Source organism: Kitasatospora sp. NPDC058032, from assembly GCF_042885845.1.
GTDB lineage: Bacteria > Actinomycetota > Actinomycetes > Streptomycetales > Streptomycetaceae > Kitasatospora.
This window is the reverse complement of the sequence record NZ_JBHVRK010000001.1, coordinates 283,029-395,607: the sequence shown is the minus strand read 5'-3', so window position 1 is coordinate 395,607 and position 112,579 is coordinate 283,029. Positions and strand designations below refer to the sequence as shown.

The 112,579-nt window shown below is 74.8% G+C and carries 107 protein-coding genes, 1 pseudogene and 1 CRISPR repeat array (2 of these 109 only partly in view); of the genes and pseudogenes, 52 read left to right on the top strand and 56 right to left on the bottom strand.

Features of this window, described 5'->3' with window-relative positions; translation table 11 throughout:
- The 11 genes from ACFVUH_RS01785 to ACFVUH_RS01735 form a co-directional block, all read left to right on the top strand.
- Positions 1–591: the 3' portion of a cupin domain-containing protein gene (locus ACFVUH_RS01785; protein ID WP_387910489.1), read on the top strand. 153 nt of this gene lie to the left of the window's left edge; 591 of the gene's 744 nt are visible here — the last part of the coding sequence; the start codon falls outside the window, past its left edge; the stop codon is at positions 589–591.
- Positions 588–1,058, top strand: coding sequence for a hypothetical protein (locus ACFVUH_RS01780; RefSeq protein WP_387910488.1), 471 nt, complete (start codon positions 588–590; stop codon positions 1,056–1,058). The genes ACFVUH_RS01785 and ACFVUH_RS01780 overlap by 4 nt, the downstream gene beginning before the upstream one ends.
- Positions 1,059–1,503: 445 nt before the next feature.
- On the top strand, positions 1,504–2,613 hold the full coding sequence (locus ACFVUH_RS01775; protein ID WP_387910486.1) for a hypothetical protein: 1,110 nt from the start codon (positions 1,504–1,506) through the stop codon (positions 2,611–2,613).
- 195 nt (positions 2,614–2,808) lie between these two features.
- Positions 2,809–3,348: a hypothetical protein gene (locus ACFVUH_RS01770; protein WP_387910485.1), complete on the top strand. Its 540-nt coding sequence runs from the start codon at positions 2,809–2,811 to the stop codon at positions 3,346–3,348.
- Positions 3,345–3,755, top strand: coding sequence for a hypothetical protein (locus ACFVUH_RS01765; protein WP_355362854.1), 411 nt, complete (start codon positions 3,345–3,347; stop codon positions 3,753–3,755). Before ACFVUH_RS01770 ends, ACFVUH_RS01765 begins: the two co-directional genes overlap by 4 nt.
- Positions 3,752–4,978, top strand: coding sequence for a zinc-binding dehydrogenase (locus ACFVUH_RS01760; RefSeq protein ID WP_387910483.1), 1,227 nt, complete (start codon positions 3,752–3,754; stop codon positions 4,976–4,978). The genes ACFVUH_RS01765 and ACFVUH_RS01760 overlap by 4 nt, the downstream gene beginning before the upstream one ends.
- Positions 4,975–5,805 (top strand): cupin domain-containing protein, encoded by an 831-nt coding sequence (locus ACFVUH_RS01755; protein WP_387910481.1) that lies wholly within the window; start codon positions 4,975–4,977, stop codon positions 5,803–5,805. The genes ACFVUH_RS01760 and ACFVUH_RS01755 overlap by 4 nt, the downstream gene beginning before the upstream one ends.
- Positions 5,802–6,695: an SDR family oxidoreductase gene (locus ACFVUH_RS01750; protein ID WP_387910479.1), complete on the top strand. Its 894-nt coding sequence runs from the start codon at positions 5,802–5,804 to the stop codon at positions 6,693–6,695. Before ACFVUH_RS01755 ends, ACFVUH_RS01750 begins: the two co-directional genes overlap by 4 nt.
- Positions 6,692–7,270 (top strand): VOC family protein, encoded by a 579-nt coding sequence (locus tag ACFVUH_RS01745; RefSeq protein WP_387910477.1) that lies wholly within the window; start codon positions 6,692–6,694, stop codon positions 7,268–7,270. The genes ACFVUH_RS01750 and ACFVUH_RS01745 overlap by 4 nt, the downstream gene beginning before the upstream one ends.
- The gene (locus ACFVUH_RS01740; RefSeq protein WP_387910476.1) at positions 7,267–8,391 is read left to right on the top strand and encodes an NAD(P)-dependent alcohol dehydrogenase; all 1,125 of its coding nucleotides are present in this window, start codon (positions 7,267–7,269) and stop codon (positions 8,389–8,391) included. Before ACFVUH_RS01745 ends, ACFVUH_RS01740 begins: the two co-directional genes overlap by 4 nt.
- 181 nt (positions 8,392–8,572) lie before the next feature.
- Positions 8,573–8,752: a hypothetical protein gene (locus ACFVUH_RS01735; protein WP_387910474.1), complete on the top strand. Its 180-nt coding sequence runs from the start codon at positions 8,573–8,575 to the stop codon at positions 8,750–8,752.
- Between the two features lie 205 nt (positions 8,753–8,957).
- On the opposite strand, the gene ACFVUH_RS01730 is transcribed toward ACFVUH_RS01735, so the two are convergent.
- Positions 8,958–11,210, bottom strand: a complete 2,253-nt coding sequence (locus ACFVUH_RS01730; RefSeq protein WP_387910472.1) for a sensor histidine kinase — start codon at positions 11,208–11,210, stop codon at positions 8,958–8,960.
- Between the two features lie 277 nt (positions 11,211–11,487).
- Here ACFVUH_RS01730 and ACFVUH_RS01725 point away from each other — a divergent pair, with 277 nt between their 5' ends.
- The 3 genes from ACFVUH_RS01725 (at position 11,488) to ACFVUH_RS01715 (ending at position 16,173) form a co-directional block, all read left to right on the top strand.
- The gene (locus tag ACFVUH_RS01725; protein WP_355362997.1) at positions 11,488–12,129 is read left to right on the top strand and encodes a response regulator transcription factor; all 642 of its coding nucleotides are present in this window, start codon (positions 11,488–11,490) and stop codon (positions 12,127–12,129) included.
- A 184-nt stretch (positions 12,130–12,313) separates the two neighbouring features.
- Positions 12,314–14,542 (top strand): histidine kinase, encoded by a 2,229-nt coding sequence (locus tag ACFVUH_RS01720; protein ID WP_387910471.1) that lies wholly within the window; start codon positions 12,314–12,316, stop codon positions 14,540–14,542.
- A 260-nt stretch (positions 14,543–14,802) separates the two neighbouring features.
- Positions 14,803–16,173: a M28 family metallopeptidase gene (locus ACFVUH_RS01715; RefSeq protein WP_387910469.1), complete on the top strand. Its 1,371-nt coding sequence runs from the start codon at positions 14,803–14,805 to the stop codon at positions 16,171–16,173.
- A gap of 60 nt (positions 16,174–16,233) precedes the next feature.
- Here ACFVUH_RS01715 and ACFVUH_RS01710 read toward each other — a convergent pair whose 3' ends face one another.
- Together ACFVUH_RS01710 and ACFVUH_RS01705 are read right to left on the bottom strand one after the other, a co-directional pair.
- Complete coding sequence (locus ACFVUH_RS01710) at positions 16,234–17,934, bottom strand: acyl-CoA dehydrogenase family protein (protein ID WP_387910467.1); 1,701 nt, start codon at positions 17,932–17,934, stop codon at positions 16,234–16,236.
- An 83-nt stretch (positions 17,935–18,017) separates the two neighbouring features.
- Positions 18,018–18,596 carry a PadR family transcriptional regulator gene (locus ACFVUH_RS01705; RefSeq protein WP_387910466.1) on the bottom strand — a complete coding sequence of 193 codons (579 nt, stop codon included), beginning with the start codon at positions 18,594–18,596 and terminating at the stop codon, positions 18,018–18,020.
- A gap of 202 nt (positions 18,597–18,798) precedes the next feature.
- Here ACFVUH_RS01705 and ACFVUH_RS01700 point away from each other — a divergent pair, with 202 nt between their 5' ends.
- The gene (locus ACFVUH_RS01700) at positions 18,799–19,269 is read left to right on the top strand and encodes an SPW repeat protein (RefSeq protein ID WP_355362877.1); all 471 of its coding nucleotides are present in this window, start codon (positions 18,799–18,801) and stop codon (positions 19,267–19,269) included.
- A 139-nt stretch (positions 19,270–19,408) separates the two neighbouring features.
- Here ACFVUH_RS01700 and ACFVUH_RS01695 read toward each other — a convergent pair whose 3' ends face one another.
- From ACFVUH_RS01695 to ACFVUH_RS01685, 3 genes are all read right to left on the bottom strand, one after another.
- Complete coding sequence (locus ACFVUH_RS01695; RefSeq protein ID WP_387910761.1) at positions 19,409–20,812, bottom strand: class II fumarate hydratase; 1,404 nt, start codon at positions 20,810–20,812, stop codon at positions 19,409–19,411.
- Between the two features lie 198 nt (positions 20,813–21,010).
- Positions 21,011–21,739, bottom strand: a complete 729-nt coding sequence (locus ACFVUH_RS01690; RefSeq protein ID WP_387910464.1) for a carbon-nitrogen hydrolase family protein — start codon at positions 21,737–21,739, stop codon at positions 21,011–21,013.
- A gap of 212 nt (positions 21,740–21,951) precedes the next feature.
- A complete protein-coding gene (locus ACFVUH_RS01685; protein ID WP_355362881.1) occupies positions 21,952–22,530 on the bottom strand; it encodes an XRE family transcriptional regulator in 579 nt (192 codons plus the stop codon).
- A gap of 69 nt (positions 22,531–22,599) precedes the next feature.
- Between ACFVUH_RS01685 and ACFVUH_RS01680 the strand changes: the two genes are divergently transcribed.
- Complete coding sequence (locus ACFVUH_RS01680; RefSeq protein WP_387910461.1) at positions 22,600–23,355, top strand: AzlC family ABC transporter permease; 756 nt, start codon at positions 22,600–22,602, stop codon at positions 23,353–23,355.
- Positions 23,355–23,663 (top strand): AzlD domain-containing protein, encoded by a 309-nt coding sequence (locus ACFVUH_RS01675; protein WP_387910459.1) that lies wholly within the window; start codon positions 23,355–23,357, stop codon positions 23,661–23,663. The genes ACFVUH_RS01680 and ACFVUH_RS01675 overlap by 1 nt, the downstream gene beginning before the upstream one ends.
- 81 nt (positions 23,664–23,744) lie before the next feature.
- Here the strand turns inward: ACFVUH_RS01675 and ACFVUH_RS01670 are convergent, their stop codons facing one another.
- Positions 23,745–24,074, bottom strand: a complete 330-nt coding sequence (locus tag ACFVUH_RS01670) for a hypothetical protein (RefSeq protein WP_355362887.1) — start codon at positions 24,072–24,074, stop codon at positions 23,745–23,747.
- Positions 24,075–24,117: 43 nt separating this feature from the next.
- Positions 24,118–24,744: a GNAT family N-acetyltransferase gene (locus ACFVUH_RS01665; protein WP_387910457.1), complete on the bottom strand. Its 627-nt coding sequence runs from the start codon at positions 24,742–24,744 to the stop codon at positions 24,118–24,120.
- A 150-nt stretch (positions 24,745–24,894) separates the two neighbouring features.
- Here ACFVUH_RS01665 and ACFVUH_RS01660 point away from each other — a divergent pair, with 150 nt between their 5' ends.
- The 6 genes from ACFVUH_RS01660 to ACFVUH_RS01635 all read left to right on the top strand — a co-directional run bounded on the left by ACFVUH_RS01660 (position 24,895) and on the right by ACFVUH_RS01635 (position 30,977).
- Positions 24,895–26,085, top strand: coding sequence for an acyl-CoA dehydrogenase family protein (locus ACFVUH_RS01660; protein WP_355362891.1), 1,191 nt, complete (start codon positions 24,895–24,897; stop codon positions 26,083–26,085).
- Between the two features lie 129 nt (positions 26,086–26,214).
- Positions 26,215–26,613 carry an ADP-ribosylation/crystallin J1 gene (locus tag ACFVUH_RS01655; protein ID WP_387910455.1) on the top strand — a complete coding sequence of 133 codons (399 nt, stop codon included), beginning with the start codon at positions 26,215–26,217 and terminating at the stop codon, positions 26,611–26,613.
- Positions 26,610–27,437: an ATP-grasp domain-containing protein gene (locus ACFVUH_RS01650; RefSeq protein ID WP_387910454.1), complete on the top strand. Its 828-nt coding sequence runs from the start codon at positions 26,610–26,612 to the stop codon at positions 27,435–27,437. The genes ACFVUH_RS01655 and ACFVUH_RS01650 overlap by 4 nt, the downstream gene beginning before the upstream one ends.
- 263 nt (positions 27,438–27,700) lie before the next feature.
- The gene (locus tag ACFVUH_RS01645) at positions 27,701–28,576 is read left to right on the top strand and encodes an alkaline phosphatase family protein (protein ID WP_355362897.1); all 876 of its coding nucleotides are present in this window, start codon (positions 27,701–27,703) and stop codon (positions 28,574–28,576) included.
- Positions 28,577–28,950: 374 nt separating this feature from the next.
- Positions 28,951–29,430: a hypothetical protein gene (locus ACFVUH_RS01640; protein WP_355362899.1), complete on the top strand. Its 480-nt coding sequence runs from the start codon at positions 28,951–28,953 to the stop codon at positions 29,428–29,430.
- 131 nt (positions 29,431–29,561) lie between these two features.
- Positions 29,562–30,977 carry a multidrug effflux MFS transporter gene (locus ACFVUH_RS01635; RefSeq protein ID WP_387910451.1) on the top strand — a complete coding sequence of 472 codons (1,416 nt, stop codon included), beginning with the start codon at positions 29,562–29,564 and terminating at the stop codon, positions 30,975–30,977.
- Between the two features lie 207 nt (positions 30,978–31,184).
- On the opposite strand, the gene ACFVUH_RS01630 is transcribed toward ACFVUH_RS01635, so the two are convergent.
- From ACFVUH_RS01630 to ACFVUH_RS01585, 10 genes are all read right to left on the bottom strand, one after another.
- Entirely contained in the window at positions 31,185–33,308 is a 2,124-nt protein-coding gene (locus tag ACFVUH_RS01630; RefSeq protein WP_387910449.1) for a glycosyl hydrolase family 18 protein, read from the bottom strand.
- Between the two features lie 938 nt (positions 33,309–34,246).
- Entirely contained in the window at positions 34,247–34,948 is a 702-nt protein-coding gene (locus tag ACFVUH_RS01625) for a hypothetical protein (RefSeq protein WP_387910448.1), read from the bottom strand.
- An 83-nt stretch (positions 34,949–35,031) separates the two neighbouring features.
- On the bottom strand, positions 35,032–36,006 hold the full coding sequence (locus ACFVUH_RS01620) for an ABC transporter substrate-binding protein (RefSeq protein WP_387910446.1): 975 nt from the start codon (positions 36,004–36,006) through the stop codon (positions 35,032–35,034).
- 128 nt (positions 36,007–36,134) lie between these two features.
- Complete coding sequence (locus ACFVUH_RS01615) at positions 36,135–36,827, bottom strand: ABC transporter permease (RefSeq protein WP_355362909.1); 693 nt, start codon at positions 36,825–36,827, stop codon at positions 36,135–36,137.
- Positions 36,824–37,492: an ABC transporter permease gene (locus ACFVUH_RS01610; protein WP_355362911.1), complete on the bottom strand. Its 669-nt coding sequence runs from the start codon at positions 37,490–37,492 to the stop codon at positions 36,824–36,826. Before ACFVUH_RS01610 ends, ACFVUH_RS01615 begins: the two co-directional genes overlap by 4 nt.
- Complete coding sequence (locus ACFVUH_RS01605) at positions 37,482–38,699, bottom strand: ABC transporter ATP-binding protein (protein ID WP_387910445.1); 1,218 nt, start codon at positions 38,697–38,699, stop codon at positions 37,482–37,484. Before ACFVUH_RS01605 ends, ACFVUH_RS01610 begins: the two co-directional genes overlap by 11 nt.
- 242 nt (positions 38,700–38,941) lie before the next feature.
- Positions 38,942–39,328 (bottom strand): rhodanese-like domain-containing protein, encoded by a 387-nt coding sequence (locus ACFVUH_RS01600; protein ID WP_387910443.1) that lies wholly within the window; start codon positions 39,326–39,328, stop codon positions 38,942–38,944.
- Positions 39,322–39,879: a cysteine dioxygenase family protein gene (locus ACFVUH_RS01595; protein ID WP_355362917.1), complete on the bottom strand. Its 558-nt coding sequence runs from the start codon at positions 39,877–39,879 to the stop codon at positions 39,322–39,324. Before ACFVUH_RS01595 ends, ACFVUH_RS01600 begins: the two co-directional genes overlap by 7 nt.
- Positions 39,880–40,065: 186 nt before the next feature.
- The gene (locus tag ACFVUH_RS01590) at positions 40,066–40,146 is read right to left on the bottom strand and encodes a putative leader peptide (RefSeq protein ID WP_344330530.1); all 81 of its coding nucleotides are present in this window, start codon (positions 40,144–40,146) and stop codon (positions 40,066–40,068) included.
- Between the two features lie 47 nt (positions 40,147–40,193).
- Entirely contained in the window at positions 40,194–43,361 is a 3,168-nt protein-coding gene (locus ACFVUH_RS01585; protein WP_387910441.1) for a hypothetical protein, read from the bottom strand.
- Between the two features lie 392 nt (positions 43,362–43,753).
- Here ACFVUH_RS01585 and ACFVUH_RS01580 point away from each other — a divergent pair, with 392 nt between their 5' ends.
- From ACFVUH_RS01580 to ACFVUH_RS01570, 3 genes are read left to right on the top strand one after another with little or no spacing between them, the layout of a single operon-like run.
- Positions 43,754–44,596, top strand: a complete 843-nt coding sequence (locus ACFVUH_RS01580; RefSeq protein ID WP_355362921.1) for a nitrilase-related carbon-nitrogen hydrolase — start codon at positions 43,754–43,756, stop codon at positions 44,594–44,596.
- A gap of 14 nt (positions 44,597–44,610) precedes the next feature.
- Complete coding sequence (gene hydA / locus ACFVUH_RS01575; RefSeq protein ID WP_387910439.1) at positions 44,611–46,110, top strand: dihydropyrimidinase; 1,500 nt, start codon at positions 44,611–44,613, stop codon at positions 46,108–46,110.
- A gap of 54 nt (positions 46,111–46,164) precedes the next feature.
- Entirely contained in the window at positions 46,165–47,193 is a 1,029-nt protein-coding gene (locus ACFVUH_RS01570; RefSeq protein ID WP_387910437.1) for a TIGR03842 family LLM class F420-dependent oxidoreductase, read from the top strand.
- A gap of 28 nt (positions 47,194–47,221) precedes the next feature.
- Here ACFVUH_RS01570 and cas2e read toward each other — a convergent pair whose 3' ends face one another.
- From cas2e to ACFVUH_RS01525, 9 genes are all read right to left on the bottom strand, one after another.
- On the bottom strand, positions 47,222–47,614 hold the full coding sequence (gene cas2e, locus ACFVUH_RS01565) for a type I-E CRISPR-associated endoribonuclease Cas2e (protein WP_387910435.1): 393 nt from the start codon (positions 47,612–47,614) through the stop codon (positions 47,222–47,224).
- Positions 47,611–48,612: a type I-E CRISPR-associated endonuclease Cas1e gene (gene cas1e / locus ACFVUH_RS01560; protein ID WP_387910434.1), complete on the bottom strand. Its 1,002-nt coding sequence runs from the start codon at positions 48,610–48,612 to the stop codon at positions 47,611–47,613. The genes cas2e and cas1e overlap by 4 nt, the downstream gene beginning before the upstream one ends.
- Positions 48,613–48,616: 4 nt before the next feature.
- Positions 48,617–49,372: a type I-E CRISPR-associated protein Cas6/Cse3/CasE gene (gene cas6e / locus ACFVUH_RS01555; RefSeq protein ID WP_387910433.1), complete on the bottom strand. Its 756-nt coding sequence runs from the start codon at positions 49,370–49,372 to the stop codon at positions 48,617–48,619.
- Position 49,373: 1 nt separating this feature from the next.
- A complete protein-coding gene (gene cas5e, locus ACFVUH_RS01550) occupies positions 49,374–50,084 on the bottom strand; it encodes a type I-E CRISPR-associated protein Cas5/CasD (RefSeq protein ID WP_387910431.1) in 711 nt (236 codons plus the stop codon).
- Positions 50,081–51,346 carry a type I-E CRISPR-associated protein Cas7/Cse4/CasC gene (gene cas7e / locus ACFVUH_RS01545; RefSeq protein ID WP_387910759.1) on the bottom strand — a complete coding sequence of 422 codons (1,266 nt, stop codon included), beginning with the start codon at positions 51,344–51,346 and terminating at the stop codon, positions 50,081–50,083. The genes cas5e and cas7e overlap by 4 nt, the downstream gene beginning before the upstream one ends.
- A complete protein-coding gene (casB, locus tag ACFVUH_RS01540; protein WP_387910429.1) occupies positions 51,340–52,023 on the bottom strand; it encodes a type I-E CRISPR-associated protein Cse2/CasB in 684 nt (227 codons plus the stop codon). The genes cas7e and casB overlap by 7 nt, the downstream gene beginning before the upstream one ends.
- Positions 52,020–56,537, bottom strand: a complete 4,518-nt coding sequence (gene casA, locus ACFVUH_RS01535) for a type I-E CRISPR-associated protein Cse1/CasA (protein WP_387910427.1) — start codon at positions 56,535–56,537, stop codon at positions 52,020–52,022. The genes casB and casA overlap by 4 nt, the downstream gene beginning before the upstream one ends.
- Before the next feature lie 276 nt (positions 56,538–56,813).
- Positions 56,814–57,026: direct repeats of the CRISPR family, unit length 29 nt; unit sequence GGGACCATCCCCGCACGCGCGGGGAGCAG.
- 324 nt (positions 57,027–57,350) lie between these two features.
- Positions 57,351–58,247 (bottom strand): class A beta-lactamase, encoded by an 897-nt coding sequence (bla, locus tag ACFVUH_RS01530; RefSeq protein ID WP_387910425.1) that lies wholly within the window; start codon positions 58,245–58,247, stop codon positions 57,351–57,353.
- Between the two features lie 126 nt (positions 58,248–58,373).
- Complete coding sequence (locus tag ACFVUH_RS01525; RefSeq protein WP_387910423.1) at positions 58,374–58,880, bottom strand: DUF6624 domain-containing protein; 507 nt, start codon at positions 58,878–58,880, stop codon at positions 58,374–58,376.
- A gap of 294 nt (positions 58,881–59,174) precedes the next feature.
- On the opposite strand from ACFVUH_RS01525, the gene ACFVUH_RS01520 reads away from it, so the two are divergent.
- Positions 59,175–59,441, top strand: coding sequence for a GlsB/YeaQ/YmgE family stress response membrane protein (locus ACFVUH_RS01520; RefSeq protein ID WP_355362929.1), 267 nt, complete (start codon positions 59,175–59,177; stop codon positions 59,439–59,441).
- A 17-nt stretch (positions 59,442–59,458) separates the two neighbouring features.
- On the opposite strand, the gene ACFVUH_RS01515 is transcribed toward ACFVUH_RS01520, so the two are convergent.
- The 5 genes from ACFVUH_RS01515 to ACFVUH_RS01495 all read right to left on the bottom strand — a co-directional run bounded on the left by ACFVUH_RS01515 (position 59,459) and on the right by ACFVUH_RS01495 (position 63,674).
- Positions 59,459–60,382 carry an ADP-ribosylglycohydrolase family protein gene (locus tag ACFVUH_RS01515; RefSeq protein ID WP_387910421.1) on the bottom strand — a complete coding sequence of 308 codons (924 nt, stop codon included), beginning with the start codon at positions 60,380–60,382 and terminating at the stop codon, positions 59,459–59,461.
- 124 nt (positions 60,383–60,506) lie between these two features.
- Entirely contained in the window at positions 60,507–61,097 is a 591-nt protein-coding gene (locus ACFVUH_RS01510; RefSeq protein WP_387910419.1) for a TetR family transcriptional regulator, read from the bottom strand.
- 145 nt (positions 61,098–61,242) lie between these two features.
- Positions 61,243–62,265, bottom strand: coding sequence for an aldo/keto reductase (locus tag ACFVUH_RS01505; protein ID WP_387910418.1), 1,023 nt, complete (start codon positions 62,263–62,265; stop codon positions 61,243–61,245).
- 110 nt (positions 62,266–62,375) lie between these two features.
- A complete protein-coding gene (locus tag ACFVUH_RS01500; protein ID WP_355362937.1) occupies positions 62,376–62,678 on the bottom strand; it encodes a GNAT family N-acetyltransferase in 303 nt (100 codons plus the stop codon).
- A 51-nt stretch (positions 62,679–62,729) separates the two neighbouring features.
- Positions 62,730–63,674, bottom strand: coding sequence for a class I SAM-dependent methyltransferase (locus ACFVUH_RS01495; protein ID WP_387910416.1), 945 nt, complete (start codon positions 63,672–63,674; stop codon positions 62,730–62,732).
- A gap of 159 nt (positions 63,675–63,833) precedes the next feature.
- Here ACFVUH_RS01495 and ACFVUH_RS01490 point away from each other — a divergent pair, with 159 nt between their 5' ends.
- From ACFVUH_RS01490 to ACFVUH_RS01480, 3 genes are all read left to right on the top strand, one after another.
- Entirely contained in the window at positions 63,834–65,438 is a 1,605-nt protein-coding gene (locus tag ACFVUH_RS01490) for a sensor histidine kinase (RefSeq protein WP_387910414.1), read from the top strand.
- Entirely contained in the window at positions 65,435–66,094 is a 660-nt protein-coding gene (locus ACFVUH_RS01485; protein ID WP_355362943.1) for a response regulator transcription factor, read from the top strand. The genes ACFVUH_RS01490 and ACFVUH_RS01485 overlap by 4 nt, the downstream gene beginning before the upstream one ends.
- 695 nt (positions 66,095–66,789) lie before the next feature.
- A complete protein-coding gene (locus ACFVUH_RS01480; protein ID WP_387910413.1) occupies positions 66,790–68,379 on the top strand; it encodes a M20 family metallopeptidase in 1,590 nt (529 codons plus the stop codon).
- A gap of 141 nt (positions 68,380–68,520) precedes the next feature.
- Here the strand turns inward: ACFVUH_RS01480 and ACFVUH_RS01475 are convergent, their stop codons facing one another.
- Positions 68,521–69,120, bottom strand: a complete 600-nt coding sequence (locus ACFVUH_RS01475; protein ID WP_387910411.1) for an ArsR family transcriptional regulator — start codon at positions 69,118–69,120, stop codon at positions 68,521–68,523.
- Between the two features lie 318 nt (positions 69,121–69,438).
- Between ACFVUH_RS01475 and def the strand changes: the two genes are divergently transcribed.
- Entirely contained in the window at positions 69,439–70,089 is a 651-nt protein-coding gene (gene def / locus ACFVUH_RS01470; protein ID WP_387910757.1) for a peptide deformylase, read from the top strand.
- 70 nt (positions 70,090–70,159) lie between these two features.
- Here the strand turns inward: def and ACFVUH_RS01465 are convergent, their stop codons facing one another.
- Positions 70,160–71,074: an aminoglycoside phosphotransferase family protein gene (locus ACFVUH_RS01465; RefSeq protein WP_387910410.1), complete on the bottom strand. Its 915-nt coding sequence runs from the start codon at positions 71,072–71,074 to the stop codon at positions 70,160–70,162.
- 209 nt (positions 71,075–71,283) lie between these two features.
- Here ACFVUH_RS01465 and paaA point away from each other — a divergent pair, with 209 nt between their 5' ends.
- The 5 genes from paaA to paaE are packed head-to-tail and all read left to right on the top strand — an operon-like array spanning position 71,284 to position 75,315.
- Entirely contained in the window at positions 71,284–72,321 is a 1,038-nt protein-coding gene (gene paaA / locus ACFVUH_RS01460; RefSeq protein ID WP_387910408.1) for a 1,2-phenylacetyl-CoA epoxidase subunit PaaA, read from the top strand.
- Positions 72,318–72,611: a 1,2-phenylacetyl-CoA epoxidase subunit PaaB gene (paaB, locus tag ACFVUH_RS01455; protein ID WP_344330439.1), complete on the top strand. Its 294-nt coding sequence runs from the start codon at positions 72,318–72,320 to the stop codon at positions 72,609–72,611. The genes paaA and paaB overlap by 4 nt, the downstream gene beginning before the upstream one ends.
- Positions 72,612–72,643: 32 nt before the next feature.
- The gene (gene paaC, locus ACFVUH_RS01450; protein ID WP_355363007.1) at positions 72,644–73,525 is read left to right on the top strand and encodes a 1,2-phenylacetyl-CoA epoxidase subunit PaaC; all 882 of its coding nucleotides are present in this window, start codon (positions 72,644–72,646) and stop codon (positions 73,523–73,525) included.
- 5 nt (positions 73,526–73,530) lie between these two features.
- Entirely contained in the window at positions 73,531–74,115 is a 585-nt protein-coding gene (gene paaD, locus ACFVUH_RS01445) for a 1,2-phenylacetyl-CoA epoxidase subunit PaaD (RefSeq protein ID WP_387910406.1), read from the top strand.
- Positions 74,116–75,315 carry a 1,2-phenylacetyl-CoA epoxidase subunit PaaE gene (gene paaE / locus ACFVUH_RS01440; protein ID WP_387910404.1) on the top strand — a complete coding sequence of 400 codons (1,200 nt, stop codon included), beginning with the start codon at positions 74,116–74,118 and terminating at the stop codon, positions 75,313–75,315.
- Between the two features lie 40 nt (positions 75,316–75,355).
- On the opposite strand, the gene ACFVUH_RS01435 is transcribed toward paaE, so the two are convergent.
- Positions 75,356–76,282 carry an NAD(P)H-binding protein gene (locus ACFVUH_RS01435; protein ID WP_387910402.1) on the bottom strand — a complete coding sequence of 309 codons (927 nt, stop codon included), beginning with the start codon at positions 76,280–76,282 and terminating at the stop codon, positions 75,356–75,358.
- A 76-nt stretch (positions 76,283–76,358) separates the two neighbouring features.
- On the opposite strand from ACFVUH_RS01435, the gene ACFVUH_RS01430 reads away from it, so the two are divergent.
- Positions 76,359–76,733 carry a helix-turn-helix domain-containing protein gene (locus ACFVUH_RS01430; RefSeq protein ID WP_355362959.1) on the top strand — a complete coding sequence of 125 codons (375 nt, stop codon included), beginning with the start codon at positions 76,359–76,361 and terminating at the stop codon, positions 76,731–76,733.
- 39 nt (positions 76,734–76,772) lie between these two features.
- Here the strand turns inward: ACFVUH_RS01430 and ACFVUH_RS01425 are convergent, their stop codons facing one another.
- Both ACFVUH_RS01425 and ACFVUH_RS01420 read right to left on the bottom strand, forming a co-directional pair.
- Positions 76,773–77,966 carry a flavin-containing monooxygenase gene (locus ACFVUH_RS01425; protein ID WP_387910400.1) on the bottom strand — a complete coding sequence of 398 codons (1,194 nt, stop codon included), beginning with the start codon at positions 77,964–77,966 and terminating at the stop codon, positions 76,773–76,775.
- Positions 77,967–78,053: 87 nt separating this feature from the next.
- On the bottom strand, positions 78,054–78,428 hold the full coding sequence (locus tag ACFVUH_RS01420; RefSeq protein ID WP_355362963.1) for a YbjQ family protein: 375 nt from the start codon (positions 78,426–78,428) through the stop codon (positions 78,054–78,056).
- A 147-nt stretch (positions 78,429–78,575) separates the two neighbouring features.
- On the opposite strand from ACFVUH_RS01420, the gene ACFVUH_RS01415 reads away from it, so the two are divergent.
- Together ACFVUH_RS01415 and ACFVUH_RS01410 are read left to right on the top strand one after the other, a co-directional pair.
- Complete coding sequence (locus ACFVUH_RS01415; RefSeq protein ID WP_387910399.1) at positions 78,576–79,505, top strand: hypothetical protein; 930 nt, start codon at positions 78,576–78,578, stop codon at positions 79,503–79,505.
- Between the two features lie 31 nt (positions 79,506–79,536).
- Positions 79,537–80,262 carry a peptidyl-tRNA hydrolase gene (locus tag ACFVUH_RS01410; RefSeq protein WP_387910398.1) on the top strand — a complete coding sequence of 242 codons (726 nt, stop codon included), beginning with the start codon at positions 79,537–79,539 and terminating at the stop codon, positions 80,260–80,262.
- Positions 80,263–80,486: 224 nt separating this feature from the next.
- Here ACFVUH_RS01410 and ACFVUH_RS01405 read toward each other — a convergent pair whose 3' ends face one another.
- Complete coding sequence (locus ACFVUH_RS01405; protein ID WP_387910396.1) at positions 80,487–81,830, bottom strand: aspartate aminotransferase family protein; 1,344 nt, start codon at positions 81,828–81,830, stop codon at positions 80,487–80,489.
- Between the two features lie 93 nt (positions 81,831–81,923).
- Between ACFVUH_RS01405 and ACFVUH_RS01400 the strand changes: the two genes are divergently transcribed.
- The gene (locus ACFVUH_RS01400; protein ID WP_387910394.1) at positions 81,924–82,673 is read left to right on the top strand and encodes an SDR family oxidoreductase; all 750 of its coding nucleotides are present in this window, start codon (positions 81,924–81,926) and stop codon (positions 82,671–82,673) included.
- Here ACFVUH_RS01400 and ACFVUH_RS01395 read toward each other — a convergent pair.
- The 6 genes from ACFVUH_RS01395 to modA all read right to left on the bottom strand — a co-directional run bounded on the left by ACFVUH_RS01395 (position 82,626) and on the right by modA (position 87,641).
- Positions 82,626–83,186 (bottom strand): DUF6309 family protein, encoded by a 561-nt coding sequence (locus ACFVUH_RS01395; RefSeq protein WP_387910392.1) that lies wholly within the window; start codon positions 83,184–83,186, stop codon positions 82,626–82,628. The genes ACFVUH_RS01400 and ACFVUH_RS01395 overlap by 48 nt on opposite strands.
- On the bottom strand, positions 83,183–83,983 hold the full coding sequence (locus tag ACFVUH_RS01390; RefSeq protein ID WP_387910390.1) for a phytanoyl-CoA dioxygenase family protein: 801 nt from the start codon (positions 83,981–83,983) through the stop codon (positions 83,183–83,185). Before ACFVUH_RS01390 ends, ACFVUH_RS01395 begins: the two co-directional genes overlap by 4 nt.
- 223 nt (positions 83,984–84,206) lie before the next feature.
- Positions 84,207–84,611, bottom strand: a complete 405-nt coding sequence (locus ACFVUH_RS01385; protein ID WP_387910388.1) for a hypothetical protein — start codon at positions 84,609–84,611, stop codon at positions 84,207–84,209.
- A 102-nt stretch (positions 84,612–84,713) separates the two neighbouring features.
- Positions 84,714–85,820 carry an ABC transporter ATP-binding protein gene (locus tag ACFVUH_RS01380; protein ID WP_387910386.1) on the bottom strand — a complete coding sequence of 369 codons (1,107 nt, stop codon included), beginning with the start codon at positions 85,818–85,820 and terminating at the stop codon, positions 84,714–84,716.
- A gap of 106 nt (positions 85,821–85,926) precedes the next feature.
- Positions 85,927–86,784, bottom strand: a complete 858-nt coding sequence (locus ACFVUH_RS01375; RefSeq protein ID WP_387910384.1) for an ABC transporter permease — start codon at positions 86,782–86,784, stop codon at positions 85,927–85,929.
- Complete coding sequence (gene modA, locus ACFVUH_RS01370) at positions 86,781–87,641, bottom strand: molybdate ABC transporter substrate-binding protein (RefSeq protein WP_387910382.1); 861 nt, start codon at positions 87,639–87,641, stop codon at positions 86,781–86,783. The genes ACFVUH_RS01375 and modA overlap by 4 nt, the downstream gene beginning before the upstream one ends.
- Before the next feature lie 391 nt (positions 87,642–88,032).
- Between modA and ACFVUH_RS01365 the strand changes: the two genes are divergently transcribed.
- From ACFVUH_RS01365 to ACFVUH_RS01355, 3 genes are all read left to right on the top strand, one after another.
- Positions 88,033–89,481: a cytochrome P450 gene (locus ACFVUH_RS01365; RefSeq protein WP_387910380.1), complete on the top strand. Its 1,449-nt coding sequence runs from the start codon at positions 88,033–88,035 to the stop codon at positions 89,479–89,481.
- 401 nt (positions 89,482–89,882) lie between these two features.
- Positions 89,883–90,395, top strand: a complete 513-nt coding sequence (locus tag ACFVUH_RS01360) for an RNA polymerase sigma factor (protein WP_387910378.1) — start codon at positions 89,883–89,885, stop codon at positions 90,393–90,395.
- A gap of 43 nt (positions 90,396–90,438) precedes the next feature.
- Entirely contained in the window at positions 90,439–91,521 is a 1,083-nt protein-coding gene (locus ACFVUH_RS01355; RefSeq protein ID WP_387910377.1) for a hypothetical protein, read from the top strand.
- A gap of 84 nt (positions 91,522–91,605) precedes the next feature.
- On the opposite strand, the gene ACFVUH_RS01350 is transcribed toward ACFVUH_RS01355, so the two are convergent.
- Positions 91,606–93,045, bottom strand: a complete 1,440-nt coding sequence (locus ACFVUH_RS01350; protein WP_387910376.1) for a cation:dicarboxylate symporter family transporter — start codon at positions 93,043–93,045, stop codon at positions 91,606–91,608.
- Positions 93,046–93,333: 288 nt separating this feature from the next.
- On the opposite strand from ACFVUH_RS01350, the gene ACFVUH_RS01345 reads away from it, so the two are divergent.
- The 4 genes from ACFVUH_RS01345 to ACFVUH_RS01330 all read left to right on the top strand — a co-directional run bounded on the left by ACFVUH_RS01345 (position 93,334) and on the right by ACFVUH_RS01330 (position 98,035).
- Positions 93,334–95,058, top strand: a complete 1,725-nt coding sequence (locus ACFVUH_RS01345; protein WP_387910374.1) for an ATP-binding protein — start codon at positions 93,334–93,336, stop codon at positions 95,056–95,058.
- Entirely contained in the window at positions 95,055–95,846 is a 792-nt protein-coding gene (locus ACFVUH_RS01340; RefSeq protein ID WP_387910372.1) for a response regulator, read from the top strand. Before ACFVUH_RS01345 ends, ACFVUH_RS01340 begins: the two co-directional genes overlap by 4 nt.
- 252 nt (positions 95,847–96,098) lie before the next feature.
- Entirely contained in the window at positions 96,099–97,010 is a 912-nt protein-coding gene (locus tag ACFVUH_RS01335; protein ID WP_387910370.1) for a trypsin-like serine peptidase, read from the top strand.
- Positions 97,011–97,129: 119 nt separating this feature from the next.
- A complete protein-coding gene (locus ACFVUH_RS01330) occupies positions 97,130–98,035 on the top strand; it encodes an NADP-dependent oxidoreductase (protein WP_355365678.1) in 906 nt (301 codons plus the stop codon).
- Between the two features lie 10 nt (positions 98,036–98,045).
- Here the strand turns inward: ACFVUH_RS01330 and ACFVUH_RS01325 are convergent, their stop codons facing one another.
- Both ACFVUH_RS01325 and ACFVUH_RS01320 read right to left on the bottom strand, forming a co-directional pair.
- Entirely contained in the window at positions 98,046–98,411 is a 366-nt protein-coding gene (locus tag ACFVUH_RS01325) for a PH domain-containing protein (RefSeq protein ID WP_387910367.1), read from the bottom strand.
- Positions 98,412–98,475: 64 nt separating this feature from the next.
- Positions 98,476–99,207: a class I SAM-dependent methyltransferase gene (locus ACFVUH_RS01320; RefSeq protein WP_387910365.1), complete on the bottom strand. Its 732-nt coding sequence runs from the start codon at positions 99,205–99,207 to the stop codon at positions 98,476–98,478.
- Positions 99,208–99,455: 248 nt separating this feature from the next.
- Between ACFVUH_RS01320 and ACFVUH_RS01315 the strand changes: the two genes are divergently transcribed.
- The 3 genes from ACFVUH_RS01315 (at position 99,456) to ACFVUH_RS01305 (ending at position 103,093) form a co-directional block, all read left to right on the top strand.
- Entirely contained in the window at positions 99,456–100,838 is a 1,383-nt protein-coding gene (locus ACFVUH_RS01315) for a diaminobutyrate--2-oxoglutarate transaminase family protein (RefSeq protein ID WP_387910364.1), read from the top strand.
- Positions 100,835–102,481, top strand: a complete 1,647-nt coding sequence (locus tag ACFVUH_RS01310) for a pyridoxal phosphate-dependent decarboxylase family protein (protein ID WP_387910363.1) — start codon at positions 100,835–100,837, stop codon at positions 102,479–102,481. Before ACFVUH_RS01315 ends, ACFVUH_RS01310 begins: the two co-directional genes overlap by 4 nt.
- A gap of 198 nt (positions 102,482–102,679) precedes the next feature.
- A complete protein-coding gene (locus ACFVUH_RS01305) occupies positions 102,680–103,093 on the top strand; it encodes a hypothetical protein (RefSeq protein WP_387910361.1) in 414 nt (137 codons plus the stop codon).
- A 121-nt stretch (positions 103,094–103,214) separates the two neighbouring features.
- Here the strand turns inward: ACFVUH_RS01305 and ACFVUH_RS01300 are convergent, their stop codons facing one another.
- Entirely contained in the window at positions 103,215–104,012 is a 798-nt protein-coding gene (locus tag ACFVUH_RS01300) for an inositol monophosphatase family protein (protein WP_355366036.1), read from the bottom strand.
- 289 nt (positions 104,013–104,301) lie between these two features.
- On the opposite strand from ACFVUH_RS01300, the gene ACFVUH_RS01295 reads away from it, so the two are divergent.
- On the top strand, positions 104,302–104,703 hold the full coding sequence (locus ACFVUH_RS01295; protein ID WP_355365699.1) for a VOC family protein: 402 nt from the start codon (positions 104,302–104,304) through the stop codon (positions 104,701–104,703).
- A gap of 108 nt (positions 104,704–104,811) precedes the next feature.
- On the opposite strand, the gene ACFVUH_RS01290 is transcribed toward ACFVUH_RS01295, so the two are convergent.
- The 5 genes from ACFVUH_RS01290 to ACFVUH_RS01270 all read right to left on the bottom strand — a co-directional run bounded on the left by ACFVUH_RS01290 (position 104,812) and on the right by ACFVUH_RS01270 (position 108,311).
- Complete coding sequence (locus ACFVUH_RS01290) at positions 104,812–105,519, bottom strand: bleomycin resistance protein (protein WP_387910358.1); 708 nt, start codon at positions 105,517–105,519, stop codon at positions 104,812–104,814.
- A gap of 362 nt (positions 105,520–105,881) precedes the next feature.
- Positions 105,882–106,400 (bottom strand): GNAT family N-acetyltransferase, encoded by a 519-nt coding sequence (locus ACFVUH_RS01285; protein WP_387910356.1) that lies wholly within the window; start codon positions 106,398–106,400, stop codon positions 105,882–105,884.
- A gap of 70 nt (positions 106,401–106,470) precedes the next feature.
- Positions 106,471–106,941 carry an NUDIX domain-containing protein gene (locus ACFVUH_RS01280; RefSeq protein WP_355365708.1) on the bottom strand — a complete coding sequence of 157 codons (471 nt, stop codon included), beginning with the start codon at positions 106,939–106,941 and terminating at the stop codon, positions 106,471–106,473.
- Between the two features lie 105 nt (positions 106,942–107,046).
- Positions 107,047–107,901 (bottom strand): hypothetical protein, encoded by an 855-nt coding sequence (locus ACFVUH_RS01275; RefSeq protein ID WP_387910354.1) that lies wholly within the window; start codon positions 107,899–107,901, stop codon positions 107,047–107,049.
- Positions 107,898–108,311, bottom strand: a complete 414-nt coding sequence (locus ACFVUH_RS01270) for a hypothetical protein (RefSeq protein WP_355365714.1) — start codon at positions 108,309–108,311, stop codon at positions 107,898–107,900. Before ACFVUH_RS01270 ends, ACFVUH_RS01275 begins: the two co-directional genes overlap by 4 nt.
- A gap of 177 nt (positions 108,312–108,488) precedes the next feature.
- Between ACFVUH_RS01270 and ACFVUH_RS01265 the strand changes: the two genes are divergently transcribed.
- Complete coding sequence (locus ACFVUH_RS01265; RefSeq protein ID WP_387910352.1) at positions 108,489–110,582, top strand: SMI1/KNR4 family protein; 2,094 nt, start codon at positions 108,489–108,491, stop codon at positions 110,580–110,582.
- 74 nt (positions 110,583–110,656) lie between these two features.
- Here the strand turns inward: ACFVUH_RS01265 and ACFVUH_RS01260 are convergent.
- From ACFVUH_RS01260 to ACFVUH_RS01250, 3 genes and pseudogenes are all read right to left on the bottom strand, one after another.
- Positions 110,657–111,151, bottom strand: a pseudogene (locus tag ACFVUH_RS01260) (GNAT family N-acetyltransferase); the annotation flags it as partial.
- 24 nt (positions 111,152–111,175) lie between these two features.
- Complete coding sequence (locus tag ACFVUH_RS01255; RefSeq protein ID WP_387910350.1) at positions 111,176–112,165, bottom strand: ABC transporter substrate-binding protein; 990 nt, start codon at positions 112,163–112,165, stop codon at positions 111,176–111,178.
- 149 nt (positions 112,166–112,314) lie between these two features.
- Positions 112,315–112,579, bottom strand: partial view of a MerR family transcriptional regulator gene (locus ACFVUH_RS01250; protein ID WP_387910348.1) — the end only. It continues 512 nt past the right edge of the window; the window shows 265 of its 777 coding nt (coding positions 513–777); its start codon lies off the right edge, out of view — the gene reads right to left on this strand; it ends in the stop codon at positions 112,315–112,317.

The following is a 112,579-nucleotide window of genomic DNA, read 5'->3' as shown; positions in this document are numbered from 1 at the left end:
GGCGGGATCAGCGGCGAGCACCTCCACACCCGCACCCGCGAGGTGTACGTGCTGCTCGCCGGGGAGGGCGAGGTCACCCTCGACGGCCGCCGCCACGCCGTCCGCGCCGGCGACGCCGTGCTGACGGCCGTCGGCGCCCGGCACGGCCTGCGCAACACCGGGGCCGGGCCGCTGGAGTGGCTGGTGATCGAACTGCCGGCGGAGCGCGGCGGCGACGGTGCCGACGGCGACGGGGCCGGCGGGGCCGGCGTCGGCGGTGCGGTCGGCAGTACCGTCGTCCGCGACCTGCGACGCACCGGCCCGCTCGACCCGTCCGCCGTCATCGGCGGACCGCTGCGCCTGCTGCGACATGTCGAACTGGCCACCGGAGAACGTGAGTTCCTGCTCGCCGAGGGCGTCGAGCACACGGTCTTCGTCATCGGCGGCCACGGCCGGGCGGGCACCGGGAACGTCCGGGTGCCGCTGCGCCCCGGCACGGCCGTCACCCTGCCGCTCGGCACCGCCCTCGACCTCGTGGCCGGCCCCGGCGGGCTCGCCCACCTGCACGCGGAACTCGTGCCCGGGCCGTCCCGGGGCGGTGAGCCCCGATGATCGTCACCCGCACAGCCGCGCCCCGTCTGCTCCTCGGCCCCGGCGCCCAGCGGATCCGCACCCGCTGCCTCGCCCGCCGGGGCATGCTGCATAGCGAGTGCGAGGCCTTCGAACACGTCCGCCTCGGCCCCGGCGCCTGCTACGACCTCACCGGCCGCGACGCCACCGAGGCCGCCTGGTACGTGCTGCGCGGCCCCGTCCTCCTGCTCGACTGCCCCGACCAGCCGCTGCGCCTGCTCGACCGCGGCACCCTCCTGCTCGCGCCGCACGGCGAATCCGTCCATCTGCACGGCGGCCCGCTCGGCGCGGAACTGCTCTGCCTGACCGTCCTGCCGGACCGGGTGAGCGCCGCCCTGCCGGAACGCCGCCCGGAGCTCGCGCGGAGCGCGACGGGGGCGGGGCCGGGGCCGGGGCCGGGGCCGGGGGCGGGGGCGGGGGCGGTGCCGCTCGGTGGGAGGCGGAGGTAGCCGCTGTACGCGGTCTCGGCCGGGGAGCCGTTCCGCCCCCGGACCTGCGGTTCGCCGGGCCGGTCGACGGGGTGCCGCCGGCCACCCGGGCGCGGGGGTGGCCATCAGCCGGTGCGGCAGCCGCCGGGCGGTGCTCCGGCGGCTGTACGACGGCCCCCGGGGGCCCACGGAGCTGTGGACACCGGTGCACCCGCCGGAGCTCCGGCCGCGCCCGGCACGTCGCGAGGGGGCGCGGCAGGGTCCCGCGTCCGGTCCGGCAGCGTGCGAGCGTCGGGCCGACCGCCTCCGGCAGCCCGGCGTGGGTAGGGCCGCCCGGGACGGGTCCGGCCCTACCCGGGCCCGTCCCGGGCGGGGGCGCGGGGCGCGGTCGGGGCCGGGGGCTCAGGTGGGCGGGGCGGTGGGCGGCGCAGCGTGGAGGCCTGAGCACGGACGGGAGGAGGCCGCCATGCGTCGAACTGTCGGGCTCGACCGGCGGATCCAGGCCGGTCCCGCACAAGTCTGTCTGGCGGTGCGCGTCGGCGAGCCGTCGTGGGCCGAACTCCAGGTGCGGCTCGACGCACTGGCGGCCGAGCGGTTTGTCGTGGTCACCGATGGCACGGGGCCCGCCGAACCGGCGGCCCGCGTCCGCGCGCTCGCCGCCGACCTGGCGCCCACCACCGTGCACGACCTGCGCGACGGACCGCTTCCGCCCACCGCCACGGCCGGTGACAGCGCCGGTGGCAGCGCCGGCGACGGAACCGTCGTCGTCGCCGTCGGAGGCGAACGTGCCTGCGAACTCCCGGCCGACGTCCGGATACCCACCGACCTGGCCGCCGCGTGCGGTCCGGCCCTGGCCCTGCACCGGCCCGTCCCGGCCGCGCTGGTCTGGGTCCGGGCCGACCAACTGGCCGCCCGGCCCGCCGAGCGGACACGGGCCGGGACGGTCGCGGTGGTGCGCCACGTCCTCGCCGTCTGCCCGGCCCAGTACCCGATGCTCGCCGCCCTCCTCCACCCCGGCGCCCGGTACGACGCGGCCACGCTCACCGCCCTGCTCGCCCTGTGCGCCGACGCGCGGGCCGCCCTGGTCTGCTTCGACCCCGACGAGACCGGCCCCGCGCTGGCCCTCGGCTACGGCCGGAGCCTCGCCGACGCGGTGCGGTCCGTCGCCGGCCCCGCCCTCGCGCCCGGCGACGCCGAGTCGCTGGGCCTGCTGCTCGCCGCCCGGGTGGCGGCGCGGCTCGGCCTGGCGGCAGGCGCCACCGGCTGGGCCCACCGGGAACTGCTGGCCCGCAACGGCTCGGCGACCACCCTGCCCGACGGCGTCGACGCCGACCGGCTGACCGCCGCGCTCGTCGCCGCGGCCCGGCCCGGGCTGCTGCTGCTGGCCGACCTCGGCCGCCCGTACTGCGCCGACGGCAGGCTGCTGACCCCGGTGGACGGCGCGGTGCTGAGGGCCGCCGTGGAGGGCCTGGGCGAGCCGGCGGGGGCGGGCGTGCCGCGCAGCCGGAGCGCCGGTCCCGAACCCGTCCCGGCCCGCGTGCCCGTACCCGCCGGGGCGGGCCCGGGCGCGGGGTGAGGCCGGGGCGGCGCGGGCCCGGGCGGTGCCCGGGAACGGGCCGGGCGCGGCTCGGGAAGGGCTCGGGAACGGGCCGGGCGCAGGCCGGGAACAGGACGGGACCGGGTTCCCGTGCGACCGGGACGGCAGGCGCCGCACCGTGGAGAACAGATACGGCCCAGCAGGGACCGCAGGACACCAGAAGGAGTCTCCGTCATGACCGGCACCGTCATCACCGACCTCCGCCGGCGCGGCGCCGTCGACCCCAGCCGGGTGCTGACCGGACCGCTGCGCGCCGTCGGACTGCAGTGGCTCGACCCGGGCCGCAGCGTCGAGGTCACCGCCGAGGGCGTCGAACGCGCCCTGTACGTCACGGCCGGATCGGGCACCGCGACGGTGCCGGAGGCCGAGACCGGGGACGAGGCGTCGATGGCCGGCGACTCCGGGATCCCGCTGGTCGAGGGCACCGCCGTGACCCTCCCGCTCGGCGCGCGCACCGTACTGACGGCCGGCACCGCCGGTCTGGAGTACTTCCACGCGGTGCTCGCCGTCGCCGGCCACCCGGGCCGGGCCACCGCCCACCCGGCGGCGGAGCGGCCGACCGTCGAGCCTCCGGCCACCGAACGCCGCCCGGCCACTGAACGCCGACCGGCCGCCGACCAGGACGGCCGCGCCACCGACCACCACCGCCCCGACCGCCACCGCCCCGACCGTCCCGACACCCCTCCGAGCCCGAAAGGAGGCGAGCCAAGGTGATCGTCACCACCGCGACGGCCTCGGCCGCCGTCATCCTCGGCCCGCACGGCGAGCGCGTGCGCGTGCGCTGCCTGGCGCGCCGCTCCATGCTCGCCAGCGCCTGCGAGAGCTTCGACCACCTGCGGCTCAGCCCCGGCGCCCACTACGCGCTGCCGGGGCGGCCCGACGGCGAGACCGTCCTGTTCGTGGCACGCGGCTCGCTGCTCGTCGGCCGGAGCGCCGACGAGCCGGACCACCTGGCCGTCGACGGCGACCTGCTGCTGGCGACCCGGGGCCGTGCGCTGCTCCTGGAGGCCGGTCCGCTCGGCGCCGAGCTGCTCTGCCTGGCCCTGTCCGCGCCCCGCCGCACCACCGCGACCAGGCGTTCCCTGGCCCGGCGGCGCGCCGAACGACGGAGCCGGCCATGACCGGCCCGGTCACGACCGGGCGGACCGAGGCCGCGGACGCCGCCGCCGACCGGTCCCGCGCCGAGGCTCCCGCCACCACGGCGGGCGCCGACCGCACGACGGTCGGCGCCCGCCCCACCATGGCGGCGCTGCGGTTCGAGGCGCCGCACCGGATCGCGCTGGCCCGGGTACCCCGACCGGCGCCGCCCGGGCCGGACGCGGTCACCGTGCGGACCTCCCTGGTCGGCCTCTGCGGCACCGACCTCGAACTCCTCCACGGCACCGCCGCCTACCTGCGCGACGGGCGGGCCCGCTACCCGCTCGTCCCGGGGCACGAATGGTGCGGAACGGTCGACGAAGTCGGCCGCGAAGTCACCGAGTTCACGCCCGGTGACCGAGTGGTCGGCCACACCATGGTGCACTGCGGCCGCTGCCGGATGTGCCGGTGCGGTCGCCGCCCGCTCTGCGAACGCCTCACCGAGGTCGGGCTGTACGGGCGTCCGGGTGCCGCCGCCGAGTACGTGGTGCTCCCGGAGCGCTCGCTGTCCCGGATCCCCGACCAAGTACCGGACCGGTCAGCGGTGTTGACCGAACCGGCGGTGACCGTGGTGGCCGGCCTCGAACTGGCCCGGTGCCGGCTCGGCGACCGGGTGGCCGTGCTCGGCACCGGCACGATCGGCCTGCTCGCCGTCCAACTCGCCGCCCGCCTGGGCGAGTCGGTGGACGCGGTGGGCATCGACCCGGCCGGGCGGCGACTGGCGATGCGCTGCGGCGCGCGCCGCGCCCTGAGCCCCGAGCAGGCGAGGGCCGCCGGCGTCGCCCGCTACTCGCTCGCGGTCGAGGCGTCGGGCGCGGCGGAGGCGTTCGCGCTCGGCCTCGACCTGCTCGAACCGGGCGGCCGGCTCGCCGTGATCGGCGTGGCGGGCCGCCCGTGCCCGGACTTCGACCCGGGCCGACTCGCCCTGCGCGGACTGGCGGTGATCGGCGTCCGGCACGGCCTGGACCACTACGACCGCACGCTGCGGCTGCTGAGCGGCGGCGTGCTGACGGCCGAGCCGCTGATCGCCGCCGTGCTGCCGCCGTCCGCCGGGCCGGAGGCATTCCGGATGCTGGCGGGCGGCCGCAGCGGTCCGCCCAAGGTGCTGCTCGACTTCGGCCGCACCGGCCCCCCGGCCGTCGGCCGCGGGGGAACCGCCAAGCCCCGGGGGCTCCCCGCCCCCGTCACCGAAGGAGATCCCGCGTGATCCTCGTACCCGCCGCCGTCCCCCGGACGGCCCCCGCGTTCCGGCGGCTGATCGACCCGCGGCACCTGCCGTCCGCGCACGGCGGGCTGACCGTCGAGACCCTGCCGCCGGGCGTCCGCGTCGAACACCATCCTTCCCGGGTGGGCGAATCCGTGACGCTGGTGCTCTCCGGCGGGATCCGCTCGTCCGGGCGCGTGCTCGGCCCCGGCGAGGGCCTGTACCACCCGCCCGGCAGCTCCTGCGGACTCACCGCCCTGCCCGGCGCGCCCGCCGCGGTGCTGACCGTCCGGCCGCTCGCGGTGGTCGGCGATCTGCCCGTGCCGCGCCCCTACCCGGTCCCGCTCGCGCCGCCGAGGGCCGCCGTCCGTGTCCACGGTGATGCCCCGGAGCCGCCGGACCCGCTGGTCCCGGCTGTACCCGCCGCGCGTGGCGGCGCCGATGACGCCGTCCGCGGCGACCGTGCCCCGATCGCCGGCTCGGCCGGCATGGCGGTGCACTGGCTCGCCACCGACGAGACCGTCGGCGCCCGCCGACTCGCCGTCGCTGCCTCGTCGTTCGGCGCCGACGGCAGCCACGACCTGCACCGGCACCCGCACGCCGACGAGTTCTTCCTCGTCCTGTCCGGCGGCGGCACCCACCTCATGGGCGGCGCCCAGGTCCCGGTCCACGCCGGAGACCTGGTGTTCGTCCCGGCGGGCGAGTGGCACGGCTTCCGGACCGGCCGGGCCGGCCCGACCGCCGCCCTCTACGGCTACCTGGGCGCACCGAGCCTCGCCCGGGCCGGCTACCAGGTCCGCCCCGCCGCCGCGGCGGAGGTGACCGGATGAGCATCCCCGGACCGCATCACCACCACCCCGACGGCGGCGGCGACGGGCGGCCGCCCTCGGTGGCGGTCGTCACCGGGGCCAGCTCCGGCATCGGCCGTGCCGTCGCGGTCGCCCTCGCCCGGGCCGGGCACGCGGTCGCGATCGGCTACCGCACCGACCTCGCCGCCGCCCGCCGCACGGCCGAACTCGCCGGCGGGCGGACCGTGTTGCTGCCGCTCGACCTCGCCGACCCGGCGGCCGCCGCACGGGCCGTGCACGGGGCCGCCGACCGGCTCGGCGGGATCGACATCCTGGTCAACTCGGCCGGGATCAACCGCCGTTCACCCGTCCTGGACGAGACCCTCGACGACTGGTGGCGGATCCTCGCGGTGGACCTCACCGGCCCCTTCGCCTGTGCCCAGGCGGCCGCCCGCCGGATGGTCCGCCAGGGACGCGGCGGGCGGATCGTCAACGTCACGTCCGTCCACGAGTTCACCCCGATCCCGGGCGGCGCCGCCTACTGCGCGGCCAAGGGCGCGCTGGGCGGGCTCACCCGGGTGATGGCCCTGGAGCTGGCGCCGTACGGGATCACCGTGAACGCGGTCAGCCCCGGTGAGACCGCGACCCGGATGAACGGCGTCCTCGACGACCACGTCCTCGACAACCACCGTCTCGGCGGCCACGACCTCGGCGCTCTCGCCCGGCCCGCCATCCCGGTGGGCCGGCCGGGCCGGGCGGCGGAGGTCGCCGCCGCCATCGTCCACCTGACCGGCCCCGGCGCCGCCTACACCACCGGGGTGTCGCTCACCGTCGACGGCGGCCTGAGCCTGACGAGCGCCGTCGCCAACCAGCGCGACGCCGCCCACGAACGGTCCCTGCTCCCCGGCGCCCCCGGAAGGAGCGCCCCATGACCGGCATCCCCGGTGCGCGCGCCGTGCACCACGTCGCCTACACCGTCCCCGACCTCGACCAGGCGGTGGCGTTCTTCACCGACGTGCTCGGCGCGCGCCTGCTCTACCGCCTCGGACCGGTCGCCGCGCCCCCCGGCGACGACGACTGGATGAAACGCCAACTCGGCGTCCACCGCTCGGCGGTGGCGCACATTGCGATGCTGCGCCTCGGCCCGGTCGGCAACCTGGAGCTGTTCCAGTACACCGCCCCCGGCCAGCGCCGCGAGCAGCCCGCCAACAGCGACTGGGGCGGGCACCACCTCGCCATCGCCGTCGAGGACGTCGACCGCGCCGTCGCCTACCTGCGCGGGCAGCCCGGCGTCGAGGTGCTGGGCGAACCGCAGACCGTCGCCGACGGCGGACCGATCGACGGCGACCGCTGGGTGTACTTCCGCACACCGTGGGGCCTCCAGCTGGAGGTGCTCGCGATGCCGCCCGGCATGCCCTACGAACGGTCCACCCCCGAGCGGCTGTTCACCCCCGACGGCCCGTGGGACCCGGACGGCGGTCCGTCGGACGGGACCGGTCCGTCGTGATCGAGACCACCGCGGCCGTGGTGCGCGGGAGAGGCGGACCGTTCCGCCCGGAGACCGTACTGCTGGACGAGCCGCGCGCGGACGAGGTCCTGGTGCGGATCCGTGCCGTCGGGATCTGCCACACCGACCTGAGCGTGCGGGCCGGCCGTACGCCCGCGCCGCTGCCCGCCGTCCTCGGCCACGAGGGCACGGGCACCGTCGAGGCGGTCGGCGACGCCGTCACCCGGGTACGGCCCGGCGACCGCGTCGTGCTGACCTTCGACTCCTGCGGCGCCTGTCCGCCCTGCCGGGCCGGCCTGCCGGTGCGCTGCGACCACTGGGCCGCGCTCAACCTGTTCGGCGGCTTCCGGTTGGACGGCAGCGCCACCGTGCACGGCACCGGCCGCCACCGCGGCACCGCGCTGCACGGCCACTTCTTCGGCCAGTCCTCCTTCGCGGGGTACGCGCTCGCCGACGAGCGCAACGCCGTGCCCGTCTCCGGTCCGGCGGTGCCGTTCGAGGTGCTGGCGCCGCTCGGCTGCGGCGTGCAGACCGGCGCGGGCGCGGTGTTCAACGTGCTGCGGCCCGAGCCCGGCGACACGCTGGCGGTGTTCGGCGCGGGCGCGGTGGGGCTGGCGGCCGTCCTGGCGGCCCGGTCGACGCCGGTGGTGCGGATCGTCGCCGTCGACCTGCGCCCGGAGCGGCTCGCGCTGGCCCGGGAGCTCGGGGCCACCGACGTCGTGGACGCGGGTGCGGCGGATCCGGTGGCGGCGGTCCGCGAGCTCACCGGCGGGCGCGGCGCGCAGCACACGCTGGAGACCAGCGGCAGCGTGCGCGCGCTGCGCCAGGCGGTGGAGGCGCTGGCCGTCGGCGGGACCTGCGGGGTGGTGGGCGCTCCGCCGGCCGGCAGCGAGGTGGGGCTGGACGTGCCGGGGCTGCTCGCCCGGGCGCCCCGGATCGTCGGGGTGAACCAGGGGGCGAGCGTGCCGGAGCGGTTCCTGCCGGTGCTGGTGGACCTGTTCCGCGCGGGACGGCTGCCGGTGGACCGGCTGGTGCGGACGTTCCCGTTCGCGGCGGTCGAGGACGCGGCCGCGGCGGCGGAGTCGGGGGAGGTGGTGAAGCCGGTGCTGATGCTGCCCTGAACCGCGTCGACGGGCCCTCCGTCGCGTGCGCCTCCTCGCCGCCGTCCCCTCCGCCGTCCCGTTCTTGGGACCGGAACGGGACGGCGGGCCCATGCGCCCGGGGCGGGGCGCCGACCAGAGTGGAGTGCGGAGCGGTTGATCGGCTCGACCGCTCGGAGCTGAAGAATCTGGAGCACCATCCATGGCAACGAACACGGCATCGAAGAGGTTCTGCGTCGCGTCTGTGGTCGTCGGCGTCGCCGCGGCCACCGTGGTCGTCAGGAGCGTCGTCGCCGGCGCGGGGGCCAAGGTGGCCGCCGCGGCCGAGACCGCGGATCTCGAGCACCGCTGCAAGCCGGGCGAGAAGGACTGCCGGAGCTGATCACCCGCATCGACTGCGAGCACCCCGATCCTTTCGTCCCCTCCCGACCCTCCTCCCTCCCTCCCTCCCCCTCCATCCCTCACCCCGCCCGCCCCCGGAGCCGGATCCACCGGCACCGGGGGCGCGGTGGACCGGGCCCTGGCCGACCGAGTGACAGCTGACAGAATCTGAAATCTGTCAGCTGTTATCTGAAATCTGTCAGTCGTCAGTCGTCAGCCCCCGGTCGTCGGCCCCCGGGTTGCGGCGGCCCCGAGGGGTGCCGGGGGAGGATCGCCAGTACCCGGGTCCCGCTCTCCTTCGGGAGCCGGTCGATGGTGCAGCGCCCGCCGATCTCGGCCGCCCGGTCCGCCATCGACCGCAGGCCGACCCCGGCGGGCGAGTCCGTGGCCGCCCCGTCCGCGTCGCCAGGCCTCCCGGCACCCGGGTCCGGGGCGAACAGGGGGGTGCTCTGGATGATGCCGAGCCCGATCCCGTCGTCCTGGACGGTCAGCGTCAGGTTCGCCTCGTCCACCCGGACCGCCACCTGGGCGTGCCGGGCGCGGGCGTGCCGCAGGACGTTGTTGAGCGCCTCGGCGGTGATCCGGTACGCGGCCACCTCGACGGCGGCGGGCAGCTCCGGCAGCGGGTCCGGGTGCAGCACGGCGCTGACCGCGAGCCCGTCGCCGCTGAACGAGGCCGCCAGGTGCTGGACGGCGCGGGTGAGGCCGAACTCGCCGAGCGGCGCCGGTCCGAGGCGGTCGGTGATCCGCCGCACCTCCTTGATCGCCATCGCCAGCTCGCCCGAGACGCCCCGCAGCGTCTGCGCGATCGCCTCGGGCTCCGACTCCCCGCCCACCGTCCCCGCCGACCCGGACGCCGAGTCCGCCCCGGTCGCCCCGGCCGCCGAGGCCGCGTTGTCGACCCGCAGCCGCAGCCCGGCCAGCGCCGGACCGAGCCCGTCGTGGATGTCCCGGCGCAGCCACCGCCGCTCCTCCTCGCGCGCCGCGACGATCTGCTCCCGGCTGGCCTGCAGGTCCTCCTGCAGCCGCAGCGAGGCGACGGTCGGCGAGGCCTGGTCGGCGAGCGAGCGCAGGATGTCGACGTCGCTGGGATCCAGCCGTTCCTCGCCCGCCCGCAGCCCGACCGTCAACTCCCCGATCACCGCGCCGTTGTGGACCAGCTCGAAGTCCTGGACCGGACCGTCCAGCCGCCCCACCGCCGCGAGCGACCGCCGCCCGGCCCGGGTGGTGACGGACAGTGCCACGCCCGGCAGCCGCAGTTCGTCCGCGACGGCGGTGCACAGCGCGGACGGCAGCCGTTCCGGCTCGACCACCTGCCGCACCTGCCCGGCCAGCGTCCGCAGCACCTGGTAGGGCTGGGCGCGGTCGCCGTAGTAGAGCCGGTCCACCGCGCCGACGGCCCACCGGGCGGCCCGTGGCAGGCCCGTGCCCAGCGCGAAGACCAGCGCGATCAGTACCAGCGCCGCGGCGCCCCGCCCGGGCACCAGCCACCCGGACAGCACCGCCGCGCTCACCACGAACACCAGGGTGAGCCCGGTGGTGAGCAGCAGCCCGGTCAGCACCGACCGGGCGGCGCGGTCCAGCCGCCACCCGCCGTCGCGCACCACCAGGAACCCGACGGCCACGGCCCACACCGCACCGGCCGCCGTGAACAGCGAGTAGCTCAGCCAGTACTCGTACTGGAACCGCCGGGTGTAGTAGTCCTGCATGCCCGCCCAGAGCAGGTAGGCGCCCAGCATTCCGGCGATGTGCGCGCGCCGCCGGGGCGCCGTGTGCCGCAGCAGCCGCACCAGCAGCACGGCGGAGGCGATGCCGATCAGCAGGTAGTTGACCGGGTCGTAGAGGCTGCCCAGGTGGTCGGAGACGGAGCCGAAGAAGTTCGCGGGCGCGCTGCCGGCGAGCGGGTTGGGGTGTCCGAAGACGGTCGTGCGGTCCAGGAAGGACATCGAGTCCGGGATCGCCCACAGCGTGACGGCGCCGATGTACCACCACCACCGGCGGGTGGTGAGCCGGCCGGACGGCAGCCAGAGCGGCAGCACGTAGAACAGGACCTCGCTGACGGTGTCGCACACTCCCCGGACCACCGCCGCCGCGCCCACGATCCGGGGGTCCGACAGTTCCACCCACACGGGTGCGGCGACGGCACTGGGCAGCATCGACGTCAGCGCGTAGAGGAGCATCACCCAACCGAGCGGATTTCCCGGCCGGTGGGCGTGCAGCAGCATCCCCGCCCCCGCGGTCGGCAGCGCGTAGAGCAGGATGGCCAACTGGTCCCGTGGCCCCTCGATGCCCGGTGCCCCGAGGTGGACCAGGACGTAGCAGACCCAGAGGGTGGCGACCGCCAGGCAGAACACGGTGACCGCCGCGGCCCAGGTGAGTTGGCGCTGCGCGGCGGTGCGGTGCGGAAGGGCCCCGGCAGGCGTGTGCGGCCGGGGGCGGGAGGGGATCACCGTGGTCATGGCACCGCCTAGGGACGGGTGGGGAGGGCCCACCGACGACCGGTCGCCGGGCCGGGCGCGCTGTCTCCAGTCTCTGCCGCCCGCCGTCCCGGGCACATGGGGCAGCGGTCATGTCCGCCCGGGCCGCACACCCGCCGGCAGGCCTGTCACGGAAAGTCACGCATTCATCGCTGGTAGTGTCGGCCGGGTGGATGAAGACCAGCCCGCCGAGGACCAGCCCGCCGAAGACCCGCAGCGGCCGGGGGACCGGCCGGAGGAGGAACCGGCGGCCGTGCCCGTGCGGGTCCTGATCGTGGACGACCACCCGCTGTTCCGGGAGGGCCTGAAGGCCGCCCTGGAGAGCGCCGAGGGCATCGTCGTCGTCGCCGAGGCCGAGCGCGTCGGCGATGTGCCCGACGCCGTCGCCCGCCACCGCCCGGACGTGGTCGTGATGGACCTCTCGCTGCCGGACGGCTCCGGGCTGGAGGCCACCCGCCGGCTCTCCGCCGACCAGCCGGCCCCGCCGGTGCTGATGCTCACCATGGCGGACGACGACGGCAGCCTGCTCGCCGCCCTCCAGGCCGGGGCCCGCGGCTACCTGGTCAAGGGCGCGGGCCGCGAGGAGGTGCTGCACGCGGTGCGGACGGTCGCGGCCGGCGGGGCGGTGTTCGGCGCGGACGTGGCCGAGCGGATCACCACCCTGCTCGCCGGCGCCCGGGTGCGGGAGGCCGGGCAGCTCTTCCCCGCGCTCACCGCCCGCGAGGCGGAGGTCCTCGACCTGGTGGCGCGCGGGCTGGACAACCGCCGGATCGCCCGGGAACTGGTGGTCGCGGAGAAGACGGTCCGCAACCACGTCACCCACATCTTCGAGAAGCTGCACGTCGCGACCCGCGCGGAGGCCGTCGCCCGGGCCCGTGACATGGGGCTCGGCGACGGCTGACCCGCACCCCGGGAGCCCCCGGAGCCCCCGGAGCCCCCCGGAGCCCCCGGGGTTCCCGCGAACCCTGGGCACCCCGCCGCCGCCCCGTCGTCCGCCCCGCCACCGGGGGTCGGGGCCGGGAGCGGACCGCCGTCCCACGCCGACGGGACGGCAGGAGACGCAGGATGCGGGGGAGGAGGCCCTCATGAGCGAACCGGCCGCGACCCCGGCCACCACCACCCCGGCCCGGCACCCCGCCGAGCCGGCCGCCCGGTCCGCGCGGCCGCGTCGGCGCCCCCGCCCACCGGCCGCGTCGGCGTCCCCGCAGCAGCCTCCGGGCGCTCACCGGCGCACCGCCCTCGGCCCGGCGGCCTGGGCCTGCGTCGCGACCCTGCTCAGCGGGCTCGGCTGGGTCCTGCTCGCCGTCACCCACCCGGACGCGGCCTGGGCCGCCCCGTACTACCTCCACGACGGCGAGACCGTCCTGCTCGGCTTCGCCTTCGCGCTGTCCGGGCTGCTCATCCTCGTCCACCGCGCCGCACCCGCCCCCGACGGGGCCGCGCAGGGCCCGGCCGCCGGACCGCCGGCCGGCCGCAGCCTCGGCCGCTGCCTGCTCGCCGCCGGACTCGGCGGCTGCCTGTCCCGCTTCACCCTGCTCGCCGGCGCGGCCGCCGGTGCCGGACCGGCGGTGGAGGCCCTCGGCGCGGCCCTGCTGATCCTCTCCGTCGCCCTGTTCATCTTCGTCTCCATCGCCCTCCCGCTCTGGCTGCCCGAGGGCCGGCTGCCCGGCGGGCCGGGCCGCGTCTACGTCGCGGCCGTCGCCCTGTGGAGCGCCGCGCACGCGTGCACCGTCCGCCTGCGCAGCCCGCTGCCCTACCACGGCGACATCCTGGTGCCGCCCGGGAACGGGCTGCCGCTGGACGAGTGGCACGCCACCCTGGTCGCCTGGGGCCTGGTCGTCACCAGTCTCGCCGTCGCCGCCGTCCGCTGGCGGCGCTCCGCCCGCCCGCACCGCAGCGTCACCGCCGTCCTGGTGCCCTACCTGGTCTGGCTGATCACCACCAACATCGCGCTGCAGCTCGGCAGTTCGGAGAGCGTCGCGGCGGTCGCCTACTTCGCCGGCTCCGCGCTGTGGATGCTCGGCGCGGTCGGCTACGCCTTCACCCGCGACCGTTCCCGCTACCTCGACCGGGCGACCCGCCGGATGCTCAGCGTCCTCGCCCTCACCGCCCTGCTGATCGCCGGCTACCTCGGCATCGCGATGCTGCTGCGCCGCGCCCTGCCCGAGGCCAGCAGCGCTCCGGCGCAACTGCTCGCCGCCGCCGCGCTGGCGATCGGCGGACTGCTCGGACCCACCACCCGGTGGGTGGTGGGGGCCGTCGACCGCTTCTACTACGGCGACCGGGCCCGTCCCTACCAGGTGGTGCGGGCGCTCGCCGAGCGGCTGAGCCGCGCCGTCAGCCCCGCCGACGCGCCGCCCCTGCTCTGCGACACCGTGGTGAACGCCCTCGGCCTGCCCGGGGCGCGAGTCGTCCTGCACACCCGCACCGGGCCGCACGAACTCGCCGCCGTCGGCACCCTCGGACCCGCCAGCCAGGTGTTCCCGCTCAGCTACGAGGGCGCGGTGATCGGCGACCTGTACGCGCCGCCGCGCACCGGGCAGCCCGAACTGGACGCCCAGGACCACGAGGTGCTGCGCTTCCTCGCCGACCAGGCCGCGCCCGCCATCGCCTCGCTGCGGATGTACGAGGAACTGCAGCGCGGCCGGCGGCAGATCGTGCTCGCCCGCGAGGAGGAGCGCCGGCGTCTGCGGCACGACCTGCACGACGGCCTCGGGCCGACCCTCTCGGGCCTGCGGCTCGGCGTCGACACCGCGCGGGCCGCCGTGCCCGAGGACTCCCCGGCGGCCCGTTCACTGGTCACCGTGTCGGCCGGGATCGGGCAGGCGATCGACGAACTGCGCCGGATCACCGAGGGGTTGGCGCCCGCCGCGCTCGCGGGGGAGGGGCTCGCGGTGGCACTGCGGCGGCTGGTCGCGGAGCTGGACGGGTCGCGGGTGCGGATCTCGCTGGTGCTGGATCCGGATCCGCCGCCCGCGCTGCCGGCGGCCGTCGAGGTGGCGGCGCTGCGGATCAGCGGCGAGGCGCTGCACAATGTGCTGCGCCACTCGGGGGCCGGCCGGGCCCGGCTGACGCTGCGGGTGCGGCCGGAGGCGGTGGTGCTGGAGGTCTGGGACGACGGCCGCGGCTTCCCGGCGGTGAGCGGGGGCGACGGCGAGGCCGCCCGGCGGGCCGGTGCGGGTGTGGGGCTGCGCTCGATGGCCGAGCGCGCCGAGGAACTGGGCGGCCGGTTCGTCACGGGCAACCACGACGGCGGCGCCCTCGTCCGGGCCGTGCTGCCCCGTACGCCCGAGCAGGCGCCGGTCGACCGCTGACGGCTGACGGTCGACAGCTGACGGCTGACAGGAATCAGCTGACAGATAGCAGATAGCAGATAACAGATAACAGCTGACAGATTTCAGATTCTGTCAGCTGTCACCCGCCCCGCTGCCCCTTGACGGACTCCCGGGTTCGCCCAATCATCATGGTCGCGTCAACTTTTGCTGCGGCTGGCGGCCCACGCCCCCTCAACACCCCTCCGCCGCAGGCGAAGTGGCGCGCTTCCGTCCTGCCCCACCGGATACCGGAGCCCCCATTGACCGAGCGCGCCCCGCGGCGATCCCGCCTGCGCCGATCCGCCCTGTCCGCCGCTGCCGCCGTCACCCTCGCGGCCGCCTTCCTCGCCCCCGCCGCCTCCGCGGCCCCGGCCACCCCGGCCGTACCGGCGGCCCTGGCCACCTCGGCTGCCCCGTCGGCGGTCGCCGCCGCCCCCGACATCCCGGTCGCCAACGTCAAGGCGCACCTGGCCCAGCTCCAGTCGATAGCCACCGCCAACGGCGGCAACCGGGCCCACGGCCGCACCGGCTACAAGGCCTCGATCGACTACGTGAAGGGCAAGCTGGACGCGGCCGGCTACACCACCACCCTCCAGACCTTCAGCTACAACGGCTCGACCGGCTACAACCTCATCGCCGACTGGCCCGGCGGCGACACCTCGCACGTCGTCATGGCCGGCGCCCACCTCGACTCCGTCACCGGCGGACCGGGCATCAACGACAACGGCTCGGGCTCGGCCGGCATCCTGGAGACCGCGCTCGCCGTCTCGCGGGCCGGCCTCCAGCCCACCAAGCATGTGCGGTTCGGCTGGTGGGGCGCCGAGGAGTACGGCATGGTCGGCTCCAAGAACTACGTCAACAGCCTTGCCGCCACCGAGCGTTCGAAGATCGAGACCTACCTCAACTTCGACATGATCGGCTCCCCCAACCCCGGCTACTTCACCTACCGCTACGACAGCGCGCTCGACGCCCTGTTCCGCGACTACTTCGCCGGCCTCGGCATCAGCACCGAGCAGGACTTCGAGGGCGACGGCCGCTCCGACCACGCCCCGTTCCAGAACGCTGGCATCCGCGTCGGCGGCCTGTTCAGCGGCGCCGACTACACCAAGACCAGCGCCCAGGCCGCCAAGTGGGGCGGAACGGCGGGCCAGCCATTCGACCGCTGCTACCACGCCTCCTGCGACACCAGCGCCAACATCAACGACACCGCGCTGGACCGGATGAGCGACGCCATCGCCTACGCCGTCTGGACCCTCGCCGCCGGCAGCACCACCCCGCCCACCGGCACCGTCTTCGAGAACACCGCCGACGTCCAGATCCCCGACTACGGCGCGGCCGTGACCTCCGACATCGCCGTCACCGGCCGCACCGGAAACGCCCCGGCCGCACTCCAGGTCGGCGTGGACATCAAGCACACCTGGCGCGGCGACCTCGTCATCGACCTGGTCGCCCCGAACGGCACCAGCTTCCGCCTCAAGGCCGCCAGCGGCAGCGACTCCGGGGCGAACGTGCAGACCACGTACACCGTGAACGCCTCCGCCGTTCCGGCCAACGGGACCTGGAAGCTCAAGGTCCAGGACACCGGACCCCAGGACACCGGCTACATCGACAGCTGCAAGCTCACGTTCTGACGCTCCGCCAGTGACATGCCCGGGGGTGCCGGTCCGCGGACCGGCACCCCGCGGGACCGGCTACGGAGCCATCTCGTACGCACCCGAGAGCGCCTCGACCATGCCCCACACCTTCGCCGCCCGCGCGCCGTCCGCGACCGGGCGGCGCACGTGCGCCAGCGCCCACGCCGCCTGGGCGTCGGTGGCCGATGCCTTGCCGTGCAACTCGGTGGCGTGCGCGGAGAAGTCCCGCACCAGCGCGTCGAAGACCTGGTCCAGCAGGTCCGCGTCCAGCCCGGTGAGCGCCGCCTGCTCCAGCACCAGCTGCCCGTAGACGATCAGCGCGAACAGCTGGCCGATCTCCAGCAGGAAGTCGAGGTCCGCCTGCTGCTCCGTGCTCGGCGCGTGGCTGAGCAGCAACTCGCAGAAGCCGTCGGCCTGTTCGCGGAAGCGGGCGACGTTCGGCAGGTGACCGTGCGCGTCGTAGGCGGCGCGCCAGTCGTGGAAGCGGATCGCGCCGAGGCCGCGGGCCGGTCCCTGTCGGAACAGGAACGCGTCGTCGGCGGCGTCCTGCCGGGTCGGCACCGGGGCGTACTCGGCCGGGTCGAACAGGTAGTTGGCCATGAACTTGAGGATCAGCGCCAGGTTGACGTGGACGGTGCCCTCCAGCTTCGGCAGGCCGCGGATGTCCTTGGCGGCCTTGTCGAAGTAGGTGTCCGCCTCGAAGCCCTTGGCCGCGATCACGTCCCACATCAGGTCGATGACCTTCTCGCCCTCGGTGGTGACCTTCATCTTGGTCATCGGGTTGAAGAGCAGGTAGCGGCGGTCCTCGGGGGAGGCGGTGCGGAAGTAGTCCACCGAGCGGGCGGCGAACAGCTTCATCGCCACCAGGCGCGCGTAGGCGTCGTTCAACTCGCGGCGCACGTGCGGGAAGTCGGTGACCCGCTTGCCGTACAGCACCCGGTTGTGGGCGTGCGTCACGGCCTCGTACATCGCGTGCTCGCAGATGCCGACGGACGCGGTGCACAGGTTGAACTTGCCGACGTTGACGGTGTTCAGGGCGGCGTCGAAGGCGGCCTTGCCGGTGTGCAGCACGTCCTCGGCCCGGACCGGGTAGTCCTCCAGCCGGAACTCGCTCACGTACATCTGGGCGTTCACCACGTTCTTCACCAGGTGGTACGCCTCGTGGCGGCTGTCGGCGGCGAAGAAGACGTAGCCCTCCGGCCCCTCGACGTCCGCGCGGCGGCCGAACACCGAGACCAGGCCGGCGACATTGCCGTTGCCGATGTAGTACTTGGAGCCGGTGGCGGTGAAGCCGCCCTCGCCGTCCGGGGTGAGGATCATGTCGGTGGAGTAGATGTCGGCGCCGTGGCCGCGCTCGGAGAGGCCGAACGCCATGACGTGACCCTCCGTCAGGAGGCGGGCCGCGCGCGCCCGGACGGCCTCGTTCTCGCTCTGCCACACCGGGCCCAGGCCCAGGATGGTGACCTGCCAGGTGTACCAGTAGCCGAGGCCGTAGAAGCCGAGGATCTCGTTCAGCTCGGCGATCCGGGCGGTGTCCCAGCGCTTGGCCGGGTCGGCGGCGGAGGGCGTCAGGAACTCGGCGAACAGGCCTTCCTTCGCGGCGAATTCGAGGAAGTCGGCGTACCAGGCGCGGTCGACGTAGGTGTCGATCAGCGCCTTCTTGCCGCGGGATTCGAACCAGTCCACGGTCGCGCGCAGCAGTCGGCGGGTCGGCTCGTCGAACTGCGCGGGGTCGTAGCTGCGCGGGTTGAAGAGCATCGCGGGCTCCCGGGGGGGGTCGAGGGGGGTGGGGTGAGGGTGGGGGCGGGGTGAAGAACGGGGGCGGGGCGGGAGCGGGGAGGTCAGTGGCCGGCGCCGGGCGCGTCGCGGCCGTCGGCCAGTTCGCGCAGGGTGGCGAGCACGTCGTCGAGCCAGGCGAGCGTCATCCGCTCGTACTCGATGCCGCCGCGCAGCACCACGTGCTGGAGCCGCTCCCCGGCGTCGAGTGCCCCCGGGGTCGCGGCGGCCGGGAAGTCGCGCTGCTCACCGTGCAGATAGCGGGCGAGCAGGGCGGCGTGGCCCTCCCGGTGGCGCTCGACCTCGGGGATCAGCGCGGCCGGGTCGTCGAAGGCCGCCGCCCGGATCCGGACGGCCAGCTCGTGGCGGACGGTCTCGGGTTCGACGGGCTCGCGCAGCCAGGCGGCGAGCGCGTCGCGGCCGGGCGGGGCCGCCGAGTAGACCTTCTTGTCCGGTCGGCCGTCCTGGGCGACCTCCTCGGCGCGGACCCAGCCGTCCGCCTCCATGCGCCGCAGCACCCGGTAGATCTGCTGGTGGGTGGCGGTCCAGAAGCGGCCGATGGACCGGTCGAAGCGCCGGGCCAGTTCGTAGCCGGAACCGGGCCGTTCCAGCAGCGAGACGAGGATCGCGTGCTCCAGTGCCATGGGCGGCATCCTGCTATGCAACGAGTTGCATAGGCAAGGACGACCGTCCGCGGTGAGACGGAGGTCACTCGCTCCGCCGCCCGACCCGAGGGTGGGCGAGGCAGGGTAGTCGTCGGGGCGAAATGGTGCAAAACGGTCTAACGGCGCCAGAATGGTAGCTGGGCTAGAGCCCTCCATGTTCGAAACCTAGGAGGTGGTATCGGTGTCGACCCAAGCGCCGATGGGCATGGAGCACCATCCGGACATCGTCGAACTCCGGGAGCAGTACGAGCGGGTCACCCTGACCCCGCGGGCCCAGGCCGTCGAGGCCCTGGCCGTTCTGGCCGGTCTGTTCCTGGCGGCCTCGCCGTGGATCGTCGGCTTCACCGCGTTCAACACGCTGGCCGTCACCTGCCTGATCGTCGGCATCGCCTACAGCGTGCTGATGGCCGGCTACGGCTCGGCGTACGAGCGCACGCACGCACGGGCCTGGGCGGCCACCCTGCTCGGCGTGTGGACGATCATCTCCCCGTGGGCCGTCTCGGGCGCGGCGGACCGGGGCCGGAACATCGTCAGCTGCCTGATCGTGGGCGCCGTCATGTTCCTGCTGGGACTCGCCGCCATCTCGATGGCCACCATGACGTCGAACGGAGCAGCGATGCGGCGCGGCCGGGCCGGCCGGGCCAGGGGCTGACGGTCACCGGAAGCCCGACACCCGGGGCGCGGAGGGCGGCATCGCCCGCTCCGCGCCCCGGGCGCGCGTCGGGGGCGCCGGAGCGGGCCGACAGGGGCCGAAACGGGCCGGCGCCGATGAACGGCGGCGCCGGCGACGGCTACGGCCGGGTCATCCGCAGCACGTCCAGCGCCTCGTCCAGCTGCTCGACGCTCAGCCGCCCCTGTTCGACGTACCTGCGCTCCAGCACCACCTCGCGGATCGTCTTGCGCTCGGCCAGCGCCTGCTTCGCGACCTTGGCCGCCTCCTCGTAGCCGATGTACCGGTTCAGCGGCGTCACCACGGACGGCGAGGACTCCGCGTACTCCCGGGCCCGATCGGCGTTGGCCGTGACGCCGTCCACCGCGCGGTCGGCCAGCAGCCGGGCGCTGTTGGCGAGCAGCCGGACCGACTCCAGGACGTTGCGGGCGATCACCGGCAGCATCACATTGAGCTCGAAGTTGCCGCTCGCCCCGGCCACCGTGACGGTGGCGTCGTTGCCGATCACCTGCGCCGCGACCATCAGCACCACCTCGGGCAGCACCGGGTTCACCTTGCCCGGCATGATCGAGGAGCCGGGCTGGAGGTCCGGCAGGTTCAGCTCGCCGAGGCCGGTGCGCGGGCCCGAGCCCATCCATCGCAGGTCGTTCGCGATCTTGGTGAACCCGACGGCGACGGTGCGCAGCTGGCCGCTCAGCTCGACCAGGCCGTCCCGCGCGCCCTGTGCCTCGAAGTGGTTGCGGGCCTCGGTCAGCGGCAGCCCGGTGGCACGCGCGACCTCCTCGATCACCGCCGCCGCGAACCCGGGCGGGGTGTTGATGCCGGTGCCCACCGCGGTGCCGCCGAGCGGCAGTTCGGCGACCCGGGGGAGGGTGGCGAGCAGCCGCTCCCGCCCGTGCCGGACCTGCGCCGCGTAGCCGCCGAACTCCTGGCCCAGGGTGACCGGCGTGGCGTCCATCAGGTGGGTGCGGCCCGCCTTGACGACGTCCGCGAACTCCGTCGCCTTGCGCTCCAGCGCCTCCGCGAGGTGCTCCAGCGCCGGGACCAGCTCGTGGCTGACGGCGGCGGTGGCGGCGATGTGGATCGAGGACGGGAAGACGTCGTTGGACGACTGGCTGGCGTTGACGTGGTCGTTCGGATGGACCGGACGGCCGAGGCGCTCGCCGGCCAGGGTGGCGATCACCTCGTTGGTGTTCATGTTCGACGAGGTGCCCGAGCCGGTCTGGAAGACGTCCACCGGGAACTCGGCGTCCCAGCGGCCCGCCGCCACCTCCTCGGCGGCGGAGACGATCGCGGCGGCGGTCTCCTCGTCCAGCACGCCGAGCCGGGCGTTGACCCGCGCGGCGGCGGCCTTGATCCGGGCCAGCGCGGCGATGTGCGCCCGCTCCAGGCGCTGGCCGGACACCGGGAAGTTCTCCACGGCCCGCTGCGTCTGCGCCTGCCACTTCGCCCCGGCGGGCACCTTGACCTCGCCCATCGAGTCGTGCTCGATCCGGTAGCCGCCGGGCATCTGCTCGTCACCCATCGTGCGCTGCACCTCCTGAACGGTCCCTGCGGGACCGGGCCCCCTTCGGGTCGCGGGCCCCGGTCCGCCGGGTTCGGTTTCCGCACACCACAGCCGCGCGCGGGCCCCGGGTATTTCCGCGCCCCGGCGCTCACGCGTCCCCGCGCCCCGGCGCTCCCGTCTGCGCACGAGCCCGCAGGTGGCGCCGGGCGCCCGGGACTACCCCAGCACGGCCGTCACGACCTCGCCCGGTGCCGTGCCCGCCTTGACGACCTCGGTGCCGTCCGGCGCCCAGACGCCCGAGCCGCCCGAGCTCGCCGCGAACTCTCCGCTCGGCCCGGCGGCGGTGGCCAGCACCACCCAGACGCCGTTGTCCGCCGCGCGTGCCGGGTACCGGGCCTCCTTGGTGGCCAGCGCCTCGGCGCTCGCCCCGTACAGCGTCGAGGCGACGTAGGCGTCGGCGCCGAGCGCGGCCAGCTGCCTCGCGTGGCCGGGGTCGGCGGCGTCCGCGCAGATCGCCAGGCCCAGCCGCCAGCCGTCCAGCTCCAGGACGGAGGGCCGGTCGGCGGCGGCGAAGCGCTCGCCCTCGCGTCCGTAGAGGTTCGTCTTGCGGCAGACCACCGAGGCGCCCGCGCCGGTGACGGCGATCGTGGCGATGTACTCGCGGCCGTCCTCCGAGGCGACCGGCGCGCCGACCAGGGCCGTGGCGCCGGTTTCGGCGCAGGCCGCGACCAGTGGCGCGAGGCGCTCGTCGGACGGGTCGAGGGCGGGCGCGGCCAGGTCGTAGCCGGTGAGCGAGAACTCCGGGAACACCACCAGGCGCGCCGTGCCGGCCGCGCGCACGGCGGCGGCGTGCCGCTCGACGTTGGCCGCGACGGTGTCGGGCAGCCCCGACGGGTGGCAGGCGGGCTGGGCGGCGGCGACGGTCAGGGGAGCGGGCGCGGGCACGGTGGGGCCTCCGGTGACTGATCGGGGACGGCGATCGCGATCAACCTATGAGCGCACCGCGAAATCCGGCAAGATTCATTCCTTCGAGTGAACATTTTCGGCAACGCCCTCGCCGACCGGTTCCCGAAGCTCCGACCGAGGTCGCCGCGGAGGTCGCTGCCACCGACACCGCAGCCGACACCGCCACAGGCGCCGACGGTGCGTCGGGCAGGTCAGACGTGCTCCATCACGATCACCGCGAGGGTGCCCGGCGCCAGGGCCCGGAACACGTGCGGGGCGTCACCGGGGTAGCTGACGTAGTCGCCCGGGCCCAGTTCGACGGGTGCCTGCGTCGGCCCGGCCAGCGCCCGGCCGGCGCCCAGCAGCACGTGCTCGACGGTGCCCGGCATGTGCGGGTCGGAGGCCCGGGTCTCCCCGGGCTCGGCGTCGATCCGGTAGATGTCGCGCCGGGCTCCCGGCGGGCAGGAGGCGAGCAGGGTCGCGGCGTAGTCGGCCCGCTCCGAATGGGTGACCGGACCCTCGCCGGCCCGCACCACCCGGACCACCGGTCGCGGCGGGTCGACCAGCCGGCTGAACGGCACGTCCAGGGCGACGCCGAGCGCCCAGAGCGTCTCGACGCTCGGGTTGCCGGCGCCCGATTCCAGTTGCGAGAGCGTCGACTTGGCGATCCCCGCGCGGCGGGCCAGCTCGGCCATCGACAGCCCGGCGCGCTCGCGCTCGCGCCGGATCGAGGCCGCGATCAGCTCGATCAGCTCGCTCCCGGCGGGGCCGCCGCCGCTGTTTCCACTCATCCGCGTTCGCTCCACACGTTCAGGCGTTCGCCTTGACGAACGACCCCGGTTGCGTTCACTCTACTGGACATGCGTTCGCTCCTCCGAACCCTCGAACGTGCCACCCTCCGGGACATCGCCCTGGTCTGCGTCGCGGACGCCCTGGTCGGTGCCTCCTTCGGGGCGATCTCCGTCTCCGGAGGCCTCCCGCTCTGGGTGCCCGTCGCGATGTCCGTGCTGGTCTTCGCCGGGGGCTCGCAGTTCGCCGCCGTCGGCATCGTGCTCTCCGGCGGTGGCGCACTGGCCGCCGTCGTCACCGGCCTCGTCCTCAACGCCCGCCTGCTGCCCTTCGGGTTCACCGTCGCCGACGCCCTGGACGGCCCCCGGTGGCGCAGGCTGCTCGGCGCCCAGCTGCTGACCGACGAGTCCGCCGCGTTCACCCTGCTGGAGTCCGACCCGCGACGGCGCCGGGCGGCGTACTGGGTCTGCGGCCTCGCACTGTTCGTCATATGGAACGTCTCCGTCGTGATCGGCGGGGTGGCCGGCGGACTGCTCGGCGACACCGACGCCCTGGGCCTGGACGCCGCCTTCCCCGCCGTGCTGCTCGCCCTGGTCCTGCCCGCGCTCGGGGACCGCCGCACCCGCACCGCCGCCCTGGTCGGCGCGGTCGTCGCCGTGGCCGCCACGCCGTACGTCCCGGCGGGCCTGCCGGTCCTGCTGGCGCTGGCCGGACTGCTGTTCGCCGGCCGCCCGGCCGCCCCGGTCGCACCGCAGGCACCGGAGGCACCGGAAGCGGCAGCCGGCACCGCGTCGCGGGCCGTGCCGCTCACCAAGGAGGTCCGCTGATGCCCCTGACCGCCATCCTGCTGCTGGCCGCCGGCACCTACGCCTTCCGGCTCGCCGGTCCCCTGCTCGGCGACCGGCTCACCGTCTCCGAGCGCCTGCGCCACCTGCTCGCCGTCGCCGCCGCCGTGCTGCTGGTCGCCCTGGTGGCCACCGGTGCGTTCACCCAGGACCACGGCTTCGCCGGGTGGGCCAGGCCGACCGGCGTGCTGGTCGCCGGCGTCCTCGCCCTGCGGCGCGCGCCGTTCCCGCTGGTGGTTGTCGCGGCTGCCGCGACCACGGCGGTGCTCCGCCTCTGCGGTGTCTCCTGACGGCCCGCAGGGGCGTCCGTCGGGTCGTCGGGCGGGCCGTCCGTCCAGTCGTCCGTCCGTCCGTCCGGACGGTACCGCTGGTCAGCCGACGTCGTCCCCGGCCGCCGCCGCGAGCCGCTCCTGCTGCACCTCGGGCCGCTCGCTGTCCCACAGCAGCTCCCACACCTTGAAGACGCAGTGGTAGTCCCGCATCGTCCCCTGGGTGACCAACAGATAGTCGTCGCCGTCCCGCAACAGCCGGCGCCTACGGGCGTTGAACGGGTGCTGCGGGGTGTACGTCGGAACGATCCGCCGCAGCTCGGCGAGCGCGTCCTCCCGGTCGCCCTCGACCTCGGCGAGCACCTTGGGGCCCCAGATCCGCCCCTCCCCGATGCCCTCGGTCTCCTGCACGACCACCGCCCAACGCCCCACGGTCCACCCCTCACGCCTCGTCGCCCGCCCGTACGCGGAGGCGTCATCCTAGCGACGCGGCCGTCCGGGCCCCGCTCGCCGTCCGGCCGCCGGCGCCTTGCAGGGGCTTGTAGAAGATGGTCGTCGCGCACGGTACCCCCGCCGGATCGGTCGCGAAGTCCGGCACCGTGCCGACCCTGCTCCAGCCTGCCGCCGCGTACATCCGCTCGGCGGGACTGCCGGTCTCGGTGTCCAGCACCAGTGTCCGCAGCCCGCGCTCGACGGCCGTCGCCTCCAGGGCCGCGAGCAGCCGGCCGGCCAGCCCTTGCCCCCGGTCCGCCCGGTGCACCATCAGCTTGGCGACGTCCGCCCGGTGCCGGCCGTTGGCCGTGGCCGCCGGGCGCAGCTGCACCGTCCCGGCGATCCGGCCGCGCCCCGCGCCGTCCGCCTTCCCCGGCTCGTCCGTCCCGTCGGTGGCCACGGAGGCGTCCGCCTCGGCGACCCAGAGCAGCAGCCGCCCTTCGGCCACGTCCGGAGCCAGTGCCCGCCACCAGCCGGCCGCCGCGGCGCGGTCCAGCGGGGCGAGGAAGCCGACCGAGGCGCCGCCGTCGACGGTGTCCGCCAGCAACCCGCCCAACTGCTCCGCCGAGCCGTGCAACTCCTCCGCCGTCAGCAGCCGGATTGTGTACATGCTCACTCCTTCGTCCGCGGCCGGTCCGGGAGCGGCCCGGTGCGCGATACTCGCCGGTACCCGGCGCCGCGCCGGGTCTCCGGGCCCCGCCGTCCGTACCCGGTCGTCCGTACCCGGTCGTCCACCCCGCCGAGAGTACAAGGAGCCCCCGTGGCGAAGCCGTCCAGGATCGACCCCGCCGACCTGCTCGCCGTCGGTGACCTGCTCACCGACGAGGAGCGCCTCGTCCGCGACACCGTGCGCAGGTTCGCCGACGACCGGATCCGCCCGTTCATCGGCGACTGGTTCGAGCGCGGCGTCTTCCCCGCCCGCGAACTCGCCCCCGAACTCGGCGCCCTCGGCGTGCTCGGCATGCACCTCGACGGCTACGGCTGCACCGGCTCCAGCGCTGTCGCGTACGGCGTGGCCTGCATGGAACTGGAGGCCGCCGACTCCGGTCTGCGCAGCTTCGTCTCCGTCCAGGGCTCGCTGGCCATGCGCTCCATCCACGCCTTCGGCTCCGAGGAGCAGAAACAGCGCTGGCTGCCCGGCCTCGCCGCCGGCGAGCTGATCGGCTGCTTCGCCCTCACCGAACCGGACTTCGGCTCCGACCCCGCCAACATGCGCACCCGGGCCCACCGCAAGGGCACCGGCGAGGGCGCGGACTGGGTGCTCTCCGGCTCCAAGATGTGGATCACCAACGGCGGCATCTCCGACGTCGCGGTCGTCTGGGCGCAGACCGAGGACGGCGTGCGCGGCTTCCTGGTCGAACCCGGCACGCCCGGCTTCACCACCACCGACGTGTCCGGCAAGCTGTCCCTGCGCGCCTCGGTGACCAGCGCCCTCGCCTTCGACGACGTGGTCCTGCCCGCCGACGCCGTCCTGCCCGGCGTCACCGGCCTGCGCGGACCGCTCTCCTCCCTCAACGAGGCCCGCTACGGGATTCTCTGGGGCACCGTCGGCGCCGCCCGCGACTGCTACACCTCCGCCCTCGACTACGCCAGGAGCCGCGTCCAGTTCGACCGTCCGATCGCCGGGTTCCAGCTCACCCAGCAGAAGCTCGTCGAGATGATGCTGGAGGTCGAGAAGGCGTACCTGGTCGCGCTGCGGATCGGCCGCCTCAAGGACGAGGGTGCGGCCCGGGCGGCGCACATCAGCTTCGGCAAGCTCAACAACGTGCGGGCCGCCCTGGAGATCGCCCGCAGCGCCCGCACCGTGCTCGGCGCCAACGGCATCACCACCGCCTACCCGGTCCTGCGGCACGCCAACAACCTGGAGTCGGTGCTCACCTACGAGGGCACCAGCGAGATCCACACCCTCGTCCTCGGCGAGGCCATCACCGGTGAGTCCGCCTACCGCTGACCGTCTACCGTCTACCGCCTACCGATGACCGCTGACCGCGGGCGGAGGGCCGCAGGGCGCTGATCGCGGACCCGTCCCGGCACGAAAACCGGTACCGGCCCGGGGCCGTTCATGGCTAACGTCCTGCCCATGAACGGCCCGACGACCCCGCCCACCAGCACCACCACCAGTACCACCACCGCGACGACCACGCTCTGGCGCCCGACCGGCCCTCAGGAGCTGGCCCTGGTCGAGGCGGCGGACTGGCGCGCCTGGCCGCCGCGCCTGCCCGATCAGCCGATCTTCTACCCGGTGCTGAACGAGGACTACGCGATCCGCATCGCGCGCGACTGGAACGTGCCCGCCTCCGGCGTCGGCTACGTCACCCGCTTCGAGGTCGACACCGCCTTCCTCGCCCGCTACCCCGTCCGCCAGGCCGGAGGCCGCACCATCCTCGAACTCTGGGTCCCCGCCGAGGAACTGCCCGAGTTCAACCGCCACCTGGTCGGACGCATCGAGGTGGTCCACGAGTTCCGGCCCCGGTCGTGACGGGGCCAGGCGCGACGGCACCGGTCCTCCTGGCCTCGGCCCAGGCCACCAGCACGACCGCGCTGCTCACCGCGGCCGCCGCCGCCCGTGGGCTGGCCACCGCCGTCCTGCCCGGTCCCGGCACCGGCCTCGACAACGACACCGTCGAGCGGCTGGCCGGCCGGCCCGTCCACTGGTACGGCGGACCGTTCGCCGCCGCCCGGATCGCCGACCGTCTCGATCTCGCCCTGCTCGAACCGGCCGACGACTGGCTCGCCGCCCTGCCCGAGGAGTTCACCGGCCGCCGGATCGAACTGACCACGCTCGCCGAGGCCTGGACGCTGCGCCGCCCGGCCTTCGTCAAACCGCCCGCCGACAAGTCGCTGCCGCCCGCCGTCTACGCCGACGGAGGCCGCCTGCCGCGCACCGGTGAGCGGATCGGCCCCGACACGCCCGTCCTGGTCAGCGACCCGGTGACGTTCGGCGCGGAGTACCGGCTCTTCGTCCTCGACGGCACCGTGCGCACCGGCAGCCGCTACGCCCGCTTCGGCCGGCTCGACCCCGGCCCGCTCACCGGGCAGGCCGTCGCGTTCGCCCGACGGCTGCTCGCCGCCGTCGGGCCGAGCCTGCCCAGCGCCGTCGCCCTCGACATCGGGACGCTGCTCGATCCCTACGACCCGGCCGAGCGGTGGGCCGTGGTCGAGGCCAACCTGCCGTGGTTCGCCCACTGCTACGCCGCCGACCCGGCGAGCGTCCTGGACGTGGTGCTCCGCGCGGCGGGCCCGGCCGACGCGGTGCGGGCCGCCGACCGGCGCTTCGTGCGCCGCGCCGACCGACACCCCTGAGCCCCGAACCCGCGAGCCCGAACCCGCGAGCCCCGAACCCGCGAGCCCCGAACCCGCGATCTCCGCACCCGTGAGCTCCGCCGCCGGCCGCCCGCCGGACCGGGGCCATGCGGACCGGGGGATTCCGGACGCCGCCCGTGCACCCGGCCGTCCCCTGCAGGACACCCGGCGGTCCGGCGGGGAGTGAAGCATGGCGCGGTCGCCGACACCCGCCCCGCCGCGGGTGCGGTCGGCGCCCGCACCGTGAAAGGAACCGCCCCCTCATGTCCACACCGCCGCTGCCGCGCCCCCGGGTCCTCGTCGTCGGGATCGACGGCGTCCGGTACGACCTGCTGGAGCAGGTGCCGATGCCGAGGCTCGCGGAGATCGCCGACGCCGGATTCCTCGCGCCCGTGACGGTGGCGGACACCACGCCCACCATGTCCGGCCCGTGCTGGGCCACCATCGTCACCGGCGTCGAGCCCGCCAAGCACGGCGTGTGGGGCAACCACCTGGGCGGCAACCGGCTCGACGTCTTCCCCGACTTCACCACCCGGCTGGCCCGTGGCGACCACCGCAGCACCTTCGTCGCCGCCGGCTGGGACCCGCTGGTCATCGGCGCGTCCGGCGGTCCGCTGTTCCGCGCCCCCGGCCGACTCTGCTACATCGCCCCCGCCGAGGACACCCCCGAGGCATGGGAGGCCGTCGACGAGGAGGTCACCCGGGAGGCCGTCGACGTGCTGCGCGACGCCGACCCCGAAGCCTCCTTCGTCTACCTCGGCGCCGTCGACGAGACCGCCCACTTCCTCGGCTGCGGCGAGGAGTACCGCGCCGCGATGCGGGCCGCCGACGAGCGCCTCGGCCGGCTGCTGGACGCGCTGCGTGCCCGGCCCGGGTACGCGGAGGAGGCCTGGACGGTCATCGTCGTCACCGACCACGGTCACGTCGACGCCGGCGGCCACGGCGGGCGCACGCCCGAGGAACGCACCGCCTGGGTCGCCTGCGCCGGCCCCGGCGTCCCGGCCGCCCCGCCCGTCGGCGAGATCCGTCACCCCGACGTCGCCGCCCAGGTGTACGCCGCGCTCGGCCGCCCGATCGACCCGCACTGGACCCTGGACGGCCGGCCCTTCCCGCTCGCCGTCCCCGTGGCGGCGTCCTGAGAGCTGGTGACGCCTGCCGCCGTCCGTTGCGGCCGGGTCCGGCAGTATTCGGCAACCGGGTGGCCGACGCACCCGCCGGCACCCGGGCGGGTGCGGCCGGGCTGCGCCGCCGGCCGCGGGGGGCCAGGCTCGACCGGGGGAAACCCCGAGACCGGCCGGGCGCGCGTACGCCTCAAGGTGGAGGAGCTACCCCCCAAGGACGGCGGAAGGTCGCGACCTTCCGGTGACGATCCGGCACCCCGGCGGGCAGCAGGATGGAAGACGACCGGAAGGCGGGTCCGGGAGCCGGTGAGGCGAACGCCGGACGGCGCAGCGGCACAGCGGCACGGCACCACAGCAGTACAGCAGCACCACGAGGGAGAGGACGGGCCGGCATGAACGGCATCGCGGGCAAGATCGCACTCGGAGTGGCGGGCATCGGCATGGCCGTCGCCGTCGCGGCCGTGGCGGTCGGGCCGAGGGTGGCCGAGTGGTACGACGGCCGGCACCAGGAGCAGTCCAGCTACAGCAGCGGCAGCGCGGCCAAGGCCGACCGGCACGCCGTACCGGGCTGGCTGCCCGACAACGCCTCGTCCGTCCGCTACCTGATGTCCACCACCGGCGACGACCGCCTGCTGACCGCCACCCTCCCGGAGGGGCGGCTGCCCGTCGGCTGCCGCACGGCCGAACCCGGCAAGGGCGGCCACCCGGCGCCGGCCTCGCTCAGGGCCGGCTGGTTCCCGGAGGGGATCACGGCCAAGGCCACCGGCTCCTGCGGCCACTACACCGTCGCCCTGACCGGTAACCAGCTCTTCGCCTGGCAGGACGGTGCCGCCGTCCAGGCCGCCCTGCGGGCCGAACGGCTCGCGCGCTGAGACGCCGTCACCGGGGTCGGGCCGCTGCGCCGGGCGGCGGCAGGGCGGCCGACCCCCGACTGTCGGCGGTCCGGGGGGCTGCGGTAGGACGGAGCGAGCACGAATGCCGTGCCCGTTCCGAGAGGAGCCCCATGCCTGGTCCGACCGCCGGTTCCGCCGGTTCCGCCGGTTCCGCCGGTTCCGCCGGCGACACGTCGACCGCCTCCGCCTCCGCCTCCGCCGCCTCGACCTCCGCCTCGATCCCTACCTCCACCTCCACCGACGCCGCGGCAGCCGTCGTCGCCGAGGCCGGCACCGCACCCACCGACGCCGTGACCGCCAAGACCCGGACGGACGGCGCCACGAGCGGCCGCGCCACCATCGGCGTCCTCGGCGGCCTGGTCGCCCTCGGCCCGCTCACCACCGACCTCTACCTGCCGGGCCTGCCCGCGATCGCCGACGACTTCGGCGCCGAACCGGCCGCCGTCCAGCTCACCCTCACCTTCTCGATGTTCGGTGTCGCGGCCGGCCAGCTGATCTTCGGACCGCTCAGCGACCGCTTCGGCCGCCGCCCGCCCCTGCTCGTCGGGCTCGTCCTCTACACCCTCGCCAGCCTCGTCTGCGTCATTGCGCCCAACCTGCCCGTGCTGATCGCCGCCCGCTTCGTCCAGGGCGCCGCGGGCGCCGCCGGACTGGTCATCGGCCGCGCCGTCGCCCGTGACCGCTTCGAGGGCGTCGCGATGATCCGCTTCCTCGCCTCGATCACCCTGATATCCGGCCTCGCCCCGATCCTCGCCCCGCTGTTCGGCGCGCAACTGCTGCGCGTGACCTCCTGGCGCGGCACCTTCGGCGCTCTGGTCGCCCTCGGCCTGCTGCTCGCCCTGGTGGCGTTCGGCGCACTGCGCGAAACCCTCCCGGCGTCCGCCCGGCGCGGCGGCGGCCTGGCCGCCACCCTGCGCACGATGGGCGGGCTGCTGCGCGACGTGCCGTTCCTCGGGCTGCTGCTCACCAGCACCTTCGCGTTCGGTGCGCTGTTCGGCTACATCAGCGGCTCGTCGGTGGTGCTGCAGCACGTCTACCACGTGTCGCCGCAGACCTACAGCCTGCTGTTCGGCCTCAACTCGGTGGCCATCGTCGCGTCCACCCAGCTGAACGGGCGGATCCTGGCGCCCCGGTTCGCCGCCGCCACGCTGATGCGGGCGGGCCTGGCGACACTGATTGCCGCCGGGACGGTCCTGTTCCTGGTCACCGCCGTCTGGGACGGCGGACTGATCGCCGTCTGCGGCTCGCTGTTCGTGATGATGGCCGGGCTCGGCGTCGTCCTGCCGAACTCGGCCGCGCGGGCGCTCAGCCAGGTCTCGCCGCAGGCCGCCGGCTCCGCCTCCGCGCTCCTCGGCACCGGCAACTTCCTGTGCGGAGCGGTCGTCGCCCCGCTCAGCAGCCTGGGCGGCAGCCCCTCGGCGGTGCTGCTCGCGGTCGTCGTGCTCAGCTGCGCGGTGCTCGCGGCGGCGTCCTACCTGCTGCTCCTGCGCCCGGGGCGGCCCGCTCCCGAGCCGGCCGCCGCCTGACCCGGAGCCGTACGGGTTCCGCCGGGGGGGGGGGCCCCCCCCCGGGGGCCCCCCCCCCCCCCCGGCGGGGGAGTGGAGCGGGGCGGGGCTGACAAGTGACAGTTGACGTTATCTGTCAGCTGATATCTGTCAGTTGTCAGTTGTCAGTTGTCATCTGTTAGCTTTCGACTGTCAGCCGTCCGTCATCCGTCCGCCGTCGTGCGGTCGTCAGGCGATCGAGAAGTCGTCGCCGTAGACGTTGCCCTGGCCGTACCAGCCGTGCAGGTACACGGTCACCGTGCCGGAGGCGCCGGTGGTGAACGGGACGCTGAGCTTGGTCCAGCCGGAGCCGCTGGTCCAGGCGGAACCGGTGGCGCCGCCGCTCACGCCGATGTAGGAGTAGTTGCCCTGGACCCAACCGGTCAGCGTGTACGCCTTGTTGGGCGCCAGCGTGACGGTCTGGGCGCACTCGCCGGTCTGCGACGCGGTGGCCGCGGCCTGCAGCGCGTAGGAGCCGGAGTGGACCGGGGTGCTCACCACGGAGCCGCCGGCCTGGCAGGTCCACGGACCCAGGCTGCCGGTCTCCAGACCGCCGTTGGCGAGACCGCCGGGCGGGGTGACCCCGGTGACGGTCAGCGTGTAGGTGGCGGCGTGGCTGCCGGAGGCGGCGGTGCCGGTGACGGTGAGCGGGTACGTGCCGGGGACGGTGGTGGCCGCGGTGTTGACGGTCAGCGTCGCGGGCGAACCGGCGGTGACGCTACCGGGGTTGACCGTGGCGGTGACGCCGGCGGGAGCGCCGCTCACGCTGAGGGCCACGCTCTGCGCGGAGCCGGAAACGACCCCGGTGTTGACGGTGGCGCTGGCGGACGAGCCCGCCGCGACCGAACCGGCGGTCGGGTTCACGCCGACCGAGAAGTCGTTGCCCGGCTGGGTGCCCGACACGGTCAGCGTGTAGGTGGCGGTGTGGACGCTGCCGGTGGCGGTGGCCTTGCCGGTGACGGTGAGCGGGTAGGTGCCCGGGACGGTGGTGGCCGCGGTGTTGACGGTCAGCGTCGCCGGCGTGCCGGCGAGGACGCTGCCGGGGTTGACCGTGGCGGTGACGCCGGCGGGCGCGCCGCTCACGCTGAGGGTCAGGCTCGGCGCGGTGCCGGAGGGCGAACCGGGCGTGGTGATCTCGGCGGTGGCGACGGTGGCGGTGGTCGACGAACCGGCCGCCACGGTGCCCGATCCGGGGTTCACGGTGATCGAGAAGTCGCTGTTCGGCGGGTAGTTGCTGGTGAACGGCGCGAAGATCTTGCTGAAGTCCCAGTTGTTCTGCTGGATCCCGGAGCAGTCGTCGCGTCCGCCGACACCGGGGCACTTGCCGGTGTCGCGCTGCAGCGCCCAGAACGACAGCGTGTTGATGCCCTTGGAGAGGGCCCAGTTGTAGACCGAGGTCGCGTTGGCCAGCGTGAAGGTCTCCGCCGCACCGAAGTCGTCGATGCCGGGCATCTCGATGATGCCGATGGAGTTCCAGAGCTGCGCGGGCGTCCGGGTCGGGTACAGCTTGGCCAGCTGGTTGTACAGGCCCGTCACCGCGGTCTGGGTGTCGACGGCCATGTCGTGCGTGGCGTTGTCGTAGTAGTCGAAGGTCATCAGGTTGACGACGTCGATCCGCGCGTTGTTGGCGACGGCGTTCTTCAGCAGTGCGATGCCGTTGGCGGCGGGGCCGCTGGTCGTCGTGGGCAGCGTGTAGGCGAACTGGATCTGCCGGCCGTTGGCGGCGGCCCAGTCCTGCGTCAGCTTGATCGCCTTGTTGCGGCGGTCGACGCCCGCGGAGTTGTCCAGCGAGTCGGCCTCGATGTCGAGGTCGATCCGGCTGATGTCGTACGTGGTGATGAGCTTCTGGTAGGCGGCGGCGATCTGGTTGACGTCGGTGCAGCTGTCGGCCAGTTCGGTGCCGGTGGTGTCGGCGGTGTAGCCGCCGAACGACGGGATCACGTCGCCGCCGTTGGCCCGGATGGTGGCGAAGTCGGCGCCGAAGGACGACTGCGCGATCGGCAGCGCGGTGTTGCCGTTCCAGTACGGGGTGCAGGAGCCCTTGGTGGCGGTCTGCAGGAACGCCATCGTCAGGTGCTTGGCGCCGGACTGGGCGGACAGCGCGGCGGGGCTCTCGCCGGTCCAGGACTCGAAGTACGGGGCGAAGACCCTTGTGGGCAGCGGGGCCGCGGCGGTGACCGAGGAACCGGCCGCGACGGTGGCCGGGCTCGTGGGGGCCGCGCCGGCCGTCGTCGCGCCGGCGACCAGGCCGGCCGAGGCGACGAGCGTGGCGCAGGCCGCCAGAGCGGCCTGGACTGTTCGGTGTAGACGCATGGATTCTCCAACAGACGTGGTGGGGCATGGCGTTGGTGAAGCGTGCGGAACTGCGCTGCGGACCTGCGGGGGAGTGCGGGGGAGTGCGGGGGCGTGCGGAACCCCTCGTAGGGGAGGGGGCCGTGCGGCGGAACGGTGGCGCGGGGGTGTGCGAATCCCGCAAGCACGCGCACGGACGGGCGGCGTGCGCGGACGCGCGTACGCCGTGGCGGGGCCTGGGGGCGGAGCGGAGCAGGGCAGGGCAGTGCCTCAGCCGCCGGTGGTCACACCCCCACAGTGCATCCCGGTCGGATCGACATGCCTATGGTTGGACTAGACCAGTCGTCTGTCAAGAGTCTTTACAGTTCGTCAGCGAAGCAGCGTGGTGCCGAGGTTGGCCGACGGATGGTCAACCGCCAACAAACCGGTTGTGGCCCGGTCGCCCGCTCCGACATCATCGGGGCATGCGAGACCTCGACTGGAAGTTCGACAGAGAGGGCGCCTGCCGCCCGCACGGGTGAGCACCCGGCCCCCGGGTCGCGACCCGCCGGCGTCGGCGCGCGACGGCCGGACCAAGTCCGTTCTCTTCCACGCCTGTTCATCCGTTCTGCCGCTCTCCTGCGTTCCGCCCGCCCGCCGACTCTCCCGGGCGCGCGTCCACGCGGAACGCCCCTCACTCCGAAGTGCCCGCCACCGGGCGCCCGCCCGCGTACCGCCGCTCCCGTGCGGCCTGACATCCGCAGCCGCGCGACGTGCGCCCCATGCTCACGCGTCTCACGTTTGCCGACCCCTGGAAAGGAGGAACCCGTGGACTACTTCATCGCGTCCGACGACAAGGACACCGCCTGGAGCCTCGTCTGAGTCGGGGTTTGTGCCGTGGCCGCGCGGTGGTCGTCGCGCGCGGCCACGGTGGCCCGGAGCTCAGGACACCGGGCCGTTCGGGGGGCTCGCCGGGCGGTTCAGGCCGGCGGGCAGAGGGTGGTGCGCAGCGCGTCCAGGATCTTGTCCGCCTTCTCCGGTCCGAAACCCTGGGGGTGGGTGGGATCCGTGAAGCGCTGGTTGACCAGGTCGATCAACTTGGCCCGGTCCTTCGGGAACTGAAACATCGACTGGCACTGGTTGCGGGCCCGTTCGACGGCCTGCTCGGGCTGTCCGCCGACGATCGCCGGGTCGATCGCCTGCAGGGCGGCGACCAGCTGTGCGGTGACGTCGGCGGCCGGCTCGGCCGGCAGCCCGGCGTCGGAGGGCGGCGCCGGCTTCGGGGCCGCCGGGGGTTCGGCGGGGGAGTCGGTCGGGGGTCCGGTCGGGGAGCCGGCGGCCGGTGCGGAGCCCGTGGTCCCCGGGGAGGGCGGGCCGGCGGACGGCTGCGCGGTCGCCGTCGCGGCGGTGGGCCCGGAGGCGTCGGCGGAGCCCGGCGTCGCGGTCGTCGCGGGCGGAGCGGGGGCCGCCGAGGGGGCGTCGGACGCGGCGGTTCCGCTCGCCGGACCGGTCGCCGGACCGGCTGTTGGGCCGGTCGCGGATGCGGTCGCGGTCGCGGTCGCTGTGGCGGTCGCGGTGGCCCCGGCCGCGGTGGCGCCGGAGTCCGAGCCGGAGCCGGAGCACGCGGCGAGGCTCACCGCGGCGCAGGCCGTGAGGGTGGCGGCGAGGAGACGAGTGCGCATGCCGTCACCCTGTCATGTCCGCGCCGCTCAAGGGAAGATCTGCCGGGCCCGGGATCGGCTCCCGGGCCCGGCGTCCGGCCGGGTCAGGACAGCCCGTTGCTCTTCAGCCAGTCCTTGGCGACCGCCGACGGGTCCTCCTTGTCGACCGCGACCTTCTTCATCAGCGCCAGCAGCCCCGGCGTGTCCAGCTTGGCGGACACCGCGTTGAGCGCGGCGGTCGCCGTCGTGTCCACCTTGGCCTTGTTGACCAGCGGCGTCACGTTCTGGGCGGCGAACAGGTTCTTCGGGTCGGTCAGCGGGACGAGCTTCAGCTGTGTGATCTTCGGGTCGGTGGAGAAGACGTTGCCGACCTGCACCGAGCCGTCCTTGACCGCGTTGGCCGTGGTGTCGCCGGTCGACTTCCACTCCTTGAACGTCACGCCGTAGACGTCCTTGAGCGGCTGCTCCTGGCGCGACTTGAACTCCGGCGGACCGCCGATGGTGAACTCGCCCGCCTTGCCGGCCAGGTCGGTGATCGACTTCAGCCCGTACTTGTCGGCCGTCTCCTGGCTGACGCTCAGGGTGTCCTTGTCCTCGGCGGGGGAGGAGTCCAGGATCGCGAGCGTGGCCGGCAGCGACTTGGCCAGCGCGGCGTTGACCGAGGCGGTGGTCGGGTCGGTCGACCTGTTGCCCAGGTAGGCGAGCAGTGAGCCGTTGTACTCGGGCAGCACGGACAGGCTTCCGCTCTGCACCTGGTCGTAGAGCACCTCGCGGCTGCCGATGTTGAACTTCTCCTCGACCTTCACACCCTTGGCCTTGAGCGCCTGCGAGTAGATCGAGCCGAGCAGCACGTTCTCGGGGAAGTTGGCCGAGCCGACCACGACCGTCCCGCCGGCCGCGGCACCCGCGGAGGTGCTGCCGGCGGGCGCCGGGGCCGCCGAGCCCTTGCCGCCCAGCGGGTCGTCGCCGGAGGAGGAGCAGGCCGTCGCGGCCAGCGCGAGCGCGGCGAGGGCGGCCAGGGCGGCAGTGCGACGGCCGGCCGTCACCGCTCTCAGCGGTGCGGATGCGGATGTCGACATGGTGATTGGTGTCCTTTCGGGGTGGACGTCACGGTCGGGCGAGGGAAGTGGCGATGGAGACGGCACGGAGGCGGTTGAGGAAGCCGGCGAGGGAGCCGGGGTGGCGATACGCAGGGCAGTCGGCACGGTCACGTCGGCTGCCGGGCCGCGGCCAGCTGCTGGGCGCGCAGTCCGGGCGGGAGCGCGTACCGGGCGAGCAGGGCGAAGAACGCCTGGGCCCCGACGGCGAGCAGCACGACCAGCAGCGCGCCGCCGATCGTCATCGCGTAGTCCCGGGTGGCCAGCCCGTCGACGACGTACCGGCCGAGACCGCCGAGCCCGACGTACGCGGCCACCGTCGCCGTCGCGATGACCTGCACGGTCGCGGTCCGGAAGCCGGCCAGCAGGGTCGGCAGCGCCGACGGCACGCAGACCTGCCACAGCACCTGCGGGTGCGTCAGCCCGACGCCGCGCGCCGCGTCCCGCACGTCCGGGTCGGTGCCGCGCACCCCCTCGACGGCGGCGACCAGCAGCGGCGGCGCGGCCAGCGCGACCAGCGGAACCAGCACGGCGGTGTCGCCGACCCCGGCGAGCAGCACCGCCAGCGTCACCAGGCCGAGCGTGGGCAGGGCACGGGCGGCGCCGGCCAGCGCGGTCACCACGGTGACGCCGCGCCCGGTGTAGCCGATCAGCAGCCCGAGCGGGACGGCCAGCAGCGCGGCGAAGAGCAGCGCCTCGCCGGAGAACAGCAGGTGCTCGGCGATCCGGTGCGCGATCGAGTTCGGACCGCTGCGGCGGTCCGGGTCGGAGAAGAAGTCCCCGAGCCAGGTGAGCCAGTTCACCGGCCCGCTCCCTTCTCCCGCACGGCCCAGGGCGCCAGCAGTCGGCGGGCGCCGACCAGCAGCAGGTCCACGGCCAGCGCGAGCGCGGCGATCAGGACGATCCCGGCCACGATCGGGGTCGGGAAGGTGCGCTGGAAGCCGTCGACGAACAGGTAGCCGAGCCCGCCGCGCCCGACCAGCGCGCCCACCGAGGCCAGCGAGATGCTGGAGACGGCCGCCACCCGCAGACCGGCCACCAGGTAGGGGACGGCAGCGGGCAGTTCGACGGCGGCCAGCCGGTGCCACGGCCCGTACCCCATCGCGGTCGCGGCCTGCCGCACCGGGTCGGGCACGGCGCGCAGCCCGTCCACCGTGGTGGGCAGCAGCACGGCGAGCGCGTAGAAGGTGAGCGGGATCATCACGGTCGCCTGGGTGGCCAGCCCGGTGTAGGGGATGAGCACCACGAAGACGGCCAGCGAGGGCAGCGCGTAGACGATGTTGAAGACGGCGGCGAGCGGCTGGTAGAGGCGTGGGTAGCGGGTGCAGGCCAGCCCGAGCGGGATCGCCAGCAGCAGGCCGATCAGCACCGGGAGCAGCGCGATGGCGGCGTGGTCGGCGAGCAGGTCGCCGAGGTAGCCGAGGTGGTCACCGATCCAGTACCAGCGGATGATCGGTTCATCGTCCACCGGTCGCTCCGTCCTTCTCGGCCTCGGCCGCCGCGGCCCGGTCCGCCGTGAGGGCGGCGTCGGCAACGGCAACGGCAGCGGTATCGGCGTCCGCGTCGTCGGCGACAGCGGCCGGGATCGGGGACGGGGCGGGGCGGGCCGCGAGCGCGGCCAGCACCGCCTCGCGGTCGGCGGTGCCGGTCACCCGGCCGTCGGTGTCCAGGGCGACCGCGATCCCGGCGGGGGAGAGCACGGCGGCGTCCAGCGCGGCGCGCAGCGTGTCGGCCTCGGGCCGGAACCCGGGCGCCGGGTGGAGGGTGGCTCCCGCGGCGTCCCGGTCGATCCACCCGATCGGGCGGCGCTCGTCGTCCAGCACGAGCTCCCACCCACCGAAGCGCGCCCCGCTTGCCCCGCCGTTCGCGCGGCCACCCGGTCCACCCGGTCCGCCCGGTATCGGCCGGACGGCCACGGCCGTGGCGGACCGCAGCCCGAGCCCGCGCAGGCCCCGGTCACGGCCGAGGAAGGCGGCGACGTCCGCGTCGGCGGGCGCCGTCAGCAGGGTGTGCGGGTCCGCCAGCTGGGCGATCCGGCCGTGCTCGCGCAGCACCACCACCTGGTCGCCGAGCCGGACGGCCTCCTCGATGTCGTGCGTCACGAACAGCACCGTCTTGTGCAGCTCGGACTGCAGGCGCAGCAGCTCCTCCTGGAGCCCGGCCCGCACCACCGGGTCGACGGCGCTGAACGGCTCGTCCATCAGCAGCACCGGCGGGTCGGCGGCCAGCGCCCTCGCCACGCCGACGCGCTGCTGCTGGCCGCCGGAGAGCTGGAACGGGTAGCGCTTGGCGGTCTCCGGGGCGAGTCCGACCAGGTCGAGGAGCTCGGCCGCCCGTGCCCGGGCCTTCTTGCGGTCCCAGCCGAGCAGGTACGGGACGGTCGCCACGTTGTCGATCACCCGGCGGTGCGGGAACAGCCCGGCCTGCTGGATCACGTACCCGATGCCGCGCCGCAGCTTGGCCGGATCCAGCGCCGCCACATCGGTGCCGTCCAGCAGGACCCGGCCCGAGGTCGGCTCGACCATGCGGTTGACCATCCGCAGCAGGGTGGTCTTCCCGCAGCCGGACGGTCCGACCAGCACGGTCGTGCGACCGGTGGGAACGTCGAGGTCGAGGCCCTCGACGGCGACCGTGCCGTCGGGGTGGCGCTTGCCCGCGCCGTCGAATCTGATCACGGGGGTGTTCCTCGTCTCGGCGGTCCCCGGCGGCGGCGCCGATGGTGTCGTCTGGCGGTCTGTCGGTCTCGGTGGGTGGGCCTGTCGGTCGCGTGACTGCCCGCCATGGCGGCGGTGGAAACTCTGATCAGCCTATGACCTGATGACCCTGGTGTCCCTGATTTACCAGCCGTGGTCGGATCCGGCGGGTGTCGCGGCCCGCGCGGATCCGACCACCGGCCGGGGTGGCGGTGTCGGCCCGCTCACCCTCCCTGACGGGTCGGCAGCCCGGCCGCCGCCCAGCCGACGAACCCGCCGTCCAGGTCGGTCGCGCGGTGCAGGCCCAGTTCGCGCAGCGACGCCGCCGCCAGGCTGGAGGCGTACCCCTCCGAGCAGACCAGGATCACCTCCAGGTCGTACCCGGTGGCCTCCGGGATCCGGTGACCGCCCGTCGGATCCAGCCGCCACTCCAGCACATTGCGCTCGATGATCAGCGCGTCGGGGATCTCGCCCTCGGCCGCGCGCTGCGCCGCCGGGCGGATGTCCACCAGCAGGGCGCCGTCGCGGTGCGCGCGGTGGGCCTCCTCGGCGCCGGGCCGGTGGACGCCCTCGCGAGAGCGGGCGAGCAGGTCGTCGATCGTGGTCACCACTGGTCGGGTCCTTCCTCGGAGGTGCGGACCAGGCCGCCGGCCCGCAGTTCGTAGTGCGCCATGGAGTTGAGCGGCGGCGAGTAGGCGTGCAGCGTCACGGCGGGGCCGGACGCGGTGTTGCGGACGTCGTGCACGTAGTCGGGGCCGAACGCGCGGGCGGTGCCGGACTGGATGCGCCGGATCAGCAGGCCCTGCTCGGGGCCGCCCAGCGACAATTCCTCCAACTCTCCCAGCGCGACGGTGAACGCGCCGCGCGAGCCGCCGTGGTCGTGGAAGCCGGTGGACTGGCCGGGCAGCCAGCTGATCAGCCAGACCTCGTGGTCCTCGTCGGCGGCGAGCCGGCGGTACCAGCGCTCCTCGGTGGAGAGCCGCACGTGGTGGATCCACTGCTCGGGCTGTTCGGCCAGCTCGCGGACGATCGTCCGCAGGGTGTTCGGGGTGAGCGGCGCGCGGGTGTCCCCGGCGGGTGCGGTGCCCGGAGCCGGGGGCGGGGCCGGGGCGGGCGTGTCGGGTGCGGTCGTGGGCGTCTCGGGGGCGAGGTTCAGGCTCATGCGGGCGTCCTCGGGAAAGGCGGGAGGGGAACGGAGACGTGGCGGCGCACGCACCGGACCGCACCGGTGGGACACCGGCGGACGGCACGCTCACGCCGGGCGAAGGCGCGTCAGGAAGACGGGTGTGGCTGTGCGGCGCGAACCCTGGGGGACGTCACAGGGCGGGGCCGAGGGGGAAGGGAAAGATCAACAACAGGCACAGATGGAACTCGCCTGGCGCCGGAGGTCGACGTGCAGGCGGCAGACCAGAGTGGTGCCGGAGTCCATGTGCCGGATCCTTCCCGACGGAAGCGGCAGGAGTCAAGCGAGCACCGTCACAGCTGCCCGTTGCGCCCCTGGTCGGGCGCGGTGGCGCCCCGCTCCGCGCCGGGCGCCCGGCCGGGCCCCGGCACGCTCCCCGTCCGGTCAGGCCCCCGGCCCTGGGCCTTGCGGTCCGGCGCCGGCATCGGCGCCGCTGTCGGGGCTGGTGCCGGCGCCGGACCGGCGGCTCCCGCCGACCCTGACCCCGACCTCGACCCCGGCCCGGCCCCCGACGCCCCCGACGCCCCCGACCCCGCCGCCTCGGCCTCCGCCAGGGCCGCCGCGACCGCCGGCGCGGCCTGCTCACCCAGGTACCGGCCGAGCGTCTGGTACGCGTCGAACTGCCGGTGGTCGAACCACTGGTCGCCGGCGCCGTCGTCCGGGAACGCCGGATCGGCCACCGCGTACGCGTGCAGCTCGTACGGCATGCCGGGGGTGAGTACGGCCTGAGCGACGATCAGCGTGCCGTGCCGGGCCATCGCGTCCGGCGGGGCGCCGGCCTCCCCGAGCTCCAGCGGCCACGGGTAGGTGATGTCGCCGACCACCACCGCCCGGGCCGAGAGCCGGTCGGCCAGCCGCGCCGCCAGACCGCGCAACGGCGGCTGGCCGCTCCCCCCGCGCCCGCCGCCGCCCCCGGCACTGCCCGGTACCAGCAGCTCCGGCTCGCGCAGCGTGATCGCGATGCCCAACTCCTCCCGCGCCAGGGTGATCGCCGCCGCGAGCGCGCCCGCGAAGGCGGAGTCGCCGCTCGCGTCGATGCACACCGCCGTCCGCACGCCGTGCCGCAGCAGTTCGACCAGGCCGAGGTTCTCGTAGTGCCCGCCGTCGGTGGTGAGCAGGAACCGCGCGTCCATCGGGTACCGGCCGCAGGCCTCCCGCAGCTGGTAGGAGAGCCGCCGGACGGCGGGCTGCGGCGCGTACCGCCAGTCCCGGTCGGCGGCCCAGAGCGGGGCGAGCGCCGCCGGATTGGGCAGCCAGGTGCCCAGCCGCGCGTTGGTCACCGCGAACAGCCCCTGGTAGGCGCGGGAGCGGCGGCCCATCGCGGAGGAGAACGCCGCGCCGGAGACGGCCATCGCGGACTGCACGGTGAGGTCCCGGGCGATGTGCCGCCGGGTGCGCCGCTCCAGCAGGTCGGTCCGCGCGTAGCCGACGTCCGGCCCGCCCACGTAGTCGTGCGAGAAGGTGAACGAGACCGCCCGCCGGCCCGGTGGCGTGCGCGCGCTGCCGGAGAGGTTCGCCGCCGCCGCGAAGATCACCTGGGGGAAGTCCGGCCGCCGGGTGCCGTAGTGGCTGAGTCGGGTCTGCTCGCGGAAGAAGTGGTACGGCCGGGCCAGCACCTCCCCGCCCCGGTCCGCACCGGCGTCCCCGCCCTCCTCCTCGACCACCCGCCGGACGGCGAAGGCCGAGGCGAGCCGGCGCCGGTAGAAGGGGTGCAGGCCCATCCAGGTCTGGTCGAGGTTGAGCCCCACCGTGACCAGGACCAGCGGCAGCAGGACCTGGATCGCGCGCGGCCAGCCGTGCCCGGTGGCCACCGCCCAGCCGAAGGTCAGCAGCGTGCCGAAGGTGAGCGCGATCAGCGCCGACCAGAGCACCAGGTACTCGGTGATCCGCCCGGTGAGGCCGCCCGTCCGCCGCCGCGCGCCGCCGCTCCGCACCCCGCGCAGCACTCCGCCGAGCACCGCCGCGCCCTGCTCGATGGCGTGCCGGCCGCGCCAGAGGATGCCCAGCAGCAGCGCCAGATAGCTGAGCAGCACGGTGAGGCTGATGCCGGCCCCGGTCTGCCGGGCACCGACCGCGAGCGCCCGCTGCAGTGCGACCGCGCCCCACGCCAGACCGGGAACGGCCAGCACGCCGACGGCGGTCAGCGCGGCCAGCGCGAGCGCGCCGTGCGAGAAACGGCGCAGCACGCGGGGCAGCGGGGTGTTCCAGCCGAGCCAGGAGAAGGTGAGCAGCCACAGCAGCCACCCGGTGGCGGCGGCCGCCAGCAGCCCGGCGAGCGCGAACGCGGCGGGGGAGACCACCGACGGCGGGCCGTCCAGGTCGGCGAGCGGCACCAGGTGGTAGAACCGGCTCAGGGCCAGGCCCAGCACCAGGACGGTGGCGAGCAGCAGGGAGAGCGCCGCGACCATGCCGCGCAGCAGGGTGCCGAGCGCCACCAGCCACTCGCCCGCGCCGTCCGCCAGGTACTTGGAGTGGCGCCGCAGGTGGTCCTCCTCGGGCGAGCCCGGTTCGAGCACGGTGTCGGAGTCCAGCCCGGAGCGGGCCCGGACCGGTCCGCCGGGCGCGGAGTCGCTGAGCGCCAGCTGCATCGCGCCGACGGTGTACCCGCCGCCGGAGACCGAGACCAGGTAGCGGGCCTGTTTCAGCCAGGGGCGCAGCGCCTGCAGCGCGCCGAGGGTGACGCAGGCGGCGCGGATGCCGCCGCCGGAGACGCAGAAGCCGAGCCGGGCGTGCTCGCGCCCGGGCGGCACCCGGGCGGCGTTGCGCCAGCGAGCGTGCCGGGCGAGCGGTGCGTGGGCCCTCGGGCCGGGTGGCCAGCGCCCGCCGCGCGCGGTCGCCACCGGCCACGGCGGGATCAGCGCCGGCCCCGTCCCGGCGCCTGCGCGCTCCTCCTCCGGCGGCCGGGGCAGCAGCGCCCGCACCGCCCGGTGCACGGTGGCGCTGCAGACGACGACCGCGACCGCGCCCGCGGGCGGGAGCAGCAGCCACTTGAGGGTGGCGAACGCGGCGGCCGCGGCGAACGGCGCGTCCCCGCCCGACGGTCCGGGGCCGGCGCGGCCCAGCCCGGCGGCCAGCAGGACGTCCTCGGCGAGGTCGCAGCCGCCGGCCAGCACCCCGGCCAGGCCCGCGACGAGCGCGGTCAGCCGCCAGTGCGCCCGGGTGAACACGTACCCCCCGAGCATCCCGGCCGCCGCCAGCGTCACCGCGAGGCCGCCGATCAGCCAGAGGTCGGCGTCCAGCGAGGCGCGGAAGACCGGGGCCCGCCCGGCGAGCACGGCCTCGGCGGCGGCCCGCGATCCGGCCAGCTGGAGTCGGACGTCCAGTGCGCCCTGGCCGGAGGGCGTGCGCTGGACGAACAGCAGCCACCCGAGCACCGCCGGCACCGGCACCCCGAACCCGAGCAGCACCCCGCCCCAGGCGGGCACCCGCACCGCGCCCCGCGCCCCCTCGGTCGTCCCCACCCGCCACCACCCCCTCCAGCCGCTGCGCGCCACCACCGCCGGTCGGCCGCCACCATCGGTCGACGGGCTCCTCCGGCGGCGGACCGGAGGAGCGTCACCGGCTTCTTGCCCCGAACAAGGCCGTCCCCCTCCCGGATTCACTCGAATGAGTAAGGAGTGCGCTCCCGGGGTAGATGAGCGTTTCATCCCACCTACGGGACCCCGCGTGTCCGCACACCAAGATCGCGTCGGCCGCCTGGCGTTCGACGTATTGTCAGGCGACCGGGGCCGGGCCTACGGTCGAGGCACCCAACCTTCTACGCACGTAGACATCCACCGCAGGCTGCACCGCCCGCCGACCCTCGAACCGCGGGCCCGCCCCCGGGACGGGCCGCGGAGTTGCGGAGGTACCCATGTCGCAGATCGTCCGTGCCGCCCTCGTCCAGACCCGCTGGACCGGCGACCAGGAGAGCATGATCGCCCTCCACGAGGGCTACGCCCGCGAGGCCGCCGCCCGGGGCGCGAAGATCCTCGGCTTCCAGGAGGTCTTCAACTCCCCGTACTTCTGCCAGGTCCAGGAGCCCGAGCACTACCGCTGGGCCGAGCCCGTCCCCGACGGCCCCACCGTGCGCCGGATGCGCGACCTCGCCCGCGAACTCGGCCTGGTCCTCGTCGTCCCCGTCTACGAGGAGGAGCAGCCCGGCGTCTACTACAACACCGCCGCCGTGATCGACGCCGACGGCAGCTACCTCGGCAAGTACCGCAAGCACCACATCCCGCAGGTCAAGGGCTTCTGGGAGAAGTACTACTTCAAGCCCGGCAACCTCGGCTGGCCGGTCTTCGACACCGCCGTCGGCAAGGTCGGCGTCTACATCTGCTACGACCGGCACTTCCCCGAGGGCTGGCGCGCGCTGGGCCTGGGCGGCGCGCAGATCGTCTACAACCCCTCCGCGACCAGCCGCAGCCTCTCCGCCTACCTCTGGCAGCTCGAACAGCCGGCCGCCGCCGTCGCCAACGCCTACTACGTGGCCGCCATCAACCGCGTCGGCACCGAGGAGTACGGCGACAACGACTTCTACGGCTCGTCCTACTTCGTCGACCCGCGCGGCCGGTTCGTCGGCGAGGTCGCCTCCGACAAGGAGGAGGAACTGGTCGTCCGCGACCTCGACCTCGGGGTCATCGAACAGGTCCGCCGGCAGTGGGCGTTCTACCGCGACCGCCGCCCCGAGGCCTACGGCCCGCTGACCGAGGCCTGACGGAGGCGAAACCGGTGACCACCGACCCCGTGACCGCGACCCCCTCGACCACCGGCCCCACCGGCCCCACCGGCCCCACCGGCCCCACCGGCGCCGCCGCGCCCCGCCGCACCGCCGTCCGCGGCGGACTCGTCATCACCGCCACCGAGGAACTGCGCGCCGACGTCCTCATCGAGGGCGAGCGGATCGCCGCCCTCGCCGCCACCGGCAGCGAGGCCGCCCTCTCCTGGACCGCCGACACCGTCATCGACGCGGCCGGCCACTACGTCATCCCGGGCGGCGTCGACGTCCACACCCACATGGAGCTCCCGTTCGGCGGCACCCACGCCTCCGACACCTTCGAGACCGGAACCCGCGCCGCCGCCTGGGGCGGCACCACCACCATCGTCGACTTCGCCGTCCAGCCCGTCGGCGGCAGCCTGCGCCAGGGCCTGGACGCCTGGCACGCCAAGGCGGAGGGCAACTGCGCGATCGACTACGCCTTCCACACCATCGTCTCCGACGTCACCGACGCCGTCCTCAAGGAGATGGACACTCTCGTCGACTCCGGCGAGTCCACCTCCTTCAAGCTGTTCATGGCCTACCCCGGCGTCTTCTACAGCGACGACGGCCGCATCCTGCGCGCGATGCAGCGCGGCGCCTCCAACGGCGGGCTGATCATGATGCACGCCGAGAACGGCATCGCCATCGACGTCCTCGTCGAACAGGCCCTCGCCGCCGGCCGCACCGCGCCCCGCCACCACGGCGAGGTCCGCCGCGAACTGCTGGAGGCCGAGGCCACCCACCGCGCCGTCAAACTCGCCCAGGTCGCCGGCAGCCCGCTCTACGTCGTCCACGTCTCCGCCGCCTCCGCGCTCGCCGAACTCGCCCGCGCCCGCGACGACGGTCACCCCGTCTTCGGCGAGACCTGCCCGCAGTACCTCTTCCTCTCCACCGACAACCTCGCCGAGGAGGGCGCCGACGGCTTCGAGGGCGCCAAGTACGTGTGCAGCACCCCGCTGCGGCCCCGCGAGCACCAGGCGGCCCTCTGGCGCGGCCTGCGCACCAACGACCTCCAGGTGGTCTCCACCGACCACTGCCCGTTCTGCTACACCGGCCAGAAGGAACTCGGCCGCGGCGACTTCTCGAAGATCCCCAACGGCCTGCCCGGCGTGGAGAACCGGATGGACCTCCTCCACCAGGCCGTCGTCGACGGGCACCTCAGCCGCCGCCGCTGGATCGAACTCGCCTGCACCACCCCGGCCCGGATGTTCGGCCTGCACCCCCGCAAGGGCACCCTCGCCCCCGGCGCCGACGCCGACGTCGTCGTCTACGACCCCACCGCCGTGCAGACCGTCTCCGCCGCCACCCACCACATGAACGTCGACTACTCGGCGTACGAGGGGCGCACCCTCACCGGCCGCGCCCGCACCGTCCTCTCCCGGGGCACCGTCGTCCTCGACCGGGGCACCTGGCTCGGCCGGGCCGGCCACGGCACGTTCCTGCGCCGCGACACCTGCCAGTACCTGGGCTGAGCCGGTCCCCCGCGCCCCGTCCCTCTCCTTTCCCTCCCTCTCCCGGAGCCCACCATGGACATCGGCCTCGTCCTGCAGACCGACCCGCCCGCGCGCCTGCTCATCGACCGCATGATCCGCGCCGAACGGGCCGGCTTCAGCCACGGCTGGACCTTCGACTCCTGCGTCCTGTGGCAGGAGCCCTTCGTCATCCACAGCCGCATCCTCGCCGAGACCGGGACCCTCACCGTCGGCCCCATGGTCACCAACCCCTCCACCCGCACCTGGGAGGTGACCGCCTCCCTGTTCGCCACCCTCAACGACATGTACGGCAACCGCACCGTCTGCGGCATCGGCCGCGGCGACTCCGCGATGCGGGTCGCCGGGCGCCCGCCCGCCACCCTGGAGCGGCTCTCCCAGGCCATGCACGCCATCAAGGAGCTGGCCGAGGGCCGCACCGCCGAGGTCGACGGCACCGAACTGCACCTGCCCTGGGTCCGCGAGGGCGCCACCCTGCCGATCTGGATGGGCGCCTACGGCCCCAAGGCCCTCGCCCTGACCGGCCGCCAGGCCGACGGCTTCATCCTCCAGCTCGCCGACCCCTTCCTCACCGAGTACATGGTCAAGGCCGTCCGCCGGGCCGCCGCCGAAGCCGGCCGCGACCCCGACGCGCTCACCGTCTGCGTCGCCGCCCCGGCCTACGTCACCGCCGACGACTCCCCGGCCGCCCTCGCCCACGCCCGCGAGCAGTGCCGCTGGTTCGGCGGCATGGTCGGCAACCACGTCGCCGACCTCGTGCGCCACTACGGCGAACACTCCGGCCTCGTCCCCGAGGCCCTCACCGCCTACATCAAGGACCGCCAGGGCTACGACTACAGCCACCACGGCCGCGCCGGGAACCCCGACACCGCCTTCGTCCCCGACGAGATCGTCGACCGCTTCTGCGTCATCGGCCCCACCGCCACCCACCTGGCCCGCCTCGACCAGCTCCGCGCCCTCGGCGTCGACCAGTTCGCCGTCTACGCCATGCACGACGCCGTCGAACCCACCATCGACGCCTACGGCACCGACGTCATCCCGCACCTGCGCACGGCCGGCGCCTGACCCCGGGAACCCGCCGGGCCCGCCGCCGCTAACGGCCGCCGAACCGCCGCCGCCTGGAGGCCTTGCTCCACCCGCGCGCGGTCCCGTCCGCGCTCCCGTCCGCGGTCCCGCCCGGTGCCGGCCCGGCCCGGGGCGCCGGCACCGGACGGTCCGCCGGGCGGTGGATCAGCGTGAGCCCCTCGTGGTCCACCGGGTGCCAGCGGTGCTCGTGCGTCGCGAACCCGAACCCCTGCTCGGTGTCCGCGCTGTACGCGAGCACGGCCCGCCCCCGACCCCGGTACGCCCGTACCTCCTCCCACAGCACCTCCCGGATCCGCGCCGACGGATCGCCGACGAAGACACCCGGCGAGATCTCGGTGAGCCACCTGGTCAGCAGCCCCCGCAGCCCGGCCGGGCAGTCCGCGAGCACCAGGGTGATCACCAGACCACCTCTCCGCCGCCGTAGTTGCGCCCGCCCGCCACGGTGCCGCCCCGGTCGGTCTGCAGCCGCACGGTGTCGCCGCCGTCCCCGTCCCCGTCCCCGTGGCTGCCGTCCCCGTGGCCGCTGTCCTGACCGGCCGCCTCCGACGGCCGGTACGGCGCGAACAGGCCCTGGAGGTCCGCGACCACCCGCTCCAGCAGGCCGCCCGCCCGGATCCGCTCGCGCAACGCCCGCCGGGTGCGCCCCGCCACGTCCTCCGGCCCCTCCGCCGCCGCGTCGAACGCGGCCGGGATGCCGAACTCCACCTTGTAGAGGTCCGCCACGTCCATCACGAACGACCGCTCGTGCCCCGAGTGCACGAACCCCAGGGCGGGCGAGCACCCCAGCGCCACGACCACCGAGTGCGCGACCCCGTACAGGCACTGCGCGGCCGCCGTCACCGCCTGGTTCGGCGCGTCGCCGGCCGCGAAGTCGCCCGGATCGTACGTCCGGCGCACCCAGCGCACCCCCGTCCGGGCCGCCTCCGCACGGTAGACCGCCTTCACCCGGTCGCCCTCCCCGCCGAGCAGTTCCCGCCGGGTCATCCCCGCCGGATCCGCCTCCGGGAAGCGCAGCCGGTACATCTCCCGCGCCACGTCCAGCCGGTGGCGCCGGTTCGCCCAGGCCGTCGCCTGCGCCTCCACCAGAGCGGCCGACCGGCTCAGCGCCCGCCCGCCCGCGTAGTAGCGCACGCCGTGCTCGCCCACCCAGACGACGCCCGCGCCGCACTCGCCGAGCACGCTCATTGCCTGGTGCGTCACCCGGGTGCCCGGTCCGAGCAGCAGCACGCCGATCGTCGCGGAGGGAATGAAGCGGACACCGGACTCGTCGGTGGCGGTGATCGCGTTGTCCTCACGGTGGATCGTGCAGCGCTCCAGGTAGAGGAACGAGACCCGGTCACCGATCCGGGTCAGCTCGCGGGGAGAGGAGACCGGCCTGCTCGCCGGAGTCGCGGCCACCCCGTCACCCCCGCACCGGCGAGAGCGTCATCAGCCCGCACCCGTACGCCTTGGCCTTGCCCAGCCCCGCGGTGAGCGTGCGCCGCAGTGCGTCCGGATCGGTCACCCGCAGCCGGCCGTCGTAGGTCGCGGTCACCAGGGTCACCGTGTGGCGGCCTGCGGCCAGCCGGTCGTTCTTGCCGAACGACAGGCCCCGCTGCCGGTGGACGACCAGCTCGTGCTCGTCCCCCTCCGGCAGCAGCCGACGCTCCGGCGCCTTCTCGACGACGGTGAAGCCCGCCCGCTCCTGCTGCTTCAACAGCCAGCCGGCCTGGTGGCGTTGGGTGAGGTGCGCGGTGCGCTTGGTCGGCTCGTCCGGGGTGCGGCGGATGCTGTGCACGGGATTCGCCGTCAGCCGGAACGCCCACGTCGAACCGGCGGCCAGGCCGGTGAGGAAGGCCCCGTAGTCGAAGGTCTGCCAGCCGCCGGTGGTCGGCCAACCGGCCTCCTCCACGAGGTGGGTGAGGTCCGGACGCCGCGGGCTCACCAGGTGGAGCAGCACCTCGGCGCGGGAGTTGTGGTCGATCCGCCACAGCACGCGGGGTGCCGCGCCGCCCGGCGCCGACGGGCCGGACGGTGTCGACGGGCCGGCCGACACCGGGTCGGACGGCAGCGGGTCGGCGAACGACGCCATCACCGCGCCGTGCAGCAACTGCGGCGAGGAGAGCAGCCGCCGCGCCCCGGCGCGGGCGGTGTTGACGCGAAAACGGGTGAGGAACATGTCAGACCGGTTCCGGTGATAGGAGGTTCAGATGGGCCGTCGGATCGTGATCGGGCACGAGCGTCGGCGCGTTGACGACGAACGAGAACACCCCGCGCAGCGCGTACCGGCGGTGCCGGGGGTCGAAGCTCAGCGGCAGGTCCCGCAGCAGGTCCGCCCGCGGCTGCTCCGCCGGCTCGGCGTCGGCCTGGACCGGCAGCGCCACCGACGCCGCGTGGTGCCGCTCCCGGTACCAGCGCGCCGCCTGCCAGGGCTCCCGCTCCAGCGCCGACCGCAGCCCCGTCTCCCACCGGATGCCCAGGTCCACCGGCCCGCTCGGCGGGCAGGAGCGGCGGCCCAGGTACGGCAGGTGGACGGGCGAGCGAAGGGCCGCCGCCAGCGCGCCGACCGTCGCGTCCGGCCCCTCCACCGCGGCCACGAACACCGCGTCCGCCAGGTAGAAGCGCTCGGACAGCGGCATGGCCTTGTCCGTGTCCCCGTGGTGGGCCGTCTGGAGGTCCCGGACGCGGGTGCCCGGCTGGTCGGTGCGCACGCCGAACCGCAGCGCCGCCAGATCGGAGAGGTCGTCGCCCCGGTCCCGCCCCAGCGCCCCCGCGAGCAAGCCCAGGACGCCGCTCTTGGTCGGCGCCGGCTCGGTGGTGCGACGGGTGAACCGCGCGGAGGAGCCCCAGGACTGCAACGGCCCGGCCAGTTTCAGCAGCAGCACGCTCACCCGGCCGATCCCGTCCCGGCCGATCCTGCCCTGACCGACCCCGTCCCGGCTGATCCTGCCCCGACTGACCCGGCCAGCCGCTTGGTCACCGCCGCGCCGACCTCCTCGACCAGCCCGTCGAGCCCCACCTCGGTGCCGAGCCCGGCGAGGGCGGACGTCCGCTCGCCGACCCGCAGCACCCAGCTGTCCTCGGTCACGGCACCGAAGGCCTTCTCCACCTCCGGCACGTAGGCGGCCAACTGCGCGCAGGCACCCGCGACATGGCCGCCGGTGAGGCCGTCGCCACCGGCCTTCACGGCCTCCTCGAACGCCCCCGCGAAGCTGATCGGCCGGGCGGAGCGCAGCTTGACGACCACCGCGTCCGGCACCGTCTGGTTGGCGAAGGTGTTCATCTTGCCGGTGGGGATCGACATCACGAACGCCTCGACGAACGCCTCCACCGCGCGCCGGACCGGCTCCGTCACGGGCTCGTCCGCGCGCGGCCCGTCCCCCAGGTTCGCCCGCAGCCGGTCCACGTCCACCGCCGCGTAGCGGTACAGCGTCGCGGAGTTGAAGTCGACCGTGCCGATCATGCCCGCGCCCGGCTCGTCCTCGCCCCGCTGGTCGTCCACCGCCGTGTAGTAGTCCGACTCGTTCTCCACCGCGTGCACACTGATCGCGTGCGCCACCTGCGCGGCGGCGTCCACGTTGATGTCGGAGGCGTCCGCGACCATCCGCCCGAACAGCGCGATGTCCACCGAGTGACGGGAGTTGGCCGCCGCCCGGGCCCGCGCCCTGTTCTCCTTGTCCTTGAAGAACTCCTTCAGCCCGCCGGACCCCCTCAGCCCCTCGGCCGCGAGCGCGGCGAGGGCGTCGAGCTGGCGGCTGCTGAGGAACATCAGGTACGCGGACTCCGGCGCCGGGTCGTCCGCCCCCTCCTTGGTCTTCCGCTTGGGCGGCTCCACCTTCGCGCCGGTCGCGGCCGTGATCGTGTCGGCCGCCGCCTGCCGGGCCTCCGGCTCCTCGAGCTCCACGCCCAGGCCGGTGATCCGCGCCGCCAGCAGCTCCGCCACCTTCTTGGTCCGCACCCCCAGCTCCGCCGGATCCAACAGCCCTTCGAACGCCCTGCGGGTCGCCCGCTTCCACGCCTGGCTGGACACCCGGGACCGCCGCACCCCGCCGTACAGGGCCGTCTTGGGCGATCCCGTGTCGTCCCGGTTGAGGTTGCTCGGCGGCACGGTCTGCAGGATGTGGACGTCCAGGATGGTGCGGCTGCTCACGATTGGTCCTTGTCGGTGTCGGGAGAGTCGGTGACGGTCTGGTCGGCGGGCGTTCCGTCGGCGGGCGTTCCTTCGGCGGGCTTCGGGCGCCGGTACGCGTGGAAGCTGCGCCCCCAGGAGCGGTTCACCTCGCCCCGGCGGCCGGGCAGTTGCCACCGGTGGAGCTGGTCGGCGAGCAGCCCGTAGTCGAGCGGCACGGCGGACCGGCGCAGCAGCGTGACGATCTCCCGCAGCCGCTGCGCGAGGATGTCGAAGGTCGGCGCCGTGCCCGCCCGGACGAACCGCTTGCGCAGCGGCTCGTCGATGTCGTCGGCGGGCATCAACTGCCGTACGGCGCCTCCCAGCTGGGGCCCGCCGGGCCGGTGCATCCCGGCGTCGCGGTGCGACTGCTGGTGCAGCGACCAGAGGGTGACCGCCGTGTGCATCGCGTTCTCGGCGAGGGTGTCCGACGGCCCGGTCCGGCCGTTCGGGTACAGCCGCTCCAGGCCGGTCAGGCCCCACAGTTCGGGCAGCGCGTCGATCGGCCGGCCCGCGCCGCGCCGGATCTGCGCAACCCGGGCGACGAAGAGGGGCTCGTCGGCGCGGTAGCCGCGCTGCAACTGGCCCACGTGCTCGCGGGTGGCCGCACCCACCCGGCCGAGATCGGCACGCCGGGGCGACGGGACGGGGTCGGTGGTCATCGGTCGTCGTTCTCCAGGGAGTCGTCGTGGTTCCCGTGGTGGTTCCCGTCGGGGCCCTCGGGCAGGCCGTCGGGGCCCTCCGGCAGGTTCGGGCCGGGGAGGGCTCCGGCCAGCGCGAAGCCGAACCGCTGGAACGCCAGGGTGTCGTTGAGCCAGATGCGGGTGCCGGCCCGGCCCGCGACCACCCGGCCCTGCGTGGCCGCCTGCGGGGCGGAGTCCACCAGTTCGGCGCCCAGCGTGAACAGGATCCGCCGGGCCTGCCGGTGCCAGTCCGCCAAAGCCTTGTCGGGGAACGCGCTCAGTCCCAACTCCCTGAGCCAGAGCCGGAAGGGGCCGTCGAGTCCGGCATACCCGCGCTCGGCCGCCACCGCCCTGGGCCCGTCCGCCTCCGCACCGGCGGCCTCCGCGAGGTCGGCGGCCAGGCGGACGAGCGCCTGCACTCCCTCGTCCGAGGATTCCACCGCACTCACGGCCTTCTGCCCGTAGCGCGTGTCGTCCTCGTGCAGGAGGACGACCGCCAGCGTGACCCCGTCGTCCACCACCTCGTCGATCACCGACTGCTGGGTCCCGTAGACCGCGCCCACCGTCCGCGCGCGGATCAGCCGGCGGCTCTCCAGCACCCGCTCGCCGGTCAGCCGGGCCACCCACTCGAGCACCAACGGGCTCTGGGACTGCGGTGGTTCACCGGCCCTCCCGGCCGCCTCGCCGGTCCGCGACCGCAGCAGGGCGGGCAGGCCGCGCCAGGCCGAGCGCGCCGGATCGTGCTGGCGCGGCAGGTACACCGGAACCCGGCCGAGCTTCTTCTCCTGGGGCCGGCTGCGCCGCCAGCCGGTGAGCGGCTCCACGAACCGGCGGTCGTGCGCCGGGAGCGGATCCCCGTAGCAGAGCACCACCCCGGTCACCGCGCTCCCGTCGTGGTGCAGCCGGATCCGCCGGGACTGCCAGGTGTAGAGGTCCCGAGGTCCGGAGGGCCGGCGCGAGGGGTCCGCGGCCTCCCGGTCCTGCTCCGGTCCGTACGGCCCGCGCCGCCAGGCCGGCCGGTCGTCGGAGCGGAAGCGCGCCCCTGCGGTGTCCGCGGCGACGAGGTTGAGCAGGAGGGTCTCGCGCAGGTCGTCCCCCTCGGCGAGGACACCGCCGAGGCCGCCAGCCCAGCCCGTTCCCTGCGGGTAGACCTTCCCGTTCTTCCCCCGACCGTCGCCCGCCGCCGCCGACTTGATGCCCGAGGTGTCGAAGGCGTGCGCGTGCACCAGCCAGCGCGCGGCCTCGGCGAAGGGGAGCCGCTCGACGGCCGGCATCCGCATGGAGAAGAACGGGTCGCCGTTCGGCACGTCCGCCACCAGGCGGTTGAGGGAGGCGACTTCGTCCTTCTCGGTACGAAGGCCCGCGACCTGGAAGAACGGGGTCTGTGGGTGCAGCAGGTCGAACTGCCCACGGTGCCGGTCGAGGTAGCGGCCGACGGCGGCGAGGCAGTCCGGGTCCTCCCAGAGCTCCTCCCAGTCCTCCAGCTCCGCCGGCCCGTTCACGGCGTCGTGCAGGACCGCCAGCAGCAGCCGCATCAGCGCGAACTCCTGCGTCGGCACGTCCCCGGCCAGCCGCCGGAGCGTCGCGGCCTGCGCGAACACCTCGCGCAGCGACAGTTCGGCGCCCGTCCCGTCCAACCGCTGCACCGGAAGCCAGGGGCGGGACACCAGGTCGAACGAGGGCACGCTCTTCACCAATCTCACCTCACGGGCCCCGGCCGGGTGTACCGTCAGGCCGTCGTTCGGGTTGTACTCCAGCTCGAAGCCCGCCAGTTCGGCCCGGCCGTCCTCGTCGAGCAGCAGCACCAGCTCGCCGTCCAGCTGCGGGCACTCCTTGACCTGCCAGGCGGGGATGTACAGCTCTTCCAGCTCCCTGATCGCCCGGTCGATCACCCACGGCTTGGAGAAGTGGTAGGGGAGCCGCAGGCTGCTGGCCGCGAGGGCCTGGGCGGCGTTCCAGGCGGGTACGGTCTCGGTCGGCAGCGGCAGGCCGCCACGGCCCCGGTCCAGCCAGGGGAGTGTGGTGAGGCCGCCGTCCGCGCAGCGCATCGCCACCATCACTTCCAGGCTCTCGTCCCCGTCCCGCACCTGCGCCCGGCCGGGCCGCTGGTCGTCCACGTCCCCGACCCCGGCGTCCAGCCACCCCACCAGCGACCGCCCCGGCCGGCGCACCTCGTCCAGCCGGAACACCTCGGCGCGGGCGGTCTGCGCGGCGTCCGCGAGCCGCTGCTCCTCCGCGGCCCCGGCCATGGCCTCGCTCCAGGCGGGCGGTCCTAGCGGCTCGTCGCCGTAGGCACGCTGGACGAGCGTGTTGATGTCGTCCGGGAGCGTCAGGGGTGACCTCTGCGCGAGCTGCGGCCACAGGGCGGCGGCCGAGCGCAGCAGGTGGTGCCTGCCGTAGACGGAGGCCGAGCCCTTCACGGGGAGGGGCTGGGGCCGTGCCGCCCAATCCACACCGGTGACCAGGCAGCGCGCCGTCCGCAGCTTCGGCGGCCGGGCGCTCTGCCCCTCGCCGCGGCGGTGGCGGTGCAGGCGGCCCATGCGCTGGAGCATCAGGTCGACCGGGCAGAGGTCGGTCACGAGCAGGTCGAAGTCGACGTCGAGCGACTGCTCGGCCACCTGGCTGGCGACGACGACGTGCGGCCCGCGCGGCCGGTCCCCGTCGGGACCGAAGCGGGCGAGCAGGCCGTCGTCCTTGCGCGCCCGGTCCAGGTCGACGAAGCGCGCGTGCGCGACGGTCACGGCCTCGTCCCCGAACCGCTCGCGCAGCCGCTCGGCGGCCTCCAGGACGCGGTCGACGGTGTTGCGGATCACCAGCGCGCAACCGCCGTCGGCGAGTTCGGACGCCAGCAGGTCGGTGAGCGCGGCGAGGTCGTCGTCCAGCGGTTCGAGGCGGACGGTGGTCCGCCGGGCGGCGTCGGCCGCGGGCCGGCGGGTCGACGGCGGGTGCCCCGGGGCGACGGCGGTCAGCAGCGGGTAGCCGGTCTCGTGCCGCTCGTCGTGCGTCTCCTCGTGTGCCTCCGCCTGGGTCCCTTCCGTCGCCCCGCAGTACGCCCGCACCAGCGCGCGCCGGGTGGCGGAGGGCAGGGTGGCCGACAGCATCACCACCGGCACCCGGTACGCGCCGAGCCAGCAGAGCACCCGCTCCAGGTAGGTGTTCATGTAGGCGTCGTTGGCGTGGACTTCGTCGATCACGACGACCTTGCCGGCGAGCGCGAGATGGCGCAGCGCGAGGTGCCGGTTCTTGAGGCCCGCGAACAGCACCTGGTCGATCGTGCCGACCGCGAACGAGGCGAGCATGCCCTTCTTGCGCCCGCGCAGCCACTGGTGGGCGATCAGCCCGGCGCCCTTCCGGCGCGCCCGATGCCCCGCCCCCTGCGGCCCGTCGGAGTCCACCGCCGCGATCCGGCGCCGGTCGGCGGCCATCATGCCCGCGTACTCGTCGTTGAGCGCCGCTTTCGCGTGGGCGAGGTACACCGCCCGGTCACCCTCGGCGGGCAGGTGGTCGAGCCATGCGGTGAGCCGCGGGAACATCGCGTTGGCGGTCGCACGGGTCGGCAGCGCGACGTAGCACCCGCCGGCGCCGGTCCGGGCGGCGAAGATCTCCGCGACGGCGAGCGCCGCCTCCGTCTTCCCCTCGCCCATCGGCGCCTCGATCACCAGCAACCCGGGCGCGGGCGACTCGCGCGCAAGCCGGACGGCGTCCTCCTGCACGGGGCGCGGCACACTTCCCGGCGGAAGGTCGAACCGCGCGGCCATCAACTCGGCTGCTTCCAGGCCGGGTTCCTCGGCCGTCCAGGCGGGCGGCAGTCGCAGTCCGGCCCACGCCGATTCGATGCGCTCCTCCTCCGAGCGGGGCCGGTCCTCGGGGAAGTAGGGGAAGAGGTCGGGGTTGCTGGCGATCCAGTCGGCCATGATGACGATGCCGGTCAGGAGCACCTGCACCGGCTGTGGCAGCTTCACGTCCCGTAGGGCGACCATGAGGCGGTCGTCCCCGAGTGCATCCGTGCACGCGTCGAGCAGCTCGAACTGCACGGCGCGCCACCGCTGTTCGCTCACCCCCGGGGTGCGGAGCAGGTCCTCGCGCAGTTCGAGGTCGTGCAGCTGCCCGTGGCCCGGCGGCACCCCGTGGTGCCCGCCGGCCACCACCGCCCACTGGCCGGCGGCCCGGTGTGTCCAGCCGTGTCGTAACACCAGCCATTCCTGGAGGATGAGTTGACCGGCCAGCCCGTGCGGCGCCAGCTGGCGGTCCTCGCCGAACTGCTTCTGGTCGCGCATCGCCAGCCCGGTCTCCCGCATCCGGTCCGCGAGCCCGTCGACCTGACACGCGAACGCGGGGGTCGCCTTCCCGATGTCGTGCGTGGCCGCCAGCCACACCGCCAACTCCCGCGCCCGCCGGTGGTCGCCTCCGACCGCCCCGGCGATCAACTCCCGGACGTTCCGCGAGAGCCACCGGTCCCACAACCGCCCCGCAACGGCCCCGCTGTCCGCCATGTGCCGCCACAACGGCAGCCACCCTGCGGTGTCCCTCTCCGACTTGGCCCAGACAGCACGAGCGGCATCGGACAACCGCGCAGACAGCCCCGGACCGGAAGGTGATCCAGTCACGCCGTCATTCAACACGGACGATGCTCCTGCGGGCTCGGAAGAACGGATCTGAGCGGTTCTGCACGGAGGTGATCGATTTGCGGCACACGCCGCCGCCCGCCCTCCGCCGGGCGCACCGCAAGGAGTGGTGCACACGCCGACCTCGCGGACGCCCTGGAAGCGGGGACTATCCCCGCACGCGCGGGGAGCAGTCGTAGGAATAGAAGGACTCATCCTCGTCGTAGGGACCATCCCCGCACGCGCGGGGAGCAGTCCGAGCCGATCCATCACTGTGACGGCGTGGAGGGACCATCCCCGCACGCGCGGGGAGCAGCGGTCCGGCTACGGAAATCATTTTCGGGACCACGGGACCATCCCCGCACGCGCGGGGAGCAGAGTTCGTGAGCTGGGGGTTTGTCACCGGGGTTGGCCGGTGTGTGCAACTTTCTTTGAATCGGACATTCTTTGCAACTTGGGTGGATCGGTGCGTGGTTGGTGTCAGGCTATCCGGCCAGGTGGCTTTGCGGGGTGGAGCTGGATCGGCCCGCCTTCGAACGTTTGCTGGTTCGAGAGTAGTGACCGGAACCAGGTGGGGCAGCGCGGGCCTGTGGGCTCCGACGGTCGCCGATCTCGAGCCGTGCGGCGCGTAGAGCGGTTGACCATCGGGAAAGGAGTCGGGCCGCAGCCACCCGCGCTTGCCCCCTCGTTCTTGATGACCGATCAGGCCAGCGCCGCTGCGATCAGTGTTGCCGTCTCTGCGAGCAGCGGTTCGTCGGCGGGAGCGGCAGGCTCGTGCTTGGTCGACAGGACTGCCACCGTGATCGGGCCTCGGCCGGGTGGCCAGGTGATGCCGATGTCGTTGGTGGTGCCGTAGTTGCCGGTGCCGGTCTTTTCTGCAACGGTCCAGTCCTTCGGTAGCCCTGCGCGCAAGCGGTTGGCGCCCGTCGTGTTTCCGAGGAGCCAGCCGGTCAGTCGTCGGCGGTCATCGGGGTCGAGGGCATGCCCGACCGTGAGGCGGGTGTAGGTGCGGCCGATGGCGCGAGGGCTCGTAGTGTCGGTGACCCGGTCGGGTTCTGCGGAGTTGAGTGCGGGCTCCCAGCGGTCGAGACGGGTCACGTGGTCGCCGACGGAGCGGCAGAAGCGGGTGACTGCGGCGGGGCCGCCGAGCTCGCGCAGCAGGAGGTTGGCGGCCGCATTGTCGCTGTACGCGATCGCAGCCGTGCACAACTCTTCGACGGTCATGCCACTTTCGAGGTTGGCAGATTGGCCCGTGATGGGTGCGTAGCCGGCGTCCGTGACGTCCTTCTCCGTATAGCGGATGCGCTTGGTGAGTAGTGTGCCGTTGCTCAGAACGGCTCCTACTGCGATCGTCTTGAACGTCGAACACATCGGGAACAGTTCGTCCGCGCGGTACTCCACCGTCCTGCCGGTGGCCGCGTCATGCGCGAAGACCCCCAACCGCGCCGAATGCGCCCACTCAAGCTCCCGAAGTCGACCGGTGAGGTGAGGTTCGTCCGCGCCCTGTGCGAACGCCCGTGCCTCGGAAGGGAGTACGGCGGCGAGCGTAGTTGCGAAAACCCCGCCGAGAACTCGACGTCGACCGGGTCGCAATCCCATCGGTGTCTCCTCCTCGTCTTGCGGCCGTTGCTGTGATCCTGGCCTGCATCGGGGCCACTGCTTGACCCTGGCCGGTGCCTGTCCGGCGGGTCGGGCGTGAGCCGACCCTCCGGTGCCCGGAGTGGCTCAGGCGGGGGAGAACTGGGCGACGTACTCGGTGAACGGTGGGATGCCGACCTCCTTGCGGCGCTCGTCCATGCGCTCGGGGTCCTCGCAGGGCCACGGGATCGGCGAGCCGTCCTTCACACCGGCGATCTGTGTGCCGTAGATCTGCTTCCGGCCTTCGTTCACGAGCGTGCGATCACGCAGGAAGGCGAGATCGCGCGGGCTGGCGGTGCCGTTGGCCACCGCTTGCTCCATCAGCCGCAGCGCGCGCCGCTGGACGTCGAGTTGCCGGTCGGCGTGTTGCGCGATCAGCCACGCGGCCCGAGCCGCGTCCTCGCCGAACAGGTCCGCGGTCGGCCAGCCGTGCGCGTCCATGATCTCGCTGAGGCGATCCGCGTGCTGTGCGGTCAAGCGGCGCCAAGCCAACTGCTCCGCCGGGTCGTCGCTGTTCGCCCGGCGCGCGCCCTGGTGATCGGCCGCGGCCATGGCGGTGAGTTCGGCGGTCACTGTCTCGACGTCGGGTGCCATCCGTGCTCCAAGTCGGATTGAAATTCTCGCTGGTCATCCGCAACCCTAAGGAGGCAATTCCCCACAAATATCCTCCCGGAGAACGGTGACGGACACCTCCGGATGTCGGGATACTTGATCGGTCCGGGAAGCCGGACGGCGGGGGTGGGAGCGGCCCGGTTCTTTCGTCGGTATGGCATGGCCGAGGCGCCGGCCCCGCCGGGGGCGGGAACCGGCGGGCGGTGGTGCGGCGTCCTTGCAGGCAGTACGGCGTGCACGGGGCCGCCGTACGGTTCGGAGGGTGGGAGGACACGGATGAGCTTCGTCGCATGGATCGTGCTGGGCCTGGTGGCCGGGGCCCTGGCCAAGCTGCTGTTGCCGGGCCGGGACCCGGGCGGCCTGGTGGTGACCACCCTGATCGGCGTCGCCGGCTCGTTCGTCGGCGGCTGGATCTCCTCGAAGTTCCTGCACCGCGAGGTGACGGCGCACTTCTTCGACCTGGCGACCTGGGCGTCCGCGATCGGCGGCGCCCTCGTGCTGCTGATCATCTACCGGATCGTCTTCGGCAACTCCCGGAGCTGAGGCGGGCACCGCACCGGTCAGGCGGGCGGCAGGTCGGCCGGCAGGGCCTCGCGGGAGGCCAGCCAGCCGGCGGGCACGGCCGCCGGCCCGGTGCGGGCGGCGACCACGCCGCCCGCGATGGCGGTGGTGGTGTCCATGTCGCCCCAGCCCTCCAGGGTGTGCCAGAGGGCGTCGGGCAGGGAGTCCGGGTGACCGGCGGCGGACCACAGGGCGAACGGCACGGTGTCCGGCGCGGAGATCAGCAGCCCGGAACCGAGGACCTGCGCCGCGTGGCGGACGGAGGTGCCGTCGGGGAACCGGGCGGCGATCCGCAGGCCGGAGCGCACGTCGCTGTCCGGCAGTCGGCCGGCGACCTCGTTGAGCAGCTCGGCGCGCGCCGGCGCGTCCTGTCCCCGGCTGCGGGCGGCGAGCGCGGCCGCCAGTGCGACGGCCACCGCCCCGGCGACCGCCTCCGGGTGGAAGTGCGTGGTGCGGGCCTGGAGTTCGGCCTGGCGGGCAACGACGTCGAGGTCGTCGGCGAACCAGGCGCCCAGCGGTGCCACCCGCATCGCCGCGCCGTTGCCGTACGAGCCCTGGCCGCCGAACTGGCCCGACGTGACCTCGCGCCAGTCGGCGCCGGCCTGAATCTCGCGCAGTACGCGGTGCATCGACGGCCCGTACTTGCGCCCGTACTCGCGGGTGTACTCGGCCGCGAACTCCCGGGCCAGCGCGTCCTGGTGGACCTCACCGTGGGTGCGCAGGTGGCGGACCAGGACGATCGCCATGGCGGTGTCGTCGGTCCAGTGCCAGGGTGCGGGCCGGGGCAGCCGGGCCGCGAGCGCGGCGGGGGCCTCGTCGACGGGGACGGCGAACCAGCGGTCGCCGAACGCGTCGCCGAGGGCGAGGCCGTGCAGGCTGTCGAGGGCGGGGCGGGGGACGGGGTTCGGGCTGGCGGTGCGCACGGAGCTTCTCCGGAAGGGGACTTCGGACGGGTTCGTCGCGCGTCAGTCTGCTGGCCGGGCGCGCGGCGGGCCAGCGGTTTTCGCCCGCTCTGTCCGGGGCGGGGTGGGTCGGGGCGGGCGGCCGTCAGGCGTCCGCTGCCAGGCCGCGCAGGACGAGCTTCCAGACGGCCTCGAACCGGTCCCCGACCGCCGGGTCGGACCAGCCGGAGGCGTGGGCGGGGTCGTGGAAGTGGGCGGTCGCCTCGAACACCGCGCGGGCGGTCGGGACGACGGGGGTGTGCCGGAACTCCCCCTTGTCGATGCCGTCCTGGAGGATCTGGCCGATCTGGTCGACCAGCGTCGCCAGGTGGGCGTCGACGATGTGGCTCGTTTCGCCGACCAGCGTCGTGTACGTCGCGAAGAGCTGGGGGTCGTCGAGGGCCTTCTCACGCTTGGCGGCGAACAGCGTGGTCAGCCACCGGTGCAGGCGCTCGCCGGCCGGGCCGGGCTCGATAGCGACGAGGCGCAGGTCGTCGTGGGCCTGGGACAGCCAGCGCTGGGTCACGGCCTCGCGCAGCGCCGCCTTGCTCGGGAAGAAGCGGTAGACGCTGCCGTGGCTGACGCCGAGGGCACGGGCGACGTCGACGACGGTGGCCTTGGTGGGGCCGAACCGCCGGAGGACGTCCTCGGTCGCGCTCAGGATCTGTTCGGTGGTGAGTGCGCTGTCCGTGGCCACGGGGAGGTTCGTCCTAACGGGTGAGGCGTGACGCCCGCCGGGTGCGGCGGGCGGGCGGCCGGCCGGGGTGGCCGACCGTCGGCGGGTGGTGCGGATGCGGACGGCCCTTCCCACGGTGGGCGGGCGCCGCGGGCCGGGCCGCGGCTCAGCGCTCGCTGTCGAGATGGGCCATCTGGGCGGCAGCGTACCGTTCCCCGGCCGCGGACCCGGCGGGGACCGCCGCCTCGATGGCCGCGAGGTCGGCTTCGGTGAGCGTCACCTGGAGCGCGCCGAGCGCCTCGGTGAGCCGGTCGCGGCGCCGGGCGCCGACCAGCGGGACGACGTCCGCGCCGCGCGAGGCGACCCAGGCGACGGCGATCTGCGCGACGGTGGCGTCCCGTTCGGTGGCGACCGCGCGCAGGGCCTCGACCAGACGGAGGTTGTGGGCGAGGTTGTCGCCCTGGAAGCGGGGGCTGTGGCCGCGGAAGTCGGTGCCGGACAGCTCGCGGTCGCCCTGCCAGTGGCCGCTGAGCAGGCCGCGCGAGAGGACACCGTACGCCGTGATGCCGATGCCCAGTTCGCGGGCGGTGGGCAGGATCTCGGTCTCGGCGGAGCGCGAGAGCAGCGAGTACTCGAGCTGGAGGTCGCTGATCGGGTGGACGGCGGCGGCGCGGCGCAGGGTGTCGGCGCCGACCTCGGACAGGCCGATGTGGCGGACGTGGCCGGCCTGGACCAGCTCGGCGATCGCGCCGACGGTCTCCTCGACCGGCACGGCAGGGTCCAGCCGGGCCGGGCGGTAGACGTCCACGTGGTCGGTGCGCAGGCGGCGCAGCGTGTAGGCGAGGGCGGTCTTCACAGCCGCCGGGCGGGCGTCGTAGCCGAGCCACTGGCCGTCCGGGCCGCGCTGGGCGCCGAACTTCACGCTGAGGAGGACGTGCTCGCGGTCGCGGCCGCGCAGGGCGTCGTGGATCAGCAGCTCGTTGTGGCCCATGCCGTAGAAGTCGCCGGTGTCGAGCAGGGTGATGCCCGCGTCGAGAGCGGCGTGGATGGTAGCGACGCTCTCGGCCTCGTCGGCGGGGCCGTAGAGGTCGGACATGCCCATGCAGCCGAGGCCGAGGGCCGAGACGCTCGGGCCGGTGGCGCCGAGCGTGCGCCGGGGGATGAGGGGGAGGGGCGATGTGGTGAACATGGGGCCAGGGTGCACCCGGCGCTGACAGATTTCAAAGTCTGTCATCTGTTATCTGTCATCTGAAATCTGTCAGCTGTCATTTGTCAGCTGGTGACGGGCCCCGCCGTCCGTCAGTCGGCCACCCGGCTCCGGTTCTCGTACGCGAGATCGAGGTACTCGGGGTGCCGCAGCATCCACGCCTTGATGAACGGGCACGTCGCCAGCACCGCCAGCCCCCGCGCCCGCGCATCGTCCAGCGCCGCCCGCGCCAGCGTCCCCCCGATGCCCTGGCCCTCGTACGCCGGCTCGACGACCGTGTGCGGGTACACCACCAGCCCGTCGCCGCGCAGGTACTCCGCGAACCCGGCCAGGGTGTCGCCCACCCGCGCCTCGAACCGGCCGGCCTCCTCGGCGTCACGGATCGTGACCGTCATCGCGGACTCCTCACTGCTCGCCACGGAGCCGCGGCCGGCGGCTCCGATCCATCATCGAGCGGCCGCCGCCGTCCCGCCTGCCGGGCCGTCGCCCGCCGGACCGCTGCGGCCCGCCGCCGAGTCCCGCCGACCGCCCGGCGCGCGCAGCAGGTGCGCCCGCGCCGGCGGAACGTTCCGCCACGCCGTCCGGCTCCCCAGCCCGTACTCCGCCTCGAACCGACGCAGCAGCCGCACCACCGCCCGGTGCTTCGCCCCGCGGCGCGGCCCGGACGTCAGCAGCCGCGCCGCCGACGTCCCCAGATAGGAGAAGTACGTCAGCTCGCCGCCGGGCACCAGCAGCCGCAGATAGAGGTCGAGGATGCGCTGGACCTCCACCGGTTCGAAGTTGGTGAACGGCAGGCCCGAGACGATCACGTCGTACCGCTCGGCGGCCGGCCAGGCTCCGAGACCCCCGCCGCCGTCGTGGCCCGTGTCCGCCTCCGCCGCGCGGGCCTCCGGGAGGTCCTGCACCCGGCACTCCGACACCCGCAGCCCCAGCTCCTGACCGCGCCGCGCCAACTCCGGATCCGCCCGGAGCCGTTGGACGAACCGCGGATTGGACTCCACCGCGTGCAACCGGTCGCCCGCCCGCAGCACCCGCACCAGCCGACGCGTCACCGCCCCCGTCCCGGCCCCCACCTCCAGCACCGAGATCGGCCGGTCCGGACGGCTGGTCGCCGGGACCACCAGCGCGTTCACCAGATCCGCCCCGCTCGGCGCCACCGCGCCGGTCAGCCGGAAGGTGCGCAGGGCCTCGGAGAGGAAGAACCAGTCCTCGCGGCCACCCGGACGGGGCTCGGCGGGAACGGGCAGGGCGTGCGGCAGGGCGGCAGCGACGCCGACACCGACACCGGTACCGTCGTCGGCGTCGAAGGCGGCGGGACCGGAAGCGGGACCGGAGGCGGGGTCGGAGGCGGGGTCGGGACCGGGAGCGGGCCGGAGGTGATCGGTCGTCATATCACCGAAACTAGAGACGCCCCCACTTCCCCGAATCGGCCGACCGACCGCCCGCACCCCCGACGAAAGTCGAGGGTGCCGCTGGTCGATCGTCAGGGGCCATGATGCGCCCCACGCCGTAGCATCAGGGCCCTGGACCGCGAAGGGAGGGAGGAACGGATGACCGCCGATCACCTGACGCGCACACCACGCCCGCGCCTTCCACGCCTTCCACGCCTTCCACGCCTTTCGTCCCGTACACCCCGGCCGTCCCGTCCACTTGGCCCGGCGCGCCGACCGCAGACCCCGCCCCCCGGCCGCACCGCGCTGCTCGGCTGGTACGCCCCCGGCCGGAGCCGGCTGACCGAGACGCTCCTGCTCGTCACCGTCCTGGTACTCCTCGCCGAGGAGACCGCGTCCCAGTGGCTCGACCACGGCCTGCCGCTGCGCCCGCTGCGGATCGCCGGCGCCGCCCTCACCACGCTCTCCCTCCTCCTCGCCCGCCGCCACCCGATCGCCGCCGCGGTGCTGCCCGCCCTGTTCAGCGGGTTGCTCAACCGCGCCTTCCCCGGACTGTTCAGCGTCTTCCACCTGGCCTCGACGGGCCGCGCCGGCCCGGCCCTCGCCTTCGGGGCCGCGATCGCGGTACTCAGCGCGCTCCGTGCCGACTCCGTCGTCGCTTGGGTCGGCATCACCGGCTCCCAACTCCTCGTCGAGGCCGCCGCCGTCGCCCTCGGCCTGTGGCTGCACGGCCGCCGCACGCTGATCGGCACCCTGAACGCCAAGGTCGAAGCGCTGCGCCGTGAGCGCGAACTCCGTGCCGAGCAGGCGCGCGCCGCCGAACGCGCCCGGATCGCCCGTGAGATGCACGACGTCCTCGCCCACCGGCTGAGCCTGCTCGTGCTGCACACCGGCGTGCTGCGCGACCAGGCCCGCGCCGGCACCGTGGCCGACGACCTCGACCGCCTCGCCCACCGCCTCGAACTGCTCCGGGCGACGGCCGCGCGGTCGCTCGACGACCTGCGGGACGTCCTCGGCGCCCTGCGCGCCGACCCGCCGGAGCAGCCCGATCCACCGGCCCCGCCGGAGCACGCCGCCCAGGACGCCCACTCCCCGCCGCCGTCCGACGGCACCACCGACCGTGCGGCGACGGTCTCGCCGGACGCCGGGCGAACCGCCGTCGGCGACGCTACGCCACCCGCCCGGCGCGGCCCGGACCCCAGGCCTGTGGCCGCCCCCGCACTGCGCGACCTCGCCGAACTCGTCGGCGAGGCCACCGATGCGGGCCAGAACGTCGAACTCTCCCTCGCCGGTGACCCGGAGAGCATCCCGACCACCCACCGGCTGGCCGTGCACCGCGTCGTCCAGGAGGCGCTGACCAACGCGCGCAAGTACGCGCACACCGCGGCGGCCACCGTCCGCGTCCAGTACGGGGCGCCCGCGACGGCCGTCGAGGTGCGCAACGGCCCGGGCGACCCGGCGCCGTCCGGTGCCTGCACGGGCGGCGGCTACGGCCTGGTCGGGCTCGGTGAGCGGATCGGCGCGCTCGGCGGGCACTTCGACGCCGGTCCCGACGGCGGCGGGGGCTTCCGGCTCTCCGCCCGCCTGCCCGCCCCGCAGCGGCCACCGGTCCGCCCGCCCGCGCGACCGCCCGCACAGCCGCTGGCCGGGACGATACCCCACCCCGACCCGGCGGATCCGACCCCGCTCCTGACTCCGCTCCCGACTCCGGCCCCGACCCCGGGTTCGGCCCCGACCCCGAACCCACCGAGTGAGGCGACGTGATCCGCACGATGGTCGTCGACGACGACGCGCTGGTCCGGCTCGGGCTCGTCGACCTGCTCGCCCAGGACCCTGAGCTCACCGTCGTCGCCGAGGCCGCCGACGGGCTGGAGGCCGTCGAACTCGCCGGACGGCAGCGGATCGACGTCGCCCTCATGGACATCCGGATGCCCCGGCTCGACGGCATCGCCGCGACCCGCCGGCTGCGCGAGCTGCCCGACGGCCCGCGCGTCATCGCGCTCACCACCTTCGACCTCGACGAGTACGTCTACCGGGCACTCGCCGCCGGTGCCGACGGCTTCCTGCTCAAGGACACCCCGCCCGCCGAGATCGCCCGCGCCGTCCATGTCGTCGCGGGCGGCCAGGGCATGCTCCACCCGGCCGCCGCCCGCCGGCTCATCGACCGCTACCACCGGACCGGCGAGCCGCGCGCGGTCGCCGCCCGGAGCCGGCTGGCCGCACTCACCCCGCGCGAGGGCGACGTGCTGCGCGAACTCGCCGTCGGCCGCTCCAACGCCGAGATCGCGCTCGTCCTCGGCATGCGCGAGAGCACCGTCAAGGCACATGTCAGCCGGATTCTCACCGGACTGGGTGTCGGCAACCGCGTCCAGGCCGCGTTGCTCGCCCGGGACGCGGGCGTGGTCGACGACTCCGCCTGACCGACCGTCGCCCGTCCTGACCCCGCCGCCTTCCGCCCGCGCCCCGCCCTTCCGACCGACGGCCTGTCCTGTCGACGCCAGTGAGGGACACCGGTGGTCCGTTCCGTCACGGCTGTTGCGCATTCGCCCCGGTTCAAGGCAAATCGTCCCGTTCCGACCATGTCCGGTCAGCGCCACGTGGTACTCGCCACCGATCCGCCATCACCCATCTGGCTTGGAAAAGGCGCGGCTTGGCGTCCCGCGCTGCCGAACCCCCGCCCCGGGTCCATGGTGGAGGTGGGCGCGATCCGGCGACCGCGCCCGCGCGCCGGGCTGGATTCGTACGCCGTGCGCCGACCGTCTCCCGCGGCCGCGCGCCGGGGCGGATCCCGGTTCCGGCACGCTGGGAGCAGGGCCACCTCGCAGGGAACCGAACGGTTCTTCTAGGCTCACATCTCGGCCTCCCTGCGGTGATGCGCCGTTCTGCGCCCGCCGCAAGGGAAGCCGCCGTCCACGGAGGCCCCGGGACGATCGGGGCCACCGGATCGAGCGAGGAGGACGCACATGCCACACATGCCGCCCAGCCGTTCCAGCGCACTTGGACCGGAGGGCCCCTGCCGCTGTCCCGCCGTTGCGAGCGGGACCGTCCGCCCGCTGACCCGGTCCGGCCGACCCGCCTGGCCGCTGTATACCGGCGGCGGCCGCGGAGGAGAGCGTTGAGTCCTCAAGCAGTCCGCCCGTCCACCGCGTCGGCGGCCCCCACGACCGCCGTCGCTCCCACCGCTGTTGCCGTCGCCGCCCAAGGCGCCACCGTCCAAGGCGGCACTGCCCAAAGCGCCGCCGTCCAAAGCACCACTGCCCAGAGCACCGCTGCCCAAGGCGCCACCCCCGCCGCCTCCGCCGCCTCCGCCGCCTCCGCCGCCTCCGCCGCCTCCGCCGTCACCACGGCCGAACCGACCAGGACCACCACCGCCGCCGCACCCGGCGCGGCCAAGCCCGGCACGACCGGAACCGGTACCGCCCGAACCGCCCTCGCCACGGCCACCCCCTCACCCGCTGCCGCACCACCCACCGCGGCGGCCCCCCACCTTCCGGCCGTCCCCGACAGCGAGGGCCAACCCGGCCCGACCGCCGCGCTTCCCGGTCTGCCCCAGGCCCTCACCACCCGCGCCCGCACCCTCGCCGGAGCCGTCCGCAGACGCTGCGCGGACCTGGCCAGGATCGAGTCCCCCAGCGGCGACGTACCCCGACTGGACGCCCTCGCCGAGGAGTTGGCCGCCGGCTTCCGCGCCACCGGGGCCACCGTCCAGCGCGAACCCGGCCCGGCCGGCGACCACCTGGTCCTCCAGTGGGACGGCCGGGACGAGACCCTGCCGCACCTGCTCGTGGTCGGCCACCACGACACCGTCTGGCCCGCCGGCACCCTCACCGACTGGCCGGTCACCGAACAGGACGGCACCCTCAGCGGGCCCGGCGTGGTCGACATGAAGGGCGGACTCGCCATCCTCGAAGGCGCGTTCGCGCTCCTCGCCGACCTCGGCCAGCGCCCGCACCGCACCGTCCGCCTGGTCGTGGTCTCCGACGAGGAGGTCGGCAGTCCGGACGGCCGGCGCCTCGTCGAACGCCAACTGCGCGGCGCCGCCGCCGTACTGGGCCTCGAACCCCCGCACCCGGACGGCCGTCTCAAGACCGCCCGCCGCGGCTCCACCCGGGTACGGCTCACCGTCACCGGGCGCGAGGCGCACGCGGGCAACGACGCCGCGCTGGGGGTGTCGGCGGTCGACGAGCTGGTCGACCAGCTGGTCGCCGTCCGCGGACTGGTCAGCCTGCCCGGCACCGAGCTCAACGCGGGCCGGATCAGCGGCGGCAGCCGCGCCAACGTGGTCGCCGGCCGGGCCGAGGCCGAACTCGGCCTGCGCTTCTCCACCACCGAGGCGCAACGCCGGACGCTCGACGACCTCGCCCGGCTGACCGCGCTGCGGCCCGGCGCCCGGGTGCGGACCGAGGTGCTGTCCAGCCGCCCGGCCTGGCCCGAGCGCTCCGCCAACCCGCTGCTGCGTCACGTCCGTTCGCTCGCGGCGGTACTCGGACAGCAGTTGGACGGCGGTCCGGCGGGCGGCGCGGGGGACACCAACCTGCCGGGTTCGCGGGGGCTTCCCACGCTCGACGGCTTCGGCGCCGTCGGCGGGGGCGCGCACGCCCGGCACGAGCACATCCGGATCGACCAGCTGGCGCCGCGGATCGCCCTGCTGGCGGCGCTCCTGGCCGTCCCGCTCCCGCGGCTGCGCGACCGCTCGGAGGGGTGAGCGCTCGAAAGGATGAGCGCCCGGTGCCGACGGCGGCCGACGCACGGCCGTTGACGGTCGGCGGGTAGCCGCGGACGGCGGTGGTCCGCCGTCCATAGCCCGCCGTCCGTCAGGGCGTCTGGACGTCAGGGCGTCAGGGCGTCAGGACGTGCCCGGTTCCCCCTCGCCGTCCGCGAGCAGCGGGAACAGCCGGGTGACCGCCGCCACGGGATGCGTCCCGGCGCGCGGCCCGCGCTCCCTGTAGGGCGCGAGCAAGGCCCGGACGGCGGCGCCGAGATCGGCGAGTTCGTCGGCGCTGAGGTGCAGAACGTCGCTGGAGGTCTGGTCCCGCTGCCACGCGGCGGGCGCGGCGGACCGGTTGGCGAGCCAGTGCCGGTAGCTGCTGTCCTCCAGGTCGCTCGCCAGTTCGGGGGTCAGGTCGCGCTTGGCGCGGCCTCCCGGTTCCTCCGCCGAGCCGGGTGGCATGAGCGATCCCTCCCAGCGCAGCCGCCACGGTCGTGAGCGGCCGTCACTGGTCGGCGCCTCCTCGATCAGCCCGTACCGAGCCAGTTGCCGGAGGTGGAAGGAACACGTCCCCGAACTCTGGCGGATCATCTGAGCGGCCTGGTTCGAGGTGATGGTGCCCCACTCGGCGATCAGGTCGAGCAGCGCGGCGCGCACCGCGTGCTGCGGCAACGGCCGGGCGGGCGCCCCTGTCGGGGTCGTCGCCGGTTCGGCGGGGGTGTTGTTGTGGGTGGTCACTTTGCAAAGAATCCACTTTGCAAAGTGACTTGGCAAGCCCGAAGGGCGTCCGCGCCGTGCACCATGGCCTCTGAGCTGGATGAATACCCCGCCTCCGCTGGTTTCCTGCGGCCTCGTTGCGCCTCACCGCACCTCGCCTCACCACACTTTGCAAAGTCCGGACTTTGCAAAGTGTGGCAGAGTGAGGGCGTCGGCACCGGATGCGTTGCCGACGCGGACGGCACGGACGGCACGGACGGCACGGACAGCGCACGCGGCACAAGCGGGCCGCGCGGAGGGGAGAGAACCGTGGCACGAGGCGGAACAGCACGGCGGGCGATGCCCGCCGTGGAGCAGGTGCGGGTCCAGGGCGAGGCGGTGAGCGCGTACCCGGAGGTTCCGCCGGAGGCGTTGCGGGGCGAGGTGCGACGGGTCACCGTCGTCGGCGAGGACGTCCTGCGGCGGCGCTGCCAGGACGTGACGGAGGCCGAGTTCGGTTCACCCGAGACGGCCCGGCTGATCGACGACATGTTCGCCGCCATGTGGGTTGCCGAGGGTGTCGGGCTGGCGGCCAACCAGATCGGCGTCGACCTCCGGGCCTTCGTCTGGGACTGCTTCGACGAGGACGGCGTCCGCCACGTCGGCCACATCCTCAACCCGGTGCTCGACGCGCTGCCGACGGGCGCGCGCCGGCTCGTCGAGGCCGCCGAGGGCTGCCTCTCCGTCCCCGGCCCGCACCTGGAACTGGCCCGGCCCGATACGGCGGTCGTCCGCGGCCGGGACCTCGACGGACGACCGCTGGTCGTCGAGGGACACGGCTACTTCGCGCGCTGCCTCCAGCACGAGACCGACCACCTCAACGGCGGCCTCTACATCGACCGCCTCACCGCCCGGGGCCGACGCACCGCGCTGCGCCGCATGGAGGAGGAGAAGGCGGAGGTGTTCGCCCGGCGGGCGGCCCGCGCCGAGGAGCTGGCCGCCCTGCGCTGAACCCGTTCCGGCCCGGCCGGGCGGCGTCGTCCGACCAGGTGGCGCCGCCGGGCCGGACGGCGTCGCCCGGTCAGGCGGCGTCGGCGAGGATCGCCTCCAGGCGGGCCAGGCACTCGGCGACGAACGCCGGATAGGTGTGCCAGTAGTACGGGATTCCGCTGGCCGCGACCGCGATCGCCCAGGCGCGGGCGCGCGTCCAGGTCGCCCCGTCGAGGTCGAGCGCGTCCCGGTAGGCACGGCGCGCCGCGGGCGGCAGGTCCCAGACGGTCGAGTGCTCCGCGTCCGGGAAGCCGACCGAGAGGCAGCCGAAGTCGATGACCGCCTGCAGCCGGCCGTCCCGGACCAGGAGATTGGTGGGCTTGAGGTCGCCGTGCAGCCAGACGTGCGGCGCGGACGGCTCCGGCAGCGCGAGCGCGGCCCGCCAGAGCCGCTCCAGCGTGTCGACGTCGAGCTCACCGCTCCCCTCGGCACCCACGAGTGCGCGGCAGCCCGCGAGGGACCGGGCGGTCCACTCCTCGCACTCCCGCAGCGAACCGCCGCGGTACCAGCTGAGCTCGTCCGCGCGGGTCGCGCCCATCAGGTCGAGGCCGTGCAGCTCCCGCACGAACGCCGCCAGGTCGCTGCCCAGGCCGGCCCAGTCCCGGACGCTCGACGGTCCGGCCTCGTCGCCGTCGATCCAGCGGTAGACCGACCAGGCGAGCGGGAAGGCCTCGCCGGGCACCCCGGTGTGCACGGGCGCGGGGACGGTGCGGTCGAGCAGCGGGGCCAGGCGCGGCAGCCATCGCTGCTCCTTGTGCACCGACCGGGCGGCGTCCGGGGTGCGCGGCAGCCGGACGAGCAGCTCGTCGCCGAGCCGGTACATGGTGTTGTCCGTGCCCGCGCCCGCCGGGGTCAGGGGCAGGGCGGCCCACTCCGGCCGCTGGGCGTCGAGCAGGGACCGGACGAGGTCCTCGCCGGCCGGGATCTCGTCCGCGTGCAGTGTCATACCGGGGAGTCTTGTCCGCGGGCCGGGCGCGGGCCACCGGTTTTTGCCCTGGGCGGCCCGGGAGGACGCTCCGGGGCCACCCGTCACCGGCGGCGCTCCCTTGTCAGCCGCCCCGTTGCCCCGCACAATGGAACCGACCGAACGGTTGGTCGGTAGCCCCCGGCGGTGGCCTGAGCGGCCGGGACGACAGCCAGCGAAAGGGGACCGTGGTGACAGCAGAGGTGGCCGAGCGGCCCGGGGCGTCGCCCGAGGAGGCGTTCGAGGCCGTCATCGCCGCGGAGCAGCGGATCGAGCCCCGCGACTGGATGCCCGACGCCTACCGGGCCACCCTCGTCCGCCAGATCGCCCAGCACGCGCACTCCGAGATCATCGGCATGCAGCCCGAGGGCAACTGGCTCACCCGCGCCCCCTCCTTGCGCCGCAAGGCGATCCTGCTCGCCAAGGCCCAGGACGAGGCGGGCCACGGCCTGTACCTGTACGCCGCCGCGGAGACCCTCGGCGTGGACCGGGCCGAACTCACCGAGAAGCTGATCTCCGGCCGCCAGAAGTACTCGTCGATCTTCAACTACCCGACCCTCACCTTCGCCGACGTCGGCGTGATCGGCTGGCTGGTCGACGGCGCCGCGATCTGCAACCAGGTCCCGCTCTGCCGCTGCAGCTACGGCCCGTACGCCCGCGCCATGGTCCGGATCTGCAAGGAGGAGTCGTTCCACCAGCGCCAGGGCTACGAGCTGCTGATGACGCTGATGCGCGGCACCGACGCCCAGCGCGCGATGGTCCAGGACGCGGTGGACCGCTGGTGGTGGCCGTCGCTGATGATGTTCGGCCCCTCGGACGCCGCCTCGCCGAACACCGCCCGCTCGATGGCCTGGCGGATCAAGCGGCACACCAACGACGAGCTGCGGCAGCGCTTCGTCGACATGACGGTCCCGCAGGCCGAGCACCTCGGCGTCACGCTCCCCGACCCGGAGCTGCGCCGGAACGAGGAGCGCGGCGGCTGGGACTTCGGCGAGCCGGACTGGTCGGAGCTGACCCGGGTCATCCACGGCGAGGGCCCGTGCAACGCCCAGCGGATGGAGCGCCGCCGGGCCGCGCACGAGGACGGCGCCTGGGTGCGCGAGGCGGCCACGGCGTACGCGGCCAAGCGCCGCGCCGAAGCCGGCGCGCGCACCGAAGCGCCCACCGAAGCGCGCACCGAACCGGACACGGCAGCGGGACAGCACGCGGAAGAGGAGAACGGAAAGTGACCGAGTCCAAGGCCGGCTGGCCGCTCTACGAGGTGTTCGTGCGCCCCCGGCGCGGCCTGAACCACGTGCACGTCGGCTCCCTGCACGCGTCCGACGACCGGATGGCCCTGCTCGCCGCCCGCGACCTCTACACCCGCCGCAACGAGGGCGTCAGCCTCTGGGTGGTGCGCTCCGACGCGATCACCGCCTCCACCCCGGACGAGCGCGACCCCTTCTTCGCGCCCAGCGGCGACAAGGTCTACCGCCACCCGACCTTCTACGACATCCCCGAGGATGTCCCGCACATCTGACCGGGAGCAGCCGAACCATGACCGACGACCACGTGACCGACGACCACGTGTACCTGAGCCTCGCCGAGGCGTCCCCCGAGCCCGAGGGCGAGGGCCGCTGGGCGTACGGGACGGGCTTCGCCGACCCGCTGCTCGGCGTGGACACCGCCGTGCCGCCCGGCCTGGACGGCGCCGAGCTCGCGGCCTACTGCCTGATGCTGGGCGACGACGCGCTCGTCCTCGCCCAGCGGCTGATCGAGTGGTGCACCCGCGCTCCGGAGCTGGAGGAGGAGGTCGCGCTCGCCAACCTCGGCCTCGACCTGCTCGGCCAGGCCCGTCTGCTGCTCACCCGGGCCGGGCAGGCGGACGGCTCCGGGCGCACCGAGGACGACCTGGCGTACTGGCGCGAGGAGCACGAGTTCCGCAACGTCCGCCTGGTCGAGGCGCCGAACGGGGACTTCGCGTACTCGATCGCCCGTCTGCTGCTCTTCGCCACCGCCCGCGGCGCCCTCTACGAGGCGCTGGCCGGGCACGCCGACCCGGTGCTGGCGGCGGTCGCGGCGCGCGGGGCGAAGGAGCTGGCGTACCACCGCGAGTACGCCACGGCGTGGACGCTGCGGCTCGGCGACGGTACGCCGTACTCGGCCGCGCGGATGCAGGCCGGGCTGGACGCCGTGTGGCCGCTGCTGGAGGAGCTGTTCACCGCGCACCCGGTGGAGGCGCGGGTCGGGGTGGACCCGGCGACGCTGCGCGAGCCGGTGCTGCGCTCGCTGGCGACGGTGTGCGGGCAGGCCGCGCTGACGGTGCCGGACGTGCCGGGGCTCGCGACCGTCGGCGGCCGGGCCGGGCGGGACGGGGTGCACACCGAGGCGCTGGGCCCGCTGCTGGCCGAGCTGCAGGTGCTGGCCCGCGCGCACCCGGGCGCGACGTGGTGACGGCCGTGGCCGGGGCACGCGCGTCGAGTGGGGCCGAGGTGGCCGCGGGGTCGGCCTGGGCGGTCGCGGCGGCGGTGCCGGACCCGGAGCTGCCCATGCTGACCCTGGCCGACCTGGGCGTGCTCGCCGAGGTCGCGGAGGACGGCGACACGGTGACCGCGTGGCTCACCCCGACCTACTCGGGCTGCCCCGCCGTCGCCGAGATGGCCGCCGACGTCGACCGGCGGCTGCGCGCGGCCGGCTTCGCGGACGTCCGGGTCCGGCTGCGGCTGGATCCGCCCTGGTCGACCGATCGGATCACCCCCGAGGGCCGGCGCAGGCTGGCCGAGGCCGGCATCGCCCCGCCCCGGCCCGGCGGCGCGGCCGCCGGCGGGCGCACCGGTGGCGGGAGCACACCGCTGAGCCTCGGCCCGACCCGGCTCGCGGGTGCCGCGGGTGCCGCCTCCGGGGACGTCCCCGCGCCCGTCACCTGCCCGCTCTGCGGCGGCACCGACACCGAGGAGCTGTCCCGCTTCGGCTCCACCGCCTGCAAGGCGCTGTGGCGCTGCCGGGACTGCCGCGAGCCCTTCGAACGCGTCAAGGAGATCTGAATGGCCGCCGTCCCGTCCGCCGTCCCCTCCGCGGACCTGCCCGCCGCCCAGCCCGCGGAGCCGACGACCCAGCCCGCGGAGCCGACGACCCGGCCCGACGAGCCAGCGACCCCGCCGTCCGCCGTGCGCGGCGCCCGCCGGCCGACCTTCCACGCGCTGCGGATCGCCGGCCTGGAGCGGCTCTGCGAGGACGCCGTCGCGGTCACCTTCACCGTGCCGCCGGGGCTCGCGGACGCGTACGCCTTCCGCCCGGGCCAGACGCTGACGCTGCGCCGGGTGGTGGACGGCGTCGACGAGCGCCGCTCGTACTCGATCTGCGCCCCCGCCGGCGGCCCGCTGCGGATCGGTGTGCGGGAGGTGCCGGGCGGGCTGTTCTCCCGCTGGCTGGTGCGCGAGGCCCGGCCGGGGGAGGAGGTGGAGGTGCTGACGCCGTCCGGCCTGTTCACCCCCGACCTCGCCGAGCCCGCCGACCACGTGCTGCTGGCGGCCGGCTCCGGCATCACGCCGATGGTCTCGATCGCGGCCTCCGTCCTGGCCGCCGACCGCACCTCCACGGTGACCCTGCTCTACGGCAACCGGCGCAGCGACACCGTGATGTTCGCCGACGAGCTGGCCGACCTGAAGGACCGCTACCTGGACCGCTTCCAGCTGGTCCACGTGCTCTCCCGGGAGACCCGGGACGCCGAACTGCTCAGCGGCCGGCTGGACCCGGAGCGGGTCGGGGCGCTGCTGACGGCGCTGGTGGACACGGCGGCGGTCGGCCACTGGTGGCTCTGCGGGCCGTTCGGCATGGTCACCGGGGCGAAGGAACTGCTGGCCGGGCTGGGCGTCCCGGCGGAGCGGGTGCACCAGGAGCTGTTCCACGCCGAGGACGAGCCCGTCGCCGAGCGCGCCGAGGACACCCCGGACGGCGGCGCGGCCGGGTACAGCGAGGTCACCGTCGTCCTGGACGGCCGGGGCAGCACCCTGTCGCTGCCGTGCGACCGGTCGATCCTGGACGGCGCGCAGCGCTCCCGCCCGGACCTGCCGTTCGCCTGCAAGGGCGGGGTCTGCGGCACCTGCCGGGCCCTGGTGACGGAGGGCGAGGTGGAGATGCGGCGCAACTTCGCCCTGGAGGAGAAGGAACTGGCGGCCGGTTATGTCCTCACCTGCCAGGCCCGGCCGGTGACGGACAGGGTGACGGTCGACTACGACCGCTGACCGGGCGGCCGGCCCGGCGGCCACCGGGCCGGCCGACCCGTCAAGGCGTTGCCGCCGTCAGCTCCGCGCGGTGGGCGGCGAAGAACGCGCCGAGCGTGACCGGGGCGCGTCCGAGCAGCCGCCGCGTGGTGCCGTCGTCGGCGACGTCGAACCAGCCCTGGCGCCGGAACGGGTCGTTCTCACCCCAGCCGGCGGCCAGGGCCGGGGGCACGCCGAGCGCGGTGAGCGCGCCGGGGACGTCCGCGTCGGCCACCGGGCGGTGCCGCACCGGCCGTCCGGTGGCCTCGCCGAGCGCGGCGGCGACCTCGGCGTCGGTCAGGCCCGGACCGGTCACGTTCAGCACGGCCCCGGTGGCGCCCGGCGCGGCGGCGGTGTCGACGGCGCCGGTGAGGACGGCGCCGGTGAGGACGCGGGCGGCGGCCCGGGCGGTGTCCTCGCGGGTGATGTAGCCGACCCGGCCGTGTGCGGCGCTGCTGGGCAGCTCCCCGTGGGCGACCGCGAGCCGGGCCAGGCCGGAGAGCAGCAGCATCTGCGGCCAGACGTTGAACCGCAGGACGGTGTGCGCCAGGCCGGATGCGGCGAGCAGCCGCTCGGTCCGCCGGTGGTCGGCGGCCTCGGGGACGGGGTTGGCCGGATCGCCGGCGCGCACCACCGAGGTGTAGACGAGGTGCTCCACCCCGGCGGCGACGGCCGCCTCGACGGCCGCCTCGTGCAGCTGGAACCGTCGGGGCGAGCGCTCGGTGCTGACGAGGAGCAGCCGCCGGACCCCGGCGAGTGCCGGCGGCAGGGTGGCGGGCCGGGCGAAGTCGGCCTGCCGGACGCACAGGCCGGGCCGGGCCGGGTCCGCGCCGGCCCGGGCCGGATCGCGGGTCAGGGCGACCGTGCCGGCCCGGCCGCCGGTCAGGTCGAGTACGGCGGCGAGCGCCAGCCGGCCGAAGCGCCCGGCCGTTCCGGTTACTGCGAGCATGTGAACTCCTCGACTGTGCGGGTGTCTTGGAGCGATCATGGGTGGGGTCGGCGGGTCGTCGAAAGAAGGAACATTCATGTCCACTGGCACGGACGGCTCTCCGGTCGGCGCCGTGCGACCGGTCACCACGCAGGACCGCGCACGATGCCCGGCGACGGCGGTCCTGCACCGGATCGGGGACCGCTGGAGCGTCGTGCTGATCTGCCTGCTCGCCGAACACCCGCGCGGGTACAACGAGTTGGACCGCGCCGTCGCCGACCTGAGCCGACGGATGCTGACCCGTGCGCTGCGCACCCTGGAGGCCGAGGGGTACGTCAGCCGCACCGCTCGCGCCGAGTCCCCGTATCGCGTCGAGTACGCGCTGACCGGCCTCGGCGAGTCGCTGCACGCGGCGGTGCGGGAGCTGGGCTCCTGGGCCGCTGCGCACGACGGCCCCGCGCGGGCACGGTGAGGGCCGGCGGGCGCCGCCGTCCCGCCGGTCGTCGCTCCGTCAGCCGCCGACCGGCATCGGCACCGGCACCGGCATCGGCACCGGCATCGGCACCGGCACCGTTGCGACGGCCACGTCCGGGGCCGGGGCGCCGAGCAGCCCGACGATGTCGTTGACCGCCGCCCGCCCGGCCCGGTTGGCGCCGACGGTACTGGCGGACGGCCCGAAGCCGACCAGGTGGACGCGCGGGTCGGCGGTGGCGCGGGTGCCGGTGACGGCGATCCCGCCGCCGGGGGAGCGCAGGCCGAGCGGGCCGAGGTGGCCGACCTCGGGGCGGAACCCGGTGGCCCAGACGATCGCGTCGACGGCGAGCTCCTCGTCGCCCCAGGCGACCCCGTGCTCGGTGAGGCGGTCGAACATCGGGCGGCGGTGCAGCGCGCCCAGCTCCTCGGCCCGGCGGTAGGCGACCGACGGGCCGAGCCCGGTCACGCTCACCACGCTGCGCACCGGCAGCCCCTGGCGGACCCGCTCCTCGACCTTGGCGACCACCGCGCGCCCGTACTCGGGGGTGAACGGCCCCTCGTGGTAGACGGGCGGGGTGCGGGTGACCCAGACGGTCTCGCCGACCGCCGCGACCTCCGACAGCACCTGGATCGCCGAGGCCCCGCCACCGACCACCACGACCCGCTTGCCGGCGAACTCCTCCGGGCCCCGGTAGGCGGCGTAGTGCAGCTGCCGGCCGCCGAAGCGGCCCGGGTAGTGGGGGAGGAAGGGACGGGTCCAGGTGCCGGTGGCGTTGATCACTGCCCGGGTGGACCAGGTGCCGGAGTCGGTCTCGACCAGCAGCCGGGCGTCCGGCCGGGCGGAGGCGGAGCGCACCGCCAGCACCTTGACCGGGCGTACGACGGGGAGCGCGTGCTTCGCCTCGTACGCCGCGAAGTACCCCGGGACGACCGCGCGCGCGGGGGCGTCCGGGTCGGGTGCGGGGAGCTCGAAGTCGGGCAGGTCGTGGAAGCCGTGCACGGTGGCCATCCGCAGGGACGGCGAGCGGTGGGCCCAGGCGCCGCCCGGGGCGCGGTCGGCGTCGAGGACGACGAACCCGCCGTCGGTGTCCGCCCGGTGCGGCGCGAAGCCGCGACGGCGCAGGTGGTAGGCGGCGGACAGGCCCGCCTGGCCCGCGCCGATCACCAGCACGTCGACCCTGCGGCCCTCGTCCGGGGCGGCATCCGAAGTGGTTGCACCGTAAACAGTCACGCCGGTGAAACATCCGGTGGGCGGGGAGTGTTCCCGGGAACACTCCCCGCCCACCGTGGTCGGGGCGCCGCGGTCCGGCCGCCGGGGTCAGACGGTGGCCGGGGAGATCACCACCGCCGTGCCGTAGGCGCAGACCTCCGTGCCGACGTCCGCCGCCTCGGTGACGTCGAAGCGGAACATCAGCACCGCGTTGCCCCCGCGGGCCTTGGTCTGCTCGACCAGCCGCTCCATCGCCTCGTTGCGGCTCTCCACCAGCGTCTTCGTCAGACCGCGCAGCTCGCCGCCGACCAGCGACTTCAGGGAGGCGCCGATCTGGCTGCCGATGTGCCGGCTGCGCACGGTCAGGCCGAAGACCTCGCCGATCACGTGGTCGACCCGGTAGCCCGGGATGTCGTTGGTGGTCACTACCAGCACCTGGGCGTCCGGGCGCTGCCCGCCGCCGTACTCGTCGATGTTTGCCATGGGCCCCATCCTGCTGGGAATTCGGACGTCGTCGAACAGTGGCACGCGGGGCGTGCGCGGGGACACGCGGGGCGGTAACGGCGAGAACGCGTAGGGTAGCCGGAACAGACCGGTGATCGGAGGGCCGAAAGGCCGTACCGTAGCCCCATGGGCGAGCGAAGCGATCATCCACAGGGGCCGGGCGCGGCGGAGGACTCCGACGCGCAGGAGATCGAGGCGACGGTGGTCCTGGGCCTGCGGATCACGAACTGGCCGGCGCTGCGTGCCGCGGCCATCGCGGCCGTGGAGGAACTGGACTTCGAGGGCATCGATCCGGCCGGGCAGCGCCGCGAGCTGCTGCGCGAGGTGGCCGAGGACGCCAACGCGGCGCTGGGCGCGCTGCTCCACCCGGACCGGCTGGTGGCGGCGATCCCGGGGGTCGAGGCGATCGGCGGCACGCTGGAGATCAGCGTCACCGAGGACTTCGCGCCCGACTTCGCCGAGCTGTTCCCGCTGGAGGGCGAGGAGGACGGCGGCGGCGCGGCCGGCGACTGGACGCTCACCCCGCGCACCGCCTGCCTGCTGCACGCCCAGCTGCTCGGGCTGGCCGACGCCGCCTACGACGACCTCGACGAGCACGAGGACGAGCCGGTCGCCGACGGTGAGGAGGCCGACTGGACGGTGTTCGGGCGGCTGCCGCAGCGCACCTGGCGGCTGCACCGCAGCTGGCGCCGCGCGATGGCCCGCACCTTCGACGACCTCGCCGACGACCTCGCGCTCGGCGAGTGGCCGCTGCCGCGCTGCCTGGCGGAGGAGATCGCGCTGCGGATGGCGCTGGTCGACGCCCGGGCGCTGCTCGGCGCGCAGCCCGAGTCGGTCGCCGACATGATGGGCGACCTGCCGGCGGATCTCTACGACTACGACTGGGACGGCTGCCACGACGAGCTGTTCGGCGTCTACGGGCCGGACGACGGCGATCCGGAGCTGACCGCAGAGCAGCGCGCCGAGCTGCTGCTGACGGCGACCCACCCGGAGGGCTGGTTCCTGACCTACGAGGACGCGGAGGAGCGGGACCCGCAGCGCGGCTACCGCCGGTGAGCGCAGGCGCGGGGGCTGGCATGCTGGTCGGGTGACTTCTCCGTTCGACACCCCGGATCCCGACCCGACGCCCGAGGACCGCGACGCCCGGCCGCAGTACGTGCTGCCGCTGGTCGTCCGACTGGAGCGCGCGACGCCGCCCGGGCGGACCGACGCGCTGGAGACCTCGGCGCGCGCGGTGCTGACGCTGCTCGCCGACCCGCGGGCCGCCGAGGCCGGGGGCGAGTGGGCGGAGCGGGTCGCGGCCTGGGAGGACGCGCGGATCCGCAAGGTGGTCCGGCGGGCGCGCGGCGGCGAGTGGCGCCGGGCCGGGGAGCTGCCCGGGATCACGGTGACCGGCCGGGAGGCGGAGGTGCGGGTCTTCCCGCCGGTCCCGCTGGACGGCTGGCCGAAGGAACTGGCCAAGCTCCAGGTGTCGGGCACCGACCTGGAGGAGACCGGCCCCGTCGACGCCCCGGCGCCGGGCGTGCCGGTGCTCTGGCTGAACCCGGAGCTGGAGATGAGCGCGGGCAAGACGATGGCGCAGACCGGCCACGCCGCGCAGCTCGCCTGGTGGCGGCTGGACGCGGCGCGGCGCAAGGAGTGGGCCGGGAGCGGCTTTCCCCTCGCCGTCCGCACGGCGACGCCGCAGGCATGGGCCGAGCTGGTCACCGGCGGCCTGCCCGTGGTCCACGACGCGGGCTTCACCGAGATCGCCCCCGGGCCGACGGTCGCGGTGGAGGGTGGCGAGCGCTACTGCCCCCTCCCGCGCCTGTGACGCTCGTGACGCACCATGCTGTCGACCTCGCGGCGCGGCGGTGAGGCACGCGTTCCCGGCGGTTCGGTCGCGTGCCTCCCGGCGGACGCTCGCTCGGAGGGGCGGGTGGCGATCGGGCGGGTGCGGGCCGGAGGGAAGGGCTTCTACTCCCGGTGGGGGTGGGCGTCCTGGGAGCGGTGACCCCCGGGCTCCGGGCGGCTGAACCGCCGACGGGCGGGCGAAGGTCAGTCGGCGGACAGTGCGTCGAAGGAGCGTTCGATGGCCTTTGACGTGGCGCCGAGGTCGTCGGCGGTGACGGCGGCGGAGACGAACCAGCAGGCCATGCCGTAGGCGTTGGCGTGCACGCCCTGCTTGAGCAGTTCGTGGCGGAAGGCCGCGTAGCGGGCGGTGTCGGCGTCGAGGAGGTCCCGGTACTGCGTGGTGGGGGTGCCGCCGGGGGTGAACACGACCTGGAACATGGCGCCGACGCCCTGGACGGCGCAGGGCACGCCGCGGTCGTGGGCGGCTCGTCGGATGGTCTCCATGATCCGGTGGCCGGTCGCGTCGATGTGCGCGGTGACCTCCGGGCGCCGCAGCTCCCGCAGGGTGGCCAGGGCCGCGGTCGCGCACAGCGGGGACGCGTTGTAGGTGCCGCCGTGCTTGGTGTGGCCGGTGGCGAGGCGTTCCATCACCTCACGCCGGCCGGCGAAGGCGGCGATGGGCAGGCCGCCGCCCAGGGCCTTGGCGTAGACCGCGAGGTCGGGGACGACCCCGAACAGGGCCTGCGCGCCTCCGGGCGCGGTGCGGAAGCCGGTGCAGACCTCGTCGAAGATCAGCACGATTCCGCGGCGGGTGCACTCGTCCCGCAACAGCTCCAGGTATCCGGGCGCGGGCATGGTGCAGGCGTTGTTGGCGACGATCGGTTCGCAGATGACGGCGGCCAGTTCGCCCCGGTGGGCGTCGAGTGCGGTGCGCAGGGCGGCGGGGTCGTTCCACGGGCAGACCACGACGTCGTCCACGACCCCGTCCGGGATGCCCGGGGAGTGCGGTACGGCGCGCGGACGGTCGTAGGGACCCGCTTCGTCCGCGGTGGGCCGGTTGGAGACGGCCAGCACGTCCGTCCAGCCGTGGTAGTGGCCCTCGAACTTGAGGATCTTCGCCCGGCCGGTGTGGCCGCGGGCGGCGCGCACGGCCCCCTGGACGGCCTCGCTGCCGGAGTTGGCGAACCGTACGAGGTCCGCGCAGGGGACCATCTCCTGGATGAGCTCGGCGAGTTCGACCTCCGCGGTGTTGCAGGTGCCGAACATCGTGCCGCTGTGCAGCACCGGTTCCAGGGCCTCGGTGAGGACGGCGGGCGCGTGTCCGAGGACGGCGCTGCCGTACGCGGCCAGGTAGTCGACGTACTCGTTGCCGTCCACGTCCCGGATGCGCGCTCCGCGGCCTTCGGTCATGTACAGCGGGTACGGGTGGGGTCCGGTGGATGTCAGCCTGGCGGAGGAACTGATGCCGCCGGCGAGGGACTTCCGTGCCCGCTCGTACCACCGGCGGCTGCCGTCGGTGCCGTCCGGCGCCTGGATGTCGCCAATCATGTGCCGCTCCTGATTCGGGGGTCGGGTGGGCGGGCACGCTCGGATGACCGGCGTGCCCGGGTGGGGCCGTGGGACGGGAAGGGGAGATGCCAGGTGGTCGTGCGCACGGCGGTCGTCACGGGAGCGGGACGCGGCATCGGACGGGCCTGCGCGCTGGGCCTGCTGGACGACGGGTGGACGGTGGTCCTCGTCGGGCGCCGTCCAGGGCCGTTGGAGGAGACCGCCGCCCTCGCCCCGGCCGACCGGCGCGAACGGGCCGTGCCGATGTCCGCCGACATCACGGACCCCGAGGCGGTGAACGCCCTCTTCGAGGCCGTGGCGCGCCGGTACGGCCGGCTCGACGTGCTGTTCAACAACGCCGCCGACGTCATGCCGTACGTCCCCGTCGAGGAGGTGAGCGTGGCGGACTGGCACCGCGTCATGGGTTCCATCGCCACGGGCACCTTCCTGTGTTCGCAGGCCGCTTTCCGGCTGATGAAGGATCAGGATCCGCGGGGCGGAAGGATCATCAACAACGGCGCTCCCTCCGCGCAGGTCCCGCGGCCGGATTCGATCGCGTTCACCGCGGCCAAGCACGCCGTCGCCGGGATGACGCGCGCGCTATCCCTGGACGGCCGGCGCTACGACATCTCCTGCGGCCAGATCGACATCGGCAACGTCACCCCCGAGGACCGGCCGCAGCCGGCCGTGCGGCAGGCGGACGGCTCGCTGCGGGTCGAGCCCACCATGGACGTGCGGCACGTGGTGGACATGGTCCGGGCCATGGCCGCCCTCCCGCGCGGGGTGAACATCCAGTCAGTCCTGGTCATGCCCAGCTCCATGCCGTACGTCGGCCGGGGCTAGCCCGGCGACGTACGCGGGAGTCCACCGGCCGGGGGCCAGCCGTCCGGCCGTGGCCCAGGCGAGCATCCGGTGCAGGCCGTCCAGGTGGATCAGCCCCTCGCGCACCGCCAGGTGCTCGTAGTCGGGGCCGGGCATCGGCACCGTGCTCAGGAACAGGGGCAGCGGCGGGGCGGCGGCCTGTCGGGCGAGTTTGGCCGCGCACAGCGGATTGGTCGCGGCGTAGGCGGCGCGCAGACGGGTCAGCCGGCGGGCGGCGTCGGCCACGGTGAGGCCGGTGCGGGGGATCAGTTCCACCTCCCCGTCCTCGCCCAGGTGCCACGGGAGCACCACGCGCATCACCTCCGGGCCGTCCAGCAGCACCCGGTGCCAGCGGCCCCGCAGGGCGGCCTGCGCGTTGCGGATGTGGCCTTCGGCCTCGTCGTTGGAGTTGGCGCCGTCCTGCGGGTCGTAGGGGTGCTGCCGCGCGAAGTGGTCCATGACCGTCGTGAACGGCACGGCCTCCAGAACCCTCATGCCCCTGTCCTGACGGCCGGGACGTACTCGGTGAAGTGTCGTGCGGCGAACAGTTCCGGCCATCGGTCACGGGTCAGGCCCCTGCGGTGGGCGGCGGCCAGGACCTGCCGCCAGTACGGCTTGACCGGGGGCCAGAGCGTGCCCGTGCGGCAGTAGGAGGCGTCGATCATGTAGCGCTGCCCGGCCTCCGGTGCGGCGGGGGCGCGGCGGGTGTGGAAGAGGGCGGAGTGCAGCAGCACGGTCGATCCCGGCGGCAGGTCGTCGATCAGCACTTCTCCCGGGATCGCGCCGGTGCCCAGGTGGCCGCGGGCCTGCTTGCCGAGGCGTTCCCGGTGGGAGCCGGGCAGGACCACCAGGGAGCCGGTGCCGGGGCGCAGGCCGCGGATGTAGTGCAGGGCGTGGACCATCGGGTGCCGGCGCCCGCCTCCGGTCGGCTGCTCGTAGTCGTGGTGCCAGCTCTTCCCGCCGCCGGCGCACGGCCGGCGGTCGCTGTGCAGGTGGTGGAAGACGAAGGAGTCGCCGAGCAGTTCGGCCCGGGAGAGCAGGTCCAGCAGCGGCGGATGCACCGCCAGTTCGCCGTGCGCCTCCAGGTCCAGTTCGACGACCCGGGGCGCCGCGGTGTCCGCGGGGCGCAGGCTGGCGTCGATCGACCGCTGTCGCCACCCGGCGTCCACCCAGAAGTCCACCTCGCCTGCGAGGCGGTCGACGAGGGCGGGCGGAAGCCAGCCTGGCAGTACCAGGAAGCCCCGCTCGGGAAAGTACTGAAGCTGCAGGTCAACTGCTTCGACACTCACCATGCGCTGACACACCCCTGTGTTCATTCACATGTAGCCCGGGAGATGCTTTGGTGCCTGAGAGTGTGTATCCGGTAACCGATCGCGCCAAGCCCACCGGGCTGGTATCTGGCCGAAAGTGGGCCGGTCCGCCCGGGCTGCCCCGGCGCTCCGGCCGGCCTCGGGAGCAGGCGCTCACGGCCGGTCCGGCGGCATCGCCTCGTCGTGGCGGGAGACCCGTTGCCTGTCAGCCGGCATCTGTCGGCCGGGGCCCGCGGTGCGGGAGGCGCTCGGTGTGGCAGGCGAACTCGGTGAGCCTGCGGGTCCAGCCGGTGCCGGTCCGGTTGGTGCGGGTGCGCAGTGCCGGACCGCTTTCCACCAGGCGCAGACGGGTGTGGTTGCCCGGTTCCGTCGTCAGCGTGAAGGTCACCAGGGTGGTGAGGTCGGCCGGGTCCCCGCTCGTGGCGGCGTGCCGGTGGCGGCGGAGGGCGAGGACGGCGGGCGGGTCCAGTCGCTCGATCGGCGTCGGCTGCGCCCCGGGGTCGCCGGTGCCGAACCAGGTGCTCAGGAACTCGGCCTGGGTGAGCACCTCCCAGACCCGTTCGCGCGGTGCCGCGATGGTGATCTCGCGCTCGATGCCGTCGGCGACCATGCCGTGAACCTCCTCGACCCGTTGCCCGAGGGTCGCACGTTCCGGCCGCCATGTGCAACCCGTGGGTTGCGCGTTTGTTCTCGCCGGCCCGTCCCGCGCCCCTCAGGCCGGGTAGGCGTGGGTCTGGGCGGCCTTGACGGCGGCCCAGACCGCCGAGCCGGGGGCGAGCCCGAGCTCCGCGGCGGCCGCCGGCGTCAGGTCGGCGGCCATCGGGACGGCGCCGGCCAGGTCGGCCCGCACCTGGTCGCCGTGCAGGTCCAGGCCGTTCACCGTCAGCTCCCAGACGTTGCGCGCGCTGCCCTCCGGCCGTGACCGGTGCAGGGTCACGGCGGACGGGGGGAAGGCAACGAACGCCGGCCCGGACAGCTCCTCGTCCGTCGTCAGCACGGCGCCCTGCGGCAGCGTCACCCGGTGCCCGTCCGCCGTTCCCCGGTAGAGGTTCAGCCCGACCAGCCGGGCGATGTAGTCGGTGCGCGGCCGGCGCGCGATCTCGGCCGGGGCGCCGGACTGCACCTCGCGCCCCTCCTCGATCACCACCAGCCGGTCGGCCAGCACCATCGCGTCCAGCGGGTCGTGCGTCACCAGCACCGCGACCGCCTCGAACGCGGCGAGGTGGCGGCGCAGCTGGGCCCGGACGTCGAGCCTGGTGCGGGCGTCCAGCGCGGCCAGCGGCTCGTCCAGGAGCAGCAGTCGGGGCCGGACGGCCAGCGCCCGGGCCAGCGCCACCCGCTGTGCCTGGCCGCCGGAGAGCCGGCCCGGCCGGGCGTCCGCGTGCTCGGCCAGGCCCATCCGCTCCAGCCAGCCGGCCGCCTCGGCGCGCGCCTCACGCTTGGAGCGGCCTTGGCAGCGCGGGCCGAACGCCACGTTGTCCAGGGCGCTCAGGTGCGGGAAGAGCAGGTAGTCCTGGAACACCACCCCGACCGGGCGCTCCTCGGCCGGGGTGTGCAGCCGGCGGGCCGGGTCCTCCAGGACGTGGCCGTCCAGGTGCAGGTGGCCGCCGCCGAGCGGGAGCAGTCCGGCGAGCGCGCGCAGGGCGGTGGACTTGCCGGCGCCGTTGGGGCCGAGCAGCGCGACCACCTCGCCGGGGGCGGCGGTGAGCGCGAGGTCCAGTGTGAAGGCGGCGCGCTCGACCCGCAGCCGGGCGTCCAGGCCGGAAGCGGCGACATCGGAAGCGGCGGGATCGGAAGCGGCGGGATCGGTCGGGGTCATCGGCGGGGTCATCGGCGGGGTCTTCCGGGATCGGGGTCCGGGCGGGCCGGCGGCAGGACGGAGGACGCGGCCGGCGCGACGGCCGTCACGACGGCGGGCACGGGCGTCACGGCGTGGACATCCAGCGCTCGCGCAGCCCGGCCAGGACCGCGATCGACACCACCAGCAGCACCAGCGAGAGCGCGATCGCCGCCTCCGGATCCGACTCCATCGCGAGGTAGACGGCCAGCGGCATGGTCTGGGTACGGCCGGGGAAGTTGCCCGCGAAGGTGATCGTCGCGCCGAATTCGCCGAGCGCCCGCGCCCAGGCCAGCACCGCCCCGGCCCCGATCCCGGGGGCGATCAGCGGCAGCGTCACCCGCCGGAAGACGGTCAGCCGGGAGGCGCCCAGCGTCGCGGCGGCCTCCTCGTAGCGAGGGTCGGCGGCGCGCAGTGCGCTCTCGACGCTGATCACCAGGAACGGCATCGCGACGAACGCCTCCGCGATCACCACACCCGTGGTCGTGAACGGCAGGGTCAGGCCGAAGGCGGAGTCCAGCCAGGAGCCGACGATGCCGCGCCGGCCGAGCACCAGCAGCAGCGCCACGCCGCCGACCACCGGCGGCAGCACCAGCGGCAGCGTCACCAGGGCCCGGACCAGCCGCCGGCCCGGCAGCTCGGTCCGGGCCAGCAGCCAGGCCAGTGGCACGCCCAGCACCAGCGACACGCCCGTCGCCGCCGTCGCGCAGACGAGCGACAGCCGCAGCGCCTCCCACACCTGCGGACTGGTGAGCTGCTCGGACAGCGTGCTCCACGGCGCCCGCACCAGCAGTCCGACCAGCGGGAGGACGAGGAACGCCAGGCCGAGCAGCGCCGGGAGCAGCAGCGTGACCGGCACCCGGTGGGCCCTCCGTCGGCCGACGCGGCCGACGTGGCCGGCGCCTCGGCGCCCACCCGGAGCCGGTCGGCCGGTGCGGCGGATCACGGGGCCTGGAAGCCCGCCGCGGTCAGCACCTGCTGGGCCTCGGGCGACCGGACGTAGGCGGCGAAGGCGGCGGCGCCGTCCTTGTTGGGGGCCTTGGCCAGGGCGGCGATCGGGTAGTCGTTCACGGCCTGGGCGGCCTCGGGGAAGTCCACGCCGTCGATCTTCCCGGCGTCGGCCCGCACATCGGTGCGGTACACGAGGGAGGCGTCGACCTCGCCCAGTTCGACCTTGGTCAGCGCGCCCTTGACGTCCTGTTCGAGGGTGACCGGGGTGAGATTGACGCCGGCGGCCTTGAGGGCGGTCAGCGCGGCGGCGCCGCAGGGCACCTCCTTGGCGCAGAGCGCGACCTTCACCCCGGGGGCGGTGAGGTCGGCGAGGCCGGCGAGGTGCTTGGGGTTGCCCTTGGGGACGGCGATGGTGAGCGTGTTGCGTACGAAGGTCTTCGGCTCGCCGGCGGCGCCGCCCGCGTCGGTGACGGTCTTCATGGTGGCCGGGCTGGCGGCGGCGAAGACGTCGGCGGGCGCGCCGGAGTTGATGCTGGTGGCGAGGGAGGAGCTGCCGCCGAAGTTGAACGTGACCTTGGTGCCGGGGTTGGCGGCCTCGAACTTCTTGCCGAGGTCGGTGAAGGTCTCCTTGAGCGAGGCGGCCGCGAACACGGTGATCGAACCGGACGCCTTCGGGACGCCGGCCGACGGGGCCGGTGCCTCGGCCGGGGCGGACGTCGACGCCGATGCCGCTGTCGACCCCGCCGTCCCGCCGTCCTTGGTGTCCGAGCCGCCGTCGCTGCCGCAGGCGGTGGCGCCGAGGGCGAGTACGAGGGCCGCGGCGCCGGCGGCGGTGAGTCTGCGGATGGTCATTCCTTCGCTTCCCCTCCTGGTCGCGCCGGAAGGGCGCGGGGTGATGGACGCACGTGCGGCCGATATCCCGATCATAGTGCCGCATATGCGGGCCGATTATCGTCCTTCCCATCGCATCGGCAAGGGGCCCTCCGGGTGGCGCTCCGGCCGTGGGGTGGCGCGAGGGTGCGGACGCGGGCGCGGATGCGGCCGGGCCGTCCGAACCGGGGAGGAGCCGAGTCCGTCCGCGGCGCCGCTGCCACCCGCGAGGGCGGCACGGGCCACGGACAGGGGGCGCGAACGGCTCAGCGAGCGCCGTGTGGCGCCCGCTGGGTCGCCTCGTGCGCTCCTTCTGCTCTGATTACCACTCAGTTACGTTGGAGCGGTACGAGGGCACGACCGAGGAGGGGACATGACGCAGACCGCCGCCGCCGCCGACGCCACTGCCGGCGCCACCGCTGCCGCTGCCGTGAAGCGGATACCGGGACCGCTGGGGCTTCCCCTGGTGGGCTCGCTGTTCGATCTGACCCGGCGTCCGCTGCGGACCTACCTCGACGCCCGCCGCGACTACGGCGACGTCGTGCGCTTCACGGCCGGCCCGCCAGGGCTGCGCGCCGAGTTCTACGCCGTGTTCTCCCCGGAGGGCGCGCACCAGGTGCTCGGCAGCCAGGCCGCCAACTTCCGCAAGGACAACAGCTTCTACGACGAACTGCGGACCAGCCTCGGCAACGGCCTGCTGACCAGCCAGGACGGCGACTACCAGCGCCAGCGCCGACTGATCCAGCCGCTGTTCACCCGCCGCCGGGTGGACGGCTACGCGCAGGCCGTCGGCCTGGAGTGCCGGGCGCTCGCCGACCGGTGGCGGGCGGTGCCCGACGGCGTGGTCGACGTGGCCGAGGAGATGTCCCGCTTCGCCCTGCGCACGGTGTCCAGGATCCTGTTCGGGTCGGACGTGGAGGCGGCGGTGGAGGTGGTGCACCGCAGCTTCCCGGTGATGGGCGAGTTCGTCCTCGAACGCGGATTCGCGCCGGTCCGGATGCCGCTCTCCTGGCCGACGCCGTCCAACCGGCGCGGCGCCGAGGCGCGCCACGACCTGTACGCGGTGTGCGACCGGATCATCGCCGAGCGGGCCCGGCGGGCGAAGCGGTCCGGGATCTCCGGCGGCGACGGCCTCGGGGGCGGTGCGGCCGGCCAGGACGACCTGCTGGAGCTGCTGACCCGGGCCCGCGGCGAGGACGGCGAGCGGCTCGACCCGGAGGAGCTGCGCGACCAGGTGCTGATCTTCCTGCTGGCCGGGCACGAGACCACCGCGACCTCGCTCGCCTTCGCGCTGTTCCTGCTGGCCAAGCACCCCGAGCAGCGCCGCCTGGCGCGGGAGGAGGCGGACGCGGTGCTGGCCGGCCGCGAGCCCGAGGCCGCCGACCTGGAGTCGCTGCCCTACCTGACCCGGGTGCTGAAGGAGTCCATGCGGCTCTACCCGGCCGCCTCGCAGATGGGGCGCCGCTCGGTGGAGGAGGCGGTGGTCGACGGGTACGTGATCCCGGCCGGTGCCCAGGTGATCCTGGCGCCCTGGGTGACCCACCGGCACCCGGGCCACTGGGAGCAGCCCGACCGCTTCGACCCCGACCGTTTCCTGCCCGAGCGGGAGAAGGAACGGCACCGGTACGCCTGGTACCCGTTCGGGGGCGGGCCGCGGGCGTGCATCGGCCAGCACTTCTCGATGCTGGAGTCGGTGCTGGCGCTGGGCTCGCTGCTGCGGGCGTTCGACCTGGAGGCGATCGACCACGGGGTGCGGCTCGGCCAGGGCATCACGCTCCAGGTGAAGAGCCCCATGCGGGTCCGGCTGACGCCGCGCGTGTGAGTGAATGCGGGAATGCCTGAACCCTCGAATGCCCGGCGCCTCGAACCGGACCCTCCAATGCTCGAATGCTCGAATGCGCGAATGAACGCGTGCGTGCGTGCGTGAATGAGTGAATCGGCGGGTGGGGGAGCCGGAAGGGCGGTGCGGCGTGCCGTACCGCCCTTCCGCGGTTCTTCCTTTTCCTTCTCTTTCGGCGGCGCCGACGCATCACCGGGACCCGCAGCGGGCAAAAGGACGGCGAACCGTGATGCGCGACGCGTCATGGGAGTTCCGGCCGGTGGCGGCCGACCGGGATTCGGGGTGCCGATTTCCGAGGGGGCGGCATGGGGAGAACGCCGGGCTGTCGGGGCGACGGGGGAGCGGGCGGCTGTTCCGGGGCCGAATCGGCGGAATTCGACCGGGTGTTCACGGAATTGCTGCCCCGGCTGCACCGGGCGGCCGTCCGTCTGGTCGGAAATCCGTTCGGTGCGGGGGACGTCGTCCACGAGGCGTATGTGCGCATCGCCCGGCGGCCGGCCCGTTTCCTCGGCCATCCGCGGCCCTACGCCTACGCGTTCACCGTGATGGTCAACGTCGTGCGCGACGAGTGGCGCCGTGACCGCCGCCGACTGGTGCCGTTCGAGGTGCTGGAGGACGTCGAGGCGCTCGGCGCGGAGGCCGGCGGGCAGGCGGAGCTGCAGGCGCACTGGGAGGTCGTCCGGCTGCTGGGCTGCCTGACGGCCAAGCAGGCGCGCGCCGTCCTGCTGGTCGACCTCGACGGGTACGGTCTGGAGGAGGCCGCGGCCCTGCTCGGCGTGCACCGCTCCACCCTGGCCCTCACCCGGCGGCGGGCACTGGACCGGCTGCGGACCGTTCTCGAACGGGAGCGCGAGCACGAGACGGCCGACGGGGCCGGTTCCGGCGCGCCGAGCTGACGGTCTGTCAGGTGGGGCGCCGGTCCCGCCCGTACGCTGAACCGTGATCACGTACGAGGAGCACCGGCTCCGCTCCCTGGCGGACGAGGGCCGTTGGATCGAACTGCTGGGCGCCTACCGGCAGGCCCGCGCCGCCGCCGTCGCGCTCGACCCCGCACCCACCGGCGCCGCGCGGGGCCGGGCCGCCGCCGCGACCGCCCCGCTCGGCCACCTGATCGCGTACGCGGCGCCGCCCGAGGTGGCGGCCCGGCTGTTCGACCCGGACGGGGGCCCCGGCACCGCCGCCGGTGTCGCCGACCACGACGCCGGACCGCTCTGGGAGGTGCTGGCGACCCGGCACCGCTGGCGACGCCTCGCCCCGCTGCTCGGCCCGCCCCCCGTGCGGCGGCTGGTCGCGCAGACCCGGGTGCTGCTCGGCGAGGACCTCTCGCGGGACGCCGAGCCGGACCGGGAGGGCGTCCCGCTGCGGCTGGAGCCGTGGGAGGCGGCGGGCCGGGGCGAGGGGGCGCCGGTGCGCGAGTACCTGCGCGACGGCGGTTCGCGCAGCGCGCTGCTCACGTTGCCGGCCAGCCGGGAGGGCCTGGCCCCGGTGGAACTGCCCGAACCCGGCGCCCGGCTGCCCGGGCAGCCGGCCACCCGGGCGCTCGCCGAACTGGCCGGGTGGGCGCGGGCGGTCTGCGTGCGGGGGCCGGCACCGCTCGCCGCCGCGCAGCTCGCGCCCGGGCGGCTGGTCACCGGCGGGTACCTGCCGTTCGCGCTCGCCTGGCCGGCGCTGGTGCAGGCGGGCGTCGCGGACCGGGCGCACGGCGCGGCGCACGGGCGGCTCGCGCTGTGGCGGGCGCTGGCGGCGATGGCCGGTGCCGCGCTGCCGCCGGGGCCGGTGGGATCGCCGGGGCCGATGGGATCGCCGGGGCCGATGGGGTCACCGGGGTCACCGGGGTCGCCGGTGCGGCTGGGGCTGCGGGGACCGGAGCGGGTGGACCGGGGGGAGGTGGGCGCGCTGGTCGCCCGGATGCGCTGCTTCACCTGGGAGGACCCGGCGGACCGGTTGCGGCACCTGCACCTCGCGCTGGAGGACCCGGTGACCGGCCTGAGCTGGGCGGTCAGCGGGTCCGAGGAGGTCTGAGCGGAGGGGCGAAGCCCCCGGTCCGGCGCCGTTTCCGGGGGGTTGGACGGGGCGCCGGACCGGGGAGTCGGGGGGTGGGACGGCTCAGGCGGCGGGCGCCGGGGCCGGGGCGGTGGTGGTGACGGGCCCGGGGGCGGGGGCCGTGGCGGGGCTCGTAGCCGTGGCGGGGGCCGGGTCCGGGTGCGGGGCCGGGGCGCCGTGGGCGTCGGCGTCCAGCAGCGTCCGCTCGTCGAACGGCACCGTGCCCGCCAGCACCTGCCGGGCCCGCTCGCGGTCGAACTCGCCGGTCCACTGGCCGATCAGCACGGTGGCGACGGCGTTGCCCGCGAAGTTGGTCATCGCCCTGGCCTCGGACATGAACCGGTCGATGCCGACGATCAGGCCGACGCCGTCCACCAGCGCGGGCTTGTGCGACTGCAGCCCGCCCGCCAGGGTGGCGAGTCCGGCGCCGGTGACGCCGGCGGCGCCCTTGCTGGCGATCACCATGAAGACCAGCAGCGACAGCTGCTCGCCCACCGACATCGGCTTGTCCATGGCCTCCGAGATGAAGATCGAGGCCATCGTGAGGTAGATCGCGGTCCCGTCCAGGTTGAAGCTGTAGCCGGTCGGGACGGTGATGCCGACCACCGGGCGGCTGACGCCCAGGTGCTCCATCTTGGCGATCAGCCGGGGCAGCGCGCTCTCCGAGGAGGAGGTGGAGAGGATCAGCAGGAACTCGCGGCCCAGGTAGCGCAGCAGGGCGAAGACGTTGACGCCCGCGACCAGGCGCAGCAGCGTGCCGAGCACCACGACCACGAACAGCGCGCAGGTCAGGTAGAAGCCGATCATGATGACGGCGAGACTCTTCAGCGCGGCCGTACCGGTGGCGCCGACCACCGCCGCCATCGCCCCGAACGCGCCGACCGGGGCCACCCACATGATCATCGCCATCACCCGGAAGACCAGCCGCTGCACGTGCTCGACGCCGCGCAGCACGGGCGCGCCGGCCGGGCCCATCGCCTGCAGGGCGAAGCCGACCAGCAGTGCGACCAGCAGGGTCTGCAGCACCTTGCCCTCGGTCAGGGCGGAGAGCAGGGAGGTCGGGATCATCCCGAGCAGGAAGTCGGTGGTCGACTGCGCGCCGCCGGCGGCGGCCTGGGCGTGGCCGGACTTGGCGAGCGCGGCGGTCAGGTGGAGGCCGCCACCGGGCTCCAGCAGGTTGCCGACCAGCAGCCCGATGCCGAGGGCGACGGTCGACATGGCGAGGAAGTAGCCGAGGGCCAGGCCGCCGACCCGGCCGACCTTGGCGGCCTTGCTCACCGAGCCGATGCCGAGCACGATGGTGCAGAAGATGACCGGGCTGATCATCATCTTGATGAGGTTGACGAAGCCCGTGCCGACCGGCTTCAGCTCCACCGCGAAGCCCGGCGCGGCCAGGCCCACCACGACGCCCGCGACGACCGCCGCGATCACGGCGAGGTAGAGGTAGTGGGTGCGGTCCTTCGTCGCGGTGCCCGCGCGTGCGGCTCCTGCGGTGATCGACATCTGCGGCTCCTTCGCCACTGCTGTTGCGCGGTCGCGCGTGCGCCGGTGCGTCCATGAAGGCGCTCTCGTAGGGGGTGAGCCCTGAGGGTGGGCCCTGGGGGTGAGCTCGTGAGGGCGAGCTCGTGAGGACGCGCGACCGTGCGGTCCCGGCGGCCCCGGGGGGAGGGCCGCTCCGACTATGCGGGCAGGCGTGACGCGGGTCACGCTTGCGTTCATAGAGTTCACGAGGCCGCCGCTCCCGCCCCGGCCCGGACGGGACGACCGGGCCCGTGGTGCACACTGACAGGCATGTCCGCGCGTACCCTCATCCCGCCGCGCCGGCCGGTGCGCAGCCTGGCCGGACAGCTCTTCGTCGTCCAAGTGGTCATCGTCGCCGCCGTGGTGGCCGGCGGGGCGGTGCTCGCGTACCTGTTCACCGCCGACCGCACCGAGGACGCCGCCCGCCGCCAGGTCACCGCCGTCGCCCGCGCCGTCGCCGACTCCCCGGCCGTTCTCGCCGCCGTCACCGCGCCCGACCCCACGGCCGTGCTCCAGCCCTACGCCGAGCGGGTGCGGGCCGACACCGGGGTCTCGTTCGTCACCGTGATGGACACCGAGGGCGTCCGCTGGACCCACCCGCTGCCCGAGCAGATCGGCCGCACCTTCCTCGGCCACATCGACTGGGCGCTCGCCGGCCGGACCCGCAGCGAGACGTACACCGGCACGCTCGGCCCCTCGGTGCGGGTGGTCACCCCGGTGCTGGACGAGCGGCACCGGGTGGTCGCCCTGGTCAGCGCGGGCATCACGGTGCAGTCCATCTCCGCCCAGCTGCGCGGGCCGCTGCTCGCCCTGGTCGGCGTCGCGGCGGGCGCGCTGGTGCTCGGCGGCATCGGCACCTACCTCGCCAACTCCCGGCTGCGGCGCCACACCCACGGCATGGGCCCGGACGAGCTCAGCCACCTCTACGAGTACCACCAGGCCACCCTGCACGCCGTCCGGGAGGGGCTGGTGCTGCTCGACCGCGACCGCCGGGTGGTGCTCTGCAACGACGCCGCGCGTGAACTCCTCGGCCTGGCCGGCCCGGTGGAAGGCCGGCCGGTCGCGGAGCTGGGCCTGCCGACGGCACTGGTGACGGCCGTCTCGGGGGCCGATCCGGTCCGCGACGAGGTGCACCTGACCGCCGAGCGGGTGGTGGTGCTCAACACCTCCACCATCGGCACCGGACTCGGCCGCGTCCTCACCCTTCGCGACCACACCGAACTCCAGTCGCTGAGCGGCGAACTGGACTCGGTGCGCGGCTTCACCGAGGCGCTCGGCGCGCAGGCGCACGAGGCCGCCAACCGGCTGCACGCGGTCGTCTCGCTGATCGAACTCGGCCGCCACCGCGAGGCGGTGGAGTTCGCCACCGCCGAACTCGCCCTGGCCCAGCGGCTCACCGACCGGGTGGTGGCGGCCGTCGGCGAACCCGTGCTGGCCGCCCTGCTGCTCGGCAAGGCCGCCCAGGCCGCCGAGCGGGGCGTGGAGTTGGTGCTCACCCCGGACAGCTCCATCGACGACGGGGTGCTGCCGCCCCACCTGAGCGCGCGCGACCTCATCACCGTCCTCGGCAACCTGGTCGACAACGCCGTGGACGCCGCCATCGCCGGCGCGGCCGAGAGCCCCGACCCGCCGGAGGTCACCGTCACCGCCCGGATCGACGGCGAGCACCTGCTGCTGCGGGTCGCGGACACCGGCACCGGCATCGCCCCGGGCGCGGTGGAGGACGTGTTCCGGCGCGGCTGGAGCACCAAGCGGGACGGAGCCGGAGACGGGCACGGGCACGGACACGGGCATGGACACGGACACGGGACCGGCGGGGGCCACGGGCGCGGCATCGGGCTCGCGCTCGTCGCGCAGACCGCCCGGCGCAACGGCGGCACCGTCGAGGTCGGCCGGGAGCGCGGCGCCGTCCTCACCGTCCGGCTGCCGCTGGACCGGCCGACGCGCGCGGACGCGGGGGAGCACGGGCACGGGCACCTGGCGGTGGCCCCGTGAGCGGCGCGCCGCCGTCGCCGGGGCGGCCCGAGATCTCCGTCCTGGTCGTGGAGGACGACCCGGTGGCCGCCGCGGCCCACGCCCTCTACGTCGGCCGCGAACCCGGCTTCCGGACCGCCGGCACCGTGCACGGCTGCGCACAGGCGCTGCGCTTCCTGGAGCGCGAGCGCGCCGCGGGCCGGCCCGTCGACCTGCTGCTGCTCGACCTCCACCTGCCCGACGGGCACGGCCTGCAGCTCTGCGGCACGCTGCGTGCCGCCGGGCACACCACCGACGTCATCGCCGTCACCTCCGCCCGCGACCTCGCCATGGTCCGCCAGGCGGTCTCCGCGGGCGTCGTCCAGTACCTGCTGAAGCCCTTCGCCGCCGCCGCGCTGCACGACCGCCTGGAGCGCTACGCCCGCTACCGGGACACCCTCGGCCGGACCGGTCCGGCCACCGGGCAGGACGAGGTCGACCAGGCGCTCGCGCTGCTCCGCGCACCCGAACGCACGGCCCTGCCCAAGGGGTTGAGCGCGCCGACGCTGGACACCGTGGCCGGTGTGCTGCGCGCGGCCCGCACCGGCCTGTCCGCTGCGGCCGCGGGCACGGCGGCCGGTGTCTCGCGGATCACCGCCCGCCGCTACCTGGAGCACCTGGTGGACACCGGGCTCGCCGCCCGCGAACCCCGGTACGGCACCGTCGGCCGCCCGGAGTTGTGCTACCGCTGGACGGGCGGTGACGGCGAGGGTGGCGACGGCGGCGGGCGCGGCGGGCGCGGTGGGCGCGGTGGGCCGAGCGACGGCTGAACGGGTGAACTGCCCTGCTGTCAGGGCCTGTTCGGGTGAGGTGTTCTGAGTACCCGTACTCAGGCGGCGCGCCCGGGTGCGGTGTCACCCTGCCGGTGGGGCGGCCACCGGGCCGGCCGACGGACACGGGAAGCGGGGACGACGCGGATGAAGTGGCCGAGGGCGTTGTGCGGGGCCGTGATCGCGGTGACGTTGGGGTTGGGGCCGGTCGGGACGGCGGGCGCGGAGCCCCGGACCGAACCGGCCCGCGGCATGTCCACCGCCTCGGCGAGCGCGGCGGACGACGCCGCGACCCTGGCGTACTGGACGCCGGAGCGGATGGCGGCCGTGCTGGCCGCGGACCAGGGGGCCGGCGGGGACGAGGGGGCCGACGGGGCCGCCGCGGACGAGGGGGCCGAGGGTGCGAGCGGGTCGGGGGAAGGGAAGCGGGGCGCCGCCGTCGAGGCGGCCGCCCGCTTCGCGGCCGACCGGTCGGTGAGCAGGGCATCGGTGGACCGGACGGTGGGGCGCGTCTTCTACGTCAACCCCGCCACCCAGCTGCCCGGGGTCTGCTCGGCCAGTGCCGTGAACAGCCCCTCGCGCATGATGGTGATCACCTCGGCGCACTGCGCCGCGGTGGGCGGCAGCCGGATGAACGGTGAGAAGCCGCAGTGGTTCAATGCCAACTGGGTCTACGTGCCGGGGTACAACGGCTCCGACGCCGCCGCCTACGGGAGGTTCACCTGGAAGAACGGCCGGGTGTTCAACAACTGGCTGGACAACGAGCGGGCCGCCGAGTGGGACGTCGCGATGATCACCGTCAACCCCAACGCCGACGGGAAGCGGATCGTCGACGCCACCGGCGCGAACGGCCTGATCGTGAACCAGCGTGACGAGGTGACCGTCACCGCCGTCGGCTACCCGGTCAACCTCGACAAGGGCGAGTACCAGGTCTCGTGCACCGGCACCCTGGAGCGGCTGATCCTCTACCCCAGCCTGCTGGAGCTGCCCTGCCGACTGCTGGGCCACGGGGCGAGCGGCGGGCCCTGGCTGTGGACGGACCCGCAGACGGGGATCACCAAGATCAACGGTGTCACCCGGTCGCACGACGGCATCGAGATCGACACCCCGTACTTCGACGAGGGTGTCTGGAGCATGTACCTCGAACAGGGCTCGGTGACCTGACCTGGCCTGGCCTGGCCTGACGTGACCCCGGCCGAGGCGCCCGGCCGGCCGGGAATTCCCATGATCGTCGCGGCGGTTGACCCGGTGACACCGCAACCGCCGTATGAGAAGGGCTCTCCGTGCGCGCCATCCGGATCGACCGCTTCGGCACCCCCGACGTCCTGCGCGTCGTCGACGCCCCCGAGCCCTCGGCGGCCGGCGGGGAGGTGCTGATCCGGGCCACCGCGACCAGCATCAACCCCGTCGACGACAAGACCCGGGAGGGCGCCATCGGTCCGGGGACGCCGCCGCTGCCGATGACGCTCGGCTGGGACCTCGCCGGCACCGTGGTCGACGGCGGCCGCAGCGGGCTGCGCGCCGGGGAGCCCGTCGTCGCGATGTCGCACCAGCTCGGCTCCGGGCGCGGGACGTGGGCCGAGCTGGTCGCGCTGCCCGTCGCGGCGGTGGCCCGCGCGCCCAGGACGGTCGAGCCGGCCGCGGCGGCGACGCTGCCGCTGCCCGGGCTGACGGCCTGGCAGACCCTCGACTGGCTCGGCGTGCGGGCCGGCGAGCGGCTGCTGATCGCCGGCGCCGCCGGGGCCGTCGGCGGGCTGGCCCTGCAGATCGCCCGGGCGCGCGGCGTCGAGGTCGACGCCCTGGTCTCCCGGGGCGAGCAGGCCGCCTTCGCCCGCGAGCACGGCGCCGGCCTGGCCACCACCGACCCCGACGAGCTGCGCGAGGGCGGCTACGACGCCGTCTTCGACACGTACGGGGCGTTCGCGACGCGGGCGGTGGCCGACGGTGGCCGCTACGCGTCGATCGCCACCCAGGCCGGCCCCGTCCCCGACCTCTCGGCCCGGGGCGTGCGCACCACGGTCCACCAGGTGCGCGAGGACGGCGCGGCGCTCGCCGAGCTGGTCGCGCTGGTCGACCGCGGCGCGCTGCGCCCCCGGGTGCACGCCGTGTTCGGCCTCGGCGAGGTCCGGGAGGCGCACGAGCGGTTCCGGCGGGGCGGGCTGGGCGGCAAGCTCGCCCTGGTGTTCTGAGCGGCCGGGGTCAGCGGGTGACGAACTCGCTGAGCAGGGCCTGCACCTCGTAGATGTCCACGCCCTTGGTGAAGTTCTTGGAGATCGGCAGCGCGGCGCCCGACAGCCAGATCTTCAGTTCGGCGTCCAGGTCGAAGTTCCCGGAGGTCTCCACGGCGAAGTGGGAGATCGAGCGGTAGGGGATCGAGTGGTACTCGGTCTTCTTGCCGGTGATGCCCTGCTTGTCGACCAGGATCAGCCGGCGGTCGGTGAACAGGAAGGAGTCGCGCAGCAGTTGGTAGGCGGCCCGGAGCTGCTCGCCCTCGCCGAAGAGCTGGGCGAACTCCTTGTGGGCCTCGTCGTTGTCCACGCGGTGGGCGTTGCCGAAGAGCGCCATGCCGGCTCCTCTCGTCGGGCACCCGGTTCGGGTGCGGAGGGTTCCGAGTCTGGCATGCCGGTGATCACGGCCGGGTGGCGCTCCCGCTCGTGTCCGGGCCGGCCGTCTCCCCGGCGGCAGCGTCCGGCGTCCGCTCGGCGAGGGCGAGGTAGCGGTCGTCGGCGTCGGTGTAGGAGGTCAGGCGCCAGCCGGCGGCGGTGAGCAGCGGGCGGAGGTTGGGCTCGGCCCGCAGGTCGTCCGGGGTGACGGCGCGGCCGTGGCGGGCGGCGAGGGCGGCGCGGCCGACGGGGTGGAACAGCGCGAGCCGGGCGCCGGGGCGGGCGACCCGGGCGAGTTCGCCGAGGGCGCGGGCCGGGTCGGGCAGGTGGGAGAGCAGGCCGGCGGCGAAGACCGCGTCCAGCGCGGCGTCGGGCAGGGGGAGCCGGGCGCAGTCGGCGACCAGCAGCTCGGCGGTGCCGGGGTGGCGGGCGGCGGCCTCGTGCAGCATCTCCGGGGTCACGTCGGCGCCGAGCACCCGGCCGGCCGGGCCGACCGCCGCGCGCAGCGGCGGCAGGGCGCGGCCGGTGCCGCAGCCCGCGTCCAGCACGGACTCGCCCGGGCGCAGGGCGAGTTCGGCGACGGCGGCGGCGTAGCGCGGGCCGTCGTCGGGGAACTTGGCGTCCCAGTCGGCGGCGCGGACGGCGAAGAACGCGCGGGTGCGGGCCAGTTCGGCGGCGTACGCGGCGGCGTCGGGGCCGAGGCCGGCGCCGGTGTCCGGGCCGGGCGGGGTGGACGGCGAGGGCGGGGTGGACGGCATGCGGTGAGGGTAGCGCGCGGTGGTGTCGCCCGGACCGTGACCTCCGGGCGGGTCGCTCGTTGGGGAAACGGGTCCGCTGTCACTCGCGCGGGTGGTTTCCGGAGGCCGGGGCGGATCCGGGCGAGGCGGGGAAGTAAGGTTAGCCTCACCTAAATTCTTGGGAGCCCACCTTGACGCTCGCCGCTGAGCCCGCCACCGGTCCGACCGTCCCCGTGCCAACCCCCGTACCAACGCCTGTACCGACTCCTGTGCCAACTCCTGTGCCAACCGCCGTGCCGACTCCCGCCCCGGCCGAGGCCGTACTGCGGCGCCAGCGCGTCCGGGAGTCCGCCGCCCGCACCTACGCGCGCTCCTTCCCGATCGTCCCGGTGCGCGCCAACGGCATGACCGTCGAGGGCGCCGACGGCCGCCGCTACCTCGACTGCCTCTCCGGCGCCGGCACCCTCGCCCTCGGCCACAACCACCCCGTCGTCCTGGAGGCGATCCGCCGCACCCTCGACAGCGGCGCCCCGCTGCACCTGCTCGACCTCGCCACCGCCGAGAAGGACGACTTCACCACCGCCCTGTTCGAGAGCCTGCCGCCCGCCTTCGCCGACGGCGCGCGCGTGCACTTCTGCGGCCCCGCCGGGACGGACGCCGTCGAGGCCGCGCTCAAACTGATGCAGACCGCCACCGGCCGCTCCGGCGCCCTCGCCTTCACCGGCGCCTACCACGGGATGACCGCCGGCGCCCTCGCGCTCACCGGCAACGTCGCCGTCAAGGAGCCGCTGCCCGGCGGCGGCGAGGTGGTCCGGCTGCCCTACCCCTACGGCTACCGCTGCCCGTTCGGTGTCGGCGGGGACGCCGGCGCCGACCTGTCCGCCACCTACGTCGAGCGGCTGCTCGACGACCCCTCCGGCGGCGTCGTCCCGCCCGCCGCGATGATCCTGGAGGCCGTCCAGGGCGAGGGCGGCGTCGTCCCGGCGCCCGACGACTGGCTGCGCGCGATGCGCCGGATCACCGCCGAGCGCCGCATCCCGCTCGTCGTCGACGAGGTGCAGACCGGCGTGGGCCGCACCGGCGCGATGTGGGCGGTCGAGCACAGCGGGATCCTGCCGGACGCGATGGTGCTCTCCAAGGCGATCGGCGGCAGCCTGCCGCTCGCCGTCGTCGTCTACCGCGAGGAGTACGACGGCTGGCGGCCCGGCGCGCACACCGGCACCTTCCGCGGCAACACGCTCGCCATGGCGGCCGGCGCCGCCACCCTGCGCCACGTCGCCGCGAACGGCCTCGCCGAGCGGGCGGCGCTGGTCGGCGCGCGGATGACCGAACGGCTGCGGGCGCTGGCCCGGGAACTGCCGGTGATCGGGGACGTCCGCGGGCGCGGGCTGATGATCGGCGTGGAACTCGTCGACCCGGCGGCGGAACCGGACGCCTGCGGGGCCCGGCCGGCCGCCCCCGGGCTCGCCGTCCGGGTGCGCGAGGCGTGCCTCGCACGCGGACTGATCGTCGAACTCGGCGGGCGGCACGACGCCGTCCTGCGGCTGCTGCCCCCGCTCACCGTCACGGACGAGCAGGCGGCCGCGGTGCTGGACCGGCTCGCCGACGCCATCGCGGCGGCCTCGGCGGCCGGGCCGGCGGTGTCCGCGTGAGCGGGGACGGTGCCGGCGGGGCGGGGGGCTCGGGTGCGGGCGGGGGGATCGGCGGCGTCGGCGTGGGCGGGCCGGACGTCGACGGGCTGCTCGGCGGGGCCGGACCGCTGGACGCCCTGTCCGGCGGGGTCGGCGGGCCCGCCGCGCTCGGTCCGCTGCTCGCCACCGTCCTCGACGCGCTGGAGACCGGCGCCACCCGGCGCGGCGGCCCACTGCCCACCGGCCGCCCCGCCGACCTCGCCGCCCGGACCGCCGAGGTACTCGCCGCCGCGCACGGCCGCGACGCCCTCGCCCGCCTCACCGAACTCCTCGCCCACGGCGCCGCCGACCCGGCCGATCCCCATTGCGCCGCCCACCTGCACTGCCCGCCGCTCGCCGTCGCCGCCGCCGCCGACCTCGCCGTCAGCGCCCTCAACCCGTCCCAGGACTCCTGGGACCAGGCCCCCGCCGCGACCGCGCTGGAGACCGGGCTGATCGCCGAGCTCGCCGCCCTGGTCGGCTACGACCCGGAGCTCGCCGCCGGGGTGCTCACCTCCGGCGGCACCGAGTCCAACCTCATGGGCCTCATGCTCGCCCGCGACCAGAAACTCGACGGCATCGTCGAACTCGACGGCCTGCTCGGCCTGCCCGCCGGTACCCGGCCGCGGATCTTCGCCTCCCGGGCCGCGCACTTCTCCGTCCAGCGGGCGGCGGCTCTGCTCGGCCTCGGCGAACGGGCCGTCGTTCCCGTCGACGTCGACCGCGAGCTGCGGATGGACCCGGCCGCACTCGAACGCGCCCTGGCGGAGACCGGCTGGGCCGGCGCCACCCCGCTCGCCGTCGTCGCCACCGCCGGCACCACCGACACCGGCGCCGTCGACCCGCTGCCCGCCGTCGCCGACCTCGCCGCCCGCTACGGTGCCTGGCTGCACGTCGACGCCGCGTACGGCGGCGGCGCACTGCTCTCCGACCGGCTCGCCCCACTGCTGGCGGGCATCGAACGGGCCGACTCCGTCTCGCTGGACTGGCACAAGCTGGGCTGGCAGCCGGCCGCCGCCGGGGTCTTCCTGGTCCGCCGCGCCGAGACGTACGTCTCGCTCGCCCGCCGGGCCGCCTACCTCAACCCGGCCGACGACGAACGGGCCGGCTACCCGAGCCTGCTGGGCCTCTCGCTGCGCACCACCCGGCGGCCGGACGCCTTCAAGCTCGCCGTCACCCTGCGCACCCTCGGCCGCGCCGGACTCGGCCGGCTCGTCGACGCCTGCCACGACCTCGCCCTCGCCGCCGCCGACGCCGTCCGGGCGGAGCCGGAGCTGGAACTGCACACCGAACCGGTCCTCACCGCGCTGCTGTTCCGCTACCGGCCGACGCAGGCCGGTCCCGCGGGGCCTGCGGTGCGCGAACCGGCCGGCGTCGACCCGGCCGATGTCGACCCGGCCGATGTCGACCCGGTGGTGCTCGACCGGGTCAACGCCGAACTGCGCCGTGCGCTGCTGCGCTCCGGCCGGGCCGTGGTCGGCCGCACCGAACTGCCCGGCGAGGGCCCGGGGCGGGTCCGGCTCAAGCTGACCCTGCTCAATCCGCACACCACCGCCGAGGAGGTCGCCGGGCTGCTCGCCGAGGTCGTCCGGGCGGGCCGGGAGGCGTGGAGCGCGGCACGGTAGCTCAGACGGCCCCGGTGGGGGGCGGGGGTGGCGACCCGCAGGTGGTAGTTCACCCCGGTGGAGAAGTCGAGGGTGCCGGACTCGCCCCGGATCGTCAGTTCGTGGTTCCCGGGTGCCGGCGGGTCCAGCCGCACCCACAGGCCGCAGGACCAGGTGTCGCCGGCGTCCTCCGCGGCCTCGCCGAAGGCGTTGCCGGGGGTGCCGAAGAACCCGATCGGGGTCGCGCCGATCGGCTCGGCGGTCAGCGGGGCACCGTCCAGCGTGGCGGAGCCCCTGGCCGTGTCCATGAACTCCTGGCAGTCGGCGGACTCGCCGAACATCGTCACCACCGGGAACAGCACCGGGACGCCGACGGGCACGGTGCAGGTCCGGTCGACGACCTCCCCGCCGGTCGTGCCGGCCAGGTACCAGAGGTTTTCGCGCTGGCGCTCGGCGCACCACCGGCCGGTCGTGTCGAGCACCGGGCTGTGCTCCGCCTCGGTCGACACCGCCCAGCCCCACCAGCCGTTCTGCACCTCCGCCGCGGTCAGCGAGTGCACCGCCACCGGCGGCTTCGGCGACTCCGACGGCTCCTCGGCCGACGGGTGCGCGGAGGAGGCCGCGGAATCGTGACCGGGTGCGGAGGTGCAGGCGGGGGTCAGGAGGAGGGCGCCGAGGACCGGCGCGACCAGGCGCCGTGACGTCATGATCGCGACGTGCAGGAGCCCGGCCGTGGCCGCTTGCCGCCGGGTGCCTACGGTGCGAGCAGGAGCGCGCGGCAGCGCTCCCAGGTGGCCGGGTCGGCGGCGACCAGCAGGCCGTCCTCGCCGCCGGGGGGCTCGGGGGCGTACGGGGTGCCGTCGAACCGGGCGGCACGGCCGCCGGCCTCAGTGAGGAGGAGGGAGCCGGGCGCGTGGTCCCAGGGGAGGGTGCGCCAGTAGAGGAGGAAGTCCATGGCGCCCTCGACGACGTCCGGGTACTCGACGCCGGCGGCGTGGCGGCCCGGGCCCAGCTCGCCGAAGGCGGCGCTGTTGGCCTCGATCAGGCGGCGGCGCGCGGGATCGAGGAAGCGGCTCTTCACCGAGCCGCGCCACTTGGCCGGGTCGGCGGCGGCGGGCGTGCGGGTCAGGCGGTGGCCGTCGCGCCAGGCGCCGGCGCCGAGCTCGGCGGTGTAGGTGGTGGCGGTGACGGGGTGCCGGATCCAGGAGGCGACCGTCCGACCGTCGCGCACCAGGGAGACCATGACGGCGTACTCGGGCCGGCCGGCGACGAAGTTGGCGGTGCCGTCGACGGGGTCGACGAGCCAGACGGCGGGCTCCGCGTGCAGCGCCCGGCCGAGGGCCGGGTCGGCCGCGACGGCCTCCTCGCCCACCACCGGGACGGGCAGCAGCTCGCGCAATCGTCGGGCGATGATCACCTCGGCCTCCCGGTCGGCGACGGTGACCACCTCGCCGGGGGCCTTCTCCATCACCTCGCCCGCCGCCAGCGCCCGGAACCGGGGCTCCACCGCCTCGGCCGAGGCCTCGGCGATGATCTCCGCCACCTTTTCCATCAGCACGCGCGCGCTCCCTTCGCCGGCTACCACTTTCGCACGTCAGTGCGGAGTCGGCGTGCGGCGGGGCGGGGAGGTTGTCGGCGGACGGGTGCTGACAAATGACAGCTGACAGATAACAGCTGACAGATTTCAATATCTGTCAGCTGTCAATTGTCAGCTTCTCCCCGGCGCCGCCGACTTCCGGGCGCTGAGCCGTCGAGCCCGCCCGGGGCCTGCGTCGCCTGCCCGCGTACCGGTGACGAGGAGCGGCTGCGCCGGCTCTGGCACGCGGGTAGGCTCGGCGCCCGTGATCGACTCCACCACCCACATCCGGGTCGCGCGCCCCTCCCGGGACCTCGCTGCGGCCGAGCGCTTCTACGTCGACGGCCTCGGCCTGGCCGTCCTGTGGCGCAGCACCGAACGCGTCTCCGGCGAGCACGACCTCCTGATGGTCGGCCCGTCCGGCGGTGGCTGGCACTTCGAGCTCACCCGCGACCCCGAGCGCCCGGTCGAGCCGACGCCCACCGTCGACGACCTCTTCGTCGTCTACCTCGGAGCCCCCGTCGACGACGCGCTGGTGCGGCGCCTGGAGGAGGCGGGCGGCAGCCGGGTCCCCGCCCACAATCCGTACTGGGACGAGTATGGAGTCACCGTGGCCGACCCGGACGGCTACCGCCTGGTGCTCTGCACCCGTAGTTGGAGCTCCTGACCGCGCGCAGGGTCCCGGAGCGGCGCGCCGGCCGCGCCGTACGCGTCGTGCACGCCGTTCGCGCTGCTCAAGGACCCTGGTGCGTCGGAGCCCGGCCCTGACGCTCGCTCAGAGCAGCACGTCTGCCAGCCGCTTGAGGTCGTCGCGGACCGACTCGCGCTCCTCCTCGGTCAGTTCGGTCGCGACCCGCTCGGCCCGCCGGGTGAACGCCTCGGCGCTCGCGCCGTCCGCGAGGCGGTGCGCCAGATCGGCGCGCAGGGCCAGGATGCGGAACAGCAGCACCGGCGCGGGCGGCCCGTCCGGCAGGGCCAGCGCGCGGTCCAGCACCCGGGCGGCCGCGGCCGGGTCCTCCTTCGAGTCGGCGAACAGTGCCGCGTGGTGCAGCGCCTTCGCGAACGGCTCCTCGGGGGACGGCCGGTGGCGCTGGTCGACGCGGATCGGCTGGCCGATCCGCAGGCAGTTGCCGCCGGGGTCGGTCACCAGGAACTGCCGTACGCCGTGCGAGGTGTCGCCGACCGGGCCGATCCGGGGCAGGCCGCGGGTCGGCACCCGCCCGTAGGCGGAGCGCAGGCCCTCCTGGAACGCGGCGTGCAGCGCGTCCACGTCGTCCGTGCGGACAAGGCAGGTGCTGTACGAGGCGCCCGGGTCGTACTGCTTCATGCCGAAGAAGTGGAGTTGGATGCCGCCGCGCTGGACCACGGCGTACGGGTTGGGGCTCGTCTGATGGAGGGTCACCTCGAAGCCGAGCGCGGTGTAGAACTCGAGCACTGGCGGGAGGGCCTGACAGGGGAGGATCGGAACCGTCGATTCGACCATGCCCGCTGACTTTACCCCTGGTTGACCGCGAATCGGACGCTTCCGGTCAGATGTCGACCCCGGGAAAGCGGCGGCCGTAGGCGGGGAGCAGCTGTTCCTGGGCCGGACGGACGACCGTCCGGCTGTCGCTCCCGTACGACCGGTCGAGGTCGGCGGTGCGTAGTTCGACGTCGTCCGGGACGGACGGTGTCGGCCGGCTCCCTTCAACCCGTGCGGACGGTGGGGGAGTTCCGGTGCTCGAGCGACAAGCCGTCCAGGAGGACGATGAGTTCGCACCGCGCGGAGGTGCTGCGTACGGAGGTGTTGCGCGGGGGTGCTCCGTGCGACCACCAGGCGCGACCAGCGGGCGGCGGCCGGGCCGGTCACGCCGTGAGCCGCTTCAGCATCACCCGCTCCGCCGCCCCGTTCGCCCCGTCCCCGCCCGCGTCGACGAACCCGTGCCGCCGGTAGAGCGCGACGGCGGCCGCGTTGCCCGGCAGTACGGCGAGCCGCAACGACGTGCTGCCCCGGCGCCGCGCCCACGCCTCGACGGCGCCGAGCAGTCCGTCCCCGATCCCGCGACCTCGCGCCCGCGGCCCGACCCACACCGACCGCAGCTCGCTCACCCCGCCCCCGCCGTCCCGCCCGCCGTCCCGCCCGTCGTCCGGCCCGGGGAGCCCGCCGGCAAGCCCGACCGGCTGCCCGTCCGCACCCACCGCGACCACGTGCACGGCATCCGCCCGCGCGAACCGGGCCCGCCACTGCTCCTCGCCGCCCGTCGGCCAGTCCGCCAGCCGCACCTTGAACGCGTACGGGGCCTCGGCGAGCGACGCCAACCGCGCGTCCCGCCACAGCGGCCAGTCGGCGGGATCGGCGGGCGTCAGAACACGGATCTCGATCACCGGACCAGTCTCACCCGGCCCACGCCGGCCGTCGAGACCGGCCCGCCGCCGGCCCCGTCCGCCGGCCTCCTCAGCGGACCACCGGCCCCGCGCCGGCGCGCGAGTCCGTGAGCCGCTTGCGCACACTCGCCACCATCGGCAGCCGGTCGCTCTCCTCCGCCGTGAACCAGCCGACCTCGTACGACTCGTCGGAGGTCCGCAGCGCACCCCCGACCGGCCGCCCCAGCAGACAGATCGAGAACTCCTGCCGCACCTCGCCGTCGTCGTACGCCATGACGTGGCGCGGATCGGTGTAGGTGCCGACGATCCCGGTGACGACCACCTCGATCCCGGTCTCCTCGAACGTCTCCCGCACCGCGCACGCGCCGATCGACTCGCCCAACTCCATCGTTCCCCCGGGCAGCGCCCACATCCCGTTGTCCGTCCGTCGCTGCAACAGCACCCGGCCCGTCGCCTCGTCGACGACGACCATCGAAGCCGCCGGCACCAGACTGTTCGCCGCCGGCGCGTCCGGATCGTCCTCGTAGTCACGCCTGCCCACTCCGTTCCCCTTCCCGTACGCCGCAGCCCCCGTGCCCACAACTCTTCGAGTCCCGGAGCAGGAAGTCGGCGGGCCCGACTTCCTGCTCCGTTCCTCCACGGAACGTCAGCCGTCGCCCTCCCAGATGAGGGCGTGGCCGTTGAAGGCGCCGCTGCCGAACGGGGCGGCGGCGTAGTCCTCGACGGTCACCAGGCCGATGCGGCCGTTGACGGTCCGGACGCAGAAGCGGGTGTTCGTCTCGATCACCAGGGAGTCCGTCGCCTGGGAGTGGAGGAGGTCGGAGCACCGCTTGCGGGTCGGGGTGGCGTCGTCCTTGTAGGGGGCGAGTCCCGGCCCGAAGTTCGGGAAGACACCGCTGCGGCCCGAGGCCATGGCGCCCCGGCCGCTGGTGTAGCTCGTATAGAGCACGCCGAAGCCGCCGAGGACGCCCGGTACGTCGTCGCCGGTCAGCTGTGGCGGGTTCGCGTCGAGGTCGATCGAGCCGGACAGGCGGACCGGTCCGTTGTAGCGGACGGCGTCCTTGGCCGGGGCCGTCGTGGTCGGTGGCGGTGGTGTGGTGGCCACGGGTACGGGCGCGGGTGCGGGGGCGGTGGTGGTCGGCGCGAGCGTGAAGCCGGGCTCGGCGGGCGCGGGTGGCGGCGTAGTGGCTGCCGGCGGCACTGTCGGCGGCGTCGGTGTCGCGGGGGAGGACTGCGGTGCCGCCGCGGTCCGGGTATCGGCGCTGACGGCGTCTCCCTCGGTCAGCTTCCGGTCGAGCAGCGCGCCCGCCACCGCCGCGCAGACCAGGGCGAGGCAGGCGACGACGATCCATCCCCGGGAGCGGCGCGGCGGCGGTGGTGGGGGTGGCTGGATGATGTTGATGTTGTTTCCGGCGTTCAAGGAGTCGCCGCTGCCCGTCGTGTGCCCCCACTGGCCGCCGGGCGGCGGGCCGATCGGCGGGCCGGTGTGTCCCGTGCTCACCTGGTGATCGTGATGTCGCCGTGTGCGTTGTAAACGCTTCCGTCACCGTTCGCCTGCCCGTACTGGGCCCGCCCGCTGACGACGGTACCCGCCGACGGAGCCGACCGGTCGGCCGCCAGCAGGGCGCGCAGCCGGTCCGCCAGTTCGGGGTTCTGGAGCAGCAGCCAGGTGAAGCGCTGCTCCCACTCGCGCCCGGTGCGCGTCGCGGTGGTCTCGTCCCCCTGGGCCTGCGCGGCGACGAGCAGCTCGTGCGCCGTGTCGAGCGCGGCGCCGATCTCCTCGCCCTGCTCCGGCGCGACCTGCTGCCACAGCGCGACGATCCCGTCGCGGATCCGGCGCCACGACGTGCCGAGCAGCATGCCGGTCACCGCCGGTCCCGCCGTCCGCGCGAGTTCCAGGACCTGTTCCATGTGCGAGGTTCCCCCCTCGGTCTGCCGGGACGGGCGTGCGGTGCCGGTCCCTTCGGCGCACAGCATAGGGACTGCCGCATGGTGTTCCGGGCCGTGACGCGCGATCGATGCCCGTTCGCGATCGAGGAGTTGACGGACGGACAGGAATTGTCAGTGGTGCGTGCAAGGATCACCGCCATGACGGGACAGACATTCGACTGGCGGTCCTTCCTCGCCCGGTGGAGTGAGGAGTGGGCCGGGGCGTGCACCGATCCGGGGGAGCTCCGGGAGGGCGACGAGGAGGCGTGGCGGGCGCGGTGGCTGGGGTTCGACGCGGCGCCGGCCGAGCGGGTCGCGGCGGTGCAGGCGGAGCTGGGGTGCGTGCTGCCGCCGTCGTACCGGGAGTTCCTCGCGGTGAGCGACGGGTGGCGCCACGCGGGAGGATTCGTCTACCGGCTGGCCGGGGCCGGCGACGCGCGGTGGCACCGGGACGCCCGTGGGCTCAGCGAGTACTTCGACGAAGGAGAGACGGAGGGCCTGTGGCAGCGGGCCCTGCAGCTCGACGTCGAGTCCGACGCGACGCTCGTCCTGCTCGACCCGGGTGACGTCGACGCCGACGGGGAGTGGGCGGTCTACTGCTACGCCTCGTGGCGGGCCGCGCCGCCGGAGCGGTACCCGTCGTTCCGGGCGTTCATGGTCGCCATGCACCAGGAGTTCCACCGGCTGGCCGCCCACCGGTGCGCCGCGTCGTTCGTCAACGCCACCACCCGGGAGCAGGACGCGCGTGTCGAGGCTGCCCGGCTGGACGCTCTGACGGGGGCGTACGAACGGGCGGCGGAGGCGTTGGCGGAAGCCGTCGCGTACGGACGGCCCCGGGCTGCCGGCATGCTCGACCAGCTGCGCGGGTTCGGCCGGCACCGCTCCGAGCCGACGTTCGGCGAGCTGCCGCGCGACCCCGCCTTCCTCGGCGAGGTGATACCGGTGCTCGCGGTCCACCACGCGCGGAGGGGGCGCGACGCGGCGGCGTGGGGGTACACGCTGCGGGTGGACAGCGGCGAGCTGCGGGCCGCGGCCGACGAGGTGCTCCGGCAGGTGCGCGAACGCGAGTACCGCTACACCGCGGCCGGTCCGTTCGGTGAGGCGGTCGAACGGGCACGGGAGCAGGCGCGCTGGGGCGGTACGGAGGCCGCCTGGCGGACGCTGCGCGCCGCGCTGCCGCGGTGGGCACCGGTGGGGCCGGACCACCTTGCGCCCGTCGGGCTGCTCGCGGACCCGCTGCTCGGGCCGCTGCTCACGACGGAGCGCGGGCTGGAGCTGCTCGCCACGCCGCGCGGCCTGCCCGACGCGGAGGTGGGGGAGCGGGCGGCGGCGGAGCCGGAAGCCGTGGGCGACGGACTGGCCTGGCTCGCCCTGGAGCCGCGTTCCGGTCGGCCCCGGCCGTACCGTTTCGTGCTGGTGGAGGGGGTGGCCCCGGAGGAACTACCGGCCGTCCTCGCCGGGGACGGGGCGGTGCTGGACCCGCCCGCGACCCGCTGGGAGGCCGGGACGGACCGGCTCCGGGAGCGGACGGTCTTCTCCTCCGAGGACCCGCAGCCCGCCCTCGTCGGCCATGCGGGCGGCGACGGCGGGGCCGGGTGGAGCTTCGCCTTCGAGGCGCGGACGTCGCCGGTGGCGCTGGGTGCGACGGGGGCCGTGGGGCTCGCGGGGTCGGTGGCGCCGCGTGTCGCGACCCCCGCCGTGACCGCCTCCGGCCGGACGGGCGGGCGCGCGCTCGCCGTGTTCGTCGAGCCGGAGGCGGGATTCTTCCATCTGTCCGTGGCCGACGGCGGCGCGGAGCGGTACGGGTTCACGGTGCGCGGACCGGAGATCGGGCGCCGTGGAACGACGGAGGTTCCGCCCGCTCTCGACCCGGACCGTCACTTCGGTCCGCACGCCCACGGCCGCCAGGGCGAGTACGGCCTGCTGGCCGCGCTCGCCTCGGAGTTCGGGGTGGCACTGCCCCGGTTCGCGCTCACCGAGGGGAGGCTGCACACGTTCGCCGACCCGTCGTGGACGCCGCCCAGGCTGCCGGGCGAGGCCTATTCGACGGCGAGGATGGTGCTCACGGAGCCCCACCCGACATCGGATGCCCGGGAGGAGGCGCTCTCGGCGTTGCGCTTACGACTCGCCGGGGGCGTGTCGGGCGTGTCGGGCGTGTCGGGCGCGCCGGGCGTGTCGGGTGTTGCGGGCGGCGCTGTGGGTGTTTCGGGGGTGCCGGGCGGTCCGATGAAGGGGCCGCCGGGGGTGTCGTGAGGGCTGTCGGGTGCGGTGAGGCCGCGCTGCTCCTCCCACTCCTGGCGGAGCATGCCGAACAGCAGCCGGTCATAGCGGACGCCGGCCAGCAGCACGGCGGCCCTGCGGCGCCCCTCCTCGCGGAAGCCGAGGCGGGTGAAGGCGCGGGCGGCGCGGGCGTTGCCGCTCCAGGTGTCCAGCTCCAGCCGGTGCAGCGGGAAGGCGCCGAACAGGTGGTCCACCAGCAGGCCGAGGGCCTCGGAGCCGTAGCCGCGGTCCCAGAACTTCCGTTCGCCGATGGCGATCCCGACCTCGGCGACGCCCTCGTACGGGTCGAGGCCCCGGTAGTCGACCAGACCGATCGGACGGCCGCCGGCCGTCTCCTCGACGGTCAGCATGCAGGCCTCGCGCGGGTCGAGCCGCAGGATCCGGTCGAACCGGTCCGCCAGGGCCTCGGCGGTGGTCGGGCCGAATCTCGGGTCCCCGGCCGCCGCCTGCCGGATCACCTCGGGATTGTTGCGCCAACGGAGCTGGTGCTTCGCGTCCTCGGCGCGCAGGGCGCGCAGCCGTACTTTCTTTCCTTCGATCATGATCGGATGGTAGGTCCGGTCACGTCAGGCGGCGAGGTCTTGGCGGATCCGATCGAGGATCAGACCGGCTCCGGTGTAACCGATTCCGAGCATCCAGAGGTTGTCGTCGACCTGGAAGACCTTGCCGTTGCGGACGGCGTCGAGACTCTTCCACAGCGTGCCGCCGACGATCTTCGCCTGGTCGGACTTGGCTGCGTCGCCGTAGACCGAGTAGAAGATGACGTCGGCGGCGGCCTGGTCGACCTGCTCGGGGCTGATCTCGATCGAGAAACCGGGCTTGTCCTGGTTGGCCGGGCGGCCGACGCCGAGGTCGGCGAGGATCGAGCCGACAAAGGTGTCGTTGAGGTACAGACGGGTGGGCGCGCCGGCCAGGAAGCGGGCCACCTCGACCTTGAGGGCCGCCGCCTTCTGCGGCCCGCCGAGCGCGGCGACCACCTCGGCGAGCTTCGCCCGGTACGCCTGTTCGGCGGACGCTGCCTCGGTCTGACGGCCGAGGGCCTCGGCGTGCAGCCGGACGTTCTCCTTCCAGGCGGGGCCGGTGGTCCTGCTCAGCACGGTCGGCGCGATCTTGGAGAGCTCGTCGTAGCGCTTGTCGTCGCGGACCTGGTTGCTGATGATGACGTCCGGACGGAGGGCGGCGACGGCCTCCAGGTCGGGCGAGCCGATGGTGCCGACGGTCTTGATCCCGGCGAGGCGCTCGGCGGGGAGGTAGGCGGAGAGCGGCGCGCCGGCGGCGACGGTGGTGGCGCCGACCGGGGTGATGCCCAGGGTGACGGCGGAGTCCAGGGCGTCGGTGTCCAGGACGACGACCCGGCCGGCCCGTGTCGGGACGGTGCTCTCGCCGCGCGCGTGCCGTACGACGCGGCCGTCCGGGGCGTTCGATCCGCCCGCCTTCGCCGGGCCGGCGGAGCCGCAGGCGGTGAGCGCGAGCCCGGAGGCCAGCCCGGCGGTCAGGGCGAGCAGCCGGCGGCGGGTCGGAAGAGCGGGCAGGGGGCGGTCGGCGGCATCGGGCATCGGGCGACTCCGTTCCGGTGGCAGACGGCGAGGCGTCCCATCCCTGCCCGTGCCGCGGATCGCTACGCCTGCGGGCGGCCGTGGGGGCTGACAACTGACAGCTGACAGATAGCAGATGACAGATTTCATCAGCTGTCATCTGTCAGCTGTCAGTCGTCTTCCCGGTGCTCCATGCGCTGGCGAAGCACCTCGTCGTACTCGGCGTGCACGCGGCGGTCCATCGCCAGGGTGAACTGGGCGTCGGTGACCGTCCGTGCGAGGGGTCGGATCCGCAGGACCTGCTCGGTCAGCCGGGCGGCCTCGCCGGGCGGCAGCGGGGTGTCGGCGGCCAGTGCGCCGAGCAGGTGCTCGCGCACCAGGGAGGTGAAGACCTCGGCGATCGCCGTCACGTGCTCCTGGGTCTGCCGACTGGCC

Bases quoted from the DNA above. Each gene is read 5' to 3' on its own strand.
- ACFVUH_RS01780 (WP_387910488.1), top strand. From the start codon at position 588: ATGATCGTCACCCGCACAGCCGCGCCCCGTCTGCTCCTCGGCCCCGGC.
- ACFVUH_RS01775 (WP_387910486.1), top strand. From the start codon at position 1,504: ATGCGTCGAACTGTCGGGCTCGACCGGCGGATCCAGGCCGGTCCCGCA.
- ACFVUH_RS01770 (WP_387910485.1), top strand. From the start codon at position 2,809: ATGACCGGCACCGTCATCACCGACCTCCGCCGGCGCGGCGCCGTCGAC.
- ACFVUH_RS01760 (WP_387910483.1), top strand. From the start codon at position 3,752: ATGACCGGCCCGGTCACGACCGGGCGGACCGAGGCCGCGGACGCCGCC.
- ACFVUH_RS01750 (WP_387910479.1), top strand. From the start codon at position 5,802: ATGAGCATCCCCGGACCGCATCACCACCACCCCGACGGCGGCGGCGAC.
- ACFVUH_RS01745 (WP_387910477.1), top strand. From the start codon at position 6,692: ATGACCGGCATCCCCGGTGCGCGCGCCGTGCACCACGTCGCCTACACC.
- ACFVUH_RS01735 (WP_387910474.1), top strand. From the start codon at position 8,573: ATGGCAACGAACACGGCATCGAAGAGGTTCTGCGTCGCGTCTGTGGTC.
- ACFVUH_RS01730 (WP_387910472.1), bottom strand. From the start codon at position 11,210: ATGACCACGGTGATCCCCTCCCGCCCCCGGCCGCACACGCCTGCCGGG.
- ACFVUH_RS01720 (WP_387910471.1), top strand. From the start codon at position 12,314: ATGAGCGAACCGGCCGCGACCCCGGCCACCACCACCCCGGCCCGGCAC.
- ACFVUH_RS01710 (WP_387910467.1), bottom strand. From the start codon at position 17,934: ATGCTCTTCAACCCGCGCAGCTACGACCCCGCGCAGTTCGACGAGCCG.
- ACFVUH_RS01705 (WP_387910466.1), bottom strand. From the start codon at position 18,596: ATGGCACTGGAGCACGCGATCCTCGTCTCGCTGCTGGAACGGCCCGGT.
- ACFVUH_RS01695 (WP_387910761.1), bottom strand. From the start codon at position 20,812: ATGGGTGACGAGCAGATGCCCGGCGGCTACCGGATCGAGCACGACTCG.
- ACFVUH_RS01685 (WP_355362881.1), bottom strand. From the start codon at position 22,530: ATGAGTGGAAACAGCGGCGGCGGCCCCGCCGGGAGCGAGCTGATCGAG.
- ACFVUH_RS01680 (WP_387910461.1), top strand. From the start codon at position 22,600: ATGCGTTCGCTCCTCCGAACCCTCGAACGTGCCACCCTCCGGGACATC.
- ACFVUH_RS01675 (WP_387910459.1), top strand. From the start codon at position 23,355: ATGCCCCTGACCGCCATCCTGCTGCTGGCCGCCGGCACCTACGCCTTC.
- ACFVUH_RS01665 (WP_387910457.1), bottom strand. From the start codon at position 24,744: ATGTACACAATCCGGCTGCTGACGGCGGAGGAGTTGCACGGCTCGGCG.
- ACFVUH_RS01655 (WP_387910455.1), top strand. From the start codon at position 26,215: ATGAACGGCCCGACGACCCCGCCCACCAGCACCACCACCAGTACCACC.
- ACFVUH_RS01645 (WP_355362897.1), top strand. From the start codon at position 27,701: ATGTCCACACCGCCGCTGCCGCGCCCCCGGGTCCTCGTCGTCGGGATC.
- ACFVUH_RS01640 (WP_355362899.1), top strand. From the start codon at position 28,951: ATGAACGGCATCGCGGGCAAGATCGCACTCGGAGTGGCGGGCATCGGC.
- ACFVUH_RS01635 (WP_387910451.1), top strand. From the start codon at position 29,562: ATGCCTGGTCCGACCGCCGGTTCCGCCGGTTCCGCCGGTTCCGCCGGT.
- ACFVUH_RS01630 (WP_387910449.1), bottom strand. From the start codon at position 33,308: ATGCGTCTACACCGAACAGTCCAGGCCGCTCTGGCGGCCTGCGCCACG.
- ACFVUH_RS01625 (WP_387910448.1), bottom strand. From the start codon at position 34,948: ATGCGCACTCGTCTCCTCGCCGCCACCCTCACGGCCTGCGCCGCGGTG.
- ACFVUH_RS01620 (WP_387910446.1), bottom strand. From the start codon at position 36,006: ATGTCGACATCCGCATCCGCACCGCTGAGAGCGGTGACGGCCGGCCGT.
- ACFVUH_RS01595 (WP_355362917.1), bottom strand. From the start codon at position 39,879: ATGAGCCTGAACCTCGCCCCCGAGACGCCCACGACCGCACCCGACACG.
- ACFVUH_RS01590 (WP_344330530.1), bottom strand. From the start codon at position 40,146: ATGGACTCCGGCACCACTCTGGTCTGCCGCCTGCACGTCGACCTCCGG.
- ACFVUH_RS01580 (WP_355362921.1), top strand. From the start codon at position 43,754: ATGTCGCAGATCGTCCGTGCCGCCCTCGTCCAGACCCGCTGGACCGGC.
- ACFVUH_RS01570 (WP_387910437.1), top strand. From the start codon at position 46,165: ATGGACATCGGCCTCGTCCTGCAGACCGACCCGCCCGCGCGCCTGCTC.
- cas6e (WP_387910433.1), bottom strand. From the start codon at position 49,372: ATGTTCCTCACCCGTTTTCGCGTCAACACCGCCCGCGCCGGGGCGCGG.
- casB (WP_387910429.1), bottom strand. From the start codon at position 52,023: ATGACCACCGACCCCGTCCCGTCGCCCCGGCGTGCCGATCTCGGCCGG.
- casA (WP_387910427.1), bottom strand. From the start codon at position 56,537: ATGGCGGACAGCGGGGCCGTTGCGGGGCGGTTGTGGGACCGGTGGCTC.
- bla (WP_387910425.1), bottom strand. From the start codon at position 58,247: ATGGGATTGCGACCCGGTCGACGTCGAGTTCTCGGCGGGGTTTTCGCA.
- ACFVUH_RS01525 (WP_387910423.1), bottom strand. From the start codon at position 58,880: ATGGCACCCGACGTCGAGACAGTGACCGCCGAACTCACCGCCATGGCC.
- ACFVUH_RS01520 (WP_355362929.1), top strand. From the start codon at position 59,175: ATGAGCTTCGTCGCATGGATCGTGCTGGGCCTGGTGGCCGGGGCCCTG.
- ACFVUH_RS01505 (WP_387910418.1), bottom strand. From the start codon at position 62,265: ATGTTCACCACATCGCCCCTCCCCCTCATCCCCCGGCGCACGCTCGGC.
- ACFVUH_RS01500 (WP_355362937.1), bottom strand. From the start codon at position 62,678: ATGACGGTCACGATCCGTGACGCCGAGGAGGCCGGCCGGTTCGAGGCG.
- ACFVUH_RS01495 (WP_387910416.1), bottom strand. From the start codon at position 63,674: ATGACGACCGATCACCTCCGGCCCGCTCCCGGTCCCGACCCCGCCTCC.
- ACFVUH_RS01490 (WP_387910414.1), top strand. From the start codon at position 63,834: ATGACCGCCGATCACCTGACGCGCACACCACGCCCGCGCCTTCCACGC.
- def (WP_387910757.1), top strand. From the start codon at position 69,439: ATGCCCGCCGTGGAGCAGGTGCGGGTCCAGGGCGAGGCGGTGAGCGCG.
- ACFVUH_RS01465 (WP_387910410.1), bottom strand. From the start codon at position 71,074: ATGACACTGCACGCGGACGAGATCCCGGCCGGCGAGGACCTCGTCCGG.
- paaE (WP_387910404.1), top strand. From the start codon at position 74,116: ATGGCCGCCGTCCCGTCCGCCGTCCCCTCCGCGGACCTGCCCGCCGCC.
- ACFVUH_RS01435 (WP_387910402.1), bottom strand. From the start codon at position 76,282: ATGCTCGCAGTAACCGGAACGGCCGGGCGCTTCGGCCGGCTGGCGCTC.
- ACFVUH_RS01430 (WP_355362959.1), top strand. From the start codon at position 76,359: ATGTCCACTGGCACGGACGGCTCTCCGGTCGGCGCCGTGCGACCGGTC.
- ACFVUH_RS01420 (WP_355362963.1), bottom strand. From the start codon at position 78,428: ATGGCAAACATCGACGAGTACGGCGGCGGGCAGCGCCCGGACGCCCAG.
- ACFVUH_RS01415 (WP_387910399.1), top strand. From the start codon at position 78,576: ATGGGCGAGCGAAGCGATCATCCACAGGGGCCGGGCGCGGCGGAGGAC.
- ACFVUH_RS01405 (WP_387910396.1), bottom strand. From the start codon at position 81,830: ATGATTGGCGACATCCAGGCGCCGGACGGCACCGACGGCAGCCGCCGG.
- ACFVUH_RS01395 (WP_387910392.1), bottom strand. From the start codon at position 83,186: ATGAGGGTTCTGGAGGCCGTGCCGTTCACGACGGTCATGGACCACTTC.
- ACFVUH_RS01390 (WP_387910390.1), bottom strand. From the start codon at position 83,983: ATGGTGAGTGTCGAAGCAGTTGACCTGCAGCTTCAGTACTTTCCCGAG.
- ACFVUH_RS01385 (WP_387910388.1), bottom strand. From the start codon at position 84,611: ATGGTCGCCGACGGCATCGAGCGCGAGATCACCATCGCGGCACCGCGC.
- ACFVUH_RS01380 (WP_387910386.1), bottom strand. From the start codon at position 85,820: ATGACCCCGACCGATCCCGCCGCTTCCGATCCCGCCGCTTCCGATGTC.
- modA (WP_387910382.1), bottom strand. From the start codon at position 87,641: ATGACCATCCGCAGACTCACCGCCGCCGGCGCCGCGGCCCTCGTACTC.
- ACFVUH_RS01365 (WP_387910380.1), top strand. From the start codon at position 88,033: ATGACGCAGACCGCCGCCGCCGCCGACGCCACTGCCGGCGCCACCGCT.
- ACFVUH_RS01350 (WP_387910376.1), bottom strand. From the start codon at position 93,045: ATGTCGATCACCGCAGGAGCCGCACGCGCGGGCACCGCGACGAAGGAC.
- ACFVUH_RS01345 (WP_387910374.1), top strand. From the start codon at position 93,334: ATGTCCGCGCGTACCCTCATCCCGCCGCGCCGGCCGGTGCGCAGCCTG.
- ACFVUH_RS01335 (WP_387910370.1), top strand. From the start codon at position 96,099: ATGTCCACCGCCTCGGCGAGCGCGGCGGACGACGCCGCGACCCTGGCG.
- ACFVUH_RS01325 (WP_387910367.1), bottom strand. From the start codon at position 98,411: ATGGCGCTCTTCGGCAACGCCCACCGCGTGGACAACGACGAGGCCCAC.
- ACFVUH_RS01320 (WP_387910365.1), bottom strand. From the start codon at position 99,207: ATGCCGTCCACCCCGCCCTCGCCGTCCACCCCGCCCGGCCCGGACACC.
- ACFVUH_RS01300 (WP_355366036.1), bottom strand. From the start codon at position 104,012: ATGGAAAAGGTGGCGGAGATCATCGCCGAGGCCTCGGCCGAGGCGGTG.
- ACFVUH_RS01290 (WP_387910358.1), bottom strand. From the start codon at position 105,519: ATGGTCGAATCGACGGTTCCGATCCTCCCCTGTCAGGCCCTCCCGCCA.
- ACFVUH_RS01270 (WP_355365714.1), bottom strand. From the start codon at position 108,311: ATGGAACAGGTCCTGGAACTCGCGCGGACGGCGGGACCGGCGGTGACC.
- ACFVUH_RS01265 (WP_387910352.1), top strand. From the start codon at position 108,489: ATGACGGGACAGACATTCGACTGGCGGTCCTTCCTCGCCCGGTGGAGT.
- ACFVUH_RS01255 (WP_387910350.1), bottom strand. From the start codon at position 112,165: ATGCCCGATGCCGCCGACCGCCCCCTGCCCGCTCTTCCGACCCGCCGC.